Genomic DNA, 111,915 nt, shown 5'->3' with positions numbered 1-111,915 from the left:
TCTTTATCTCACTCCATTTTTATCTTTTTTCCGAGGTGCTAGCCCTTAAAGCTAGATAATAAAAGCTGAATGGGCTCGTTCAGCTCCGACTGAAAAATAGGAAAAATTGATTGAGATGCTCTTTATCTCACTCCATTTTTATCTTTTTTCCGAGGTGCTAGCCCTTAAAGCTAGATAATAATACAAGCCGAATGCGCTCGTTCAGCCTGGATAAGTAGTTCTTGTCTCGAGACATTCTTATCTTATAGCTTCCTGTAAGGGGAGAGTCAACACTTGTTCTTAAACTCTTTTATTTTCTTTTTTCTAATGTAACTACCGCGTAATTAAGTAATTCAACTACTCTTGAAAGAAACAACGCTTTCGAGAACGATTTTTTTGTTTCGATTACACTAAATGCTTCTCTAAATCGCTTATCGATTGCTTTGTAATGTGGGGAAGCGACATGAAAGTGCCCGTTTTTTTCAAAAATCTTCTCATAATCCGATTCAAAATCAAGGATTTTTGCTAACTTTTTTAATTCTCCAGCTGAAAATAGAATTGTATTTTGAATAAGCTCTTCTTCTAGCTCTTCAATTGAATAACATTCTCCCTCATTTATAAAATAGACATCACCATAAACAATCGGGTAACTCGACTTGCCAATTTTTATACATCCATTTTCTACAAAAAGTTGGATGATCTTGATTTTCCCTTGGCTTTCTTGCGTTAGTTGTGTAACTGGATTTGCTTTATAGTCACAAAAAAAATCATTTGCCATATTAATCTCCCTCTTTCTTTTACTTCATTAGTACCATATATTTTCGGTATTCGCAATGTAAAAAAGGTTGAAACATGACTCTACGAGCCACATCCCAACCTCTCAATGCATTAAATTAAAGGGTGTCTATTTTACCGATAAAATCAATATAGTCGGTCATCGGTGTTATAAACTTAACGCTATCTTCTGATAAGTAAACATTGGGTTTACCTTGATCTTCGTACACTAATAATTCTAGTTCCATGCTCATAGCAGCCGCTAGTGATAAATCTTTTGTCGCAAACATAAAAGCTTTTGCCTGTTCTTCGCTTAACTTACCTAGATCAAATTGTTGTTTGATCAATTGCCATTCGCCATCTTCTAGTCGGTCACGGATTGTCGCAGAATCAGTAATGATCTGACTTGGTTCACCTAGCATGCTGATTACTTCTTCTTTATTGTATTGTGAATAGTCTGGAACAAACGCAGAGATATTCCCGTCACCTGATGACTGATAACTTACTTCTTCATTGTCATCTTCTGGATTTGGTGTAAAAAGGTGCCCATTTACCTCTGTCTTTTTCACTTCTTTTTTCTTACTGCTTTCAGTTGTGCTAGCAGGAGTGGATGCTTTTTTTGTTTTACTTTCTTTTGTACTTGTAGAAGTTTCAGTTTCTTTTGTTGTACTTTCAGTGAGAATGCTGGAAGTACTTGTCTCTTTTGATGTATTATTCGTTTTAGAACTTGCCTCTTCTTTCGCTGTGCATCCGCTCATTAATACTAGAAATACCCCACAAAACATTAGTGTTTTTTTCATTTTACTCTCCTTTATTTTATGATGATCACCCCTTAATCAAGCTTATCATAACTCTAAAGTAAAGAAAATAGACGGTAGAAAATAAGTTAGCTAAGTCGTTCCTCTTTTGTTACAGTATATTAAGTAAAGAAAAAAGATCGACTCAAGGAGGAACACTCAATTGGAATATATGGATATTTACACTTCTGAAAAGCAACGGACATCAAAAATACACACCCGTGATCACGTAATGAACGACGGAGACTATCGTTTTGTTGTGTCTGTGTTGATTTTCAATAGCGCTGGCAAGTTACTCATTCAAAAACGCCAATCTTCAAAAACATCATGGGCGAATTGGTGGGATTATACAGCTGGAGGAGCCGTAATCACAGGTGAGTCTCTCTATGAAGCTGCCCAACGTGAACTGTTAGAAGAAACTGGGATCATTGTTGATTTGAAGGACGTCCCAAGTCGTTTGACTGTTTCATTTGAAGAAGGTTGGGATGAAATTTATTTTGTTACAAAAGATATTGCTCTTAATGAACTAGTTTTACAAGAAGAAGAAGTTAGTGAAATGAAATGGGTAACAGAACAAGAATATTTACAGATGCTTAATCAAAATGAATTTATTCCTTATATTTACGCAAAATCTATTTATGATTTTTATCGAAGTCAAAGTGAATATCTTCATTAAATAATCATCTTACTATCTTCTCACATTTTTGTAAGGTATTTGTTCGCTGATTCCAACGCCAAAAGTGTTTATTTTTTTTATACTGTAAAAAGTAATAAAATAACATTTATTTAGGAGAATGAAATGAACGGAAATCAATTAAAACTATTTATGATGAGCTTGATGCTATTAGATCATCTTGCCATACTTTTACCACTACAATTTGGGGACCCTATCCATATGGTCACACGCTGTGTTGCCGTATTCTTTGCCTTTATGGCGGTTGAAGGGTTTCATTATACAAGAAGCCGAAAAAATTATCTGCTTCGTCTTTATGGCTGGGCTGTAATCATGTTTATAGGGAATACATTGATCAACACACTGATCATCAAAGATCCCATGTATTTTTCTCACAACAATATTTTTCTAACACTAGCTGTTGGTGTGACTATTTTATCCTTGATTGATTTTGCGAAACGTGTAAAAAAACCTGTTGTTAAAATTGTAACAACTATCGTAACAATCATTTTAACATTAGCCGTTTGCCTAGGGTTGATTCCGGCAGAAGGTGGCCTTGTCGTCATTCCTTTTATGTTGCTTAGTTATTTCTTTAGGGATAATGCTAAAAAACGAGATCTTTCCTATATGATTTTGGCTATTCCTTTACTCATAATGCCTCTTCTTGGATTACCTGATTATTCTTTTGAAATGATCAAAATGCAACTTAGCGGTAATCCTGAATTTTTATTTATTTTAGTGATTCCTTTTATTCATCTATACAATGGGAGTAAAGGAAGCAGTAATCCAGCTTTTAAATATTTATTTTATGTCTTTTATCCAGCACATTTGTGGATAATCACATTGGTTAATTTTTATCTACATCATAGTTAATACAAAAACGTCGTTCTAAGATTTTTATCTTAAAACGACGTTTTCGCATTGATTCATTTATATTTAAGTTGTAGTTTCTTCGGTAATTTCCCTAAAACTAACACATATGATGTTCTTAAAAAAGTTGCCAGCTGTTCTTCTGTAAAAGAAGAATTCTCCAGCAGGAATGAATTCCAATGTGTTTTATTCGCATAATAGCCAGGAACAACATCAGGATACTGCTCCCGTAACACTTCATTTTCTTCTGGATCACCTTTGACCGTCATTACCCAATCGCCCGCTTTATTTGTCCCAAGCATGCAAAAACATTTTTTTTCGATTCCAAAATAATCGCAATCCCAATCTTCTCGATAGACTACTGTGGCACCTGGCCATTTGTTTGCTTCTTCTTTTAAATACTGAATTTTATCTTTCATTTGTTTCACCCTTCTGATCATTACAAAACAAACTCAATAAATTCCCATCAGGATCTTTGATGATTGCGTAATATTGTCCCCAAAACGCTTGCCATGGTTCTTTAAAAACTTCATACCCAAAGTTGTTCATTTTTTCGCATAACTGATCGATTTCTTTCGGCGAATCACACAGAAACGCTAATTCAATTTTGTCCCCTTCACTTTTTGGTGGATAGCCATAAATTCCTTCGATCATTTTTTTCGTGTTTAGTGAAATGCGCATCCCATTATTATTCAGTTCTACATACTCAGCTTCTTTTTCTCCTAGCACATCAAAACCCAATCGCTCATAAAATAGAATTGCAGCTTCCATCGATTCAACAATGATTCCAACCATATCTAGTTTCATTTCGTTGCCTCCATTCTTTTTTTTCAATTATAAGCACAGTTTTAACATTTGTCTTGTAAAATCCCGACATGTTGCTGAATTGCTTGTGGCGATAATCCCGTCATCCTTTTTAGTTTCCGAGAATAGTGGGATTGATCAAAAAAACCGTATTTATCAACTAAGTCCAACTGTTTTATAGTTGGGTGGCTGCTCAACTCCTGATACACTTTTTGAAAACGCAACACATCAAACACTTCGTATGGTGAAAGCCCTGTTTCCTCTCGAAACAATCGCTGCAAACTTCTTTCAGACAATGTGCTTTTCGCAATAATTTCAGTATAGTTGCTACTTCGCTGATTTCCTGCAAAAAACAGTTGAATCGGTTTTGAAATACTTTTTATCGTTGAGCGATTCAATCGTTCTAAAAAATACCGATCCGCGCTTTTAGTCAACCCAACAAATGAATCGTTTCCTGATAAATGCTTAACCAAATCAGTTGCAATTCCTTTTTCAAAGATTGCTAAATCAAGCAACTGATCCTTCAACCCTTTAAAAGATTGATCTAATAAAGCGTACATTCCACCCAAATAAAAGCGAATGCCAAAATAAATCGTCGGTTGTCTACTAGTAGAATAAAAAAAATGTGTGCTTGGACCACAAATATCGATTTGTAGAATATCGAATTCAAGACTTAATCGAATAATCAAATCAGAACATAAATCTGGAATAACTCTACTTGGCGGACTAGATGAATCCTTATAACTAAACCAATAAGATTGTATATGTGAACACAACCGAATATCCGGAGCTATTTCTTGATAATTATTTAGAGCATCTTGCCAAATCTTAGGTTGGTAGTCCATCATCTTGCTCCTTTTATCTTAGTTATTCCTTAGGTTTAAAAGCCATTGTTGCATGGACAGCTCGTTTCCATCCATCATATTGTTCATTTCTCTTGTCATCATTGATTTGGGGTTCAAATCGTTTCCCATGATGAGTAAATGCTCTGATTTCATCCAAATCTTTCCAAAAACCAACAGCTAAACCAGCTAAATAAGCCACACCCAATGCCGTTGTTTCAGCAAAATCTGCTGCTTCAACGGGTTTATTGAGGATATCAGCTTGAAATTGCATCAGTAAGTCGTTTTTAGAGGCCCCACCATCCGCTCTTAATACTTTAATATCTATTTTTGAATCATTTTCCATTGTTTTAACAACATCAGCTGATTGATATGCTATTGACTCCAGTGTTGCAAGAATCAAATGTTCTTTTGTCGTCCCTCTCGTTAAACCAAAAACAGCTCCTCTTGACTCTTGATCCCAATAAGGTGCACCCAGTCCAGTAAATGCAGGGACCACATAGACACCATCCGAATCAGAAACATAGTTCGCTAACGTTTCGGACTCCTCTGCTTTTTCAATTAATTTTAGACCATCACGTAACCATTGAACTGCAGATCCTGCCACAAAAATACTACCTTCTAGCGCATAGTTTACTTTACCATTTATGCCATATCCGATCGTAGTCAATAACCCATTTTCGGATAAAATTGCTTGTTCCCCAGTATTCATCACAATAAAGGCGCCTGTGCCATAGGTGTTTTTGACCATCCCTTTTTCAAAAGCCGCCTGTCCAAAAAGTGCAGCTTGTTGATCTCCAGCCATTCCAGCAATAGGAATCGTTTCACCATAAAAATGATAGTCTTGTGTATAACCGTAAACCTCTGCATTTGAACAAACTTCTGGTAACATGATTCGAGGAATAGCTAAAATATCTAAAATCTCTTGATCCCAGTCTAGTGAATGAATGTTAAACAACATCGTTCGACTAGCATTGGTATAATCTGTTTTATGAACTTTGCCTCCGGTAAGTTTCCACAATAACCATGTATCGATCGTTCCAAATAGTAATTGTCCAGATTCAGCTTTTTCTTTAGCACCTTGAACATTATCTAGCAACCACTTTACTTTTGTTGCAGAAAAATAAGAATCAATGATCAAACCTGTACGCTTTTGAATAAACTCTTGATGTCCATTTCTTTTCAATTCATCCGCCAATTCATTTGTTTGTTTAGATTGCCATACAATTGCACGATGAATGGGTTCACCTGTCTGTTTGTCCCAAACAACCGTTGTTTCACGTTGATTGGTAATCCCAATTGCTTTGATTTGAGCTGGCTTTAACTTTGATTCGATCAGTACATCTGCAATGACCGACTGAACAGAATTCCAGATTTCATTTGCATCGTGTTCTACCCAGCCCGGATTTGGAAAATATTGGGTGAACTCTTTTTGGGCTTTCGCGATTTCTTGCCCATTTTTGTCGAATATAATGGCTCTCGAACTTGTTGTGCCCTGATCTATAGATAAAATATAGTGGTTTGATTTCATGTCTTGTTCGCTCCTTGAAAATGATACTTTTATTATAAAGCAAAACGCTATCAAAAGTCCTGTTCTATTGTAAATATAAGAGTAACCTAAGATTATTTCTAAACATACTAAAATGGTTACCTGCTCTTTTCTCTATTCACCTGATTCTTATAATCAAACTAAGCAAAAAAAGCGTCTGAATACTCTCTTTTTTTACTATCAAAAATTTCTAATTTTTTTTTAACAATTCACTTTTTATTAAACTTGTGTACAACACAAATCTGTAGAATTTTACCTCAAAATTTGCTAGAAAACGTTATCAATTATGCGTTTCTTTTACATTTTTCATGAAAGAAAATAAAACACTCATTTTTTTTAAGATTAACATATTATTAAATGGTCAAAAAAACAATTTTCTGATAAACTTATCCTGATGGCTTCTTTGAAAGGATGAAATATATGACCCCGAATCGTGAAGACTACCTAAAATTGATTTTTGAATTAGGTGGCGATGAAAATAAAATCAACAACAAACAAATCGTTTCTGGCTTAGATGTTTCAGCAGCTTCAGTCAGTGAAATGATTTCAAAATTAGTGAAAGAAAAATTAGTTGAACATTCGCCATATCAAGGCGTTCAATTAACAGAAATAGGACTAAAAAAAGCAAGTACACTAATCCGTAAACATCGATTATGGGAAGTATTTTTAGTTGAACATTTAAACTACTCCTGGAATGAAGTTCATGATGATGCAGAAGTATTAGAACATGTCACTTCTCAAACGTTAGCAAATCGTTTGTCTGAATACTTGAATCAACCTAAATTTTGTCCTCATGGCGGTGTGATTCCTGGTGATGATCAACCAGTTCATGAAGAACAACGTGAAACGTTAGTTGATTATCCTGTTGGAACGACGATTCGTATTGCTCGAGTGCTGGATGAAAAGGAGCTACTTGATTATTTAGTGTCAATTGACTTAAATATACATGAAGAATACACGATCGATGAAATTGCTGCGTACGAAGGACCCATCAGCATTAGCAACAAAAACAAAAAAATAGCAATCAGTTACAAAGCAGCAAGTACAATCTTTGTTGATCAATTATAAAAATACTATGAATTAAGCGGCGCATTCAGAAATAACCTCTGACTCAGCCACCATTAAGAAAGCGGGGAACTAATATGAACGAAAAAATAGCTCTATTTACTATATTTGGCGGCACTGGTGATTTAGCAAAGAGAAAACTTTATCCTTCTTTATTCCGTTTGTATCGTAAAGGAATCTTGGCAAATCATTTTGCAGTGATCGGTACTGCTAGAAGAGACTGGTCTGATGATCATTATCGCGAAATCGTCCGTGAAACAATCAAAGAACTAAACCCGACGACAGAAGAAGCAGAAGAATTTTCAAGTCATTTTTATTATCAATCTCACAACGTCAATGACTCTGAGCATTATGACACTTTGAAAAAATTATCAGATAGTTTAAACACTAAATATGAATTAGGGGGTAATCATATTTATTACTTGGCGATGGCTCCACAATTTTTTGGAACGATCGTTCAACACTTAAAATCACAAGAAATATTAACAGAAAATGGGTTTGATCGTTTAGTGATCGAAAAACCATTTGGTTCTGACTATGACTCTGCTTATCAATTAAATGAAGAAATTCGTGCTGTTTTTCCTGAAAAAGATATTTTTAGAATCGATCATTATTTAGGAAAAGAAATGATCCAAAACATATCTGCCATTCGTTTTGCTAATAATATTTTTGAATCTCAATGGAATAATCGCTATATTGATAACGTTCAGATTACCTTTGCAGAAAGTCTAGGTGTTGAAGATCGTGGCGGCTATTACGATCATAGTGGCGCATTAAAAGATATGGTTCAAAATCATATTCTACAAGTTGTCGCATTATTGGCAATGGAACCACCCGTTGCCTTTTCAGAAGCTGAGATTCGTGCAGAAAAAGTAAAAGCGTTACAAGCGATTCGTCTTTATTCAGAAAAAGAAGCCTTAGAAAATTTTGTTCGTGGACAATATGGTCAAGGAAAATTAGATGAACAACAATTTGTTAGCTACCGTGAAGAACCCAATGTCGATGAACAATCGCAAACAGAAACCTTTGTTGCTGGTAAATTTTTAATCGATAACTTCCGTTGGTCTGGCGTTCCATTTTATATCCGTACAGGAAAACGTCTAACTGAAAAAGGAACACGTATCAATATCGTTTTCAAACAAGTACCGGTCAATGTCTTCAAAGATGATATCGACAAATGTGGGGAAAAAACAGATTTACCACCAAATGTCTTAACCATTTATATTCAACCAACTGAAGGTTTCTCAATGACTCTAAATGGAAAAGAAATCGGACAAGGCTTTACAACGACTCCTGTAAAATTAGACTACCGCCATAGTGCTGAAACAACAGGAAATAGTCCAGAAGCTTACGAAAAACTATTATTAGATAGCTTAAATGGTGATGGCACAAACTTCTCTCACTGGGACGAAGTGGCACAATCTTGGCGTATTGTTGATATTATCCGTCATGCTTGGGATAAAACTTCTGTGGATTTTCCAAATTACGAAGCAGGATCAATGGGTCCTGACGCTGCTTTTGATTTGTTGAACCAAGATGGCTTCACATGGGATTGGCAGCCTGATGTTTGGTATCGTGAACGCGGAAAACTTTAATATAACGGGGGAAATAATGAAAAAAATAAATTGCAATCTCGCAATGCTGTGTGCTTTCACAATGTTGATGCTTAGTATGAATTTACCAGCATACGCGGAGGATTCTTCAAGCGTAGATAGTTCGGTTTCAAGTAAGATGGACTCGACTCAATCTACAACAGAACCAAGTTCTAGTGTAGTCGATTCAATTGAGCAAAGTACTGACACAAGCCTTTCAGATACAACAGAGGTTGAGTCCGAAAGCTCAACAACTCAAAGCTCAGTAAGTGAAGCGGTCGAAGCAGTTCAAGCAGACGAAACGATATACTTTGATGATTACGCGCTACCATCTGGACGCTCAGATTCAACGCCTACAGCACGAAGCAGTAATCTTCTTCGCAGCTCTATGGATATCGTTTATGCAGGTGAAGCGAATAGACCTAAATCACATTTTATTGATATATCGTCTCATAACAGTTCAATATCTGTTGCTAATTTTAAAAAGATGAAAAATTATGGTATTAAAGGTGTCGTTATCAAACTAACAGAAGGCGACTATTATACTAATCCTTTTGCCCAAGAACAGATAAAAAATGCTACAGCGGCTGGATTAAAAGTATCGGCTTATCATTATGCGCAATACACAACGAGTAGCGGTGCTACAAAAGAAGCGAACTACTTTGCTTCACTTGCTACTCGATTCAAATTGCCAAAATCTACCATTATGGTTATTGATATTGAAGAAGGCAAAATGCTAAACTCTTCCTTAACACCGAATACTACAGCTTTTGTCAACGCACTAAAATCAAAGGGATTTTCTAATCCTATGTATTATATGAATCGATCTTATGCAACAAGTGGTTATTTTTCTGTGAGTAAGTTTGGGGCTAAAAAGATGTGGGTTGCTCAATATCCCTATACACCGACTGCCGCTATGAAATGGAATAATGAATACTCAGCTTGGCAATGGTCTTCTCAATACTATATCCCAGGAATTGCCCATCCTTTTGATATTTCCATGGACTATTCTGGCTATCTCGAAAACGGTGCACAGGGGCGCTGGCTTAGTGAGAATCAATATGTGACGATCACTAAAAAGAACTACTCCGTTTGGTCAAACTTTAATTTTAACTCAACTACAAACTCTACAACAAATATTTATAATAAGACATTTAAAGTAAACGGAAAATATAAACATATGAATGGCGAGACGTATTATTCTCTTTATGATAACAAGGGAAACTGGAAAGGTTACTTGAACGCCGCTGCAACAACAAAAGCTCCTGGGCCTCAAGGAATTTGGCTGAGTGAAAATAAATACGTCACTCTTACAAAAAAAGGACAAACACTTTGGGGCGATATCAACAAGTTCTCCAGTAAAAAAGGCAACACTACTACTCTTTATCAAAAAACATTCCAAGTGAAAGGGAAATACCATCATGTTTCTGGTGCTATTTATTACTCCCTTTATGACAATAAAGGGACTTGGAAAGGCTATATAAATGCTGCTGGTGTTACTAGTGCACAGGGGCCACAAGGTGCTTGGATGAGTGAAAATAAATACGTCACTCTTACAAAAAAAGGACAAACACTTTGGGGCGATATCAACAAGTTCTCCAGTAAAAAAGGCAACACTACTACTCTTTATCAAAAAACGTTCCAAGTGAAAGGGAAATACCATCATGTTTCTGGTGCCATTTATTACTCCCTTTATGACAATAAAGGGACTTGGAAAGGCTATATAAATGCCGCTGGTGTTACTAGTGCAAAGGGTCCGCAAGGTGCTTGGCTAAAAATCAATAAACCCGTTACCATAGAACGAAAAGGGTACACAATATGGGCTAATATCGATACATTCTCTCATAAAAAAGGCAATACGACTGGTATCTACAAAAAGAAATATCAAGCTCAAGGACAATACCATCACTTTTCAGGTGCGACCTATTATTCACTTTATGATAAAAACGGAACTTGGAAAGGTTACTTGAATTCAAATGCTACAAAATAATAATTGAAGTCGACCTTTTAAAACCTATTCAACAATAAAAAAGAGTATTAAACAAAATTGTTTAATACTCTTTTTATTTATTGTATCACGCTTAGTCTTCAAATCCTTCTGCAACAGCTTCTGGATAATTTTCTTCAACGATTGTTGCACAACGGCCACATAAATGAGGTAATTTCTCATTTTCCCCAACATCTGTACGTACTGCTCTACAACGATCACAAGTTTCACCTGCTGCTTTTTCCACAAGGATCGACATATCAGCAAATGTTTCAGCATTTTCTGGAACTTTTGCTGTTTTGTCTGCTACGGCAAAATCAGAAACAATCAATAATTGAGCAATATCCGCATCCACAGCTGTTAATAACTCATGGATTTGTTTGTTAGGATAAATCGTTACTTTTGCTTCTAATGATTTACCGATCAATTTAGAATTACGTGCTTCTTCTAACGCTTTTAGAACATTATCTCTAAAGTCCATAAATGCAGCCCAAGTATCTAGTAATTCTTCCTGATTAGCAAACGTAACGTATCCTGGGAACTCCGCTAACTGAACAAACTCTTCCTCTTCTTTTAAGAAGCTCCAAATTTCTTCAGAAGTATGCGGAATAATTGGTGTTAATAGTTTTGTTAATGAAACAGCAATTTGATAAAATACAGTTTGCATGCAACGACGTTGGTAGTTATCTTCAGCTTCAATGTACACAACATCTTTCGCAAAATCCAAATAGAATGAAGAAAGATCAACGGTTAAGAAATTCATCACTGAACGATAAATTTGCATGAAATTATATTTTTCATATCCTTTTTCACGAATTTCTTGAATAACTTGGTTTAAACGAACCATCATATATTTATCCACTGAGCGTAACTCTTCATAAGAAACTGTGTGTTCTTTTGGTTCAAAATCGCTTGTATTTGCTAATAAGAAACGCATTGTATTACGGATTTTACGGTACACTTCAGATACTTGATTTAAGATATCCATTGAAACACGAACATCCGCTTCGTAATCTACACTACTTACCCACAGGCGTAAAATATCCGCACCCATTTGCTTGATTACTTTATCCGGTAAGATAGTGTTTCCTAGTGATTTACTCATCTTACGACCTTCACCGTCTAAAGTAAATCCTTGCGATAAAACAGCCTTATAAGGCGCTACACCATTAATGGCTACACTTGTCGTAATACTTGAGTTAAACCACCCACGGTATTGATCAGAGCCTTCTAGATACATATCAGCTGGGAAAGTCAATTCTGGGCGCTCACGTAAGACAGCTTCATGAGAAGAACCCGAATCAAACCAAACATCCATGATATCATTTTCTTTTGTGAATTCACCATTTGGAGAACCAGGATGTGTAAAACCTTCTGGTAATAATTCTTTTGCTTCACGTTTGAACCAAACATTTGATCCATGTTCTGCAAATAGATTTGCGACATGTTCGATTGTTTCTGGTGTAATGATTGCTTCACCATTTTCAGCGTAGAAAATTGGTAATGGTACGCCCCACGCACGTTGACGAGAGATAACCCAGTCACCACGATCACGAATCATATTGTAAAGACGTGTTTTCCCCCATGGAAGAATCCAATCAACTTTTTCAACTTCATCTAAGATATTTTGACGGAATTTATCGATTGATGCAAACCATTGTGGCGTTGCACGATAAATGACAGGTTTCTTTGTACGCCAGTCATGTGGATAACTATGTGTAAAGAAGTCTAATTTTAATAGTGCATCTTTCTCATCAAGCAACGCTGTAATCATTGGGTTTGCTTTATCATAGAAAATCCCTTCAAAGCCAGGTGCTTCATCCGTAAATACCCCACGATTATCCACAGGTGAAAGAACGTCTAAATCATATTTTTTCCCAACGATATAGTCATCTTCACCATGTCCTGGAGCTGTATGCACTAATCCAGTACCTGCATCCAATGTTACATGATCGCCTAGCATAACTAATGATGTACGATCATAAAATGGATGTTGTGCAGTCATATATTCCATGTCTTTTCCAGAGATTGTTTCTAAAACTTCAACCTCTTCCCAGCCAATCGCTTCTTTCACTGTGTCTAAAAGGTCTTTAGCCACTACATATTTTTTATCATATGCTTTTACAACAACATATTGATACGTTGGGTTTACTGAAATTCCTAGATTTGCAGGTAGTGTCCAAGGTGTTGTTGTCCAGATAATAAATGAAGTATCGTTATCTAAAATTCCTTTGCCATCAACGACTTTAAAGGCCACGTAAATAGATGCTGATTTAACATCTTTGTATTCAATTTCAGCTTCTGCTAATGATGACTCACTTGATGGAGACCAATAAATTGGTTTTAACCCTTTGTAGATATAGCCTTTTTCAGCCATTTTTCCAAATACACGAATTTCAGCGGCTTCATATGTTGGATCCAATGTAACATATGGATTTTCCCAATCACCTGCTACCCCTAAACGTTTGAAATCAGCACGTTGAGTATCCACTTGTGACCGTGCATATTCTTCACATTTTTCGCGGTATTCAGCCAATGTCATTTCTTTTCTTTTGATGCCTTTGTTTGTCAGTACTTGTTCAATTGGTAAACCATGTGTATCCCAACCAGGTACATATGGCGAACGGAATCCAGACATAGATTTTGAACGGATAATGATGTCTTTACTGATTTTGTTTAGTGAATGACCTAAATGGATATTTCCATTGGCATATGGAGGACCATCATGTAACACAAAGGTTGGTTTGCCTTCGTTTAATTGTTGACGTTTCTCGTAAATTTTTTGTTCTTCCCACTCTTTTTGCCATTCTACTTCACGATTTGGTAAATTCCCACGCATTGGAAAAGCTGTTTTTCCCAACTGTAAAGTTTCTTTCATTTTCATTTTTATTTCCTCACTTTCTTTTATAGCTATCAATTAATAGGATTGTACATAGATTCAATACCATCTAAACCAACCTTATATGGTATGTATATTAAGGATTTTTGTTAATGTAAAGGGAACTTCGTTCGCCAAGTACTGTTCATCATCTACTCTGGTAAACCTTATCTACTTTTCGCTTTCTTGACGTTTTAGGTTTTAGATAGGGTTTTGTGATTCACTAGTTTGGAAACTTCGCTCTCTTCGTTCGCCAAGTACTGTTCATCATCTACTCTGGTAAACCTTATCTACTTTTCGCTTTCTTGACGCTTTAGGTTTTAGATAGGGTTTTGTGATTCACTAGTTTGGAAACTTCGCTCTCTTCGTTCGCCAAGTACTGTTCATCATCTACTCTGGTAAACCTTATCTACTTTTCGTTTTCTGGATGTTTTGGAATTTAGATAGGGTTTTGTGATTCACTAGTTCGGAAACTTCGCTCTCTTCGTTCGCCAAGTACTGTTCATCATCTACTCTGGCGAAGCCAATCGTAGTGATTCACAGCAAAATAAAAAGCACCTTCATCCAAAGGGACGAAAGTACTCGTGTTACCACCCAAATTTAAAATAATTAATACACTTAATTATTTCCTCTGATAATTGGTAACGAAATCACTCGTCAAGTTTTACTGGATTCAAACTTGAGTAAAATAGAGGATCTTCTCAATACTAGGGTCTACCAAACTTTCACTATCATTGGCTCGCTTTAAGAATAGTTATTGAGTTTTCTGTTCTATTTATTTACAACATTATTTAGGATCTTTATTTAATAAATCAAGCATCGCTTTTGGATCTAATGCAGCTTGTTCAATTGTTGGTTGTTCTTCAGAACCTGTTTCTTCAACTACTTCTGAAACGACATCATCACTTTTATCAAGTTCTTCTGCAAGAACTTCTTTGATAACCGTATGAGAATCACTAACATAGCTTGAGAATGGTTTTAATAACTCATTCCATTCTTCACTTTTCACTTGTTCTAGTTGTGCTTCCAACATTAAGCTCAAACGTTGATGGAAGACACGTGTTTTCTTCTTCAAATCATCCGTTTCAGCAGCTAATTGACGTGCACGATCTGTTGCATCTGTTAAGATTTCTTTTGCTTTTTCTTCCGCAGATGTAATAAGATTACTTGAGCGTTTTTCAGCAGATGAAATCATTTCATTTGCTGTATTTTCAGCAGATGTCACAATTACTTCTGATTCTTTATTTGCACTAGTTTTTACTTTATCTGCAGTATCTTGCGCTACAATAATTGATTGATTCAATGCATCTTTCAATTCATTGAAATATTGTAGTTTTTCTTCTGCATGTTTTAATGATTTCTCAAGTTCACGAGATTTTTGAAGAGAATCTTCATAATCTTTCGTTACTTGATCTAAGAAATCATCGACATCATCTTGATTGTAGCCTCTCATTTTTGTAGAGAAGTTTTTATTTTGAATATCTAATGGAGTTAATGCCATATTCCTTCACCTCTTTGGATTATTTTCGTAGAACTCCCAGTAACAAACGAAACTTGTCCTTTTTCGTCTTCCCCTCTAACTCTTGAATTTGGATTCTTCCAAAACCTCTAATAGACACAATATCTAACAGATCTACCAAAAAATCCGGTCTTGTATTTTCTGTCCAATTCACTTTAACTTTTCCAGATTCAATCAATTGTTTTGATCTCTGTCTAGATATATTATAAACGCTAGAGATCAAATTATCTAGACGTAATGAACTAATTGTTGTCTGTTCACGTGTCCAATCATCTTTAGGAAGAATAATCTCCGTATATTTTTTTTCTTCTAGTCTTACAGATATTTTACCGATTTTTTCTACTTGTGCTACTACGAAATTTGCTATCTCTTTGGCAACAAAAACTTGCCACCTAGTTCCATCCGAAATAATATCACCAAAATATTCACGTTTGATCCCCGTATTGACCAGTGTTCCAAACACTTTGCCATGAGACAACGTAGAAAATTTTATTGGATAAACGATTTCTAGTAATTCTACTTCGAAATCTTCTTCTTTCGGTTCATAGTAATCTGGAAAAATCAAACAACGTTTTCGTTCAGCATGGCCGTATCCACCATAAAACTGAAACTCAAGATCACTGTTTTGTCGAATCAACGTTTCTAAAATATAAGCTTGTCTAGGATCTAGAAAATCAGATAAGTATGGCGCATATTGACTTTCAACTTGTTCCAACCAATTACCAACAGAATCAATAAAAGGATGCTCATCTTTTCGAAAATGTTGATACACATTTGCGTTCATAGATAGATCATCCTTTCTTTTATTAATACAAAATTGATTGTAAAATTCGACCTAGTCCACTTGCGGCTAAGTTTAATACAATGATTGCAATCATTACATTAAAACCGACCATACCTATTCTTAAATTCAACCGATCAAATAAGCTTAAATAAGGTTCACAAATTCTTGCTATCAAACGGCCGAATGTAGAATCATACGCACCTGGAAACCAAGATAATAATGCATATATGATTAAAATTCCAGAATAAATTTGAACGCCTTTATACAATAAAAATAAAAATAGAACGATAGTCATTACCTCCTAACTAAAAATCAAACATTTGTTTCTTAGCTAACGATTGTGCAGTAGCACTATCGATTTCTATACTTGGTGGTGTACAAAGAAAAATTTCATCGCCCACTCGTTGAATGTCTCCATCTAATGCATAGACAGTTCCCGTAAGAAAATCAACAATTCGTCTTGCTTGATTTTCTTCAACTAAATGAAAGTTAATCAATACAGCATCACTTGCAATGATATGTTTAGCAATATTCATTGCTTCAGAATAAACTCTTGGTTCTAGAATGGTAATTTTACCTGGTTTATTTGAGCTATGTGTATCTTGCGAACGTTTAGAATTTGAGTTATTAGAACTACGCATGGAGACAACCTTTTTCTCATTAAATGCTGTTTCCTGACGGCTTTCTTTTTTATCTTGATGCGTTTCTGTTGAACGATAACGAGCAGATGGTTTTTCGGTTAAAGGCTCAGTTGCAATCGGTCTTTGTGCCTTTGCTTGTGTTTGTCGAACCGTCTGTCTTGGTTGTTCATTAACAACTTTCTGCTCTTCATATTCATCATAATTATCATATTCATCTTCACCAGATAATCCAAAAAAGCTCGATAACGCATTTTTACTAAAAATTGACATAGATTCCCCTCCTTTACGCACCTCTGAAAATTGCTGTTCCGATTCGTACAAAAGTTGCACCTTCTTCTATAGCTATTGGGAAATCATTACTCATTCCCATGCTAAGCTCTGTACATGGTGCATATGACAGATGATGATTATTTATTGCTAATTGCAGTTTTTTTAACTTGGAAAACACTTCATGAAGCACTTGATCAGAAGCATCCAACGGAGCCATAGTCATTAAGCCTACGACCTTGATTCTATCAAATGTTGCTAATTGATGAATGAACTCAATTACTTCATCAGATTTGAACCCGTGTTTACTTTCTTCACCCGTAATATTCACCTCAACAAAACAGGAAATTTGCTTTTCTGCTCGTTTTTGGATTTCCTCAGCTAATTTTAAACTGTCCAAAGCGTGAAAATAATCTATTTCATTTATTATTGATTTTACCTTCCTACGCTGTAAATTACCAATCAAATGCCACTTTATAGATGAAAAATTTTTCAGTGCCATCTTTTTTTCAAGTAATTTATCTACTCGGTTCTCAGCCATATTCTCAATACCAAGTTCAGCAAGCTCCTCGGCAATGTGTTTTTCCACTGATTTAGTCACAGCAATCATTGTTACATCGCTGTCTGATCGTGCTACTTTTTGGCACGCTAGTTGAATCTCTTGATTTATTTTTTCTAAGTTATCAACTAGCATGATCAAAAGTCGCTCCTATCTTTTTCTGCGGAAAAATGGTGGTGTGTTTAATTCATCGTCATTGTTTTGTGATGGTTCTTCACGATGAAATGTTTCAAAATCTTTTTTCTCAACATTTTCAAATGTTGTATCTTCTACTTTAGGTCGTACGTTTTGTTCGCGACGGATATCCCAGTCACCAAAAGCACTTGTTTCTTCTTGCGGTTGTGGTTGAGATGGAGCTGGTTTTGATTGATCCATATCTAACACTGGAGCTTGTTGTACTGTTTGGATTTGAGTTGGTCTATTTTGTCGTTGTGGCTTACGATCTTTTTTTGATGGATCGATTCCTGTTGCAATAACAGTAACACGAATTTCATCGCCTAAATCTTCATTGATCGATGTACCCAAAATGATATTTACATCACCTGTTGCAGCGCTTGTTACGATATCAGAAGCATCTTGTGCTTCGAATAATGTCATATCAAGACCACCAGTGATATTTAACAATACTTGTTCTGCACCATCAATAGATGTTTCTAATAATGGAGAAGAAATCGCTTTTTTAGTTGCTTCGATCACACGGTCTTCACCGCTTGCAACTCCGATTCCCATTAAAGCAGTTCCTTGGTTTTCCATTACTGTCTTCACATCAGCGAAGTCCAAGTTAACATAACCAGGAGCTGTAATTAAATCTGAAATACCTTGTACACCTTGACGTAAAACATTATCTGCTTCACGGAATGCTTCTAGCATTGGTGTCTTTTTATCTACAACTTCTAATAGACGGTTATTTGAAATAATCAATAACGTATCAACGTTTTCTTTTAAAAGAGCAATTCCTTCAGCAGCAAAGCGTCCACGTTTTGGACCTTCAAAGCTAAATGGTCTCGTAACAACACCTACTGTTAAAGCGCCTAGTTCTTTGGCGATTTTAGCAACTACAGGAGCAGCTCCTGTACCTGTTCCACCACCCATACCAGCTGTGATAAAGATCATATCCGCACCTTGTAAGGCGTCTGAAAGAACTTGTTCACTTTCTTCTGCTGATTTTTGACCGACTTCTGGTTGAGATCCAGCACCTAAACCACGTGTATATTTAGGTCCAAGTTGGATCACTGTTTCTGCTTTTGAGTTTTTAAGAGCCTGTACATCTGTATTTGCAGCGATGAACTCAACGCCTTTGACGTTCTCGTCGATCATTCGGTTAACAGCATTGCCACCGCCGCCGCCTACACCGATAACTTTGATGACAGCGCCATTGTTAATGTTATTATCTAAAGAAAATTCCATAGTATCGTTTCCTCCTGTTTTAATTGTTAGTCAAAAATGTTCGAGAAGAAGTCTTTGATTTTACCTGTAACTTTTTCACCAGATTCATGTATTTCAGAATCGTTGTAATCATCTTGAGGTGTATCTGTATACGTATCATATTGTACTTCTTGTTGAACTGCGATTGGCTGTGTTGTTTTAATCTTTTCGCCTGGGATCGCGCCTTTGGCAATATGATAAATGTCATTCAATTGTGCAGAATATTCTACGATGCTAATCACATTTGTAAAGACTGGATTACGTAATCCCATATGATTCGGTACGTATAATTTCACACTCGCATCAAAGATTTCTTGTGCTAAGTCGACTACGCCTGGAAGGCTTGCGCCACCACCAGTTAAAATCACTCCACCAGGAAGTTCTAAAGCATCGATTTCGTCCAATACCTCTTTAGATTTTTTAAAGATTTGTTCTACTCTTGCTTCGATTACTTCTGAAAGATAACGCTCATCCACTTTTACAGGTTCTGACTTACCAATTACATCAACTGGAAACTCTTCACTGACTGATGTTCTTTCAGGATATGCATCACCATAGTTGATTTTCAAGGCTTCTGCATTATTAAACGATGTATTCAATACAATCGAAACATCTTTCGTAACAAACTCGCCACCTTCTTGATTTACATGAGTGAATTTCAATTGCTTATCATGCATCACTGAAGTTGTTGTTTGACCGCCACCCATATCGATAACGATTGTTCCAAAATCTTTTTCGCCGTCAGATAGAACTGTTTCCGTTAAGGCTAATGGCATAATCACTAATTCATTTACTGTTAAACCAGCTTTTTCAACACATTTTCTTGTATTATGGATAATTGTTTTCGGACCTGTGAAAACCACACCGAACATTTCTAAACGAACGCCAATCATTCCTCTAGGATCTTTGATCCCTTCGAATCCATCTACTGTAAATTCTTGAGGTAAGATTGCTACGATTTGGCGTTCAGGAGGAGTTGAACGAACCAGAGCTGCCGATGCAACGTTTCTTACATCTTCATCAGTGATTTCTTTTGACTCACTACTTACAGCGATCATTCCTTGGCAATTTTCCACTTCAAGTAAGTTTGCTGGTAACCCCACATTCACACTTTTAATTTGAATTCCCGCTTTTTCTTCTGCTTGTCTTACTGCTCTTTGAATCGCATTTACTGTTTTATCGATATCGACGATGATCCCTCGATTTAATCCATCAGATTTTGCGTTTCCTACGCCAATGATATTCATTTGACCTTCGATAAACTCAGCTACTACAACTTTCACTGATGTTGTACCAATATCAAGGCCTACATACATTCCTGTCTTTGCCATGAATGGGGTTCCTCCTCCTATTAATTCCAATATGTAAAACGGCAAAAAACGTCCGTTTACATATATATTTTTTTATGAATACTCACTTCTTTCAATTTTACCATAAACATAGGCTTTTTAGAAAGCAGATTCTACTATTTTATTCTTTTATTTTTCTTAAATTTATTCTACTAGCTGTGAAGATTCTTCTATGCTTTCCTCATCCTCTTCATTATTAAAGGGATATGAGAAAATTCCCACTTCCATATCAATGATTCCTGGCTTCTCCATTTGGCTTGCTACTTTCTCGTAATACGCCATTTTCTCTGCTAATTGAGAGATATTTACAATCACTTCATTCGTATCTTTCATATGAAGATTGACTAATTCTTTATTAGCTGCTGACGGAGTATAACGAATTTCTGAGATGTTTTGCTTTAAATTTTCAGGTAATTTGTTATAAGAATTCATTAAATTTTTAATGATTGACTGATCTTTAAAATTCAGAAAAATTGGCATGCCACTTACAGGTGCTTTCATTTCTTCTGGTAAAATTTTTCCATTTTCCAAAATAGGATGATACACCTTATTTACGGACTCCAAAGCAACGACTTTATATTCCTCAATTTTAATTTTAAATGAGTTGAGCCCATTTAATGAAATAGTTGCTTGTTTCACACGCGGTAACTGACGTTCGATTTTTTCTTCATAAATGGTTCTGTCTCCGAATTGTTCCCATAAGCTCTCGCCTTTTTCTAATTTAGATTGCTCAATTATTTTTTGGCTATCCACTGATTTATTTCCAGACACACTAATACTTCCTAACTTACTAAGTGGTGAAACAAAATAAAGTACAATCAATAGTGCAATCAAAAAAACTGAAACGATCAACGTTAATCGACGAAACAATAGTTTATTGCGTACTTTTTTTATTTTTGGTAAGCGGTCTGCAAAAGACTCGTAAGTTTTCTTTTGTTTTTCTTCTTCGGAATCATCCAATAATGGTTCTTCTGAGTCAGCTTCATCAACCTCAGCTGCTTCTCCCTCTGGTTCTTCATTTTCTTCAGAGACTATCGACGGATTCCATACAGGCTGATTGCCTTTAGTTTTCATATATTCCAGATTTTCTTTTTGCCACGGGGTCAAATCTTGCTCAACAAGGTGTTCAGTATCCTCATGCTGTTGACCACCTTGTCCCTCTGGATCATCTTTTTTCTTACTAATCTTCCACACCTCCTATCAAATTATCTCTTTTACCACTTTGTAAAGTCGTTCTCCAGCATCTGGTATGCCTTCTTTTTGGGAAGCCTCAGCCATTGATTGACGACGCGACTCATCTAATAAAATCGCATCAATCGTATCGACTAGATTTTGACCCGTTAACTCTTTATCCGCAATCATCTCGACTGCTCCAGATTTAACTAAACTTTCAGCATTCTTGGTTTGATGATCATTTGTCACGTATGGACTAGGAATCAAAATTGCTGGCAAGCCTAATGCTGTGAATTCTGCAATGGAAGTAGCTCCCGCTCGACCAACCATCAAATCGACAGCCGCTAAAACTTCTGCCATTTTATCAATATAAGGCTGGATACTTACATTTGTCAATTTCTTTTCGGAAAGATTTAATGTTTCTTGTAATTCTTTATAATATCGCTCTCCTGATGCATAAAGAACTTGATACTCTTTTTGCTCAAAAAGCGGCAATGCCTCACAAAATGCTTGATTGATTTTTAGGGCGCCTCGACTTCCACCAAAAATGACCACTGTCTTTTTGGCTGGATCTAAACCGTACTCTTTTAATATGTTCGTTTTTTCCACCATTACGACTTCTTGGGCTCGCGGATTTCCAGTCAAAATCACTTTATCTTTTGGAAAATACTCTGCTACATCTGGAAAACAAATCGCTACTTTTGTTGCATATTTGCTTAAAAATTTGTTTGTCATACCAGGTATACTATTTTGTTCATGTACAATTGTCGGTATTTTTAGTTGTTTAGCAGCATAGACCACTGAACCCGATACATAACCACCTGTGCCAATGACTACATCTGGTTGAAATTCTTTAATGATTTTTTTAGCTTTTCCAATACTATTCAAGAAAAGATAAACTGTTTTAAAATTTTGAGGACTAAGCGAACGTCGAAATCCTTGGATTTTTATCGTCTTAAATGGAATATTATATTTCGGTACGATCTGACTTTCTAGCCCTAACTGGGTACCTACATACATAAATTCGGTTTGAGGCTCTACTTGTTTTACATAGTTGACAAAAGCCAATGCTGGATAGATGTGTCCACCTGTTCCGCCACCTGTTATTAATATTTTCATAATTATCTCACTTTTCTATGTCTTTTAGCTGGTTCATTGCTTGGATAAACGCCTCTCCACGTAGCTCAAAATTAGGGTATTGATCCCAACTTGCACATGCAGGCGATAATAGAATAGTATCATTTTTTACGGAAAAATCATAGGCATCTTGTACAGCAGTTTGGACATTTTCTGTCAATCGTATTGTTTCAATTCCTGCTTCGACCGCTGCTTTGTGCAGTTTATCTTTTGTTTCCCCAAATAGAATAATTGCTTTGACTCCTTTTAATGAAGGAACTAATTCATCAAAACTGTTGCCTCGATCTAAACCGCCTGCTAACAGAATAAGCGAAGAATGATCAAAACCACTCAGAGCCATTTCAGTTGCAAGGATGTTCGTGGCTTTTGAATCATTATAGAATTTCCGACCTTTTATCTCGCCAACATATTGTGTGCGATGCGGAACACCTGTAAAGACCATTAGCGTTTGTCTAATTATGTCTGTTGGAACAGCTTTTAATTTGGCAACGCAAATCGCAGCCAATGCATTTTCAATATTGTGACTTCCAGGAACGCCTAGCTCCATTGTTTCCATAATGTAGTCATTTTTGTAATAGATTTTCCCACCCAACACGTAGGCGCCGTCAACTTGTTCCTTTGTTGAAAAAGGAATAATATTAGCTTTTGTTGTTTTACTTAATTCTTGCAATTCTTGCTGATTCCAATTCAAAACAATAGCATCACTTTCTTGCATATTTTCTTGAATGGCCCATTTTGCTTTTACATATTCGTCTCTCGAACCATGATAATCTAAATGCGCTTCATAAATATTTGTAATAACAGCAATTTTAGGACGAAATGTTTTGATTCCCATCAATTGAAAACTTGATAATTCCATAACAATATCATCTTCTGCGCTAGCCTCTTCTGCTACTTCACTAGCAGGGTATCCAATATTTCCAGCTAAACGTGCTGTACCTGTTTTACGATCAGCATTTAAAAGTAAGCCAATCATTGTCGTTGTAGTTGTTTTACCATTTGTTCCTGTAATTCCGATGATTGGACATTCCGCTATTTGATAAGCCAGTTCTACCTCAGTAAGAACGGGTAATGCCATACTCATTGCCTTTTCTACTAATGGGTTGGTATATGGAATACCAGGATTCTTAACAATCAACGAAAAATCTTCATCTAAAAGTTCGATTGGATGTCCACCTGTAACAACACGAATACCCAAGGTTAACAAATCTTGGGCTTCGGGATTTTGATCAAATTGTTTAAAGTCATTGACTGTCACTAATGCTCCTAGCTCATGCAATAACTTTGCAGCACTAACACCACTTTTAGCAAGTCCAAGAACAAGAACTTTTTTGTTTTCATAATCTGTAATTTTTTTCATTATAAATTCTCCTTATCTTTAGAAAAGCTGAATGAAGTGTCTAGCTCTATAGAAAGTTCAACATCTGAATTTGGAAAGTTTTAGTGCCCGTTTAAGACGTCTACTTTTCATAAGAACTACTTCTGCAAGCTAGGCAGTGTCAAGTCATTAAATACTTAAAGTACGATCCACAACGTAATAGCTGAACAAATAGCTCCTGTCAGCCAGAAAACGATGTCGATTTTCCATTCAGACCAACCACACATCTCAAAATGATGATGAATCGGTGACATTTTAAAAATACGTTTACCGAATAATTTAAATGACGTGACTTGTAGGATCACACTTGCTGTTTCACAAACGTAAACAAGTCCAATCAATAACAATGTCCATTCTTGTCGTAAGATAATAGAAATAGCTGCTAAAAGTCCGCCTAAAGCAAGTGAACCAACATCTCCCATAAAGATTTTGGCAGGTTTTCTGTTATATGGGAAGAAACCCAATAAGCCACCGATCACACTTAAACAAATGATCACAACGTCAAATTGTTGTTGTTTCCATGCAATAATCGCATACGTTCCAAATGAAATCGTTCCTAAACCGGCTACTAGACCATCGATACCATCTGTTAAATTCACAGCATTCGAAAATCCTACCAGCCAAAAAATAACGAATACGCCATAGAAAATCCCCAATGGTAATGTGACGATACCAAACAAATCTAATGTATCAGGTAAGCCTTCAGATCGATAAACAAAATAGAAAACTAAACCACCAATAATTTGGCCTATTAATTTTTGACGGGAATTTAACCCCATATTTCTTTTTTTGAACACTTTAATAAAATCATCCAAAAATCCTAATAAACCATAAAGAACTAAGATGAATAAAATAATCAGTAAAGAAGGAGTGAGTTCTTGTTTCCATAATCCCACTAATAGTGACGTGATAAAACTTGCAACTAAAAATACCAAACCACCCATCGTTGGCGTACCTGTTTTTACGTTATGCCAAGTTGGCCCATCTTCACGCGTTGTTTGTCCTTGTTTTTTCATTTGGAAATAACCGATAAACATCGGCATCACCGCCACCGTTATAGCAAAACTACATACTATGGGAATAAAAATTTGTGTCCACTCCATGATATCTCTCCTAATTATTCAACTCGTATTGGTTTACTTTTTCATTTATTTCGCCACATCTTCAGTTGTAGCTGAGTCACTATCCATCGAGTCCATTACGACTTTCATCAACGGATTAGCAATTTTCGCAAGTGCGTCTCTCGTATACGTTTGAGGTTTTTGCATTGTAAGATATAAAATATATTCTGGATTATCTGCTGGCACCATTTCCACAACAGAATATGTGTAATCTGTTAAACCAGCCATATACCCACCTTCTCCAGTGATCTGAGCTGTACCTGTTTTGGCGGCTACGTGATAGCCGGGTACTTTGTAGACATCGTACGCAATACCATAGTTAGGATCTTCTACTGTATCGATCATATATGTCCGAATATCGCTTGCTGCTTGCGGAGTTATAATGGGTTGTCCAACTTTTTCTGGTTGTGTTACTTTTTCTTCACCCGTTTTATTATCCACGATTTTACTGATATATTGTGGTTTCAACATAGAACCATCATTTGCAATGGCAGTATATGCCTGCATCATTTGAAAATTCGTAACTGAAATGGCTTGACCAAATGATGACATCGCTATATCGACCCAGTTATCTCCTGGAAGTTCCCCGGCAGATTCACCAGCTAATCCTGATTTTGTTGATTTTCCAAAACCAAACTTTTCTAAATAACTTTTCCATACTTGACCACTCGGATCCATCGCTTGTTCTAGAGTAAGCATACCTACATTACTAGACCAAGAAATAGCCTGACGAAATGTTAATGGGCCTACAACTCCAAAATCATGATCATTTACCTTTCTATCATCTAATGGATAGCCGCCTTCTGGATAAGCAAATGTCGCATTTGGATTAAATTTACCTTCTTGCATTGCTGCTGCTGAGGTAAAAAGTTTCATAGTTGACCCTGGTTCAAATCGATCTTCTACTAAAAGATTACGCCATTCTTTTATTCCTTCTTTTGTTTCAGGATTAAATGAAGGACGTTGGGACATAGCAAGTATTTCACCTGTTTTTGCTTTCATTAACATCGCTGTCATGTTTTCTGGTTTGTATTCTTCTAAAACTGGATCCATTAACGATTCTAATTGACTTTGAATCCGACTATCTATCGTTGTATAGATATCTTTCCCATCGACAGCTTTCTTTTCACTGGCAATCGTTCCAGGAAGCGGGTTGCCGTAAACATCTTTTTCATAGTCGATCTTACCATCTTGTCCTTTTAACACATCATTATAGGATTCTTCTATCCCCATTTTCCCAACTAAACCTTTTGAATCATCTTCTGCATCAACTGAATCAGTATAGCCTATAAAATGAGAAGCAAAAACTCCATTTGGGTAAATCCTAGCGGGATGTCCTTCAAAATAAAGTCCTGCAAGTTTACTTTTCTTCAAGTCCTCTTCAATTTTTTGTCTCGTTTCTAGAGTAATATTTTTGCCTCTATTCCCAAACTCAACTTGAAACTTAACTGTTCCGTCTTCATTTACGCCACCATTTAAATATTTCAGCGCTTCATCTTTGGACAACTCTGTGTTTCTATCCAAGATTTCTGCTAACGCATCAAAATCTTTTTTCTGCGCGTAAAGCTTTTTATTTTCTTCGCCTAAATACGTTTCCGACAAAATGGCATACACAGAATAGGACGTTGCATCTTCTGCAATCACTACACCGTTTCGATCCAAAATGGCTCCTCGTTTTGCTTTAACAACACTGCTTCCTTGATAAAGGTTTGCTGTCTTCTCTGGCAACGAAACGCCTGCAACTTTTCCCACAGCAACAATATAGGTTAATCTAAAGGCAAATAAAAAGAACAATCCAATACTCGTAGCAAATAAAATAATGCCTACTTTTTTACGATTGTTCATTGGATTTAAGTTCTTCTTTTTGACAAAATTCTTTATTTTATTTTTTTTGCTCATCTATTTCACTTTCCTTATATTTTCAAAGTTATCAGAAAGACCTTTGCTTTTGGCAACGTCCTTGATACGATCTGCTTTTGACAATTCATTTTTTTGTTGTTCTAATTTCAAAGCTGATTCTTCTTTGTCTTGGATTGTTGCTTGTGTTTCAGTAATTTGGTTTGTCATTTGTGTAATAGACGTACGTACTTGAATGGTGAGAATTGCTATTCCAATAATCGCTACTAACAATAGAAAGCCGATTGCCTTTTCTAAAAGTGAGATATTTCTCAACTTCCTTTTCGGAGATTGGGGTAGGTCAATATTTCTTTGAACTTTAGGTTCATTCTCTAGACCAATGACTGGTTCATCCATTTCTGGAATATCATATTGAAAATCTTCCATTTTTTTTAACTCAGCCATGTCGGTACCCCTTTCTTTATATGTTTAATTTAACTTTTTCGGCAATTCTTAACTTTGCACTTCGTGAGCGATTATTTTCAGCCAATTCAGTCTCACCTGGTAAAATCGGCTTTCTAGTGATTACTTTTAATTCTGGTTGAAACTCGTCTGGTACTACAGGTAGCCCAGGCGGGAGATCTTGCATTGTACTATATTCCTTAAACATGCTTTTTACAATCCGGTCTTCCAAAGAGTGAAAGGTGATCACACTGATTCGTCCCTTTTTGTTTAATAAAGCAATGGCTTGTTCTAATGATTCTTCTACAACGCCAAGTTCGTCATTTACCGCAATTCGAATTGCTTGAAATATTCGTTTCGCTGGATGACCGCCTTTTCGTCTAGCCGGCGCCGGTATTGCTGTTTTTATAATTTCTACTAGTTCACCAGTGGTTTCGATTGGTGCTTTTGCACGCACTCGCTCGATTTCTCTAGCGACTTGTTTAGAAAACTTTTCTTCGCCATAACGGAAAAAGATTTTTACTAATTCATGATAAGTATATTCGTTCACGACATTATACGCAGACAACTCAGCCTCTTGATCCATTCGCATATCAAGTGGTGCATCTTGGTGATAACTAAATCCACGCTCAGCTTCATCTAACTGAGGGGAAGAAACACCCAAATCGTATAAAATGCCATCAACATGATGGATATTCAAATGCATCAATTCTTCTTTTAAATATCGAAAATTCGATTTAATAAAGGTCACCATGTTTTTATCAACATATTTTTTTAAACGTTGTGCTGCAAAATCCAATGCTTTTTGGTCTTGATCAAATGCGTACAGATGACCTTGTTCGCTTAGTTGTGAGAGTAAGTACTCACTATGACCTGCTCCGCCCAATGTACAATCGACATAGATGCCGTCTTTTTTCACATTTAAGCCATCAACTGTTTCCTTTAGTAAAACAGTATAGTGTTGAAATTCCTCTGTCATAATGCTCCTCTTTCTAAAAACCAAAATCAATCATTGTTTCTGCAATTTCATCAAAATTCTCTTCAGCTTCTGTAGAAAATTCTTGCCAACGGGCTTCATCCCAAATCTCGATTCGATTTGAAACACCGATGATCACACAAGCCTTTTCCAAACTGCCATGTGTTCGAAGCGTAGACGGGATATTAATCCTGCCTTGTTTATCGATTTCACATTCAGTTGCGGCCGAATAAAAAAAGCGGACAAACGTGCGGGCATCTTTTTTGGCCAGAGGCATTTCTTTTAATTTCTCCTCTAATTGTTCCCATTCGGACATTGGATAACCAAATAAACAGCCATCCATTCCTCTAGTAACCACAAACTTCTCACCTAATTGGTCACGAAATTTAGCTGGTACAATGAGTCGGCCTTTGGCATCTATATTATGTTGAAATTCACCCATAAACATAGCCAATTTCCCCCACTTTTCCACTTGATAGAAACAGTCTACCACATCCCGCCACTTTCTACCACCAAAAACAGTGAATCTTCTTTCTTTTAATGGTTATTTAAAAAGTTTGTAATATTTCATTTTGCAGGATATTTTTTTAGAAAAGCGGTATCAATACCTATGCAATAGTTTTTTAAACAGTTTTTCTTTCTTATTTCTATGTTGGATTTCTCAGAAAAATATTACAAATAAAAATGGTGGGGCTTTGTGGAGGAATTCTCCCCACCACCTCATTTGATTTTATGAAAAATAATGAACGATATTCAATAAAATAAGTACGGCATATAAAATCAAGCTCAAAAGAAAGACTAATCGCCAAAACATTTTAAAATACCTGCCATAAAGAATCTCACCGTAATAGTATGCTTGAAAAACTGCTACGCAAATGCCCAATAACAAAACAGAAATGACCATATACGGAACAATCGATTGTCCATAACTATCTTTTGATAATTCATTTAATCCTATGAACAAAAATGGAATTGAGATATCAGGTGCTTTTACCTTAAAACGCTCTGTCAATGAGAACGTTGAAATGATAAAATTGCACGCAAATAAAACAATTACTGGAAAAACATACCAAAAAAGCATAATGACTGAAAACGACACCATTTACTAACAATTCCTTTCGTAACACGCTTTATTAACTATACTTTATTTTCTTTACACTGATGTTTCATTTCGTTTAAAAGTTCATGCCTAAATAATACTAATTTCTAAGGGCTTTGCTCCCCAAAAAACCGCCATTTCTATTATAATAGAGTGAAGTAGATTTATAATAGAACGGGGTGGCATTTTGATCAATTATTTAAAAATAGAAAATGGACAGTTTGTTCCATCCAGATTTGATACAAAAGACACAATTTGGCTTGCTGTTGAAAAGCCAACTGACGAAGAAATCGATCAGTTAGTCACAACTTATAAACTCCCTAAAGATTATATCACAGGTGTGCTGGATGATGATGAAAATTCTCGTTTTGAGGGTCTTCATCAAAACGTTTTAGAAGAACCTGCTTTAATGCTAGTTCAATACCCACACGCCACTGTCAGTCCTAGTGGCTACATGCAGCTAGACACTTTTCCATTTGCCATTATTTTAACAACAGACGGAAAAGTGATTACCGTTATCAACAACTCTGCTGATTTCTTAAAAAAAGCGTTAGGAACCCCTTTTCCTGATATTGAGTTACCGATCCAAGAAACACTTATTTTATATTTATCTTGGCATATTTCAACGTGCTACAATCGTTTTTTAAAAGAATTGATCAAAGAAACAAATAAACTCGAAGGGGAACTAAAAGTTTCCACAGAAAATAGTCAGCTCTATCAAATAATGGATATTCAAAAAAGTTTAGTTTATTTTGAATCTGCGATCAACTCTAATTTAGAAGTGCTAAATATGTTGTACAGTGCTAAAATTTTTAAAGATCCCAGAGCCCATCTACCACGACTACATGACATTCTTGTTGAAACAAAACAGGCAGCCACAACAACTAAAATCCAGTTAAAACTTGTGGATAAAATCAGTGATACGTTTTCAGCAATTGTTTCAAATAATCTGAATAACGTGATGAAAATTTTGACTTCCTTAACAATTGTCCTAACAATCCCTACAATCATTGGCGGCATTTTTGGTATGAATGTTAAATTACCCTTTGCAAATCGAGAAGATGCCTTCTTTTGGATCTTTGTTGTCACGACCGGAACATGTATTTTCGTGATACATCGGCTAAAAAAACGAAACCTTTTGTAAAATTTCTAGTTGCTGATTTGGGCAAAAGGAGTTAAACTAGAGAAAGTAAAGAATAAGGATGTGTATAATCAATGAACGATAAAAAGACAAGCACTTTTTCAAAAGTCACTAAAGTCGTTGTTTGGTTGATGCTGATTGCCATTGCTGGCTCAACAATATTGACTGCTATAATGAGTTTACGATAATCAACTAAATAAACAGCAAATGGGAAGGAACGGATGTTGAACATCCATTTCTTCCCATTTTTTTGACTCTTAAAACTCTTTCTTTTTAATTTCTTCGATCATTTCCAGCCATATTCAACAACTCTTTTGCATGTTCAGTCGTTAGTTTTGTGATTTCACTTCCTGATAACATGCGCGCAATTTCAGCAACTCGTTCCTCTTGTTTCAACCTAAGGACCTTCGTCTCTGTTCGTTCACCAATAATTTCTTTTTTAATAAAATACTGGTAGTCAGCAACTGCCGCAACTTGTGGCAAATGAGTAATACACAACACTTGTGAATTCTCAGAGATTTGATAGATTTTATCTGCTATCGCCTGTGCCACTCGTCCACTCACACCTGTATCCACTTCATCAAATACAATACTCGTGATTCCTTGAGATTTTGAAAAAATTGTTTTTAATGCTAGCATCACACGAGAAAGTTCTCCTCCAGAGGCAACTCTTACGAGAGGTTTCAATGGCTCCCCAGGATTCGTCGTAATGTAAAACTCGACCTGATCAAAACCGTCTTCATTGAATTGTTCTTCTGGTAATTCCGTAAAACGAATATCAAAGATCGTTCGTTCCATATAAAGCTCTTTGAGTTCTTTTAAAATGTTTTTTTCTAATTTTTTCGCAATTTTTTTTCGGACGTCTCGTAACTTCAGTCCATTTTCAATCACTTGATTTTTCTTTTCAACAAGTAAGGATTCCAACTCACCTGTCCGACCTTCGAGAAAATCGGCATCCGCTAACTCCTGTGAGATTTCTTGGTAATAATCAAGAATCGTTTCAATTGATTCCCCATATTTTCTTTTCAACTGACGAATCAATTCAAGTCTCATCTCTACTTCATTCAGTCGATTTTCATCCAGTTCTAAACTGTCGATATGTCGTGAAAGATCCCCACTCGCTTCTTGGAGAAGGTAATAACTGTTTTGAACAGCTTCAGATATTGCCTTATATTCTGGATCAAGCATCTCAATCGACAGCAATTCATTCATTGCATATCCAATCTTGTCTAAACTACTATCTCCATCTCCATTGACCGCTTCATAGCTCGTAGCCAAAGCATCCGCAATTTTTTGAAAATTCCCTAGCTTGTTACGTTCTTCGATCAATACCTCTTCTTCACCTAAAACAAGTTCAGCCGCGGCGATTTCATCGCTTTGAAACTGCAACATATCCATACGTTGGGCGAACTCTTTCTCATTCTTTTGTCGATTTCTAACTTTCTTTTCGATCATACGGTATTCTAAATAAATTGCTTCATATCGCTCTTTGATCTTCGCTAATTCTTTCCCACCAAAATCATCTAACATCCCTAAGTGTTTTTCACTTTGCATCAATTCTTGATGTTCATTTTGACCATGAATATCAACTAAAAATTCACCGACTTTTCGTAAATTCGCAATATTGATAATTCGTCCATTCACACGACATACGTTTTTACCAGAAGTAGAAATATCTCGTTGGATCACGATCGATTCTTCATCTGTCTCAATTCCTAATTCTTCGAGAAGGTTTACCAACTCTTGATTTTTAGGCATCGTAAAGAGACCTTCCAAGGTGCATTTTGAAGCCCCTTGGCGAATATAATCGCTCGACCCTCGACCTCCAGTCAATAGCGCCATCGCGTCGATAATAATGGATTTACCCGCGCCTGTTTCTCCAGTTAAAACGGTCATTCCCATTTGGAATTCTAATTGCAAAGACGATATGATCGCAAAATTCTTTACAGAAAGTTCTTGAAGCATTTTTATTCACCTCGATTTTATAAATATCGGAAAAATTCATTTTTTAGAAATTCAGCATCTTTTTCAGTTCTAGCGATAATCAACACACTGTCATCGTCGTTAAGTGCTGCGAAAACAATTTCTTTAAAATGCTTTTCTATTAAATTAGATGCTGCTGCAGCGTTCCCTGGTATAGTACGCAAAATAACTTGCTTTTCCATCTGGTCGACTGAAACAAAAGCATCTTTCATCAATTTCTCTAGCTTCACAGATGTATCTTCTTTTGTTTCGGCTGGGATACTGTATCGATATCCGCCATCTATAGACGGTACTTTAATTAGCTTCATCTCTTTGATATCACGAGAGATCGTTGCTTGTGTCACTTCGATACCTTTTTCTTGGAGATAGGTTACAAAGTCTTCTTGTTTTTGAATATTTTTATCAGCTAATAAACGAGTAATCAAGCGATGCCGATCTTTTTTCCTCATAACTATTCTCTCCTTTTCTTAGTAAGTTTATTCTTTCGTCCATTGTCTATTTCTCAGTCCTATTTTATTGAGTATACGCACTTACTTTTCGATTTATGTCCATTTTATCATAGCGTATTTTTATTCATTTTGAAAGTATAAAAAATAAGACTAGATCAAAACGCCCAACGCTTTCTCTCAGTCTTATCATCTATTATTTTATTCAATAAAAAAATGTCTCTTCTCTACGGCTTTCTTTGATCAGCCTTTTAGCGTTTTATGAGCAGCTTCAACCACTGATGAAATCTCCGCTGAAAGCTCTCTCTCTTGCTCTTCTTCTTTCGACGTCAAATAAGCTAAAAACTCGATGTTTCCTTCTCCGCCAGTGATAGGTGAATAATCTAATCCACTGACTGCATACCCATGTTCTTGTGCAAACGAAAGAATATCATTTAAAACCAATTCATGTGTCGCAGGCTCTCGAACAATTCCCTTTTTACCAACTAATTCTTTCCCTGCTTCAAATTGAGGTTTGATCAATGCAACCACTTTTCCACCTGGTTTCAAAATCTTATGCAATGGTGGTAAAATCAATTTCAACGAAATAAATGAAACATCAATCGTTGCAATATCAGGTGCACCTTCATGAAAGTCTTCTGGTGTGCTATATCGAAAATTCGTACGTTCCATTACAACAACGCGTTCATCTTGGCGAATTTTCCAAGCCAATTGATTGTAGCCAACATCTAGTGCATAGCTTAATCGAGCACCATTTTGCAACGCTACATCTGTAAAACCACCTGTTGAAGCACCAATATCCAACATTGTTTTATCTGTCACATCTATTTCAAATACATCTAACGCTTTTTCTAATTTCAAACCACCGCGGGAAACATACTGTAATGTTTGGCCTTTCACTTGAAGAGGTGTCTCTACTGATATTTTCTCACCGGGTTTATCTAATCGCTCGTTTTTATCGTTATAAACCAGCCCTGCCATTACTGCACGTTTGGCCTTTTCTCTTGTTTCAAATAATCCTTGAGTAAACGCTAAAATATCTATGCGCTCTTTTTTCATAAGTGCCTTCTTTCTATCCTAATCGCAATTGTTCTAGTAATTCTCGTAATAAATCTGGTTGAAATTCTGGACTTGTTTGTTTTATTGATTCTAAGATACCATTTCCTAGTGATAATTGTTCTTCTAAAGCCTCTTTTGCACCGTTTAACCCTAATAAACCTGGGTAGGTACTTTTGTTTAAAACCTCGTCACGTCCAACTTTCTTCCCTAATTCTGCTTCCGAACTTGTTGCATCTAAGAGATCATCTTTAATTTGGAAAGCTAAACCTAAATGTTGTGCGAATCTGCCTAATAAATCGACAACTTCTTTTGGCTGCTGAGCTAAAATTCCCCCAGCTAAAAGCGCAAACTCGATCAAAGCACCTGTTTTCTTTTCGTGGACGTCAGCCAATTCGTTAAGTGATAACGAGCGTTGCTCTCCCTGTAAATCTCCTGCTTGTCCAGCAACCATTCCTTGTGTTCCAGCGGCTTTACTTAATAGTTGAATCAACAACACTTTTTGATTTGCCTCAATTTGACTGATTGCTACTAATTGGAACGCCGCAGTCAGCAACCCGTCTCCAGCTAAAATCGCATGCGCTTCACCAAACACTTTATGATTTGTTGGTTTGCCACGTCGCAAATCATCATCATCCATTGCTGGCAGATCATCATGAATCAACGAGTAAGTATGAATCATTTCCAAAGCAGCGGCGACTTGATAATCATGCGTTGTCACTTCTTTATTAAAGGCATAAATCGCAGCTAAAACTAAAAGAGGACGAAATCGTTTGCCTCCGGCATGAATCGAGTATAACATTGCTTCTTTCAAGCGCTTATTCGATGTGTATTCATTGATAAAATTTTCCATTTCCTTTTCAATAAGCGGTAAACTTTGCTCACGAAATTCAGTGAAAGCTTCCATCAATTAGCCTCACTTTCGTCGAAAGCTACTTCTTCATTATTTTCTGTCATTACTTTAGTCAATGTTTTTTCAGCTTTTTCCAATGTATCTTGACATTGCTTGCTTAAAACCATCCCTTCTTGAAAAGCGGCCAACGCTTCTTCTAAAGGTACATCTCCACGCTCTAAACGTTGAACGATTTCTTCTAATTCAGTGAGTGATTCTTCAAATGTTTTCTCAATTACTTTTTCTTTAGCCATCTTTTTACTCCTCTTCAGCAGGTGTTATTTTTTCGATCACCGTATCTACTACCCCATCCACATAATGGATTTGGATTTTTTCTTTTGGTGCTAATTCATTAACTGATTTGATTACTTGTTGTTCTTTAGTTGTATAACTATATCCTCGACCCATGATTTTTAATGGGCTTAATAAATCTAATTGTTGAACAGCAGAAGTAAATTGTTTTTCTTTATCTTTCATATATCGTTCCATCCGGTCATGAAGCGATTGGTTCAAAAACTTTAGTTGCTGTTGTCCTTCTCTGATTTGTCCTTGAGGTGTTTGCTGTCTAAACTGGGCAATAATGTTTTGTGCGGTTCTCTGCTTTTGATGGTAAACAGTTTCCATTGATTGAATCAACCGTTGTGTGATTCGATCTAATTTGATTGTTTGACCTTCATATAAACGATCTGGTTGTTTGAATACATATGAATTTTTCAATCGTTGGTAACGATCGTTTTTTTGTTGTAATTGATACAAGAAACTTTGTTCCAAACGAGTTTGTCGTTCTTTTATTTTTAGTAATTCTTCATTTAAAACAGGGACTGCTAATTCAGCAGCTGCAGTCGGTGTAGCTGCTCTAACATCCGCGACCATATCCGCAATCGTTACATCTGTCTCATGTCCTACTGATGAAATAATTGGCGTATGTGCCTGATAAATTGCTCTAGCCACTCGTTCTTCATTAAATGGCCATAAATCTTCAATTGACCCGCCACCACGACCAATGATCATCGTGTCAAAAGTCCCAATTTCTTCAATACGCTGAATGTTGCGCACAATATCGTCAGCAGCTTGATCTCCTTGTACTAATGTAGGAAACAAAACAAGCTGCGCAATCGGATATCTTCGTTTTACGGTTGTAATAATATCTCGGATAACTGCACCACTTGGACTTGTAACGACCGCAATTCGTTTAGGATACCTTGGCAGCATTTTTTTAGGCCCTTCAAATAAGCCTTCTTTACCTAACTTCTCACGCAATTCTGCCAAAGCTTGATATAATGCACCCACGCCGTCTGGTTCCATATGCTCTACATAAATCTGATAAGAGCCACCGCTCTCATATAAAGAAACACGACCTACCAAAAGAACTTTCATTCCTTCTTTTGGTTGAAATTTCAACTTTTGAAAAGCGGATTTAAACATGATTGCGGAAATCTTCGCACCATCATCTTTTAAACTAAAATACTGATGCGCATTCGGACGTAGACGAAAATTGGAAATTTCACCAGTCAAATAAACCCGTTCCAAGTATGGATCAGCATCAAATTTGCGTTTTAAATATTTTGTTAAAGCTGTAACTGTTAAATAGTGCTGCTCCATCTTCTCACCTTACTTTTGTTTTTTAGCGGCTTCCACCGTTTGATACATTAGCATTGTGATCGTCATTGGTCCAACGCCTTTTGGTACAGGCGTAATGAAACTTGCAAGCTCTGAAACTTCATCGAATTTCACATCACCGATCAATTTGCCATTCTCATCTCGATTCATCCCCACATCGATCACGACAGCCCCAGGTTTTACAAATTCTTTTGTCACAAAATGCCCTCGACCGATTGCAACTACCAAAATGTCCGCTTCTCGCGCAACAGCTGGTAAATCAACTGTTCTTGAGTGAGCGATCGTAACAGTCGCATTTTTCATCATCATTAATTGCGCCATAGGTTTACCAACGATATTACTACGTCCGATCACAACCGCTCGTTTTCCTTCTAGATCAATGTTGTACGCTTCAAACATTTTCATGATGCCATATGGTGTACACGGAATCATTGTTGGTTCTCCGATAAACAAATGCCCCATATTCATTGGATGAAAACCATCCACGTCTTTGCTAGGATCGACAGCCAATAGGACTTTTTCTTCATCAATGTGTTTTGGTAATGGAAGCTGAACTAATATACCATGGTAATCTGGATCTTGGTTGTATTGTGCAATCACTGAAAGTAGGTCCGTTTCAGAAATCGTTTCAGGCAGACGTTCAATTTTTGAACGAATCCCAATTTTAGCAGCCGCCAAATCTTTATTTTTTACATAGGTTTGGCTTGCTTGATTCTCACCAACTAGTAAAACAACTAAACCTGGACGAATCCCTTTTTTTTCAAGTTCTTCTACTTCTTCTTTGATTTTCGCTTGCATTTTATCTGCTAGTTCACGACCGTTGATCAACTCTCCCATTAAGCTCACTCCTCATTTTTTATCTATATTCTCTTATTTTAGCATAATTCAGCTAGTCTTAACACTCTCTAATCTTTATCTACTCGGAATTGTCTATTGATGAAACTTCTCTCTCTTTAGTCACCAAAGCTACCTTGGCTGAGCTAGTCGTAGTGATTCAATTCTTAGAGCTTTAAGGACGCAAGTTGGCTTTCAGACACCTTGTATTGTGCATCATCGAATCACTTTGTTCTTCGTGATTTACAACAATGAAATCGAAGCGCTGCGTAGTGATTCTCTAGTACGGTTACTTCTCTCCCTTTGGTCGCCAAGTATTGTTCATCATCTACTCTGTCTGAGCCAGTCGTAGTGATTCAATTCTTAGAGCTTTAAGGACGCAAGTTGGCTTTCAGACACCTTGTATTGTGCATCATCGAATCACTTTGTTCTTCGTGATTTACAACAATGAGATCGAAGTGCAGCGTAGTGATTCTCTAGTACGGTTACTTCTCTCCCTTCGGTCGCCAAGTATTGTTCATCATCTACTCTGTCTGAGCCAGTCGTAGTGATTCACAACAAAAAAGATTCAAAGTATTTCTACTTTGAATCAATGTCTTTCATTACATTGGCTAAAACACCGTTAACGAATTTTCTTGAACGATCATCACTGTATTTTTTAGCTAGTTCAATCGCTTCATCTAAAGCAACTGTGTTAGGTACATCACCAACGTAAAGCATTTCAAAAATAGCTATACGCAAAATGATCAAATCCATCTTAGCGATACGTGTGATCGACCAGTTATTCCCTAAATGTTTTTTTATGATCTCGTCTAGTTCTGCTTTTCGATCACAAACGCCGCCTACCAATAAATCTAAATAAGTTGGGACAAATTCTTCCCCATCTTCACTAATGATTTCTTGATTATCTAACTCTAATGCATAAGAAATCGCATCTTGTTTTGTTAAGTCAACATTAAAATCTAAAGGAAATAACGCTTGAAGCGTTTTTTCACGAATCTCATGACGAGTGAAACTTGGCTTACTCATTTTCGCCCTCATCTTCCGGGAATAATTCATCAAAATCAGGTTCAGGTAGTTTTTCAGGAACTACTGCTACAACATGAATATTCACTTCAACTAAATCGATATCTGTCATGAACAACACTTGTTGTTTCACACGATCTTGCATTTCTAATGCTACTTTCGGTACTGAAATACCGTAATTTAAGTAACAGTAAATATCTACTTTTAAGCCTTCTTCTTCTGTTCTTAAATAAACACCTTTACCGTGAGCCGCACGGCCAAGAAACTCAGTTACATTGTTAGCAAACGTCCCACGCATACCGTATACACCATCTGCTTTAGATGCTGCGATACCAATAATGACTTCAATTACTTCTGGTGCGATAACGATTTCGCCTAAAGAATCTTTTGTATTGATCACTAGATTTTTTTCTTCAGTCATTTTAATCCTCCTTATAATATAGGTAACCATGTTCCGCTTCGCTGCACTTTGTACTTTTTAACATCCATTCATTTTATTCACTGTGTTTCAAAGCAAAAGTAGAGCGTGCTCGTTCAGCTCCGACAGAAAACTAGGAATTGTCTAACGTGACACTTTCCGTCATAATCCATTTACCTATCTACGTTTCCATTCTTCCCTAGTTTATCATTAATCTACTTGTTTCGCTACAAAAAAAACTATGAGAAAATAGCTGGAAAACGGTTTATCTTTACAGAGTAGATTCATTTGTAGCTTGTACCGTTTTTTCGTTCACTATTTTTATATTATTATTAATTCTTTCGGTGAGTGGGTCAACACTCGGTTTCCTTCTTTCGTAATCACTAGATCATCTTCAATTCTAACGCCACCAAGACCCGGCAGATAAATTCCAGGTTCATCCGTAATCACATTTCCAGGGACAAATTGTTGATCTGCTCTAAATGAAACATTCGGTCCTTCATGAATTTCCAAACCAATTCCGTGACCAGTACTATGCCCGAATGCATCACCGTATCCATAAGAGGCAATATGATCACGAGCAATTGCATCAAGTTGAATCCCAGTTAACCCTGGCTTTGCTTCATCCAATACTTTTAATTGCGCCTCTAAAACGATTTGATAAATATCTTTTAATTTACTATCTGGCTCACCTATGGCAAACGTTCTAGTCATATCCGAAACGTAACCTTGATAATAACAACCGAAATCCAACGTAATCAAATCACCTTTTTCGATAATTTTTTCACTTGCTACACCATGAGGCATTGCTGAACGCACACCACTAGCAACGATCGTTTCAAAAGAGACACCCGAAGCGCCTAGAGAACGCATATAAAAATCTAATTGGTTGGCAATTTCAATCTCTGACATACCTGGTTTGATCACTGTCAAAATATGTTTAAAGCCAAGATCTGCAATACTACATGCCTTTTCGATAATCGCAATCTCTTCTTCATCTTTAACTTCGCGTAACTCTTCGATCAAACCAGCTACTGGAATCAAGTCGCAAGGAATGATTTCTTCTAATAAACTGTATTCTGCAAAACTAACAAATGTTTCTTCAAACGCTAAATTAGCTAGTTGTTCTTTTTCCGAAATCGCAACAACTTCATCATAAATCGGACCCGTATTTTGCACGATTTCGAATCCTTGCGCTTGTGCAGCTGCTTGTTCTGTATAACGAAAATCAGTTACAAAAAAGGCTTTGTCCAATGTGATTACTGCTAAACCTGTTGTCCCAGTAAAATTTGTTAAGTAGCGTAAATTGTACGGGCTTGTAACCAAAAAACCAGAAAGATCATTTTTTTTCATTAATTCTCTCAATTTATTTACTCTTACCATCATTTTTTCATCCTTCTTTCCAAAATAAGTTCTTCTCTATTATAGCAAATAATGATTTTGAAAAAAACTGAATACCTATAACCTGTAATTTATTCTAAAGTTTTTACGTACTAAATGACGTTTTACCTTTTTTTAATTTTTTTCCATTATAATAAATAAAGAAAGCGAGGTTGCGAATGAAAAAGAGATATTTCTTTTATTTAGTGTTATTAACTATTGTCGGCATCGTTCTGTATGCCTTTTTTATAGAACCAAAGAGAATTGTCACACATCACTACATAATGGGACAAAACAATGGTCAAAAACCAGTTAAAGTTGTTCAACTTTCTGACATCCATATCCAAAAAAATTATCCCGCTTCACAATTAGAAAAAATCGTAACAAAGGTTAACAATGAAAATCCTGATATTATTTTATTTACTGGTGATTTATTTGATAACTACGCAACATATGGTCCATCTGAAGAAGTCATTGCCGCATTAAGCCGCTTGAACGCCCCCTTAGGAAAATATGCGGTTTGGGGCAATCATGATTACGGTGGCGGAGCTGCTCGTGTTTATCCAGAAATTTTGGCAGCAGCAGACTTTCAATTACTAGAAAATGCAGGCGTTAATGTTCCCGTTTCAAATGAAAAATCGATTTATATCAGTGGATTAGATGATTCCATGCTTGGAAACCCACTGATTGCAGATGCCCTAGCAGCCCGTCAAAGTGACTATACTATTTTATTGAGTCATGAACCTGATAAAGCCGATGAGTTACTTGATCATAATATCCAGTTGATTTTATCTGGCCACAGTCATGGTGGTCAAGTTAGACTTCCCTTCACTACAATCAAAAATGTCATGGCTGAAAAATATGTTGAAGGTTTTTACGACTTGGCAAATGATACGAGGTTATATGTCAATACAGGTTTAGGAACTACAAAAATTCCTGTACGTTTTGGAGTACCTCCAGAAATCGCTGTTTTTGATCTCTATGTATAATGCCCTAATACAAACGAGTAGCCCAAAATAAACATATTTTGGGCTACTCGTTTCCTGTAAGTTGTTACTTTATCTAAGTTCCTTTACTCGTCCACCGATCCTATCAGCGAATTGCTTTGCATAGTTTCTATTAAGAAAGATTCGAACACGATTTTTATCCCTTGTACGTTGTCCGTCCTCACCAATGTAGCCATGCAATACTTTTACAGCGTACATCACCATTCCCCCTTTCTTTTTACTAATTGTTAATGATTGAACTATACCTCAAAAAACTTAACGCAACCATAAAAAAATTCGAATAAACAATGAAGATATATTAAGAAAAATCGAAAGTGACTTAAATTTGATTAAAAATACTGTTTTTACTAGCAAAAATAAAAGGACTAGAGATCACATATCCTCTCCACTCCTTTTTAACTCTTATTTTTCAGTACTACACAATAATATCTTTTGTTTTTTTATCCATATGTATCCTTGCAGTCCAAGTTTCAAAATTAACTAAAACTGGTGCAGAGTGATTTAATTCTTTTTGGTACATTGATAATTTAGGTTCGATCGCTTCTCGTGATTCAATTTCCTCAATCGTAAATTTTCCTTTTAAAAGCAAACTTTCATGTTCAATTTCTTCATAACAACAAACAGAGCCATTTGGATTAGCTTTAATATTTTTAACTGTCTCGCCATTACCATCCAAATAAAATTGTAATTTTAATAACCCTTCTCTCCACAGCGGTTCAGAAACAGTAATAACCGTTGGAAAATCACGTTTATCAATTGTTGAAATCAAAAATACTGTACTAGAATTTAATAACCTGACAATTCGCTCATGTATTTCCATTATTGAAGGCCTCCTGTTAATTAAAATTCTACTAATTATAACAACTTTACACTACATTTGAAAAGCTAGACCCTCTTTTGGACTGATTTTCTCTTAAATAGTAAAAAAAGAATAATACAAACCAATGAGTTGGTTCATACTATTCTTTTTCATTATTTAACTATTCGTTTCTTTTAACCAACTAGTTTGGCGACTCATGCTTAAAATCATTCTGCAAATTGGGCCAACGACCAGTAATTGTAACGGCAACGCCATAATCAAATTTTTAGAAAATGCACCAATATAATAGCTCATAAAGTTCTCTGTGAACCCAAATTGCATAAAAACACCATACATTGACATAAAAAAGACCATTCCTAAAACCATACAGCTCGAAACCGCAATAATCATATGAAGCTTTTTCTCTTTATTAACTGGCAATGCAAAAGCAATTTTCTTAGCTGGTATCGAAACAACCAAAACATCAAAGAAAAAAGCAACGATAAAACCTGGCACTAACCCTCCAAATAAGTTACCTAATGAAAATTGACCATGTAACAAAAGATTATACGCACTCATTGAAATCACCATTGAGAAACAAACAATTGTTGTGAAAAATAAGCCTTCTTTTTTATTTTGTGGCATAAAACACTCTCCTTTAATTTTTGTAGCAGAGTTTATGCTATCACATAAAAAAAATTCTCGTAAGTTAAAATTTTTTAATTTTAGAGAAAAATCCAAAAATAATTTTTGAAGAAAAGAAAATAGAGAACGAATGAAATCTTCCAATCTACTAAAGACCAATAGACTTGGTTTATTTCAGCTATTTTATGATAAAATAAAGTTAAAATGATTGGAGAATAGAAATGATGTATATAGGTTTTACCTTTGTAAATGATATGCGTTTACAACAAGGACTTATTATGGAAATAGTATTGATTGCTATTTTAATTTTAGTATTATTTTCAATTTTTGGTGGTAAGTCTAAAAAAGCGACTTATAGTTGGGAAAAGAAAAAGGGAGCAACTGTTTTTCCGCTTGTACTATCGCTGATTTTAATTGTGATTCTGATGGTTTATGTCTTTATTTCAATGTTCAATGGTTCTGTTATATCTTTTTGATTAGATTTTATTTCAAGCATTTTTTTATGTAATAAAAAGGCTCTATCCCTTTATTAGTAAGGGATAGAGCCTTTATTTCAATTATTATTGAGCTACTGGATAAACAGACACTTGTTTTTTGTCGCGGCCTTTACGTTCGAAACGTACTACACCGTCAACTTTAGCAAATAAAGTGTCGTCTCCGCCGATACCTACGTTTGCTCCTGGGTAAATTTTAGTTCCGCGTTGACGGTATAAAATTGATCCACCAGTAACAGTTTGTCCATCAGCACTTTTAGCGCCTAGACGTTTAGATTCTGAATCACGTCCGTTGGAAGTAGAACCTCCACCTTTTTTGTGGGCGAATAATTGTAAATTCATAGTTAATAACATAGTCTGCACCTCCTATTTTTCATTTATGGTTTTGACTTGAATAAATTCAAGACTTTCTTGCTCGATCGCTTGTAAACCTAATAAAAGATTTTCCAAGAGAATTTGGGCAATGTTCGTTTGTTCCTGATTGGCATTTGAAATCATCTCAACATAAAGGTAACCACCTTCATCTTCGTTGGTTTCGACAATCGGTTCAAATCCAGCTAAAGCATCAATACCATTGACGGTGCTGATCGTTAAAGCAGACACAGCTGCACACACGATATCACTGCCGTATGGACCAGCTTCTGCATGCCCCGAGACTTCAAAAGAAACGATTTGACCTGCGCCATTTCGTTTAAAAGAACTTTTAATCATTGATAGGCCTTCTTTCCTATGCAACTTAAAAGAATTATGCGTTGATTGCGTTGATTACAACTTTTGTATATGGTTGACGGTGACCTTGTTTGCGGTGAGTGTGTTTTTTAGGTTTGTATTTGAAAGTCACGACTTTCTTTTGTTTGCCGTGTTTTTCTACAGTTCCTTCGACAGTTGCACCTGCTACAGTTGGAGCTCCTACTTTCGTAGATTCGCCACCCACTAAGATAACTTCGTCAAAAACAACTTTTTCGCCAGCTTCTACGTCTAATTTTTCAACGTAAATCGCTTGACCTACCTCAACTTTTACTTGTTTACCACCAGTTTTGATAATTGCGTACATGCTATACAGCACCTCCTTCTTCTAGACTTAGACTCGCCATCCCAAGTGATGACTAGTGTCATGCTTAAAAACTTGTTCTGTGCGGTTGTAGCTGTGGAGTCCACAATTACAACATTAACACTATATCAAAATAAAGAACGAGAGTCAATAAAAACTTAGTCATTTACCCCTATAAACTACTTTTCAAAAAAACTTTGTTGTTATTTCTAATTTATGATTGACTTTGTTATGTATCTTCCTTATAATAAATTCTGTTGCGTTAACATTTTGCGCCAATAGCTCAGCTGGATAGAGCACTCGCCTTCTAAGCGAGCGGTCGGGAGTTCGAATCTCTCTTGGCGTATCAGTTTAAACGTTCCTATCAAAAAACACCCGCCATCAATTGGTGGGTGTTTTTTATTTCCTTTAAGAAAGTTCTACTTTTCCTGTGTATAACTGATGATAGATTCCCTTTTCTTCAAGTAAATCTTCGTGGCTGCCTCGTTCAATAATACGTCCATGGTCCATGACCATGATCGCATCTGAATTTTGAATCGTCGATAATCGATGGGCAATAACAAATACTGTTCTGCCTTTCATTAGGCGATCCATACCAGCTTGTACATGTTTCTCTGTTCTAGTATCGATACTAGAAGTTGCTTCATCTAAGATCATTACAGGGGGATCTGCAATCGCAGCTCGCGCAATCGATAGCAATTGCCGTTGCCCTTGTGATAAGCCTTCACCATCACCTGTGATCACTGTATCATATTTATCAGGTAAATTATTGATAAAGTCCTCTGCGTTAGCTAACCGTGCTGCTTTAAGGACATCTTCATCAGACGCATTCAATTTCCCATAACGAATATTCTCACGAATTGTGCCAGTAAATAAATGAGTATCTTGTAAAACGATCCCTAATGATTTTCGTAAAGAACTTTTTTTGATTTTTTTCACATTGATTCCATCATAACGAATTTTACCTTCTTGAATATCATAAAAGCGATTGATCAAATTTGTGATTGTTGTTTTACCCGCACCTGTTGCACCAACAAACGCTACTTTTTGACCTGGTTCCGCATAAAGATTGATATCTTTTAATACTCGATGCTGGTCTGTATAGCCAAAAGATACATCTTCAAAACGAACGTCTCCAGTTAATTCAGTATACGTAACTGTTCCATCCGCATGGGGATGTTTCCATGCCCAAATTCCTGTCCTAGCTTCACTTTCAATAAAATCACCTGACTGACGATTCACGTTAACTAATGTCACGTACCCATCATCTACTTCCGATTTTTCGTCGATCAATGTGAAGATACGATCAGCACCAGCTAAAGCCATGATCACAAAATTAATTTGTTGAGATACTTGGCTAATTGGCATATTCAATGAACGACTTAGTTGAAGAAAAGAAGCAATCATCCCAATCGTAAGACCTGAAACACCATATACTGAAAAAATCCCGCCGACAACAGCTAAAAGGACATATTGAATATTTAGTAAATTCATCATGATCGGCATTAAACTATTCGCATATTTATTTGCTTGAGTCGCACTTTGACGCAGTTCTTCGTTGATTTCTTTAAATTGTTTGATTGTTTGTGGCTCATGGTTAAATATTTTCACCACTTTTTGGCCATGCATGATTTCTTCGATATATCCGTTTACACTTCCTAAATCTCGCTGTTGTTTCCCAAAATAACGACTACTTCGCCCTGCAATCATCCGAATCGTCACAATCATTATGGAAACTGAGGCGATCACCACTAAAGTCAGTGGTACGCTTATGGTAAACATTGCGATAAATACACTAACGAAACTGACGACAGCTGCAATCAGATTCGGAATACTTTGAGAAATCATCTGCCGCAAAGTATCTGTATCGTTTGTAAAATGACTCATGATATCTCCATCGGAATTCGAATCAAAATAGCGAATCGGCAATGTTTCAAGATGGGTAAACATTTCATCTCGAATCGTTTTTTGGGTCCCTTCACTAATACGAACCATGATTAGATTAAAGCCTAAATTTGAAATGATCCCAACACCATAAATCAGCGCCATGGTTGTAATAGCCTTTAACAATCCTGAAAAATTAGGATTACTCTGTCCCATTAGCGGTGTAATATAATCATCGATCACTACTTGTAAAAATAACGAGCCTCGAACATTGGCAAAGGTACTTAGCAAGATGAGAATCATTACTAATACGAGACGAAACTTATATTGTTTTACCATATATGAAAATAGTCGTTTCAATGTTTTCAACGGATCTTGACTTTTACGGATCCCTTTTTGTTCATCACGCATCTTCTTCACCAAATCCTTTCTGTTGAGACTCATAAACTTCTCGATAAATCTGATTATTTGCTAATAATTCATCGTGCGTGCCAACAGCATCAATTAAGCCTTTGTCCATCACAATGATGCGATCTGAATCTTGAACAGAGGACACTCGTTGTCCGATGATAAAGGTTGTCGTTCCCGGAATCTCTTGTCTCATTCCTTCACGTATTAGTCGATCAGTTTTTGTGTCTACCGCACTGGTTGAATCATCTAAAATCAAGATTTTTGGTTTTTTCAGCAATGCACGAGCAATACATAAACGTTGCTTTTGCCCACCGGATACATTGTTCCCACCTTGTGAAAGCATCGTATCATACTTATCAGGAAATTCTTCTATAAAACTATCTGCCTGAGCAATTTTACATACCCTAACCAAATCTTCATCTGTTGCTTCTTCATTTCCCCAGCGCAGATTTTCTTTGATTGTTCCTGTAAACAATACATTGTTTTGTAAAACCATACTGACTTGATCCCGCAGAGATTTCAAATCATAATCCCGTACATCATGTCCACCAACTTCTACTGAGCCTTGTGTGACATCGTATAATCTTGGGATAAGCTGAACCAATGTTGATTTGGAGCTACCTGTTCCGCCAACAATACCGATGACTTCACCAGATTTTATTTCCAGATTCGCATGCATCAAAGCCAATTTCTCAAGGTTATTCGCATAGCTAAAACACACGTCGTTAAATCGAACAGAACCATCAGGAATTTCGTAAAGTGGATCTGCATTGTTTTTTAAATCACTTTCCTCCGATAACACTTCTGTAATACGCTCAGCAGAGGTCCGTGCAATCAGCACGATGACAAAAACCATTGATAACATATTTAAACTCATTAAAATCTGCATTGTATAGGTAAACATGCTGACCAGTTCCCCAGTAGTTAACGTGCTTCCTACTACAAATTTTGCTCCTAGCCACGAAATCAACAACATACATGTGTAGACTGCAAATTGTAAAATAGGATTATTAAAGGCAACTATACTTTGTGCTTTTGAGAATGTTTTGTAGATATCTTTAGAAACTGTTTTGAATTTCTCATCTTCATGTTTTTCTCTTACATAAGATTTAACTACTCGAATTCCTTGTAGGTTTTCTTGAACAACGTTATTTAATTTATCATAAATGCGAAAAACTTTATTAAAATTAGGATGAGCAAAATAAATAACTAGCGCTAACCCAATCATCAAAAACGGTACGACGCCCAAATAAATCAAGGACAGATCTTTGTTGATGCTATACGCCATCGCCAATGAAAAAATCATGATCAATGGACTACGAACTAACAGTCGAATAATCATTTGATACGCATTTTGAACATTGGTCACGTCTGTTGTCATCCGCGTAATCAGACTGGATGTAGAAAAACGATCAATGTTTGAAAAAGAAAAGCCTTGGATACGAACAAATAATTGATCACGTAAATTTTTGGCAAAACCGGCTGAAGCAACGGCCGCATAACGTCCTGACATCGCTCCAAAAAATAACGCAATGATTGCACAAATAAATAAAAGCGTGCCGTACATCAAAATGGCTTTGGTATCTCCTTTTTCGATACCATTATCAATCATCATTGCCATAACCAATGGGATAATAATATCTAAAATTACTTCTCCAGTTACATAAAGTGGTGTAATGATACTTTCTTTTTTATAGACGCCGATATTGGCGATCAGTTTTTTTATCATGTAATCCGTTCACCTTCCTTATTTATTTTTTTGCTGTTAGCAGATAGTTTTTCCATTACATCAAAAAAAATTGTTACATGTTCTTCTGGAATCCCTTGAATGAGTAACTCATCGAATTTATGTAACTTTACGATGTTTTCTTTGACTTTTTGTTGACCTAATTCAGTTAAGATGATTGTTTTGTAGCGGTTGTCTTCTTCACAACTTTTTCGCTCGATAAATAAGCGTTTTTCCATTGTTTGTAAGACACCTGTTGCAGTAGAACGGCGAATGTCAAATTCTTGTTCGATATCTTTTTGATAAACTGGGATTTGTTGGCTATTACGGCGGTGGATGAAATTAAGAATACGCATTTGAATGCTTGAAGAGGCTTCGCCGTCGTCTTCTTTTAAAATTTCTGCTGCTTTACGGTTAAGTTCGTTGGCTAAAATTCTGATTTTTAGACCGATTTTTCTGTCCATGATTTACCTCCTTGTTAAATAGTTCGGTTCCTAACTATATTACGATAAGAGTTATGGAAAGGTCAAGGAGATTCTCGAACTCTTTTGATGAAAATCTTTTGCTTTATTATGGTAGAATAAACTAATAGAAAGGGTGTGCTCACATGCTCTTACAAGAATACACTAATGATTTTTCTCAGTTGATTCAGCAATACCAATTAAATGATGAGCAGTTACGTTTTACTGGCACTCCAGAAATGCCTATCAAAATTGCTTTAGAAAATCCTTTTGTTCACCCAATACTTGGAATCACTGATAATCAATTAACGAATTTTTTTGTTTTAGATGAAAAAAAAGATGTTGCATTATATACAACAAATAAACACGCTATTTTACTAAGAACTTTTTCTACAGATCAGAGATACCAAGGACAGGGCTACGCAAAAAAAGCGCTGCAGTTATTACCGGATTTTACACAAGTAAATTTTCCAACTGTTAATGAAATCGTTCTTGCAGTGAACAAACAAAATATAGCTGCTCAAACACTTTATGAAAAAAATGAGTTTAAACGATTAGACAGAATTGTCGAAGGAGAATTTGGTCCTTTGTACATCATGAGTTTACGTTTAAATTAACGGAGACGAGCAATGGATAAAAAAATAATTGAAAATGAACTGCTCTATTTAAGAGAATTCACATCCGAAGATTTTGAGGATCTATGTTTGATTCTACAAGATGAGGAAACGATGTATGCGTATGAATCAGCATTTACAAAAGAGAAAGTCACGGATTGGTTAGCGTGGAATTTAAAAAGTTATCAAGAAAATGGCGTTGGCTTATGGGCGATCATCGATCAAAAAAATAAAGTTTTTGTCGGTCAATGTGGTATTGTCTATTCAGATGTCGAAGATGAATCCTTATTAGAAATTGGCTTCTTAGTCAATAAACGCTATTGGAATCAAGGCTATGCAAGTTCTGCTAGCCAACTATGCATCACCTATGCTAAAAATGAATTAAAAGCAGAAAAAATTTGTTCTATCATTCGAGATACGAATCTCTCTTCTCGAAAAGTTGCTGAAAAAAATGGAATGACCATCGTCAAACAATTTGATAAAGATTATTCCGGTCTGCCCGTTCGTCATTTTGTGTATAGTGTTGATTTAACGAACGAATATGAACAAAGAAAGTAGTGGGTATCTTGTTATTTTTAGATCACAGTCCAGATTTAAGTCCTATCGACTTAGAAATCTATAAATATGTTGCTTCTCATATCGATGAAGTGGTTTATATGCGAATTCGCGAATTAGCTAAAGAAACACATAGCAGCACAGCCAGTATTTTACGTTTTTGTCGAAAGTTTGGGTGTGAAGGCTTTTCTGAATTTAAAATAAAACTGAATTTGTATCGAAAATCGTTGGCCGAACCTACTACAACTCATGCTGTAGATGAGACCTCTTTCACTAATTTCATTCAACGTTCTACAGAGGCTTTTTATCAAGAACGAATGAAAGCTGCTGCAAAAATGTTAGCTAAAAGAGATCTTGTCGTTTTTATCGGAACCGGTTCGTCAAAAATCATTGCCGAATATGGCGCCTTATATTTTTCGTCTATTTTCAGTATGGCCTTTCATATAGAAGATCCTATCAACCATCCAGTAAACTTTTTTAATAAAAGTATGGCAAAAAATGTTTGTGTGATTGCTCTTTCTGTTAGTGGGGAAAATGAGGCGATTATCGATTATTTGAATCATTTTATTACGAATGACTGTTCCATTATTTCGATTACTAATAGTGAAAAGTCAACAATAGCCACCCTTTCAGACATAAACATCCCTTATTATATTTCAACTGAAAGAATTGGAGATAGTGATATCACATCACAGGTTCCTGCGCTTTATACCGTAGAGTACTTGGCAAAAGAAGTGCAAAAACAAAAGCAAGACCACTCATAAAAAACGAGTGATCTTGCTTTTTTAATTAGTTTTCTTCTTTAAAGAATGCTGGTAAATAATGTTTATGCGCTTCTAATAATTCATCCATCACTTCTTTGGCAACATCACCACTTGTGATCAATGGGTTCATTGTAAATGCTTGTAGCAAGGTGCCATAGTCTCCTGTGACAGCTGCCTCAATGGTTAATTCTTCCATTGATTTCATCACCTGTAGCAATCCACGTTCTTGCGGTTTGAAACTGCCAAAGTTATACGGAACTGGACCTTTTCCAGTAATTGTACACGTTACTTCTACTGCACTTTCAGCTGGTAGATCTGTAATCGTCCCGTTGTTTCTAGTGCTGACGGTCATTGTCGTACGTTTGTCATTGTGGATCGAGTTGATGATTTCACACGCTGCATCGCTATAACGTGCACCGCCACGTTCTGCTAATTGTTTTGGTTTATAGTCTAAATTAGGATCTTTGTATAATTCAAACAATTCATGCTCGATTTCTTTCACTTTTTCAGCACGTGTACCGTTGTTTTTGAAATCTTCTAATTCTTCCGCTAACATTTTATCTGTATAGTAGTAATAATTGTGATATGGACAAGGAACCATGTGTAGATTTTCTACTTGTTCCCAAATCAAATTATTGTCTTTGATGTTGGCTACGATTGATTTCGCATCATCTTGACCATACATCACTTTAATAAGCTCATCCGTACGATCTTTGCCATTTTTATCTGTAATCGTATGCCAGTGTAAATGATTGATCCCAGCAAATTGGAAGAATAAATCACGGTTGTTTTCACCTAATAATTCTGCTTCTTCAAAGACTGCATTAACTGGAATGTTACACAAACCAACAACTTTATCCCAATTACCGTAACGTAAAACGGCTTCTGTTACCATACCAGCTGGATTTGTAAAGTTGATCAACCAAGCATTTGGGCAAAGTTCTTTCATATCTTCTACGATATCCAAAATCACAGGAACTGTTCTCAACGCTTTGAAGATACCACCAGCACCATTTGTTTCTTGTCCGATCAAGCCGTGACTTAGTGGGATACGTTCGTCTAAAATACGAGCATCTAAAAGTCCTACACGTAATTGTGTTGTCACAAAATCAGCATCTTTCAATGCTTCACGACGATCCAAAGTTAAATGAACTTCACAGTCCACACCTGCTGCTTTGACCATCCGTTTTGCCATAGCACCAACGATTTCTAGTTTTTCTTTTCCTGCTTCAATATCAACCAACCATAACTCGCGTACAGGCAATTCATCATAACGTTTAATAAATCCTTCAACTAATTCTGGTGTGTAACTTGATCCTCCACCGATCGTAACGATTTTAATTCCTTTTGACATCTCGTTCAGCTCCTTAGCGTTTTATCTGACCTTAGTATAGCGCTTACGAAGAAAACAAGATATAGAAAAAGAGCAAGTGGTTACATAAGGAAGGAAGAAGTAACTTGTAACATCAAAGTAACGTAGCGTTACAAAAAAAGACTGAGACATAACTTTTCAGGTTATGTTTCAGTCTTTGTAATAGTCAAATAAATGTTTTTTCTCACTCACTTATTTACCTCAATCGATCATCATGCTCATCAAATGAACATCTAAAAATTCCCCTTCATCTGTTTTTGCACCACGAGCCATGATTGTTTCTGTTTTAAAGCCCATCTTTTCATAAACATGGACTGCACGCTGATTCCGATGTTGTACAGTTAGCTCTAAACGGCGGATTACGTCACTTTCTTTAGCCCATTCGATAAGCTCTTCCATCATCAAGCTACCTAATCCAAAGCCCCAATATTCTTTTAAAATACTGATCCCGATCTCTCCAATATGCTCCATACGTTTTTTAGAGGATGCTTTGACAGAAGCCGTACCAATGACTTTCCCATCTGCTAAAGCCACCATCAATACATTATTTGGAGATTCATACAGATTTGCTAGGTTCTCACTCATCTCATCTGGCGTCATTTCCATACCTTTTTCATCCATCACCAGATAAGGTGTCTCACTGCCAATTAGCGTTAATGCTTGTAAAATTTCTTCAGCATCTGTTGGGATCGCTTCCCGAATCGTAAATTCAACCTCTGTCATACTTGCTCCTCCATTTTTTCTTGAACGCGTTTTAAGAATTGTTTTGCTTTTAACCCAACTGGTTGAATCGACACTACTCGTTTTTCTATATCTTCAGCATCTTTAATAATCGTCGTATCTAAATAATCTGTGGGTAAAAACACGCCTAACATTTTTCCCCACTCGACCACTGATAGACCATCACCTTCAAAATAGTCATCTAAACCGAGATCATCTGCACCTTTTTCAACACGGTAAACATCCATATGATATAAAGGCAAGCGTCCTTGTTGGTACTCGCGTATAATCGTATACGTAGGGCTTTTAATCATTTGCTTGATCCCTAATCCTAATGCAATTCCTTTTGTCATTGTCGTTTTTCCAGCACCTAAATCGCCTGAAAGTATAATAACATCACCAGATGTAGCTACTGAACCAATATTTCTAGCCAGTATCTCCATTTCTTCTGGATTATTGATTGTTATCTCCATTTTTTCACCTACTTATTTATTCTTTCCGTGTTCCTATGTAGTGTAGTATACCGAATTATTGAAAAAAAAACTAGAGAACTCAAACAAAACGAAACACGTTTCATTTCAATTCTCTAGTCTATTTCATTAGTTCATTAATGTTTGGGCAGCAGTAATGATCGATAATTTGTAAATATCTTCTTCATTTGCGCCACGAGATAAGTCAGATACAGGTTTGTTCAATCCTTGTAAGATTGGACCAATTGCTTCAAAGTTACCTAAACGTTGAGCAATCTTGTAGCCAATGTTTCCTGATTGTAATTCTGGGAAAACAAAGACTGTCGCTTGTCCTGCAACAGATGAATTCGGTGCTTTTAATTGAGCAACAGATGCTACATATGACGCATCAAATTGTAATTCACCATCGATTTCAAGTTCAGGCGCTAAGCTTTTTGCAATTTTTGTTGCTTCTACTACTTTATCCACTTCAGGTGCTTTAGCAGAACCTTTTGTTGAGAAGCTCATCATTGCTACTTTTGGCTCGATATCAAATAATTCAGCCGTTTTTGCACTGTCAACAGCAATCTCAGCTAGTTCTTGTGCTGTTGGATTTACATTGATTGCACAATCTGCAAAGATATATTTTTCTTGGTCACGGCCACGAACCATGATCATTGCACCACTTGTACGGCTAACACCTGGTTTTGTTTTGATGATTTGTAGGGCTGGACGAACAGTGTCGCCAGTTGAGTGGATTGCACCACTGACCATACCATCAGCAAGTCCCATGTAAGTTAGCATTGTTCCAAAGTAGTTGACATCTTTCAAAATCTTGCGTGCGTCTTCTTCTGTGACTTTTCCATTACGACGTTCAACAAATGCTGCAACCATTTCTTCCCATCCATCATAATTATCTGGATCGATGATCGTAAAGTTCGAAGTTTTGATTCCGCGTGCATGTGCTGCTTCCACAATGGCTTCTTGTTTACCGATCAAGATAGGTTCCATTAATTCTTCTGCTTTCAAACGAGCTGCAGCTCCTAAAATACGAGGATCTGTTGCTTCTGGGAAAACAATTTTGATGTTACGGCGAATGACTTTAAATTTTAAGCTATCGAATAATTCCACGATATACCCTCCAACTGATTATTTATACAAACTTATCATACACCATTCTTCAAGAAAATAACAGTTATTTATAGCTGTATTAGTGTAAAAATTGTTGATTCTGATATTGTTTTCACAGACTCACGCTTCTGCACTATAACAGATCGTTCTGTTTTAGGACACTGTATCAGGCAATTTCCAATCAATTGGCGACTCTCCAAGTTGCTCCAGTGCTTGATTTGTTTTTGAGAAAGGCTTTGAGCCGAAGAAGCCTCGATGAGCAGCTAACGGACTTGGATGGGGTGATTTGATAATAATGTGTTTATCTGTATCAATCATTTTTATTTTTTCTTGGGCTGGTTTCCCCCATAAAATAAAAACGATTGGTTTATCGCGTTCATTTAATTTTTTTATTATCGCATCTGTCAGCTGTTCCCAGCCTTGTCCTCGATGAGAGTATGCTTGTCCGTTGCGAACAGTTAAAACCGTGTTTAACAAAAGAACTCCTTGCTTTGCCCAACTTTCTAAAAAGCCATGGGAAACTGGCGGATAACCAAGGTCAGCTTGTAGTTCCTTATAAATGTTCATTAATGACGGCGGTGTTTTAACGCCTGGTTGTACTGAAAAACTTAACCCGTGTGCTTGATTTGGACCATGATAAGGATCTTGTCCTAGTATCACTACTTTTACCTCATCATATGGTGTCAATTCTAGTGCAGAGTATATGTGATACATGTCTGGGTAAATCGTTTGTTGGCTATACTCTTGTTTTAAAAAATCACGTAAATTTAAATAATATTCCTTAGTGAACTCTTCTTCTAAAACTTTTTGCCAGCTATTATGTATGATTGCCTTCATTTTTTCTCCTCCTAAAATATGATCCGTATGCTATTTTTCGATTCGTATTAATTAAAACGTCTATTCTGACACTTTTCTTTTACACAACTAGCATATCTGATTTTTTAGAAAGTGACAAGAATATTTTTTCTGCACTGAAATGGAAAAAACATGGTAAACTATAGATAAGTTAAATAAACGAGGTGTAGAAAATTTTATGATTAAATTGATTGCTTCAGACATGGATGGAACACTACTAGATTCAAAAATGGGTATTTCTAAGGATAATGCTTCTGCTATTAAAGAAGCTGAACGTCTTGGAATTGAGTTTATGGTCGCTACAGGTCGCGCGTATACAGAAGCGAAACCTGCATTAGACGAAGCTGGAATCGAATGCGCAATGATTACACTAAATGGTGCTAAAGTTTTTGATAAGGCTGGAAATTCGCTTTTCACCGCAGGAATCGATAAAAAAACAACTGGCGATATCTTAGATATTTTAGACGCTCATGATGTTTATTTTGAAGTTTCCACCAATAAAGGCATTTATTCTGAACGCCAAGAAAAAAGAATTGAAAACTTTGCGTCTCATATCGCAACAACCATGCCCCATTTGACTTATAAAGTAGCGATTGCAATGGCCGCAGCGCATCTATCTTTACTTGACATCACTTATATTGAGGATATGCGTGAATTGATTAAAGAAGATGATATTGAAGTCTTAAAAATCATCGGTTTTAGTATGGAAGGCCCAAAAGTATTGGCACCTGCAAGTACTGAGATCAGACAGTTAGCAGACTTGGCAGTTACTTCATCTGCCCAAAATAATATTGAAGTGAATCATAAAAATGCCCAAAAGGGAATCGCAGTAGCACATGTTGCGAAAGATCGTGGGATTTCTGAAAAAGAAGTCATGACGATTGGTGATAACTTTAATGACGTCAGCATGTTGCAGTGGGCTGGTGTCAGTTTTGCAATGGGCAATGCCGAATTAGAAGTAAAAGATCATGCAAAATATATCACATCTACTAATTTAGAAAATGGCGTAGGTGAAGCAATTTTACGCGCAATTAGAGAAGATTTATAGTGACCTAACTTGCAAAACAATACGGAAAAGAGGTGAGATATTGTGTCCGAGTTTTTTATTCAAGAGCAGCAATTAAGTAATGTTACAAGAACCCTCGTCAAAGACGAAGACGGCAAGTCTCTTTTCTTACTTGTTGGGCGTTGGGGGACACGCGGGGATGCACTTTCTTTATATACAATGAGCGGTGAATTAGTTGCAAGCATCAGACAAACGTCTTTTGCTTTTGGTTCACGATTCGAACTGTATAAAGGCTTTGAAAAAGTCGGAGTTTTACGTAAAATCTTAAATTTGAATGCTGATTTTTATTATATTCAACATATGCATTGGACTGTTCTTGGTGATATTAAAAATCATCGTTATTCTATTTATCAGGTCAATCACAAAGTAATGGCCATGAGTAAAGCTACTCTGTTTTCAGGTGACTATTTCAGCTTAGATGTCACAAATGACGAAGATGCCCCTTTATGTATTTGTGTTGCTGCTGTATTGGACTATTGGTTGTATAATAAAAAAAAGAAACAAGATCATAAACCAATCATTGGTTGGGGAACTTGTTAAAAAATAAAAAATCAGCGAGTGTTATTCGCTGATTTTTTTCTGCATATGGTCATATAAATGACCACTGATCATCATTTCTGTTACATCTTTAAATCCTTTACGACTATACAATTTTTTCGCATTAGGATTGCCTTTATCCACACTCAATCCAATAATATCTTTTCCATCTCTTTTCGCCATTTTAGGCAAAGCATCTAATAATTTAGAGCCAATTCCCAATCCACGATAGTTTTCATCTACTGAAATCGAATCTAAGTACCATTCATCAGGTAGTGTTTCAGGATCAACGAATATTCTGATTTCTTCATCCAAATTATATTTATTTAATACTTTTTTTAAAGGCTCATCAATGATGGGTTCATCTTCATTAGGATATCCAAATGCTATTCCAGCAACTTGTCCAGCCTCTTCATACACTAAGCCTCGTTTATAACCATAACGGTAAGTTGGATCCGCTACAGCCTCTGCAAGAACAGCTAAAATGGTTTCTTCTGGAATAATTTCTAATAACGGTAATTCCATATCTTTTAAAATAACTAAAATTAACGGAGCAATAGCCTCTCCGTCTTCTTTTGTTGCAAAACGAATCATTGTTATTCCTCACTTTCTTTATTGCAGTGTACCATTTATTTTTTGTGAATGCATTACATTCACTTATTTTTTAATTTGTTTTAATAAATGTCAACAAATCTAACGAAAGCCACCCATTCATATTTTGATTTCACTAACTATGTTTGTAACACTTTACTGACAAAAAAAAGACACTCCAGCGAGTGTCTTCATTTTTTATTGTATTGTCACTTTAACATTGTTTCTACGTCCCCAAGTTAAACATTGTTCAACAGTTGGGAAGTGTACGTCAATAATGTTCCCATTGATTGCGCCACCAGTGTCTCCAGCGACAGCAAATCCGTATCCTTCTACCTCAACGAAAGAACCTAGAGGAATCACACTTGGATCGACTGCAATTACATTACTTTGCGAACGTAAATCAATTCCAGTTGCAGTGATAAATCCAGAACCCGCTTCTTTCCATGAGTAGGCTGTTGATTGCATGTACAATACTTGTCCATTTGAACCAGAATTGTTATTGTCTTCTCCACCCGTACTTGGTACTTCTACTGGTGGTGTTGGTGGTGTAACAACAGGTTCTTCTTCGCTGCTTGAGCTTGAACTGCTACTGTTGCTACTTGACTCACTACTTGATGAAGATGAGCTGCTACTTGAGCTTGATTGAGAAGCAGCATTTGCTTTTCTTTGTGCTTCGTCTAATGCCGCTTGCTTTTGACGCGCTTCATCTGCTTTCTTTTCATCTGTGATTCGTTTTTCTTCTGTTTGTTTTTGACTAGCAATTAGTTGTAACGCTGCTTGATTATCAGATAATTGCTGTTTTAATGTTACAACTTGTTCGTCCATTGCTGATGCTTCGTCCTGTAATTTCGTTTCGTTGGTTTTTAATTCTTCTTGTTTACTTTTTACAGTTTCTTGAAGCTCAGACAGTTTTTCTTTATCTTGAGATAGACTATCGATTTTTTCTTTTTCAGCATTTTGTAAGATTGTCATCGCATATGCTTTATTAAAGAAATCTGATACACTTTCAGCATCTAATAATACTTGCCATGTACGCTGTTCCCCACTTAGCTGGATATCTTTCATACGATCTCCAACGACTTCTTTACGGCGTGCAATGCTTTTCTCTGTTACTGTAATCTCAGCCTCAGAGTTTTTGATTGTTTCTTCAGCTTTTGAAATGTCTGTTTTAAGTTTTTCAATTTCAGCGTATTTTTCATTAACATCATTCAAAGCTGTATTGATATCTTCGCTAAGTGATTCTCCTGTTTGTGTCGCTTGTGCTTCTTTATCTTTCAGCTCGTCTAATGACTCTGCTGCAGCACCGACTGGAAGAGCAACATTTACTAGCATGATAGCAGCTAAAAATGGTATCAATTTTTTTACTTTCACTGAATCCAACACCTTTCCTAACTAAATCCAACTCTACCTATTATACTAATCTATGAAGCTTATTTTATTTCAATAGCGTTACAATTTATTACAATTCAGCGAAAACCACTCGTTTTCTGTAACATTCAACCCTTTTATCTTTGTCTTTCTACCTCTGCCATACTGATAAAATCATTGATATATCAGCTTTTGCAACAATTATGAGACACAAAAAGAAACTGTTATATAAAATAGAGATTATTTGGTATTTTTTTTGTATTTCTTGATGATTTGTTGAACTTCAGAAGAATTTTTACCGATTTTAAGTTTAAAATTGGGATAATTACGTACCCATCGCTTTTGATTGTAATTCATATGTGTTACTAATTTTTTGATTGCAGGCGCTTCTTTAAGCTCTTCGAGCCAAGAATTTCGCTCAGCTGTTTTTGCTTGTTTTCGTTCATTGATTTCTTCAGATACTGTTTCTTTTAATTCGGTCAAATTCGCTGATAATTCTGCACGCTTTTCAGTTAAGGTAGCAGTCAGTTCTTGTTTTCTTTCCTCCACTGCCGTGCTGATCTGTGCCGTTACTTTCTTGAATGATTGCATGTTAATCAATGTATAAACTAAATCACTAATGATAAGTACTAGTAACAAGATAGGTAAAATTACACCAAATCTTTCTGATAAAAATCTCTCAAATAGCATTACTTTTGGATGGATCACTCGCACGATCAGTACACAACCAATCCCCCAAAAAAGCGAAACAGGTAATGCAACACGACCATTTAGGTTAAAAGGCACATCTTTATAGTCCCACCATGAAGCGTGGAATAATTTTTCCAAACCATAGCTCGTGATATACTCTAAAATAGTGACCAAGATTGTCGATAAGATGTACAGGATCATGATATTTTGTCTAAGTGGCTCTAAAAAGTACAGAACACCTAAAATCCCAAAACCATAAATTGGACAATACGGGCCTATTAAAAAGCCTCGATACACAAATTTTCTAGCTTTTAACGAGCAATACACTGTCTCCCATAACCAACCAATAAACGAGTAGATAAAAAATAATAAAACGATTTTAATAAATTCATTCATATATTTTCTCCTTCGAAATAGCATTTACTCATTATTGTATCAAATAATTACGGTTTTGTGCGAGCAACTTTATTATCACGAAAAATTGATATAGAATAGAAGAGAAAACTTTTTTGCACTTATTTTTAGAAATCAAGCTATTGGTTATTCATTAGCCACCGCTCTTATTTTAAGGAGGAAAATTATGTTCAATTTACTCACCTATGCAAAAAAATACCGCAAGCAAATTATTCTTGGTCCTTTTTTTAAGTTTTTAGAGGCTTGTTTTGAATTGGTTTTACCGCTATTTATGGCTCGCCTAGTTGATCAGGGTATTCGAAACAATGATCGGGCTTATGTCATTCAAATGGCTGGGTGGATGCTTTTGATGTCTGTCATTGGACTGGTCTGCGTGATGATCTGTCAATACTACGCATCGATTGCTTCTCAAGGTTTTGGAACGGAGTTAAGAAATCAGCTGATGAAAAAAATCAACCAACTTTCTCACGCAGAATTAAATAGTTTTGGAACAGATACGTTGATTACGCGCATGACAAATGATATCAATCAGTTGCAGTTAGCTTTGGCGATGTTGATTCGTCTTGTGATCCGAGCGCCCTTTTTGAGTATTGGTTCTGTTATTATGGCGTTTTATATCAATGTGCAAATGGGCTTGATTTTTCTTTTGATGCTTCCAATTTTTTGCTTGATTCTTTATTTCATTATAAAAACTACCGTACCATTATATAAAAAAGTTCAAGAAAAGTTGGACTTACTAAATAGACAAATCAGTCAAAATTTAAGTGGTGTTAGAGTTATTCGTGCTTTCGCTAGAAAACAAATGGAAGAAAAACATGTTAATAAAGTAACCGATGACCTTTCTTCTATTTATATTCGTGTTTCGAATATTTCGGCTTTATTGACCCCAGCCACCACTTTAGTGATGAACCTTGGCATCTTAGCCCTACTTTATCTAGGTGGGATCAAAGTAGAAATAGGCGGCTTACAACAAGGAGAGGTTTTGGCTCTGATCAATTATATGAACCAGATGTTACTAGCTTTGATTGTTGTTTCAAATTTAGTTATTATTTTTACTCGCGCTTCTGCTTCAGCCTCTCGAGTGAGTGAAGTTTTAGCCGTTGTTCCAAGTATTACGCCATCAGAAAATTCGGGAAATTTAGCTGACGGACAAACGAAAGGGATTTTGTTTGATCATGTCTCTTTCCGTTATCAAGCAGATGCTGGCTTGGCTTTAACGGATATTTCCTTAAACATACCTGCAAATTCTGTTTTAGGGATCACTGGACCTACTGGTGGTGGAAAAAGTACTTTGACACAATTGATTCCTCGTTTTTACGATACAAGTGAAGGGAATTTGTTTGTGGATGGCACCAATGTTCGCGACTGGCCTATAGAGAAACTACGCAAAAAAATCGCAATCACACCTCAAACAGCAGTTTTATTTACCGGAACAATTCGAGAAAATCTGCAGTGGGGAAAAGAGAACGCAACAGATGAGGAATGTTGGCAAGCTCTTGAAACAGCTCAATGTAAGGAGTTTGTTGAAAATCTAAGTGATGGTTTAGATACAAAAGTATACGAAAGTGGGAAAAATTTTTCTGGTGGTCAAAAGCAACGCTTGACTATTGCTCGTGCACTGATTCATAAACCTGACGTTTTAATTTTAGATGACTCATTAAGTGCCTTAGACTATCAAACAGATTTAAATCTGCGTAAAGCCTTGCGACATGATTTAAAAGAAACAACATTAATTTTGATTTCTCAACGAATTAGTTCCATTCAACAGGCCAATCAAATTTTAGTCTTGGCAAGTGGCAAGCAGGTTGGTTTAGGAACCCACGAAGAATTATTACGCGATTCCAAAGATTACCAAGAAATCGTCGCATCACAAGAGGAGGAAAATGAATCATGAAATTAAAAAAAACAGAAACAAACTCATTCAACCTTTTCATGCCTTATTTACTCCAATTCCCAAAAGAAATGATTGCGGCTGTTATTTTAGGTATTTTTAGTGGACTAACAACTGTTTTAATGACTTATTATATGGGAAAATCTGTTGATACGATGATTGGCAAAGGAAATGTCGATTTTATAATTCTTTTACGATTGCTTAGTACTTTAGCGGGGATTTTGGTTATTACAGTAATCAGTCAGTGGCTGATCCAACGCTTAGGCAATCGTGTTTCTTATCTTGCTGTTGCAGATCTTAGGAAAGATGCGTTTGCTCATTTAAATCGTTTACCTTTAAATTATTATGATCAAACGTCACATGGGAATATTGTTAGCCGTTTTACAAATGATATGGACAATATTTCTGTTGCTTGTTCCGCTGTGTTTAATCAGCTCTTTTCTGGATTATCTGTCGTGATCATTGCCTTTTTCTTCATGCTAAAACTAAGTCCACTTTTAACAGCAGTAGTGTTAGTGGCAACACCTATCATTTTTCTAGTGAACTGGATCGTTGCAAAGTCATCTCAAAAAAACTTTTCTACGCAACAAAAAATCGTAGGTGAGATTTCTGGATATGTTTCTGAAATGGTCGGGAATCAAAAGATCGTGAAAGCATTTCAACAAGAAAATGTTTCCCAACAACGGTTTGAAGCCTTAAATCAAGAGCTCTATGTGCGTGGACAAAAAGCACAATTCTCGTCTTCTTTGACTAATCCACTCTCTCGTTTTATTGATCATTTAGCCTATCTTTCAATCGGTCTTGTCGGTGGTTTATTATTACTAAGTGGAAATCAAACAATCACGATTGGTGTAATCTCTAGTTTTACCATCTATTCTAGTCAGTTTTCTAAACCCTTTATTGAATTATCTGGCATCACGACTCAAATTCAGACAGCATTAGCTGGGCTTGATCGTACATTTGAAATTATCAGTCAACCTGAAGAAAAACCAGATGGTAAACACGCCTTTGTTTTAAACGACGTCACAGGGGAAGTAGTGTTTGAACATGTAGATTTCGCCTATGTCCCATCAAAACCATTGATTCAAGATTTTAATTTGACTGCCATGCCCGGGGAAACAATCGCAATTGTTGGAAAAACTGGGGCAGGCAAGTCAACTTTAGTCAATTTATTGATGCGCTTTTATGACGTAGATAACGGACAAATTTTAATTGATGGTCATACCCTTACCCAAGTTACTCGGGATAGCTTGAGAAAAAGTTTTGGGATGGTTTTACAAGATACTTGGCTATTTGATAGCACAATTCGTGATAATTTGACTTATGGAAATCCTACGGCAACCGATGAACAAATTGAAGCCGCCATGAAAAAAGCGTATATTTTTGATTTTGTTACCCGTTTACCTAAAGGCTTGGATACCTTGATTGGCGCAAGCGGGATAAAAATTTCAGAAGGACAGCGTCAACTAATGACGATTGCTAGAACAATGATCAGTGACCCGCCTATGTTGATTTTAGATGAAGCCACTAGTTCTGTTGATACATTGACTGAGAAAAATATTCAAGATGCGTTCTTACAAATGATGGATGGACGAACAAGCTTCGTGATTGCCCATCGTCTTTCTACAATCAAAAATGCAGATAAAATTCTAGTTATGGAGCAAGGCTCTGTTGTAGAAATTGGCAGTCATGATGAATTGATCAATAAAAAAGATGGTTATTATCACGCGCTATATGAGGCACAATTCAAAAATCAAGTGTAATTGACTATGCGGAAAAACAAAAAGCCCCAAACTGTTCCTGGGATGTAGGAATCGTTTGGGGCTTGATTTTATTTTAAATTCGTCAATGATTTACTTAAAAATTGCTTATAAGGAATTTTATTGCCTAAATAATAAGTGGCAACAACTTGTATCGGGAAAAAGATGATATTTTTCACGATTCTAGGTGCCCACCATGCAAGATTGGCTATATCTACTCCGTACATCAACCCAAGCCATAATGGGGTCAAAAACATATGAATAATCAATGTGACTGATAACGTCGCCATCACTACTCGTTTCCAAGTGAGTTCTTTTTTGTAATAGAAGAAACCATAAATAGCACCGGAAATAAATGCATTCAATGTAAACCCAGGAAAATAAGGTCCTTTAGGAAATAACAGCATACCCACAGTATCTGCTACAGCACTACCGATCCCTGTCCAAAATGGTCCAAACAGAATCCCCATCAATGATTCAGGGATAAAGGTAAAACTAATTCGTAAAAATTGCGTCTCAAACGAAATAAATCGCGTGAAAACCACCATTAACGCGATCAATAAACTCATCAGCGTAATAGTTCGTGTATCAATTTTTCTTTTCTTCATTTCTAGCATCTCCTCTAAGAGCTGCTACACACAATATGCAGCGAATGCGAAAACAAAACCGCGAATATCAGAAAAGCGGAACGAACTCTCTCAGCTTCGACTGAAAAATAGGAAAACATGACTGAGGTACTTTTTGCCTCATTCAGGTTTTATCTTTTTTCCGAGAAGCTAGTTCGTGCAGCTAGATCACAGAAGAGCGAAACGAACTTGTTCAGCTCTGACAGAAAAATAGGGAATACTGATTGTGGCGCTTTTTGCCATTAGCATTATTCATCTTTTTTCCGAAGAGCTAGTTCGTGTAGCCAGATCACAGAAAAGTGGAACGAACTGGTCTAGCTATTTCACTACTTTCATCTATCCTTCGTCCGAAAGGCAACATCCCATCCTTTCAGCACTTAACGCTTCATTTCCTACTCTGTTTTATTAGGCCTAAGCCTAAATGAAATATAGCATATTCCTTTGAGAGCTGCAACAAAATAGCTAAAAAGATAAGGGCTTATTATCAGTTTCGTGGACTACATTTCGAAAGTCTGCAAATCCGGCTTGCAATCCTCTTAATAAAATTTCAGCAGTTCCAATATTCGTCGCTAAAGGAATTTCATAAACATCACTCAACCGAATCAGCGCAGTAACGTCAGGCTCATGGGGTTGAGCTGCCAAAGGGTCGCGCAAAAATATCACCATATCTAATTTGTCCTCAGAGATCATTGCTCCAATCTGTTGATCTCCTCCTAAAGGGCCTGATTTAAATCGATGAACAGGTAATCCCGTAGCTTCTGAAATTTTCAAACCAGTCGTTCCTGTAGCAAATAATTCGTGTTCTTTTAATATTGGCTGATAAGCTAATGTCAATTTGACCATTAATTCTTTTTTTCGATCATGTGCTATCAATGCAATTTTCATTGTTGATCCCTCAATTCATTTCTTTTCCTCATTATAACAAAGACTTCTCGTATAGAGTTACAGGAACGATTGATTCATTGTCACTTTGACGAAAAAATACATTTTTTCTTGTGCACTCTTCCGTTGAGATTGTGTAGCGCTTTCATTTATACTAAGGATACAATAAAAAAAGAAAAGAGTGACGACAATGGTAGAAATGGCGTTAAAACATGTCTATAAAAAATATGATAATGCAGAGAATTATTCTGTAACAGATTTTAATTTAGAAATTGCAGATCGCGAGTTTATCGTTTTTGTTGGGCCTTCTGGTTGTGGTAAATCAACTACTCTACGTATGATTGCAGGACTAGAGGATATCACAGAAGGCGAATTATCGATTGGTGATAAAGTAATGAACGATGTTGCGCCTAAAGACCGTGATATCGCAATGGTTTTCCAAAACTACGCTTTATATCCTCATATGACTGTTTTTGACAATATGGCTTTTGGGTTAAAACTACGCAAATATGACAAAGCTGAAATAAAAAAACGTGTAGAAAATGCGGGTGAAATTTTAGGTTTGACTGAATATCTACATCGTAAACCAGCTGCTTTATCGGGCGGACAACGTCAACGTGTTGCCTTAGGTCGTGCAATCGTTCGTGATGCCAAAGTGTTCTTGATGGACGAACCATTATCTAACTTAGATGCAAAATTACGTGTCGCAATGCGTGCAGAAATTGCTAAGTTACACCGCCGTTTAGAAACAACTACTGTTTATGTTACTCATGACCAAACAGAAGCAATGACAATGGCTGATCGTATCGTCATTATGAAAGACGGTTTTATTCAACAAATCGGTTCACCAAAAGAAGTTTATAATACGCCAAACAATGTTTTCGTTGCGGGCTTTATTGGCTCCCCTGCTATGAATTTCTTCAACGTTACCCTAAATAATGGTGTGATACGCGACGGCCATGGACTAGAATTGATCATCCCAGAAGGAAAAAATAAATTATTAGTGGAAAAAGGCTATGAAGGAAAATCAGTTATTTTTGGTATTAGACCAGAAGATATTCACAGTGAACAAGTTGCTTTAGATACTATGAATGACGCCGTTGTTCGCTCGGAAGTTGTCGTATCTGAATTACTTGGTGCAGAAACAATGCTTTATACCAAATTAGGTGATACAGAGTTTATTTCTAAAGTTGACGCTCGTGATTTCCATCAACCAGAAGAAATGGTCGACTTAGCGTTTAATATCAATAAAGCCCACTTCTTCGATCCAGAAACTGAACAAGTGATTAAATTACCTTAAATAGTCTAAAATACTTTGTCAAAAAGAGGAGCAGCGTGTAAACCGCTGCTCCTCTTTTATTGTTGTGGTTCGATCTCTTGGGGAAGATGGTCCACTTTTATTTGTTCCACTTTTTTAGCCTGACTAAATACTGGAATATCAAATTGTTTACTTAATGCATTTGCCACAAAATACGCAATGTTGTAATCGATCAAACTATGAATCAAGCCACCTAGTCCCATCAATAAAAAAAGTGAATACATGTACCCTTGTGTATAATAGGTTTCTGGCAGATTTCCCATTGTATAAAAAACACTTACTACAGCTAATTCTGCAGCAGAATGTATTAAGCCGATCACAAAATTAAATAATTGAAAACGACCATTGAACAACACAACCTTATTTCTCGATAAAACGATTGTTGGATGTTTTTGTAAATATAGTGCACCTATTACGGCAAAGAGTATATGAGAAAGTGCTCGTAATGCAATGATCGGTGTTGCTGATAGAAAAAAACCAAAACCCGTTCCTAACGTAACTGCGATCGCAACGCCAGGCGAAAAAAACATCGCTAAAAATACTGGAACATGACTAGCTAAAGTAAATGAAGCAGGTCCTATCGTGATTCTTGGCATGACCATTGGTATGATGATCCCCATTGCCACTAATAACGCTGAAATCGTTAAATGTCTAACTGAATTTTTTTTCATATTCCCTCCTATGTGTCTTGACATATATGATAGTGTTTATTTTAAAGGAGATTGACCTATGTGTCAAGACACATAATCGATTTAGTTTAATGGAATTCCTCATAAAAAATAGCTCAATCACTTAATCAACGTGATTGAACTATTTCTTTTATAATACTTCGTTTTATTCTAAAAAAGACCAACAATTCTCCCATTTGAATCAACATCGATTTTTTCATACGCTGCTTTTTTCGGTAACCCAGGCATTGTCATCACAGTTCCTGTATATGCTACGATAAATCCTGCCCCAGCTGATATTTTGATATTACTGATTGTTATCGCAAAATCAGTGGGTCTTCCTAGTTTAGTTTGGTCATCTGAAAGTGAATACTGTGTCTTCGCCATACAAATCGGTAAGTGTCCGAAACCTAGTTTTTCTAGTTTGGCCATTTCTCTTTCAGCAATAGGTTCATAACGAACATCATTTCCACCATAAACTTTCTCCACAACTGCTCGGATTTTTTCTTTGATCGATAGGTCATCCGGATAAGCAAAGGAAAAATTATTTTCCTGTTCAGCTAGACGAACAACTTCGTGCGCTAATTCTTCGCCGCCAACACCACCGTTCTCCCATACATTAGAAAGAACAACATTTACATTTCGTTTTTGACATTCTTCTTTGACAAGTTCAAGCTCCGCATCTGTATCTGTAGGAAACTTATTAATAGCAACAACCGTTGGTAAGCCAAATACAGTCGTAGTATTTTCAATATGTTTTAGTAAATTCGGTAGCCCTTCTGTCAACGCTGCCACATTTTCAATGTCTAGTTGATCTTTGGGTACACCACCATGCATTTTAAGGGCACGAACAGTTGCTACCACAACGACTGCTGCTGGACGAATACCTGATTTTCGGCATTTGATATCGATAAATTTTTCAGCACCTAAATCTGCGCCAAAACCACCTTCGGTTACAACATAATCGGCTAATTTTTTAGCTGTCTTCGTCGCAATCACGCTATTACAACCATGAGCAATATTTGCAAACGGACCACCATGGATCAACGCTGGATTATTTTCCAATGTTTGAACTAAATTAGGCTTGATGGCCTCTTTCAATAGTGCCGTCATCGCCCCTTGTGCATTCAATTCTCTAGCTGTCACTGGTTGATTTTCATAGGTGTACCCAATAATGATATTTCCTAGATTTTCTTTTAAATCTTCGATATCATTCGATAAACACAAAATAGCCATAATTTCTGAGGCAACGGTGATTTCAAAGCCATCTTCTCTAGGAACACCATTGACCCTAGCGCCTAAACCATCCACAATATTTCGTAACTGCCGATCGTTCATGTCTACGGCTCTTTTCCAAGTGATACGACGATTATCAATCCCTAGCTCATTCCCTTGAAAAATATGATTATCAATAATTGCAGCCAATAAGTTATTTGCCGCTCCAATCGCATGGAAATCACCAGTAAAATGGAGATTGATATCTTCCATAGGAACAACTTGTGCATAACCGCCTCCAGCAGCCCCACCTTTTATTCCAAAAACAGGGCCCAAAGAAGGTTCTCTTAAAGCGATAATAGCCTCTTTGCCAATTCGATTCAAAGCATCTCCTAAGCCTACAACAGTTGTCGTTTTCCCTTCTCCAGCAGGCGTCGGCGTAATGGCCGTAACTAAGATCACTTTACCGTCTTTATTTTCTTTGATTTTTTCAACTTCGATTTTTGCTTTATATTTCCCATATAATTCAAATTGCTCTTCATCTAGCCCAATTTTGTTTGCTACTTTAGCGATTGGCAACATCATTGCTTCTTGCGCTATCTCGATATCCGTTTTGTTCACTTTTGCCCCTCCACTTCAGTAAAATTTATAAAAATCAGTTATTTTTCAGCCAAGACATTGCCATATCCGTATATACTTTTGCTCCTTCAACCAAGACAGATTCATCAAAAACAATCGCTGGGTTATGCAGGTTGATGTTTTCTTCTGACGCAACTAATAAAACAGTCGTAGTTGGAATCAACTGACTGATTTCACCGAAATCTTCACTTCCCATAAGAGGTGTTGATATTGGAATTGAAACGATTCGTTCAGCACCAAATGTCTCTGTTAAGGATTCTTTCGTAAATGCAGTTAGCTCAGGGTCGTTGACGTTTGTTGTACAACCATTCGTAAAAATCACTTCAGCTTCCGCACGAAACGCTTTTGCAATATTTTCAGCCATTTCAGTCATTCGCTCTTTAACTTGCACACGTACTTCTTCTTTTAAGGTTCGTAAAGTTCCTTTCATTACGGTTGTTTCTGGAATGATATTTGAGGCACCCGGCGTCCCACCAGTAAATTCACCAATGGTCAAGACAAAACGTTCTTCTGAACCGATTTCTCTTGCGGAAAGTTCTTGTAGTGCTGTATAAATATGAACCGCCACATTGATTGGATCAATCGCAGTCTCTGGTTGTGAACCATGTCCACCTCGTCCTTTGATAGTGATCTCAAACCAATCCGCACTCGCCATAAACGTTCCTGCTGGTGTCGGCATGATTTGTCCTGCTTTAAATCCTTCAAAAGGAAAAACATGGATCATCATCCCAGCATCGACTTTTGGATTTTCTAAAACATGATTTTCGATACAAACTTTAGAACCTGAAAGAATTTCTTCACCCGGTTGAAACAATAATTTCACTTGACCTTCTAATTCATTTTCAAATTCTTTTAATAGTTTAGCTGCGCCAAGTAACATCGTCGTGTGCATATCGTGACCACAAGCATGCATATAGCCATTTTCAGATTTAAATGGTAGATCCGTCAATTCTTGAATAGGTAGAGCATCCATGTCACCGCGTAATAAAAATATTTTCCCACTCTTTTTACCAGCGACTACGGTGACACCTGATTCGCCACAAGATTGTGGATCATAGCCATATTCTGTAAGCTTTCCTTTTACAAAAGCAACCGTATTTGGCAATGCCATTCCAATCTCTGGGTTCTGATGAAGATGTCGTCTAATTTGAATCAATTCTTCTTGTAACGTGTCAGCAATTCTTTTTTGTTTTTCTGTCAGCATTCTTTTTCTCCTTTTCATTTAAAACTAAGCTACTTTTTAAAACCAATCGTAAAACCAAAGCTAACGAATAAGAAGTCTCTCTTATTATAGTAACAAATAATTCAGATAATTTGCTTTTTTTTTAGTAATTTTTATGGCTTTAAACATTTTAGCTTATCTAAATTTGATCTTTTCCTGAAAGAGGAGTTCCTTAAACTAAATGCTCTTACTGCTAAAATCATATCGAACGATTGGGTGTCTAGCCGCCCGAACTTCGTCCACTCGATGAATTTGAGCATGAAGTGGATAAGCATGAAACACTTCTGGTGTTTGATACGCTTGTTCATAAAGCTTGCGGTAAACTGCAATTGCATCGTCCATTCGTTCTTTAGATTCTGTTTCCGGTGGTTCTACCATTAACGCTTCTGGCACAGTAAGTGGAAAATACATGGTTGGTGGATACATTTTATGATCTAAGATTCCTTTAGCTACATCTAAAGCTGTAATACCCGTTTCTTTTTTCAATTTATCTAAACTGATAACAAATTCATGCATACAAGTTTCACCATAGGGTACTTCAAAAATATCTTTTAATTTATGAAGCATATAATTAGCGTTCAGCACCGCACTTTTAGAAGCCGAAGCAATTCCTTCTGATCCTAAAAATAAAATATACGTCAACGCACGCAAAAAGACTGAAAACTGCCCATAAAATCCTTTAACTAACCCAATTGAATGTTCTGGTTTAGTAAATGAAATTTTTTCTCCTTCTTTCACTGGATAGTAGTTAGGTAGAAATGGTGTCAGTAGCGTTTTACATCCTACAGCACCTGAACCAGGTCCGCCGCCGCCATGTGGTGTCGAAAACGTTTTGTGTAAATTTAAGTGAATGATATCAAATCCCATATCTCCTGGTCGCGCAACGCCCATGATTGCATTTAGATTCGCACCATCATAATAATTCAAGCCTCCAGCATCATGAACGATTTTGGTTATTTCTAAAATATTCTTATCAAAAATCCCCGCTGTATTAGGATTTGTCAGCATCAAACCAGCCGTATCCTCTCCAACAGATTCCTTCAACGCTTCAATATCAACACATCCATATTTATCAGACGGAATATTTACTGTGATCATTCCTGTCATCGCTACACTTGCAGGATTTGTCCCATGGGCGGAATCGGGCACAATAATTTTATTTCTTTGTGATTGACCATTTTTTTCATGATAGGCTTTAATCATTAACAAACTTGTAAATTCGCCATGTGCTCCAGCTGCTGGTTGAAACGTAATCGCATTCATCCCAGTAATTTCTTTTAATAACCTTTCGGCCATAGTAAAGATCTCTAGAGACCCTTGCACTGTATGCTCTGGTTGTAGTGGATGAATCGCAGCAAAAGCAGGATAAGCTGCGATTTCATCATTGATTTTAGGATTGTATTTCATAGTACATGAACCAAGTGGATAAAAGCCATTGTTGATTCCAAACGTTGCATTCGCTAATTCTGTATAATGGCGACTGATTTCTGGTTGTGGTAGCGTTGGTAAATGCAACTCTTTTTTTCGTTTCATTTCTTCTGGAATAGCTATGGTCGGCACATCACAAGGTGAAACCATATCATTGTGATATCCTTCTACGCTGCGTTCAAAAATCAGTTTCATTGTCCACACGCCTCCTTCACCAATACAATCACTTCATCGATCTGTTCTTTCGTATTCATTTCTGTTACACACCATAATAACCCTTGGTCTGTCGGGTATCCACCTAAGATGTCATGTTCTTCTAATTTTGCTAGTATCACTTCATTTGGCACAGGAAATGTTAAGATAAATTCGTGGAAAAACGGACTATCATTGTTTCGTTTTACACCTTTGATTTGACTCAGTTGGTCTGCTAAATAATGCGCTTTGCTGTAACATTGTTCCGCGATTTCTTGAATACCACGTGCGCCCATCGTGCTCATGTATACTGCATTTGTTAATGCACAAAGAGCTTGATTTGAACAAATGTTAGAAGCCGCTTTCTCTCTACGAATATGTTGCTCTCGTGCTTGCAAGGTCAAAACAAAGGCACGATCACCCGCTTCATCTACCGTTTCACCCGCAATCCGTCCTGGCAATTTCCGCATCATTTTTTCTTTTGTAGCAATAAAACCAATATACGGCCCACCAAACGCTAACGGTAACCCAAAAGGTTGGGAATCACCTACTGCAATATCTCCTCCTACTTCACCAGCAGTTTTCAACACAGTACTCGCTATAGGATTTACACTCATAATAAATTTTGCCTTTGCTTCATGGACTATTTCAGCCATCGCTTCCACCGGTTCGATCCCACCATAATAATTTGGCTGTTGAACAATAAAACAAGCACTAGTATCATCCAGCTTTTCTTGTAACACCGCTAGATCTGTCAATCCGTTCTTTTCAGGAATCATGATAAATTCAATTTCTCTGGAACCGAAATACGTTAATGCGGTTTGGATCGTCATAGGATTGGTCGTCTCTGAAATCAAGACTTTTAATCGTTTTTTCTCTAAACACATATTGATTGCTTCAGCTGCAGCTGTTGCACCATCATAAACGGACGCATTCGTAGCATCCATTCCAGTGATTTCACAAATCATCGTTTGGTATTCAAAAATCGATTGCAATAGTCCTTGGCTGATTTCTGGTTGATACGGCGTATAAGAAGTCATGAATTCTTCTTTCGCTGAAATTTGTTTCACTATCGCTGGAATGTAATGATTATAAGCGCCTGCACCTCGAAAAATACTTGAAAAAACATGATTCTTCTTCCCGATAGTTTCCAAAATACGTCGCACTTCAAATTCTGACTTTCCAGCAGGAATATCAAGTTTATCCACAATCATCTCTTTGGGAAGATCTTTATAAAGATCACTCATCTCTTTTAAACCAATCATCTTCAACATTTCTTGTTGTTGTTGTTCTGTTGAGCCAAGATAGTTACCCATTCATTATGCCTCCTCAGATTCTTCGCAGAATTTCTTATATTCTTCAGCGCTTAATAAATCCTCGATTTCTTCGACCCCCTCCACTTCAATCAACCATGTATCTAAGGGAGCGGAATTGATTAATTCGGGATTATCAATCAGTTCTTCGTTAATAGCAGATACCTTAGCTGTAAGTGGTGAATACGCTTCTGAAACGGCTTTAACAGACTCTATATCCGCAAATGACTCCCCTTTAACAACCTCATCACCTTCATCTGGCAAATCAATAAACACAATATCCCCTAATTGATCTTGTGCAAAATCTGAAAGACCAATTTTAACTTTTTCACCATCAAAAAGTACCCATTCATGTGATTTTAAAAACTTCAATTCTTCTAATTTTGCCATATTAAACGACTCCTTCTTTTTCAATTATTTTTTTACAAACGGTATTTCTACAACTTCAGCTGCGATTTTTTTACCTCTGACTTCCACCTCTATCAAAGAGCCAATAACGACGCTTTCCTTTTCAACTAAAGCCATTGCACAAGCTTTATTGATATAGGGACACATAGTGCCGGAAGTGGTCTGACCAATTTTCTTTTCGTTAAAGTAAACATCGGCTCCTTCACGAACAATTCCTCGATCTGTTAATTGCAATCCTATTCGAGTGATTTTCGGTTCTCCTCTTTCAATAATTGCTTTTTTACCAATAAAATCCTTTTTTTGCATTTTTACAGCGAAACTTAGGTCTGTTTCAAGTGGTGTGATTTCTTCGTTCATTTCATGTCCATAAAGTGGCATTCCAGCTTCTAAACGCAAAGTATCTCGAGCTCCTAATCCACATGGAATAATGCCTAATGATTTTCCTGTTTCCAATAATAAATGCCATAACGTAACTCCATCTTCCGGTCGACAATATAATTCATACCCAAACTCGCCTGTATAGCCTGTCCGTGACAAAATACAACTCACGCCACCGACATCAGCATGTTCAGTAAAACTATAGTATTTTTTGGGAATATCTTCTTCTTTTATTAACTGTCCGATCATCTCTTTGGCGTTTGGTCCTTGTAACGCAAGTTGAACATACTGATCTGATTGATCTGAAAATGTAACTTCACCAAATAAATGTTGTTTCATCCAAGATACATCTTTCGCTCTATTTGCTGCATTGACCACTACTAAATATTTGTCGTCACTGCATTTATAAACAAGTAAATCGTCAATCACACCGCCATTATCATTACACATCAAAGCGTATCTAACTCGTCCAATTTCTAAATTACTAAAATCATTTGTTAATACATACTGCAAATTTGCTAAAGCGTCTTTTCCTTCATAAACGACTTCTCCCATATGAGAAACATCGAATAATCCTACTTGATTTCGAACAGCTAAATGTTCTTTGATCACGCCACTCCCTTTGTATTGAACAGGCAATGTATAACCAGCAAATGAAACCATTTTCCCGCCTGCTTCAAGATGGGCATCGTATAAAGGTGTTTTTAAATCCATCGTTTTTACTCCTTTGCTTTTTTATTTATACTTTGTGTTTCTCTGACACCCCCAAGTCAAATAAACTATATAAAAACAGAGGAACAGGCATCTTAAAAAAATGCCTGTTCCTCTGTACAAAACCTGAGAGATTCGTCTTCATTATGAAGAGTTGCTCCTTCGGTGCTTCCGCTTTCCAGAGTGATGTCCAATTACGGTCCATTTACCTGAGATCTTCATGATCAATGGTTTGCCCCACTGATTATTTATTCCTTCGGTGCTATGACTAGTCTCTCCCGTAATTCTCTTCCATCTAATTTTAGATTATGCTTAGCATTCCCATTGAAGTACTAAATAAAGGTGTTTGGTCAATGTTGATTGAATTTCAACGTACTGATATCTCTATATTCATTCTCGCATACCCTTTTTATTTTTTCAAAATTCTGAACTAGGATTTCTAGTTTTTTGAAAGAATGTACGGATTCTACGAATAGATCGTTTCTATATAGTTTTAAGAAGATGATTATGGCTTATACATACTCCTTTTCCTTGTTGATTTCCTTTGTCTGTAAGATGAGCATAGTTCTTATCATGACACTCGAAAGAAAGCGCTTTCTAACTATAATTATCCTTGATATTTCAAAAAAGTCAATATCTTATTCTACTTAATTTACATAAAGTCGAAATAAACTTTTTCAATTTTAGAGCAAAAAAAAATAGACTGAGAAACTAGGCGATTCTCTCGATCTATTTCTTTGTTCATTTTTAGCGGTTCGCTTCCAATGCATTACTCAAACGACCAAACTCTGCTAATGATAACGTTTCTCCACGACGTGAAGGATCAATTTCAGCATCAGCTAAGCTTTTTGTAAGCCAAGCTTTTGTTTGATCATCTTTACCGTAGAAATGAATTAAATTGTTCCATAGTGTTTTACGACGTAATTGGAATGAGGCTTTTGTCAATTTGAAAAACTCTTTTTCATTTGTAACTTCTACCGCTGGTTTTTCTCGTTTTGTTAACTTGATAATGGCAGAGTCAACATTTGGCTGCGGAATAAAGACTGTTTTTGGTACGATAAACGCAATACTTGCTTCCATAAAATACTGAACAGCGATCGATAACGAGCCATACGCCTTCGTTCCGGGTTTGGCTGAAATACGATCTGCAACCTCTTTTTGCATCATCACGATCATCTCTTGTACCTCTAAATCAGACTCTAAAAAGTGCATCATGATAGGTGTCGTGATGTAATAAGGTAAATTGGCAACGACTTTGATCGGCAGCTCTTGTTCAAAAATCTCATTCGTTGTACCAACCAAATCCGCTTTAAGTACGTCGTTATGAACAACAGTAACATTCTTGTAAGGACTCATTGTGTCTTCTAAAACAGGTATCAAGCGATCATCGATTTCAAAAGCTAAAACGTGTGCCGCATTTCTTGCCAATTGTTCTGTCAACGCACCGATGCCGGGACCAACTTCAACCACATTTGTTTGTGCATCAATTCCTGCTGTTTCAACGATCTTTCTTAAAATATTGGGTTCTGTTAAAAAGTTTTGTCCTAAACTTTTTTTGAATGAAAAGCCGTGCTTCTTCAAGATTTCTTTTGTTCTTGAAGGTGTGGCTATTTCTTTATATTCTGTCAAATTGATTCCTCCGATTTTTCACTAGGTAGTTCGTTTATGTTAGCCATTGCATCTATCAATTCTTTTTCTGTGATCCGAAACATTTTCAATCGCTTCGTTAATTGCTTGCTGTTCGTATAACCAATACGTAATTCATCGCCTAGCTTTTCACGGCGCTCTTTCGCACGGTTACCCGCAATTAAACCATATTCAATCAAGGTTTGTCTAGGTATTTCTTGATAATCGTCTACTTGATTAACAGGTGTGACGATTTTCTCCAGTGCTTCTATAATCGCCTCATCACTGGCATGCTCTACTCCTAAACTATTTCCTTTTCTTTTTGGTGCAGCAAGTTGTCGTGAAAGAAACGCATGTTTAGCATCTGGCACAACTTCCATGATCGTTTTACGGATTTTTTCACCTGAGAAATCAGGATCAGTAAAAATAATGACACCACGTGTTTCTTGTGCATGTTCGATTTGAGCTAAAATATCCTCATTGATTGCAGAGCCAATCGTTTCAATGGTATCGGCATCCACTACTTCTTGAATTCGTCTAGTATCGTCTTTTCCTTCAACGACAATAATTTCTTCTATTCTCAACTTATCAGTCATTTAGCTAACCTAAATAAGCGATGCGCATTGTTGGTAGTTTGTGTTGCGATTTCTTCAAATGGCATGTCTCGCAATTCTGCGATTTTTTCCACCACATAACGAGTATAACCTGGTTCATTACGTTTTCCTCTATATGGAACGGGTGCCAAATACGGTGCATCTGTTTCAACTAACAAGCAATCTAATGGTACGACCTTTGCTACTTCTTGTACTTCTAGCGCCTTTTTGAATGACACAACTCCACTAAGCGAAATATGCATGCCCATGTCTAAAAATCTTTCCATCCATTCTGGATCACCACTAAAGCTATGCATAATGCCACCAATGTCACGAATATCTTCTTCTTTTAAAATCTTATACGTGTCTTCCATCGCATCTCTAGTATGTATACTGATGGGCAATTTCATTTCTTTGGCAATCGCGATTTGACGTCGAAACACGCGATCCTGAACTTCTTTAGGATCTTCCATCCAATAATAATCTAGGCCAATTTCGCCAAGTGCAACCACTTTTGGTGTTGTTAATAACTGCTGCAATTTTTTCTCGATTTCAGGTGTATAACTTCCAGCTTCAGTTGGATGCCACCCGATAATACTTTGGATTTCTTTATATTGTTGGCTAAGTTCTAAAGACTTTTCGATCGTTGGTGTATCAAAACCAACCACTGCCATCTCTGTTACACCTAATTCTTTCGCACGTTCAATTGTTTCTGGAATATCTTCATTAAATTGCTCTGCATTTAAATGGGTATGAGAATCAAAAATCACGTAAATCCCTCCTCTATCTTCTATACTTTATCACATTTCAACCAAAATCTGAATGGACAGCACCGATAAATTATCAGCTTCTTATAATTGCTTTATTTAATAAAATAGCTTATACTATTCGGTCACGGCAATTTATGTCAGGAGGAACCAATATGTCAAACGAGCGCACACAAGAAACTCAATACCTACAAAAGGTTTACAAGGAATTGAGCCAGGCAAAAGATACCTACAAAACCGCTATTGATGAAGTGAATACTACAGGAAAATCGGTATTAGAACAATTTGGTGGCGATACAAAATTAAATTTTGACAGTTATTCAGATAATCTAGAGACTTTTGCTATGATGGAAATGAAGAATCGAGAAATCGATCAACTAAATATTCAAAATGCAACTGCCGTAAAGCAACTAGAAAAAGTGGAGCGACTACTTAAAGTTCCTTATTTTGGAAAAATCGATGTAACATTTTTAGATGATGATTCTGATCGTGATGTTTTTTATATTGGAATGAACGACTTCACAACGCTTGAAGGAGAGTCACGAATCTATGACTGGCGTTCGCCGATTGCCTCACTTTTTTATCATAATGTCTTAGGTAAAAGTCGTTACTTTGTTAATAACAATGAAATCCCAGTCAACTTGAATCTGAAAAGACAACTAATCATTGAAGAAGATCGTTTAATCAACTTCTTTGACACAACACTTGCGATTCAAGATGATATTTTACTTCATTCTCTAGAAGCAGATTCTTCTCAATATATGAAAGATATTACGACAACGATTCAACAAGAGCAAAATGAAATCATTCGAGATGAACGTCACCCCTTGCTTTTAGTCAACGGGATCGCTGGTAGTGGAAAAACATCTGCAATCATGCAGCGGATTGCTTATTTACTGTATAATCATCGGACCCAAATTACAGCTGACGATATTTTACTGCTCTCTCCTAATTCGACCTTTATTGATTATATTTCCCAAGTGTTACCGAATTTAGGCGAGCGAAATCCGTTAAATTTAACCTTGCTACAATTTCTTAAATTTACATTCCGTGAAAAATCACCCATCGAAAGTGAGTCGACCTATTTCAAAAGAATTACTGCAGAATCGGTGGACGCACAACAAAAAGTGCTTCAATCAAAGGAATTTGTGACGTTCATTCAAGCTTTTCGGGATGCTTCATTGATTCAACAGTCTTTATTTAAACCAATCTTATTTAAACGAAAACCACTATTTTCTGCTGAACTGATTTTTGGCTTATACCAAGAAACACCGACAACTCTATCAATCAGGGAGCGTCTTTCGGCAACAAAAGAAAAATTATCGAGTTTATGGAATCGTTACTTAATCAAACAATCGAAGTCTAAGCAAATGATCGATCAAATGCAAGATTTGACTGAAGCAGAGCAGTTACGCTATTTTGATACAACATTTGCTGAAGAAGATGAGGAACAATTAGCAGAATTTGCTCTTCAACGTTTGCAGCAAAAATACCGCAAAGTAGTCGATGCAATCGCTGATTTCACTTGGTTTGATCAATGGCTACTTTTTGAGGCTTTATACCAAAACTATCAACAAGAGCAGTATGTTAAACCAACGAAAGCTTATACAGCGGACGAAGTAGTCGTACTTTTATTGATCAAAGATATGTTTATTGAAGATTTATCGAACCGACAAATGGCTTTTATTTTAGTAGATGAAGTGCAAGACTATACAGAAGCGCAAATTCTTTTATTGCTTACATTATTTCCACAAGCAAACTTTACGTTAGCTGGCGATGAAAATCAGGCGATCTTTAATACTTCGATTAGTTTTATCGAATTACAAGATTTATTATCTGCTTCTAGCCGATCGGTTACTTCTTATCAATTATTGAACAGTTATCGCTCAAGTAAAGAAATCACTCAGCTTTTTCAAATGTTTGTAACCAATCATGAAAAGCTCAACATTGTATCCATTCGAAATGATGGGGAAAAACCTGTGTTTATCCATTCTGAAGATGAACAAGCTTATTTAGAGTCCGTTGCTTCACTTTTGAATTCCTTAACACAAAAAGAAGATACTGTAATTATTACAAAAACAGTATCCGAAGCGGAGCGCTTGGAGAAGCTACTTCTACAAAAAAATGATGCTCTAGATGCTCAGATCCTTTCAATCGATATGGCAAAAGGACTGGAATTTGATAATGTGATCATTCATGATCCTTCAACCTTGCATTATGGCTCATCTGAACGAGAGAAAAAAATTCTCTATACCGCAATTTCTCGTGGCATGAAACAAGTATTTCTACCTTATATTGGAGAACTTTCTGAATTATTTACCATAAGGAAATAGGGCACGTTAATAGATAACCTCTAAATTCGAATAATTGACTCCACATTCAGACCTTAATCAAATCTTAAAAACATCAGACTAAAAGACCGACTTTAGCCTGATGTTTTTTCCTTTATTCAGCAGTAAACTTAACTACAATCCAGCTATTTAATTTGATAGGAGTGAGTGCTTTTTGAAAAATTTTTTTGAGGAATCTGACTTTCTACAATCAACGATCAAAAAAAATGTAACGATACAGAGAAAGCCACAGATCAATACAGTTTGGCATTGGGTATTGTTGATTCTCTTTGGTCTTTTGGCCTATGGAAGCATGACACAGCAATTTCTATTAATTGCGCTGTTTATTGCAATTGCTGCAATCGTAAAAGGTCCGTTAATGCTTTTATGGGGAGCTATCTACTCCGCTTTGATTGCATTTTTCCCACCACTTGGCATTGTGTTATCTATTTTATTTTTCTTACTCAATCTTGGAACTATCGCAAAAAGCTGGCGCATTTCTTTAACAAGTGCTTATTTTTATTTGGTGCCTCTACTTGGCGGTATTCTTCGATCTATTAGTAAAAATGAGCCCAATTATGTCGTTTGGCTTTTCGTTGGATTCAGTCTACTTGGTCTTCACTTTTTGCTTAATTGGCTATACAAAAATAATAGTTTAAGCCGAACTTTGACTTGGTCGATCATTTGCGTGCCTTATGCAATAGTGATCATGTTTTTACCAACTCGTTTCCGTCGATTTAAATCAAATAAAAAGCTCAAATTTTAGTTCCCTCCTCACCAAAATCTGTTCTCTATTTTACTAGTGAAGGGCTGTGACCTCATAGGCTTCGTGTTCTCAAAAAAAACGAGAGTTTTGTAGCTAATTTTTAGTTTAGCTACAAAATCCTCGTCTTTATTTTTTTCTTTAAATAGTTCCAGCATCTAATGCTTTATCCAACGCCTCATTTAATTTTTTCATTTGTTCTTCATTGAAGATTTCTTTCGCGCCTTCGCGTGCTTCTTTTGCATTTTCTTCTGTCACCGCACTTGGATTTGCTTCGATTTGCTCAATCATTTCATCTAATTGATCGTCCATCAGTTTTTGGATCTCCGGATCATCTTTTAAGTCGCTATAATCGATTGAATCATCTTCTAAATCCAAATCAGAATCTAAATCATCGAAAGGTGAAGCTGTTATATTCTCTAGAATAGCCTCTAAATCATCTTGACTAATAATTTCTTTTTTAGATGGCATTTTGATTTTCTCATCATTTTTTTGTGGCGTAACAGCCAATGTCATAACCATACTCATTTCAGCATCTTCTTCATCGATCGTTGAAAAAGCAATTTCAAAATCAAACGCCTTTGATTTTTGATTGATGCTGACTTTTAGATCTAGTTTATCGATATCCTTTTTCAATGACTTGATGGCATCTTTCATTTCTTTAGCATCATCTGACTTTTTATAGTCTTTGTTTTCCTTAGCAACTTCATCTATTTTTTCCATTATTTGGATGATTTCTTTTTTAGTAAATGTGTGTGTCACAACGTCTTTGTCTTTTTTAAATGATTGTTTATCAAAGCTTTCAATCAACCTTTTAACTTCGATTCCCATTTTGGAATCCTCAGCATTTGTAAGTGAATTATTTTTTAAAGGATCTGTTTTCTTGTCTAGTTCACCTGAAGTAAGGGTATCTCCTGCTTCAGCAATATCAATGTATTTCCCTTTTAACTTATTCAAATCACTTTTGCTAAGCTCAATTGGATAGTCGAATGAATTCGCTAAATCTATTAATCCTGAGACAAAACTTGTCGACATGTAATAGTTGTCTTCGTTCCCAACAAATTGGAATGGCAATTTTTCACCAAATAAATTCGCTGTAATGTCCATTTTCATAGTATCAGTCTTATCATCGATCGCATATTTTCCATCAATACTCATGTCTTTCAATTGGCTCGCGATCATTTTTACATACGCGCCGCCTTCATCCCCATCGTAAGCTAAATCTTTGATTTTCATTTTGAAGCTTGCTGCGTTATAGTCGTCCCCTTTAATACTAAATAATGCTTTGGTAAAATCTTTCCGTGGATCTGATCCACATGCTGCTAATAAAAATATCGCAACTACTGTAAAAATCCCTACTACATACTTCTTTAATCTCATCCCATATTCTCCTTGTTTGCATACTCTATTTTTTGTTCTTCTAAATAATAATACAACAAATCTACTTTTTTTGATATGTTTGCTAACATTATTTATCAAATTGGTTTAAATCGTACACCCTTTTAAAAATAAAAAAACGATCCCAGCAAACTGCTTGCGGATCGTTTTATTTATATGGTTGTACCTTTTAAATACTAAGCAATAATCGCACCATTCGGCATGTCTTTCGGTGCATCGATGATCTGTAATTTTCCATCAGGAGATTCAGCGGAAAGAATCATTCCTTGACTGATTTGCCCACGCATTTTTCTTGGTTTCAAGTTCGCGACGATCACGACTTTTTTACCAATCAACGTACTTGGATCTGAATAAAATTCTGCAACACCTGAAAGAATTTGACGGTCTTGTTCGTCGCCTGCATCTAAACGGAACTGCAAGAGTTTATCTGCACCTTTCACTTTTTTACAATCAATGACTTCTGCTACTTTTAACTCAACTTTATCAAAATCTTCATACTTGATTTCTTTTTCTTTCGTTGAAACAAGTTCAGTCTCTTCTGGATCCCATTTGATTTCTTCAGTTGTAGTTTGTGTATTTTGTGCCATTTTCTTTTGAATATAAAGAACTTCTGTCTCAATTTCCAAACGAGGGAAAATTGGTGTCCCTTTTGCGATTACCTTTATTTTTGTCGGAAATTCACCAAAATGAATCTCTTCCATGTTCATCGTATCAGGATCTAAGCCTAGTTGTTCAAAGATTTTTGTTGGTGTTTCAGTCATGACTGGTTGTAAAAGAATCGCTACGATACGTAAACTTTCAGCTAAATGAACCATCACGCTATCCAACTCATTTTTCTTCTCTTCATCTTTCGCTAAAACCCATGGTTGTGTTTCGTCGATATATTTATTAGCGCGCGAAATCAATGTCCAAACTTCAGCAATCGCCGTATTGAATTCCATTTTTTCCATCGCTTCATGATATTTACCGATCACATTAGCTGCCGTTGTTGATAGTTCACTATCAAATGGCGTCACTTTAGAAGCGTAAGTTGGAACATGTCCTTCGCAGTATTTATTGATCATCGCAATCGTACGATTCAACAAATTGCCTAAGTCATTGGCCAAATCATAATTCAAACGAGATACAAAATCTTCCGGTGTAAAGACACCATCACTACCAAAAGGAATAGCTCGCAATAGGTAATAACGTAACGCATCTAGACCATAACGATCAACTAAGATTTCTGGATAAACAACATTGCCTTTTGATTTAGACATTTTTCCATCTTTCATCAATAACCAGCCATGTCCAAAAATTTTCTTAGGTAACGGTAAGTCTAGTGCCATCAACATGATCGGCCAGTAAATCGTGTGGAAACGTACAATCTCTTTTCCAACCATATGAACATCTGCCGGCCAATATTTTTGGAATAAGCTATCATCATCTGAACCATAGCCTAATGCTGTAATATAGTTCGATAACGCATCGATCCAAACATAAACCACATGTTTTGGATCATTAGATAATGGAATCCCCCATGAGAAAGTCGTACGAGACACCGCTAAGTCTTCTAAACCTGGTTTAATGAAATTATTGATCATTTCATTTTTACGTGATTCTGGTTGGATAAATTCTGGATGTTCGTTGTAATACGCCAACAAACGATCCGCATATTTACTCATACGGAAAAAATAAGATTCTTCTTTGACTAATTCTACTTCATGACCACTTGGTGCTTTACCACCAATTACTTTGCCATCTTCATCACGGTACACTTCAGCTAGTTGTGTTTCTGTGAAATATTCTTCATCTGAAACAGAATACCAGCCTTCGTATTCGCCAAGATAGATATCTCCTTGTTCTAGTAAACGATCAAAGATTTGTTGTACTGCTTTTTTATGGTAATCATCTGTTGTACGGATGAATTTATCATAGCTAATGTCCAGTGTTTTCCACAACTTTTGAACATCTGCTGCCATTTTATCCACATATTCTTTCGGTGTAACGCCTAATTCTGAGGCTTTATTTTCAATTTTTTGTCCATGCTCATCCACACCTGTTAAGTAAAATACATCAAAGCCCATCAAACGTTTATAACGAGCCATCGCATCACAAGCAATCGTTGTATAAGAATTGCCGATATGTAGTTGTCCACTTGGATAATAAATCGGGGTAGTAATATAAAATGTTTCTTTTTCTGACATGCAGAAACATCCTCCTTCTAGCATTCTCTTGAATTTACTCCTAAATAGTATACCACACTTGCCTTTATTGAACTAGAAATCCTTATATTTTCTATCAAGAAAAAAGGGTCCGCCATTTCTATTTTTTTTAAACTGGCGGAAACTTCTAGTTTAGATTAGTGTTCCTTTCTAATGACCCCATCTTGTACAGCTGTTTCAGCTACTTCTCGAATGATGACTTCTACTAATTCTTGATTAAATGGTGAGGGAATAATGTATTCGCTCGTTAATTCAGAATCTGGGATGATTTCTGCAATTGCTTTAGCTGCGGCTAATTTCATATTTTCAGTGATTTTTGTAGCGCCAGCCACGAAAGCACCTTTAAATAGTCCAGGAAAAGCTAACACATTGTTGATTTGATTTGGATGATCTGAACGCCCCGTTCCGACTACCGCTGCTCCTGCATCGATTGCATCTTGATAATCAATTTCTGATTCAGGATTAGCCATTGGAAATACAATAGCACCAGCGTTCATCGACGCAACCATTGCTTTAGAAACCAACTTAGGTGCTGAAACACCAATAAAAACATCCGCCCCAACCATTGCTTCCGCTAAAGAACCATTGAACTGTTCTTCATTCGTGATTTCTACGATTTCTTTTTCTAAAAAGTTCATTGGTCGCTTCATCGTCTTAGATAATGCACCATCAATGTTAAATGCAATGATTGTTTTCACGCCAAAATGATGCAGCATTTTGATGATTGCACTCCCTGCCGCTCCTGTTCCAGACACAACAACTTTGATGTCATCCACTTTCTTATTCACTATTTTAAGCGCATTGATCAACGCCGCGATCGTAACGATTGCGGTTCCATGTTGATCATCATGAAAAACGGGAATATCCAATTCTTCAATCAGTGTACGTTCAATTTCTACACAACGAGGAGCAGAGATATCTTCTAAATTGATTCCCCCAAATGTTGGAGCCATTGCTTTGATGATAGTAATAATTTCTTTTGGATCTTTTGTATCTAAACAAATGGGAATAGCATCGATTCCAGCAAATTCTTTAAACAATAATGCTTTTCCTTCCATAACAGGCAGTGCTGCCTTAGGGCCAATATCACCTAATCCAAGAACTGCCGTTCCGTCTGTTACAACTGCTACGGTGTTGCCCTTCCATGTATAATCATACACTGAATTTGGTTTTTCATAGATTTTTCTACATGGTTCAGCTACTCCTGGTGTATAGGCTAAGGATAGGTCTTCTTTTGTTTTCACTTCAACTTTTGAATGGATATCAATCTTTCCTCGCCATTGTTTGTGGGCTTTTAATGCTTCTTCATAAATATCTGCCATTTTTTTCATTCCTTCCCATGTTTATTGACCCAGCATCTGCTCAGGTTTGACCCACCGTTCGTATTCTTCTTCTGTAACAAGTCCTAACGCTTGTGCTGCTTGTTTTAATGTGGTGTTTTCTTCAAACGCTTTTTTAGCAATTTTAGCACCATTATCATACCCAATATGAGGATTTAACGCTGTTACAAGCATTAAAGACTGCTCCACATATTGCGTCATTTTTTCCTGATCTGCCTTGATTCCGACCAAACAATTTTGATCAAATGAACGCAGTCCATCTGTTAATAACACAATACTTTGAAGCAAATTATATGCAATTACTGGCATATAGACATTCAATTCAAAGTTTCCTTGTGAGGCACCGATTCCAATCGTCGCATCATTTCCCATGACTTGAATCGCAACCATCGTCAATGCTTCACATTGAGTGGGATTGATTTTACCTGGCATAATAGAACTACCTGGTTCATTAGCTGGAATCGTGATTTCACCTAATCCACTTCTTGGTCCACTTGCCATCCAGCGGATATCGTTCGCCATTTTCATCATATTTGCTGCAAGCGCCTTTAATGCTCCAGAAGTAAAAACAACAGCATCTTTACTTGCTAACGCATGAAATTTATTTGGATTCTCTGAGAAATCTAGGGCTGTTTCTTCATTTAAATTCTTAAAGAATAGCGCAACATATTCCTTTGAGGCATTCAGTCCAGTCCCCACTGCTGTACCACCGATAGCTAATTGTTTGAGCTCTTTTAACGTCAACATCAACATCTGGTAGCTATGTTCTAAACCAGAACGCCATCCACTGATTTCTTGAGCGAAAGTCACTGGCGTTGCATCTTGTAGATGAGTTCGGCCGATTTTTATAATTTTTTCGTTTTCAGCCTCTAAACTATGCAACGTTTGAATCATCTGGTTCATTACAGGAAAAAGTTGGTGTTCAATCAATTGCACCGCTGCTATGTGTATCGCACTCGGAAAAACATCATTCGAGCTTTGAGACATATTGACATGATCGTTCGGATGAACGGTTACACCCTTTTCACTCGCTAAGTGTGCAATAACTTCATTAACGTTCATATTTGTTTGTGTACCGCTACCTGTTTGCCACAAGGATAAAGGAAACTGTTCAGCCACTTCGCCTTTAATGATTGTATCGGCTGCCTCTTGAATGGCTTCGCTGATTTTCGGCTCTATCTTGCCTGTTTCCTCATTTGCTTTAGCCGCATTCTTTTTTATTAAGGCCAACGCTTGAATAAGAGCATCGGGCATTTTTTCTATACCAATGTTAAAATTTTGCCGACTACGCTCAGTTTGTGCTCCCCAAAGTGCGGTTTTTGGAACGTTGATTTCTCCCATAGAATCCTGTTCGATACGAAATGACATTCTTTTGCCTCGCTCTCTTTCTTTGTTTACTATCACTATACTGTAAACGAATCACGATTTACAGTATAATTCCTTTATTTTCGGAAAAGACAGAAAAAAATCAGCAATCCTTTCGATCACTGATTTCTATGTTTAATTTTTGGTTTTTCCTTCATTACTGTGTCTGTATCCATAAGCAAAATAAATGATAAAACCTAACACTAAAGCTATTGCGAAAGCTTTCCATGTTGCTGCTTGTAATTGTAACATCAACCCAATACTCACAATGACCAATAAAATCGGGACAAGAGGTACAAACGGAATTTTAAATTCTCCCGGTTTTGGCTGTCCTGCTACTTTCCTTAGGCGAATAATACCGATCGCCATCACAATCAAGTACATCAATGTTACAATATTCGTCAACTCAGCCAATAGCTCCATCGGGACAACTCCAGCGAAAATCATCGTACATATTCCAGCAACATAAGTTGCATTTTTAGGTGTCCGATTTTTTTCATCTATTTTACTCATAAATTTCGGTAATAGTCCGTCTTTACTAATGGCATAAATAATTCTAGCCAAACTGTACATCATCGAAATTGTCACTGTTAAAAGAGTCAAAATCGCCCCAACAGAAATGATACCTGCCACACCATCACGTTGAACAAAGCGCATCGCAAACGCCACTGGATCTTTCACACCTAAAACATCAAATGGCACGATCCCAGTCAAAACTAACGTTACAATCACATACAAAACAGTCGCAATGATAATCGATCCAATAATTCCTTTAGGAATATCTTTTTGCGGGTCTTTCACTTCTTCCGCTGTCATACTTACTGCATCAAATCCTAAAAAAGCAAAAAAGACAACAGCAGCGCCACTTACTACACCTGAAAAGCCAAATGGCATAAACGGCTGCCAATTATCTGGTTTCACATAAAAGATTCCAACCACCAAAAAGAGCGCAATAATCCCAAACTTAACAAATACCATGACATTATTTAAGCGTAAAGCTGTTTTTGCCTCTAATGATACCCAAAATGTAACCGCTAAAAGAACGAGCATCGCAATCAAATCAACATAAGTACCCTTTGCTGGATTGTAAGCGCCACTCAATGCTTTGGGTAAATCCACACCCAGACTATTTAAAAATCCATGAACATAACCCGACCAACCTGAAGCCACTGAGGAAACGGCTAGAAAGAATTCACAAATCACTAACCACCCCGTCATCCAAGCGACAAGTTCTCCAAAAACAACATACATATAGGCATATGGCCCACCGATTGCCGGGATTCTTGATGCAAATTCCGCATAACATAATCCAGCTAAAACAATGGCTCCAGCCGCAACTAAAAATGAAAGCGACAGTGCCGGTCCTGCATATTGTTCAGCTGCAACGCCCGTCACTACAAAAATCCCAGTTCCAACAATCGCACCGATCCCAAGCATGATCAGATCCATTGTTTTTAACTCTTTTTTCATTGAACTTGGCTCACTTGAAACCGCCGTCAGCTCTTTTTTACGAAACATTGACATTTCTTTTCCTCCAATAAAAATCATTCCATCTTATCATGTGAATAATCGTAAAATTTCCTCATAAAAATAAGCGTAAATATGACATTTACGCTTTCATATACCCTAAAAGAATACCACCAAAAATAACGAATAAGCAACCTATAATAACATATCTCATTTCTTTTTTAGACTTGCTCTCACCTAGTAGATAAATTCCACCTAAAGTTGAAATAATAATTCCCATTTGGGACAATGAGAAGCTGATTGCCAAACCAATTTGACGCATTGTCAGCAACATACAAATATTTCCTAGCCCCCATAACAGACCACAACTCATATTTTTCCAAACGTAACGATCCAGTTTGACCTTTTTGAATGCAAAGAAGCTAGCACCAATCAACATGCCAATACTTTGAGGCAAAATGATCCCCATTGGGTCAAGCCCAGCTGCATTAATAATGATTGTATACGCTCCATAACCAATCGTTGAAAAAATCAACGCCCGTAGTCCTTTATTAAAATCAAACATCGCGTTTGTTGGCTTCACACTACCGTCGTCATCTTGTCGCGCAGTTAAATATGAACCTAAAACCAATAGACCTAATGCTATAAATCCTAGAAGGAAATCACGACTCCCTTTCCATTCATGAAAAAATACAGCTCCCGCAATTGTATTCACAATCAACTGCATTCCAGTTGAAACAGGCAACCCGACAGATACACCCAAATATTTCATCCCATGAAATTGTTGATTTTGTCCAACACTCCAAAACAAGCCAGATAAAATTCCAATCACAATCATTTGAACAGTGATTGCTGGCTGAACGACAAAATAAATAATGATTGAAAAAATCAAAGCGCCAATGGTCATACCAAGAGTCTGTTGATTGGCACTGCCACCAATTTTACCACTAACTAGACCAATACTGCCCCATGCAAACATTGGGACCAAAGCTACTAATATCTCCATAATCCGCTCCTATCAAAATATGATAAACTAAGTCTAACAATAAAAACGTTTGCTATACAACTATAAGATATGAGAAAGTTCAATAAATTTTTTCTCATTTATTAGAAATAATGCCCATCTTTTCTTTCATGATAATAGCTTTCTACTCATTAATTCTATACGTAATCCTGATGATTTATACTAAAAAAAAGTGTTGAGAAATAATACGAACTTTCTCAACACAACTCTTTATCTTCTCTCATTGAAATAACTCAAAAACGGAAACAACAACTTCATCGTCGTTCCTTCTCCTTCGACTGACTCCATTGTCAATTGATGACCTAATTTGTCTGCTAGGCTCTTGGCTAAATATAAGCCTAATCCTGTCGAATGTTGTTCGCTTGTCCGACCATTTTCACCTGTAAATCCTTTATCAAAAATTCGACGCTGATCCTCTTTTGGAATACCAATTCCGGTATCTTTCAACGATAACCAAGCACCTTCTTTTGTACGTGATAACGTAACACTGATTTCACCGCCGGCCGGTGTATATTTAATTGCATTACTAACCAATTGTTTAAAAATAAACGCTACCCATTTTGCATCAGTCAGGATCATTTGATCGTTTCCTTCTATTGAGAAGCGCAAGTTTTTTTGAATAAAATAATTGCCTTGTGTCCGAATCACAGACTGAACGATTTCTTTTAGCGAATATTCCTGAATCAAATAATCTCTGGAAAAAGTATCTAGTCTAGCATAATAAAGAACTTGCTCCACATATTCATCGATTTTACCCAATTCATTTTCAACTAAATAATATTTTTTTTCTGGAATATCATCTTCGATCGACTGTAATATTAAATTTACAGCAGCTAATGGAACTTTTATTTCATGGACCCAGGAATCGATATAATCTTTTTGGTCCTGTTGATTATTGATTGCTTGTTGCATCTCTTGCTGATGCTCAACTAACAACCCATTGATATAATGTTGAACTAGTTTCTCTTCCGACTTTGAAGCTTCACCTAAATACTGTTCGAAAGAAGGTGGATGCTCAGAAATGTCTAAAGAACGCCACCACCGCTTTTTTAATGAATAATCAATTGTTAGAAAAAGGAGTAAAAATAACCCCTGTAATAAGACCAAATACCCAATTACTGAAAAATTCACTACCATATCTGGAGATAGCCATAAAATAAAACAAGTCACTCCTATAAAAAACAACCAGCCAATCAATAGAAGCCAATGATCTTTTAAATAATTACGAATCGTCATCTTCTTCTCCTATCTATGGTACGATGTATCCTTGTCCAACTTTTGTTTCAATATATCCTTCAAGACCAGCTTGTTCGATTTTTTTTCTTAAACGGTTGATATTAACGGTCAAGGTATTATCATCGACAAAACGCTCATCTTCCCATAACGCACGCAACAATTTTTCTCTCGTCAAAATCTTTCCATGCTTTTTAATCAAAATATACAGTAAGCGATATTCATTTTTACTCAAATCGATTACTTCACCATGGATCTCCATGCTACCATTATCCACATTTAGTGTAATGCCATTATGAGACATGATTTCACTGCCAACTTCTGAATAATTGTAAGAACGACGCAATAATGCATTGATTTTTGCAATCAATACATCGATTTGAAATGGTTTGGTGACAAAATCATCTGCCCCCATGTTCATCGCCATGATCATATCCATATTTGTATTTCGGCTAGAAATAAAAATAATTGGTATTTTAGAAATTTCACGGATTTTCTGACACCAATAATAGCCATCAAAAACAGGCAGATTGATATCTAGTAAAACCAATTGAGGATCTTCCTGCTGAAAATCTTCTAATACATTGTTAAAGTCAGTTGTTCCAAATGTATCAAACTGCCACTTTTGCAGTTCTTCACTAATCAGTTCACGAATTGTAGTCTCATCTTCAATAATCATGATCTTTGCCATTATTTCCCCTCCAGTTCTTTCTTTCTATTGTACCTTATCAGAAAGTCTTCGTCATTCATATAGGACTTTTAGCCGAGATTTGGAGTAAAAAAGAATCAAGAGCTTTCTTATTTCCTGCTTCTTAGTTCAATCACTTAAATTCTATACTTCCTGTTCGAAAATAGAACTTATTTACAAGTAAACACATTCCTAACGTTTTACATTCCATTCTTTAAATAATACTACAGCTTAATTGGATACTTCTAAATAAAAAAATAGCCTATAATTAATCTTTTTCAAGTAAATAAGATTAACTATAGACTATTTTTTAATCACTCAATATGGTTGTTTTTAAGAAACTACAGTCACATTAATTTTCGTTCTCTCGTATGAAATTTCGTCGATTACTGTCACCGATGACGTCCCGGGTTCCACTCCTATTATCTCTTTTGTTCGGTTTGTATTATCTGGATTATTCTTACCAAATGCGATTCGGTCGTTTCCTTTTTCGTAGAACACTTCTTTCGTTAAGCGGTATTCTTCTGGTAATTCATTAGCGGCTTGTGCTTCGATTTGATAGCTTTCGCCAACCTTTACCTTGACTTCCTTTTCTTTGACTATTGGCGCTGTCTTTTTATAGGGCACAAATTCAATCTCGTAAGTTTCTCCCTTTCTTCCTTTCATAAAATAATAAAGGTAGGTTAACTTTTCATTCGATAGCCTGCTCGTTTCCCACGTTGCATAGGACCGCCCATCTTTGTCAAACTGGCGTAATCCTACTCCGCCAACCCAATTAGTCGGATTCTCTAGGTCATTACTCTTTTCAAATGCGGCGAATCGCTTATTCGTTACAATCACATAGGGATTATTCACATCTACTTTACTGAAAAAATGATCTTGATCTAAATCATAATCAATTTTCCCAGTATACTTTTTACCTACGGTCAATTCATCCGCCTCTGCTTTAGTGTTCCCATAATCATCTTTATCCGCTACTACGGTTACATTAATTTTCGTTCTCTCATATGAAATTTCGTCGATTACTGTCACCGATGATGTCCCGGGATCCACTCCTATTATCTCTTTTGTTCGGTTTGTATTATCTGGATTATTCTTACCAAATGCGATTCGGTCGTTTCCTTTTTCGTAGAACACTTCTTTCGTTAAGCGGTATTCTTCTGGTAATTCATTAGCGGCTTGTGCTTCGATTTGATAGCTTTCGCCAACCTTTACCTTGACTTCCTTTTCTTTGACTGTTGGCGCTGTTTTTTTATACGGGACGAACTCTATCTCGTAAGTTTCTCCCATTTTCCCTCTCATAAAATAATGAAGGTAGGTTAACTTTTTATTATATGGATTACTCGTTTCCCATGTAGCATATGACCGTCCATCTTTGTGAACCTGGCGCAATCCTGCACCACCAAACCAATTAATCGGATTTTCTAGGTCTTCGCTCTTTTCAAACGCAGCGAATCGTTTGTTCGTTATAATCACATAGGGATTATTTAAATCTACTTTACTGAAAAAATGATCTTGATCTAAATCATAATCAATTTTCCCAGTATACTTTTTACCTACAGTTAATTCATCCGCTTCTGCTTTAGTATTCCCATAATCATCTTTATTACTTACATTCACAGTGAATTCTGACCGAAAAAGCCCATCTTCAGTGACAGCAGAAATAGTCGTTATACCAGAGACTAATCCTGTAAGATTTCCCTCTTCTGTTATTGTCGCCACAGCACTATCCGAACTCTGCCATTTAAACTTTGGATTCGTAGCATTCTTTGGTTCTACCGTAGCTGACAATTGGATTGTTTCGCCTAAATTAATTGTTTTTTTTGTAGAATCAATCTTAATTCCTGTAACTGGAATTTTTTTCTTTACAACCTTGACCTTGCAACTAGCTATTTTATTGCCATCCTTAGTTTTAGCAGTCACTGTAGTTGTTCCTTGTCCAATACTATTCGCTGTAACTTTTCCATTTTTGTCTACACTTGCAAAACTTAGACCTAAACTGGTGATAGAGCGGCTCCATTCAACATCCTTATGTGAAGCATTTTCTGGAGTAAAAATTGGAGTCAAGTTTATCTCTTCGTCCCACTCAAGCGTGATCTCTTTATGGTTTAATTCTATATTTTCTAAAGGAATATATTTGTTTTCTTCTAAGAGATAATTAATCATAGAGAATTTTTCTTTAGAGATTCTACTAGCACCCAATCTTGTTGTTTCATTACTATTATTTACGTAAAACCTCGAAACAACTCCACTGATTCGATTTTGGCTATCATAGAGCGGAGAACCGCTATTACCACCTGTTCCATCGAATAAGGAATAGATTGCCTCTTTTTCCCATGACGCTTTTCCCTCAATTGATTGGTCAATTTTTCTTGATTCTGTGTACATTGCCCCTTGGTACTCACCTGGATATCCTGTTAAAGTATAAATATCATCGCTATTTTCTTTATAATCCAACCCAAGCCAGCCAGTTTGCTTCCCAACAGGTTTATCTAATTTTACAAGTGCCATGTCCCAATAAACATCAGAATTTTGCAAGTACTTTTTCATAACATAAACTTTTTTAGCTGTTGAAAGTCCATACGGGTGTACCCCAAGATTCGTTGCAGGAGCAACATGTATTTTAGGTAAGAAACCTTTTTCTTTATTCCATACTGCATGGGCACAGGTCAATACCATATCCTCTGATATCAGAGCAGCACTCCCCCCACCAAAAAATAATGTTTCATGATTTTCATAGGCATATATTCTACTGATTGGCGTATAAGGAAATAGCTTTGTATTTTCTACTTTAATTCTATCATCTTCTCCTATAATTCCCAATTTTCGAGATCCCACCCTATTACTATTCATTGCTTCAAGAGTATCTGGCATATTATCCATAAATGTTTTATCGAACTGAACATCTTTTTGTTCCATTGTAGTCAGATCCACTTCAACAAAGTCATATTCTGATTCTGCATAACCGTTTTCAGCATTAAAAAAACTAAAACAAAAAAATAAAGAGCCAATAAAAATTACTTCCCAACATTTTCTTTTAAAATTATTCATTTCCCATTCTCCTTTTAATTCATTTTTAAATTATATTCATTCTCCCTTCCACCTTACATTTTAATATAAATTAGCTACAATTAATAATCTTTTTTTATTCCATTTTATTTTTTTAAAAAAAATCAAAAAACAAAAAAAGATTATTATATTCCTTTTATAATTAGTATTATTAACTACAATAATTTTCTTATCAAAAAAATTTATTTATATTTACCTATTCCAACACAGCAACTCCACTATCTGATATTGCTTTTCCAATAAACAAAAAAACACCATCTAAAAGTAAAATGGTCATATTCACGCCAAAAAAGATCGATAGTTTTTCGATCCCTTGGATTTTTTCTTTTGTTCTAAGAATTAAATATAAAATAAAATTACTACCATATGTGAAAATCGTCAGTACTATAATAAGTTCTATCAACATTGTTTTGTTCCCCACAGGTCTATTATTTGTATGCCCTTTTATTTTACGCCATTTAACGTATTTTTCAAAGGAAAGAATCGTATACTTCAATGACTGATACATTTCAAAAAATAAACGTTCCTAATTACTCCCTTTGATTCCTTCTATGTTAAAATTAAAACGAAATAAAGACGTTAGGAGCAATAACTATGAATGATTTGATCAAAGAAATTAATGATTTCCGAGATGAACGAAATTGGCGACCTTATAACACACCAAAAAGTTTAGCTATTTCCATTTCCTTAGAGGCCTCTGAATTGCTAGAAAACTTCCAATGGTGTTCCAGTGAAGAAGCAGTTTCAGCCACTTTTGAAAATATCCAAGAGGAGCTAGCAGATGTGCTCATTTATTCCCTCATGCTCGCTTCTGATTTAGAATTAGATGTTTCCACAATCATCCGTGAGAAACTTAAAAAAAATGCGTTGAAATACCCTGTAGACCCTAATTCATCAAATAATGATCCCTATCTCTTAAAATGATTTCTTATTTTATTTCTCTATTTGTAAGCATTCGACACAAAATAATCTACTATTTTTAGCTTTACGAACAGAGATACTTTATTCGAGAAAAGAAATAATCTCGTTGCATAAGTAATTTTTTTCCAACACTTTATTGACCCTAAAAGGGTTTTCCTATAAAATGGAACTTAGATAGAAACGAATACGGTAAAAAAAAAGCACTTCATGATTTAGCTACCAACTAAATCATGAAGCCCTGAACAGTCAGTGAACACCTGACCAATCAAGTTGCTTAAGCCAATATTTATACATTGACATCTTCCATTTTACTCAATTTTGACAGAAATTTCTAGACTTTTGTGCTAGTTTTTTCTGACGTGAAGATCTTTATGCTTATTTATTGAACTTACAACGGCGTTGGACATGTGTCCGACGCCGTTTTTTGTCTATTCGTTTCTATCTAAAGGAATCACTGTTTCGCTTTTAAAATTATAACATAACAGTCAACCAACCATTGACTAAACTAAATGCTGATCCCAACCAGTCATTTACCCATTCTCCTGGATAATTCAAAAAGTGAACAGTGATTCTTTAAAACAATAGTCCATTACTACTCCCAAGTATTCTTTAAGAAAACACAATGAGTAACATCGATGTAACCTTTTCTTGACACTTCCTTTTATACAGATGTCATTGTTTGCATTTTCTTATTGGTGACTATTAGACTAGGAACGAGCGTTAGAGCTTGTTCCTAGTTTTTTTTTGCAAAATATAAGGCATCTAGTCTTTTACTATCAAAACGATCTGTTAAATCAACGAAAAATTCTCTTTGCCACTTTTGCGTTGCAGCTGCTGTTTTATTCAATTCCTCAACCCAATTTGGGTAAACACGCATCGCCATTTTACCTTTTATTTCACCTTGACTTAGAATACGTTTTTTGATAAGAATTTCTTTAGGAAAAATAAATTGTCCGATTTTTTCTTGATCAAACACGGTAATTACAAGTTTATCTGGTGCAGTTGCAGCCTCGTATGGCTGATTATTATTCTCAACATCTTTTTCCCAGAATACTACAAAATATCCAGCTTTTTTGGGTGTGATCTTTGCTTTTCTACTTCTAAACGTTTGTTTTCCTATTGAAAAGGTGACTCCTTCATACTCCCTATTTTGTTCTTCTATAAAGAGGTTTTCTAGTGTTGCAGTAGTAAATTTGCCAATATTCTTTTTTAGATAGTCCAACGATTCCATTATGTAACTCCTTTCCTAAAAATTTTAATTGGTCTAAGTATCACTTCGAAGCCAAATGTCGTACAAAAAAGAGTAAACTACACTTTTTCAGGTGCGTCTACTCGCTTATTTCAACGTTATACATTAATGAGTAACCAATCAATTAAATAATTCTTTGTGAAATCGACCATGTTTCATATTCTGGCATATCAAAAATATATTTTTCTCTGTGCGTTTTTTTGTAATCTTTTTCAATCAGTCGAATCGTATCGATTGCTGTATCATTTTCTAACGCATATCCATTAAAAATATAAAAAATAACCAATGTACACTTTTCATCTATTGCCATCAATTTAGGTAAGGTCAAAGCCAATGTTTCTGCATTTATTTTTTCAACTAACCGATTTGCTTCTTCTGATAAATCTTGGTAATAATCTATAAACTCCTGATCGATCTTGATTGTTTGGTCTACTGTCGCAACATACTCTTTTAACTGAATGTTCCATAAAAACGCATCCACACTATTTCCTCCTACTCATACAACCGTTAAAATACTTTTGCTTTTAGTAGCTACCTAATCGGTTTCTATTACTATCTTCTATTAAGATAGCACACGCAACCCATTTTTTTCCATTAAAACGTCTATTATATTTGTATCACTAACTTTTACTATTGTTTTACTTCACTTTATTCTTATAGTATTGCTTGATATACCCATCGATTTTACGTAATTGAACTGATTCGATATGCGGTCGCTTAATAAAATAAAAACTCCGTTGATACTCCTGACTTAATGACTGCCATTTTATTTTCTTAGTTAGTGCTTTTTTTGAAATAATAGACTGCCCAATTCCTTGTTCTAAACATCTGACGATCATCTCATTATTTTTGATGATCATTTTTTGAGGATTTAAGTTATGTTCTAAAAAATAGCGCTCCGTATAATGAAATACACCAGAGTTATCTTCTCGAACCAACCACAACGCCGTAGAAAAATCCCCAGCATGGACTAATTCATCCGATATGATTTCTTCTCGAAGTATCGAATCTGTTATCAACGGTTTTTCAATAAACCCAAAATGCGCTTGATGTTTTTCAATTCTATCTAATACTTGTTCGGAGTTATCCATCTCTAAAACAAACGATACTTGCGGAAATTGTTGAATTAATTGAACCATCAATTCAGGTAGATAATATACAGCAAAAGAATTCGAGGCGATAATTCGACAGGTTTCTCTGGGAAGCGTTTGAACCCGTAATGCTTGTAAGACATCTTCCCAGTCATCAGATAAATTAAGTAAATGATGATACAAAATATCTGCTTGCTTCGTCGTGATAACCTCTTGACGCCCATTACGAACAAATAATTGAATATCTAGCTCCTCTTCTAACTGCTTTATCTGATTGGAAACGGCTGGTTGGGAAATAAATAAGTGAACGGCAGCTTTTGAAAAATTTTTTGTTTCATAAACGACTCGAAATGTTTTCAGTAATTTAAACATAGAGACCCCTTCCATACGTTTTCGTTATAAATATTATTCTAACTATTTATTTCTCAAATGCAAATTATTTCGTTATACTTGATTCAGAGATAGATAACTAAAGAAAGAAGATGAATAATCTAGTGAAAGATACTCATACAAAACAAACTTATTTTACAAGCGTGAAGGTCATTTTACCTGGCTTGTTAACAGCGTTCATTGTTGCTGTGATTAGTAAGGTCGTTGCAATTTGGCTCCCCACTTTAGGGGCAGCAACTATTGCTATTTTACTTGGTATTTTGCTTGGTAATACTTTTTTGAAAAACCCAATTTTAGAGAAAGGAACAAAAATAGCAGAAAGTAAGCTATTAGAATTTTCTGTTGTATTGTTGGGTGCGACTGTCACCTTTCAAACAATTGCTCAGATTGGCCTTAAAGGTGGTATTTTCGTTCTTCTGCAAATGGGGCTAACAATAGTTGCGTCGTACGTACTTGGTAAAAAAATGCAGTTTTCAGACAATATGTCCTTATTGATGGCTGGAGGAAATGCCGTTTGTGGCTCTTCAGCGATTGCTTCAATCGCGCCTGCTATTCATGCAAAAGAAGAAGAGAAAGGACAAATCATTACATTAGTTAATTTATTGGGGACTATTTTGATGCTGTTGTTGCCAATTATTGGCGCTATCGTTTATGGAACTGACATCCTAACCAAAAGTGCTTTGATTGGTGGAACGTTGCAATCAGTCGGACAAGTCGTTGCAAGTGCCAGCATGATCAATGGGCAAGTTGTGGAGCTTGCTATGCTATTCAAAATCATGCGAATCATGTTACTCGTTTTTGTTGTTTATCTGTTTAGTAAGTTTAAACAACAACAATTCCCGACTTCAACAGCTACGGAAACTGTTCCACAAAAAAAGAATACCGCATTACCTTGGTACGTTGTAGGATTTGTACTATTTTGCATCATCAATAGTCTGGTTCATTTACCTGCTGAATTAAGTCAAACTGCTCACTTCTTTAGCGGTTGGTTCGAAATCACTGCTTTAGCCGCAATCGGACTGCGTTTAGATTTTCAAAAATTCTTCAAAGAAGGAAAACGTTTCTTGATTTACGGACTATCAGTCGGAATTATTCAAGTCGTTTTAGCTATCGGTTTGATCTTTTTATTAGGGCTGTGATCTATGAAGAAAAAGGATGTCTTCGGCTTTGTTTTGAGGTGATGTTTAAATAGCCAGCCGTATAAAGGTGAACATAAAAACCAGCCAAGATTTTGCTTCTTGGCTGGTTTTTTATGTGAAAGTAACAGTTCTATTGTAATACCAACAGAACGCGATCACTTATTCTCTGTGCTTTGGATCTATTTTATTTGATCTCTTGTTTATCATCAACATGGGATTTAAACCCTACATAAGATTTATTTCCACTTAAATTAAGTACAAATAACACAATCACCAATGATAAAATCGAAACAGATAATAGCAACGTTTGAACTGCATCTCCATGCAATACCATCAACTGTCTTAAAATAGCCGTAATACAAATCAGGATCAAATACCTAATTGGGATATGATGACCTTCTTGAATATAACGAATCACCATCATAATAAATTCAAATAACATAAAAAATGCCACAACTTCCTGCATTACGATCGATAAATTTTTAGGTGTCATTGGTTTACTGATAAACGTACTGATATCTATCAATTGCCGAATCATAAAAACTAAAATAAGTAGAGCAAGTACGCCCAAAACAACATCCAACACCCAGTTGACATATTTTTTCATGATGCCAAATCTCTGATCTTCTTTCATTTTCGTCCTCCTTTCGTTTCAAGAGCTGAACCATTTTGTTCAAAGCCTAGCGAATAAAACTAGATAACACAATACTGTTGTATCCGTCTGTCTAAACCATTTGCTACTCTTTCTCTATAAGAATAATATATCATTTTTTTTACACGATGTAAAAATCTAAATCTGAAAATACTGGTCTAAAACATGCCACACATACGATTGTTTAGAATGTTAATGGAAGAATTTGAGTAATGAATACAACTAAAGCCCCAAGCATTTTAGGATCACGTATGTTATTTTTAAAGTATAAAGTTTGGAGGAATTATGTTTATGAACAAAAGATTAGATGGGTTTCACTTAAAATGTATTGCGATCGTTGCTATGTTGATCAACCATATAGGTAATGGATTTAAGCTATATGAGTATTCAGATCAGTTATTTTTCTTTACAGAATTTATAGGCAAACTAACATTTCCGATAATGGCCTACTTGTTGGTAGAAGGATTTCATTATACACGGAATGTAAAAAAATATGCTGCTCGACTTGGTTTCTTTTGGCTTGTTTCAATCTATCCATTTCATGCCTTGTTCTATCCAGGGTATCCGTTTAGTTGGACCGAGTTAGTCAATAATATATTCTTTACACTTTTAATGGGTCTTATTTTGATTACTTTATATGATAGAACCAAAAATACAGCTGTTCATATTGTATTGGTCCTTTTCTTTTCCCTTGCAACAGTGATGTCTGATTGGAATTTAATTGGCGTATTGATTATTTTTGGATTTTATCGGATTCAAAATGTTAAACTAAAGAAAATTATCCCACCGATTTATGCTACGCTTTTTCTGTTTTTATTGATGTTGATTGTTTATTTCATTTCTCCAGATTCAGTACCGTTATACGTATTGTTCTCAGGCTTTGGTATACTTGGAACTATTCCACTGCTTTTGAATTACAATGGGAAACGTGGCTATTCACCTAATTGGGTTAAATGGGGGTTTTACTTATTCTATCCAGTTCATATGATTGTGCTTATCTTACTACGCAGCATGCTCTAATGTCACCATTAAAAAAAGCGAAAAATCAATAACTGATTTTTCGCTTTTTCCTATTTTCTTAAATCATTCCAAAAGCAATCACGATTGCCGCAAATATATTATTTAAAAAGTGAATCGATATACTGATTTCCAAACGTTGTGTTTTATAATAAGCCAACGACATGATCAAGCCCATCAAGCCATAAATCAAAAAGCTAATAAGATTCGTGGGGCCATGAAGCAATCCAAATACGATTGAACTAATTGCAATGGCGATTATCGGGAATTTTTCCAACCAATAACCAATGATCCCCGCTCTAAAAACGATTTCCTCCATAATCGGTGCAGAAACACCAATCAATAATATAATCAATAAAGGATTTTCTCCTGTGAAGATCGTTTGAATCGCAGCATCATTTGCAGTGCTTTCAGCACCTTGAGTATTCAGTAAAAGTGTTCCACCAATTGCAATCACTCTAGCTAAAATAAAACCACCAATAATAATTCCAATATTTTTTTTAGTCAAAAAATCGAATTTTAAGTTCAAAAACCCTAGCTTCTTTCCTAAAAATAGTAATAACCAAATATTGCCGATAACCATTAACATCAATAGAATTGATGTTACTAAAGATAACTGTGCATTCCCCATCGCTAACGAGGCACCTTTTGCAAAACCAAATACTGTCATAGCAATTTGGCTGACTAAAAATAAACCAATCAAAACAAAAAACCTTTTCACATATACCATTCCATTACTCTCCTTTTCACATAAAATATTTTTGTCTACTATTTTATGATATCAGAGCAGCGTTACTTAGTAAAATAAATTTGGAAATAATCAGAATGGATTTCTTATTTAGCAACTCGTTTCCCATCTTTGTAAGCATAAACTCGGCCTAATGAATCTTTTGCTACATATTGGTAATGCTTCTGTCCACTAAAGCTACGAGGCGCTGGGCCACCTTTTGGTACAAGGACTACTTTGTAGGCTTCTAACCGTTTTGATACCCCAGCTGTGCCGGCTTTATGCGCCGTTGATTTGCTATCCTCTGCTTTGTTTTTTGCTCTTGACCAACCTAACCAACCATAGTCTTGGGCATGCACACAATAATACATATCATACTGCTGTGCCAATTGCCCTTTCAAGGTAAACTCGACTGCCTCAACTCGCAAAGCACCACCAGCAGTTCCACCACGTCCAGCCTGATAAAAAATGGTTGTATTGCGTCCTTTTATCTTACGCTTAGAAACTCCAGCATTCTTCTCGTTTTCTGTTAACTTTTCAGATAACCAACCAATATTTTCAACATGCGTATTGATCGTGATCTCACTTGTGCCTTTAATGAACATTGCTTCCATTCGTTTTGATTCCCGCACTGACCCACTACCTGTACCAGTTGGCCCCATCTCACCTATCGTTCTCAATCGCTTATCTCTACTAAAACCAGTATCGCCATAATCTTGAATATGTGAACCAAATCGTAGATTTGTAATTGATGCAGCTTCTGTTTTCACCCCAAATGAAAACAAAATACCAAAAACAAGAGCAGTTACCACAAACATTTTCTTTTTCACTTTAAAACCAGCTTTCTTTTTATAATTTTTTTCTAATCATATCGATTATATCATTTAGCTATATTAGAATATAACTAATAATCAAAAATATGTATAAAAAAACATTCTTTTCATGAGAAAAGAATGTTTTTTAGTTACTATTTAGCTAAAGCACCTTTAGCTTGGTCAGCTAATGCAGTAAATGCTGCTGCATCGTTAACAGCTAATTCTGCTAACATTTTGCGGTTGATATCAATCTCTGCCAATTTCAAACCGTGCATTAATTTAGAATAGCTCAAGCCATTCATACGAGCTGCTGCGTTGATACGTGCAATCCATAATTTACGGAAATCACGTTTCTTTTGACGACGATCTCTGTATGCATAACTATAAGATTTCATTACTTGTTCTTTTGCTGTTCTAAATAAAGTATGTTTTGATCCGTAATAGCCTTTCGCTAATTTAAGGATCTTTTTACGACGTTTACGGCTTACTACGCCACCTTTAACACGTGCCATGGTTAATTCCTCCTAAATATCTGTTGTCTCTATGAGTTATTTTAATTGCTAAGTTGTGACAAGAATTTTTCAGCGAGCTTCATGAGCTAGCTTTTTATTTCATTCTTGCTAATTGTTGACGAATACGTTTGAAATCGCCTGATGAAACCATTCCTGCTTTACGCAATTGACGACGTTGTTTTTTTGTTTTACCGTGGAAACGGTGACTTGTAAACGCACGGAATCTTTTTAACCCGCCGTTACCAGTACGTTTGAAACGTTTTGCTGATCCGCGGTGTGTTTTTTGTTTTGGCATGACTAATTTTCCTCCTACATTTTCATTTCGCATACCGTTCAACCAAATTAGTAAAAAAAGTTGAACTAGCATCCTAAAAAAATTTGATTAACTAGTTATCAGCTTGTTAGCTTAATTTTCATTCTTCGGTGCCAGCGTTAAGAACATGCTGCGTCCGTCCATTTTCGCTTTTTGTTCCACTGTAGCAATATCTGCAGTTTCTTCCGCTAAGCGATCAAGAACTTTCTGACCAATTTCTTTGTGGGTAATGGCACGGCCTTTGAAACGGATCGAAGCTTTCACTTTGTCGCCTTTTTCTAAGAATTTACGTGCATTACGAAGTTTTGTATTGAAGTCATTTACGTCAATCGTTGGACTTAAACGAACTTCTTTAACGTTGATCACTTTTTGTTTCTTGCGAGCTTCACGCTCTTTCTTTTGCGTTTCGAAACGGAATTTACCGTAATCCATAATTCGCGCAACAGGAGGTTTCGCAGTAGGTGCTACTAGAACTAAATCCAAATTGGCAGTTTCAGCAATTTGTAATGCTTCTACTTTTGTTTTTACTCCTAATTGTTCTCCGTCTTGTCCGATCAAACGTAACTCGCGTGCACGAATGCCGTCGTTCACCATCATATCCTTTGCTATGGTCATTCACCTCCAAGTTTTTTAAGAGAAAATCATCGCTGAAACTCTTTTCTCCAAAGTCTGCTATTGTGAAAAACACAATAAAAAACAGGCTCTGCATACAGATCCCGCGATTTTTGGACTTATATCGAATAATATAAGAACTCCAATATCTAGCCCAGTGACACTGTCAGCTAAGGCGAGAAGCGGGTGCTTCTGCTTTCATTTCTCAACTTTATTAGTATATGATATTTTTTTTCTTTTGTCAATACTTTTTTAGCCAACACAGAACCAACCACCTGATTACTTCTGTGTTGACTGCTGTTCTTTTTATATTTTACTTTCCAATTAGCTCTTCTATTTTTATCAATACCCCATTTTCATCATTCGACAAAATAATTTCTTTTGCAGCGACTTTAACAGTGGGATGGCCATTGCTCATGACATAACTATAGCCAGCATGTTTCAACATTTCCAAATCATTTCCACTATCACCAAACGCAGCGATTTCATGATTTTTGACTCCCCACAGCTCTTGTAATTTCATTAGACCATGCGCTTTATGAATTCCAGGAATAATGAGATCCACATCACCATGACCACTAGACACTGGGATGACTTTATCCCCCAATGCCGCATGTAGCTGTTTTAGTACGTCTGTCACTTGTTCAACAGGAAAACTCAATGCAAATTTAAACAACGTATCATCTTGTACATCCAACAAACTCGGAACTTTTTTTAATCGATGATAATATTTTTTGCCGTGATCAACAAATGAAGCAGGCTCATTTTCAGCAATATAAGCACTGTTTTTTCCACATAAAATCGTATGACCTTGATCAAAATCTGCTAAAATAGTTAGGACTTCATGTATTACGTTATGATTGATTTCACCAGTAAATACTTCTTTTCCTTCACTTACAACAAACGCACCGTTTTCCGCTACAAATGATAATTCATCTTCAATTCCTGGAAAAAAAGATTTTAACTGATAATATTGATTGCCACTAGCAATCACAAACCGAACGCCTTGTCGTTTCATTTCTTGGTATAATTCATTAAACTTTTCTCGGTCATAGTCTTGTTGACTATTCAAAAATGTTCCATCCATATCTACTGCAATCATTTTAATTGTCATTTTTCTATTTCCTTTCAGTTTAGTAATCCAAAATGTTTTAACCCAAAACAAATCCCATCATCCATATGTGACTTTGTAACAAAATCAGCGTGTCTTTTGACATAGTCTGAAGCATTGGCCATTGCAATAGCTGTATGCACTGCTTCAAACATCCCTAAATCATTGTTTCCATCACCAAAAGCGTATGTCGATACATGGCTCAAACCTAAGCCTTTGATTACTTGTTGAATACCCGATTTTTTTGACTGACCATTTAATACAACAGCTAATGAATACGGACTGTCTCTAAAAAAAGTAAATGTGTCAGTGAATTCTTGTTGATACAATGAATCCTTTGCTTCTTCTTCTGAAAAAAGATAAAGCATATAAATCTCATGTTCCTTATGGAAATGTGCAGAAATTTGTGGCAGCGGTGCATGATCTAAATGATACAATTTTTTCATGCTTTCATTCTGGTAACATGTTGCATACTCTTCTTCTGTATAACAAGCTAATGAATGACCCAAGTCTTTAGAAAATGCCATCAACTTTTGAATCGCGTTTAGCGGTATTGCATGTTTTGAAACAACTTCATTTTTCACTACATTGAACTGTCCATTTAAACTGACATAAGAATCAATCGGTGTGCCCTTTGTGATTTGCTTGATTTCTTTTGGTGAGCGTCCACTAGCAACCAGTGGCAAAATGTTATTCTTCTTTAACTGTAAAATCGCTTGATGATTTTCTTTTGGGATCATGGAATTTTTATCTAGTAATGTTCCATCTAAATCAAAGAAGACAAGTGCTTTATACGTGTTCATGGCTCCCCCTTTTTTTGACTTAACTTACTGTCCATTGTACTATACTTCTTAGTAAAATCAGAAAAAAACTTTACTCTATTTTAGAAAAACAATTTCTTGCTTGTCTAAATAGAATAAAGTTAAACTTTTTATTTTTCATTAACTAATAATTAGTGAACTATTTCTAGTAACTAGAAATTTCCTAGAAAAAGACAAATGATCGACTGAACGCTATCTCTATCTTATATACCCTAGGCTAACCCTGTAGTTCCTACAGTTTTCTTTATTACTTACGTGTGGTTTCTTTTAGTCCTTTTATCAATACTTGAATACTTGCTGCGGTTTCTGGATCATGTAATCCTTTTTGCTCATTGATATCTTGTGTGAACATTTGACTTACCTGTGTATTATCTGAATGTTCAGAACATTTTCCACATGCTGAAACTTTGATTAATCTCTTGTTATACCAGGATGCTTTGTATTCTAACTTTGAAACAAATAAAGCCCAAGAAACATCTGAAACACCACGATACAATTTATTATTTCTATAAACATCTGCTTGGTGGATGTCTTCAATACAAATCAAATCATACTTTCTAATAATCTCTGTAGTGATCTTATTAAGAAAATCGACTCGTTGATTCATTAATTTTTCTCGCATTTTTGCAACTTTAAGCTTTTGTTTTTGGTAATTTTTTTGCTGTGAAAGATCTGTTCCTTTTACCTTTGCAATTTCTTTACGCCTCTGCAATTTTCTTTCTTCTCGAGTGATCCGTTGTTCAAATTCCTTTGTGTATTTATCATTATCGATACGATTTCCATTTGATAATACAGCAAATTCTGAAGCCCCTAAGGTTATCCCGATTGCCGAATGAGTCTTCTCTATTATTGGAATTTCTTCCTCACACAAGATTGAAACAAAGTACTTATTGCTTTTAGTTAAAGAAATCGTTACTGACTTTATTTTCCCTATTACTGGACGATGCATCTTCATTTTCAACAATGATTTCAATTTGGGTACTTTTAAATATTTTTCGTCAATAATTTTAACTGTCCCATTTTGATTGTTCGTTGTATAAGAGGAAACTGAATCCTTTTTTTGCTTTAATTTAGGAAATCCAACTGATTTTTCTCTATAAAATTTTTTAAATGCGCGATCTAAATATACTTGTGCATTTGACAACGCTAAACTGTCTACCTCTTTTAGACAAGGATGCTCTTTTTTATACTGAGCAGGTGTCGGCAATTTAACTTTTAAATCAGGATTTTCTTTCAATTCTTTATACAATTGGACTCTTTCCTGCAATAGAAGATTATACACCAACCGAACACAAGAAAATGTTTTTTTTATAAACTCTTCTTGTACTGAAGTAGGGTAAAGCCTATATTTATACGCTTTTAACACCTTCATAAAATACCACCCTACCAATAAAAAGCTGAGCGGGCTCGCTTAGTCTCGACTGAAAAATAGGAAAATCTGTTTGTGACGCTTTTTGTCACAGGCAGATTTTATCTTTTTTCCGAGAGACTAGCCCGTAAAGCTAGATTGAATAAAAAGCTGAGTAAGACGCCTAGCTCTTGAGCAAGTTAGGAAATAGATTTAAAGATGGTTTCTATCTTTCACTCTATTTGTCTACTTGTCGAGAGAGTTGTCTCATAAAGCTAGATTAGATAAAAAGCTGAGCGGGCTCGCTTAGTCTCGACTGAAAAATAGGAAAATATGTTTGTAACGTTTTTTGTTACAGGCAGATTTTATCTTTTTCCGAGAGACTAGCCCACGAATCTTCTTAAACATGATTACGTCACAATGAAAACTTGTTCTTTCATTTCAATTTTTAAAAATGCTAGCTAAGAAAAAGCACTACTTTTTCCTAGCTAGTATTTCATTTGCCAAAACTACTCGTGGTTTGCTCTAGCTTTTTTTTCTTCAATTTTTTTACGATAACCGTCAACTTCATCTTCAGAACAATACACATAATGTTCTGGTGTGATTTCTCTTAGTTTACGTTCTTTATTGTCTTCTGGTTCTGGTTTATACACAATACGTTTACGAGTACGTTCGTAATCTGGATCTGGTAATGGAATAGCTGATAACAAACTTTCAGTATACGGATGTACACCAAAGTTATAGACATCATCACTAGAACCCATTTCCAATAATCTTCCGCTGTGCATAACGCCGATACGGTCACTAATATGTTTTACCATTGATAAATCATGGGCAATAAACAAATACGTCAACCCAGCATCTTTTTGTAAATCTTGCAATAAATTGACTACTTGTGCTTGAATCGAAACATCCAATGCTGAGATTGGCTCATCACAAATGATAAAGCGTGGATCAACAGCTAATGCTCTAGCAATCCCGATACGTTGACGCTGACCACCTGAAAATTCATGTGGATAACGTGTTCCATGACTTGGATCAAGACCAACGACTTTTAACAACTCGTTGACTTTTGATTCACGTTCAGCTGCATCTTTTGCTAAATGGTTGATGTCGATTCCTTCTGCAATGATATCATTCACTTTCATTCTAGGATTCAACGAAGCATAAGGATCTTGGAAGATCATTTGCACTTCACGACGAAATGCTTGCATCGCTGATTTTGAACGAATTTTACTGATGTCATCTCCATCAAAGATGATTTCGCCACCTGTTGGATCATATAAACGAATCACGCTACGACCAGTAGTTGATTTACCACTACCAGATTCTCCAACCAATCCGAAAGTTTCACCTTCATAGATGTGAAAACTGATATCGTCTACTGCTCTAACTTCGTCAGGGCGTCCAACGTTAAAATATTGTTTTAGTCCTTTAACATCTAAAAGTACTTTTCTTTTTTCACTCATTATTTAACGCCTCCTGCAGTCGTATTATGGCGTTCAGCATAAATCGCCCAACGTCTTACAATTTCAGCTGGAGGGGTAATTTTTGGTGCTTGCGGTGCTAATAACCACGTTGCAGCTTTATGAGTTGGTGATACTTCAAAATACGGTGGTGCTTCTTCTGCGTCGATTTTCATTGCAAATTCATTACGCGGATAGAATGCATCTCCTTTTGGTGGATCTAACAAATCTGGAGGTGAACCAGGAATCGCATATAGCTTATCTTCGGTTCCTTCCATTGTCGGCATTGAGCCAAGTAGACCCCATGTATATGGATGTTGTGGGTTATAGAAGATTTCTTCTGATGTTCCCACTTCTACTAAACGTCCGCCATACATAACTGCTACACGATCCGCAACATTTGCTACTACACCTAAATCATGGGTGATAAAGATGATCGATGTGCTGATTTTTTGTTGTAAATCTTTTAATAGTTCTAAAATTTGTGCTTGAATCGTTACATCCAAGGCCGTTGTTGGTTCATCCGCAATTAGAACTTCTGGGTAACAAATCAAAGCAATCGCAATTACGATACGTTGACGTTGACCACCTGAAAATTGGTGTGGGTAATTTTTCAAACGTTTTTCAGCGTTTGGAATTCCTACTAATTTTAATAATTCTAAAGCTTGATCTAAGCCTTCTTTTTTCGACACTTTATTGTGTTTGATCAACGATTCAGCAACTTGTTTACCGATCGGCATTGTTGGGTCCAATGACGTCATTGGGTCTTGGAAAATCATCGCAATTTCTTTCCCACGAATGGTTTGCATTTGTTTTTCCGTTTTGTGTACGATATCTTCACCTTTAAACAGAATTTCTCCATTATCGATGTTTGCATTGCTGCTCAATAATCGCATAATACTTCTAGTAGTTACTGATTTACCACTACCAGATTCTCCTACGATCGCAAGAGTTTCCCCTTTGAACAATTCAAAGCTCACACCACGAATAGCATTTACTTTTCCAGCAAACGTATCAAAAGAAATCTGTAAGTCTTTTACTTCTAATACTTTTTCCATAGTCATTCACTCTACTCTTTCATCTTAGGATCGAAGGCATCACGTAGTCCGTCAGCTAACAAGTTGAAACAAATCATTACGACTGACAAGGTTACGGCAGGAATCCACATCAAATATGGAAGGAAACGGAACGTTTTATATCCTTCATTTAATAATGTTCCAAGTGAAGCGGTCGGCGGTCTTAATCCTAAACCGATGAAACTTAGAAACGCTTCGAAGAAAATTGCCGACGGGATACTGAACATCATTTGAACGATGATCACGCTTGAGATATTCGGCAAAATATGTTTGATGGCGATCTTCAAACGAGATTCACCTAATGTTTGGGCAGCTAAAACGAACTCTTGATCTTTTAATTTCATGGTCTGAGCTCGAACGATTCTAGCCATTGAAATCCAGTTGGTAATAACCATCGCTAATACGATAGAAAGAATACCTGGATCAAAAACAGTCAGCATCAAGATCATTACAACAAGGTTAGGAATTCCAGAAAGAACTTCTAAAACACGTTGCATTACTGTATCCACACGTCCGCCTAATAATCCTGAAATCAAACCGTATGTTACACCGATCGTAATATCAAGTAATGCCGCGATAAATGCAATCAATAATGAGATACGTGTTCCCATAAATAAACGACTTAAGACGTCACGTCCTAAACCATCTGTTCCAAGGTAAAAGTTCACATTATCAGGAACATTTGCTTGCGCATACTTATCGACCATTTTACCAGCTACATTTGCTGTACCGTTAAACCCGTTGATACTATCTAAAAACGGAATACGTGGTGGTAAGTTAATATAAGCAACATTTTGTTGTGTTGGGTCATGAGGTGAAACCCAAATTGTGATAATTGAGATAAAGATGATGATTCCTAAAAGGATCAAAGAAATCACGGCAGCTTTATTTTTTTTCAATCGACGCCAAGAATCTTGTAAAAAGCTTAATGACGGTGTTGCAATTCGCTCACGTTCTTTTGTTGTTGATGTATCCAAAGGTTGGAATTCATCTGCTGGTATTTCTTTAATTTTGTCTGGGACATTGTTTACGTCAACTATTTCCATTAACCTTTGGCACCTCCTGAAACACGAATTCTTGGATCAATCAATCCATAAAGTAAATCAACGATCAAGATTACGAAAACTAATAATGCAGAATATAAAATTGTTACTGCCATGATTGTTGGGTAGTCATTTGTCATGATTGATTTTACGAATTGCTCCCCGATACCCGGGATAGCAAAAATATTTTCTACAACTAATGATCCTGTCATCAAACCAACTGCTAGTGGTCCTAACAACGTAATCAATGGAATCAAACTGTTTCTAAGTCCGTGTCTAACGGCCACTTGCCAGCGGCTCAAGCCTTTAGCACGCGCTAACTCTACATAGTCACTATGTAAAACTTCAACCATTTCTGTTCGTATAAACCTAGCGGAATCGGCCATTGGACTCATAGCTAATGCGATTGTCGGTAAAATCGTATAAGCAAAACCATTCCACATTGCAATTGGCAATACTTTTAATTTCATAGCAAAGATATATTGTAATAATACCGCAAAGACGAAGTTAGGAATTGAACGTCCTAAAATTGCCATTAAAGTAGCCAATGTATCGACCCATGTATTTTGACGCATTGCTGCAATGATTCCTAGCAAAATACCTACTAAGGTACCAAAGATAATTGCTTGTCCACCTAATTGTACTGATGGTCCAATACGGCCAGCTAAAAGTTTCGCTACTGGTTGGTTTTTGAATTGGAATGAAATACCAAAGTCACCAACTAGAAGATTTTTTAAATAAATTCCATATTGAACGATGACTGGTTTATCCAATCCAGATTGTTTATTCAACATAGCAATTGTTTCTGGACTAAGTTTTTCTTGGTTGGTATAAGGAGTACCTGGTAATAATTGCATTAAGAAAAACGTAATCGTTGCGATCAACCACAATGTGATGATCATAAAGAAAACTCGTTTAAGAAAATATTTTCCAAAACTGTTCAAGAATGACACCTCCGAGATTATTTTGACTTCATCAGTGTTTTTCGATAAAGTAAGGATAGAAAATTAAGTAAGGATGAAGCACATGAAAAAATTAAAATGGCCTTTGATCACCTCAGCGGTCTCAAGCATCGGTATTTTCATTTACCTATTAATGAAGCAGTCACTCACTATCCGTTCTGTATCTGATACCTTCTTCATTGTTTCATTATTC

At 36.2% G+C, this 111,915-nt stretch carries 111 protein-coding genes, 1 tRNA gene, 2 riboswitches and 1 other annotated feature (1 of these 115 running past the window's edge); of the genes, 23 read left to right on the top strand and 89 right to left on the bottom strand.

The features are described 5' to 3' along the window. Positions 1-289 precede the first annotated feature (289 nt). Both I586_RS16845 and I586_RS16840 read right to left on the bottom strand, forming a co-directional pair. Positions 290-757 carry a hypothetical protein gene (locus tag I586_RS16845; protein WP_010764062.1) on the bottom strand — a complete coding sequence of 156 codons (468 nt, stop codon included), beginning with the start codon at positions 755-757 and terminating at the stop codon, positions 290-292. Between the two features lie 115 nt (positions 758-872). Then, positions 873-1,553, bottom strand: a complete 681-nt coding sequence (locus I586_RS16840; RefSeq protein ID WP_010764061.1) for a DUF4947 domain-containing protein — start codon at positions 1,551-1,553, stop codon at positions 873-875. Between the two features lie 169 nt (positions 1,554-1,722). Between I586_RS16840 and I586_RS16835 the strand changes: the two genes are divergently transcribed. After that, the gene (locus I586_RS16835; protein WP_244147899.1) at positions 1,723-2,226 is read left to right on the top strand and encodes an NUDIX hydrolase; all 504 of its coding nucleotides are present in this window, start codon (positions 1,723-1,725) and stop codon (positions 2,224-2,226) included. 123 nt (positions 2,227-2,349) lie between these two features. Further along, positions 2,350-3,096, top strand: a complete 747-nt coding sequence (locus I586_RS16830) for a TraX family protein (RefSeq protein WP_010764059.1) — start codon at positions 2,350-2,352, stop codon at positions 3,094-3,096. A gap of 53 nt (positions 3,097-3,149) precedes the next feature. Here I586_RS16830 and I586_RS16825 read toward each other — a convergent pair whose 3' ends face one another. Genes I586_RS16825 through glpK form a run of 4 tightly spaced genes read right to left on the bottom strand, consistent with a single transcriptional unit; the run spans position 3,150 to position 6,270 of the window. Further along, on the bottom strand, positions 3,150-3,512 hold the full coding sequence (locus I586_RS16825) for an MmcQ/YjbR family DNA-binding protein (protein ID WP_010764058.1): 363 nt from the start codon (positions 3,510-3,512) through the stop codon (positions 3,150-3,152). Then, entirely contained in the window at positions 3,502-3,900 is a 399-nt protein-coding gene (locus I586_RS16820) for a VOC family protein (protein ID WP_010764057.1), read from the bottom strand. Before I586_RS16820 ends, I586_RS16825 begins: the two co-directional genes overlap by 11 nt. 41 nt (positions 3,901-3,941) lie before the next feature. Beyond that, on the bottom strand, positions 3,942-4,742 hold the full coding sequence (locus tag I586_RS16815; RefSeq protein ID WP_010764056.1) for a helix-turn-helix domain-containing protein: 801 nt from the start codon (positions 4,740-4,742) through the stop codon (positions 3,942-3,944). A gap of 22 nt (positions 4,743-4,764) precedes the next feature. After that, positions 4,765-6,270 (bottom strand): glycerol kinase GlpK, encoded by a 1,506-nt coding sequence (gene glpK / locus I586_RS16810; RefSeq protein WP_010764055.1) that lies wholly within the window; start codon positions 6,268-6,270, stop codon positions 4,765-4,767. Positions 6,271-6,708: 438 nt separating this feature from the next. Between glpK and efaR the strand changes: the two genes are divergently transcribed. The 3 genes from efaR to I586_RS17025 all read left to right on the top strand — a co-directional run bounded on the left by efaR (position 6,709) and on the right by I586_RS17025 (position 10,935). Beyond that, a complete protein-coding gene (gene efaR, locus I586_RS16805; protein WP_010764054.1) occupies positions 6,709-7,356 on the top strand; it encodes a transcriptional regulator EfaR in 648 nt (215 codons plus the stop codon). 74 nt (positions 7,357-7,430) lie between these two features. After that, complete coding sequence (gene zwf, locus I586_RS16800) at positions 7,431-8,948, top strand: glucose-6-phosphate dehydrogenase (protein ID WP_010764053.1); 1,518 nt, start codon at positions 7,431-7,433, stop codon at positions 8,946-8,948. A gap of 16 nt (positions 8,949-8,964) precedes the next feature. Next, positions 8,965-10,935: a GH25 family lysozyme gene (locus tag I586_RS17025; RefSeq protein ID WP_016249985.1), complete on the top strand. Its 1,971-nt coding sequence runs from the start codon at positions 8,965-8,967 to the stop codon at positions 10,933-10,935. Positions 10,936-11,026: 91 nt separating this feature from the next. Here I586_RS17025 and ileS read toward each other — a convergent pair whose 3' ends face one another. The 17 genes from ileS to I586_RS16710 form a co-directional block, all read right to left on the bottom strand. Further along, positions 11,027-13,816 carry an isoleucine--tRNA ligase gene (gene ileS / locus I586_RS16790; RefSeq protein ID WP_010764050.1) on the bottom strand — a complete coding sequence of 930 codons (2,790 nt, stop codon included), beginning with the start codon at positions 13,814-13,816 and terminating at the stop codon, positions 11,027-11,029. A 781-nt stretch (positions 13,817-14,597) separates the two neighbouring features. Continuing rightward, a complete protein-coding gene (locus I586_RS16785) occupies positions 14,598-15,311 on the bottom strand; it encodes a DivIVA domain-containing protein (RefSeq protein WP_010764049.1) in 714 nt (237 codons plus the stop codon). A 19-nt stretch (positions 15,312-15,330) separates the two neighbouring features. Then, positions 15,331-16,113, bottom strand: coding sequence for a YlmH family RNA-binding protein (locus I586_RS16780; RefSeq protein ID WP_010764048.1), 783 nt, complete (start codon positions 16,111-16,113; stop codon positions 15,331-15,333). 22 nt (positions 16,114-16,135) lie between these two features. After that, entirely contained in the window at positions 16,136-16,408 is a 273-nt protein-coding gene (locus I586_RS16775; RefSeq protein ID WP_010764047.1) for a YggT family protein, read from the bottom strand. A gap of 10 nt (positions 16,409-16,418) precedes the next feature. Beyond that, on the bottom strand, positions 16,419-17,024 hold the full coding sequence (locus I586_RS16770) for a cell division protein SepF (protein WP_010764046.1): 606 nt from the start codon (positions 17,022-17,024) through the stop codon (positions 16,419-16,421). A gap of 13 nt (positions 17,025-17,037) precedes the next feature. Further along, complete coding sequence (locus I586_RS16765) at positions 17,038-17,715, bottom strand: YggS family pyridoxal phosphate-dependent enzyme (protein ID WP_010764045.1); 678 nt, start codon at positions 17,713-17,715, stop codon at positions 17,038-17,040. A gap of 15 nt (positions 17,716-17,730) precedes the next feature. Further along, the gene (ftsZ, locus tag I586_RS16760) at positions 17,731-18,987 is read right to left on the bottom strand and encodes a cell division protein FtsZ (protein WP_010764044.1); all 1,257 of its coding nucleotides are present in this window, start codon (positions 18,985-18,987) and stop codon (positions 17,731-17,733) included. Positions 18,988-19,013: 26 nt separating this feature from the next. Then, positions 19,014-20,336 (bottom strand): cell division protein FtsA, encoded by a 1,323-nt coding sequence (ftsA, locus tag I586_RS16755; protein ID WP_010764043.1) that lies wholly within the window; start codon positions 20,334-20,336, stop codon positions 19,014-19,016. A gap of 162 nt (positions 20,337-20,498) precedes the next feature. Beyond that, positions 20,499-21,548, bottom strand: coding sequence for a cell division protein FtsQ/DivIB (locus tag I586_RS16750; RefSeq protein ID WP_010764042.1), 1,050 nt, complete (start codon positions 21,546-21,548; stop codon positions 20,499-20,501). A 6-nt stretch (positions 21,549-21,554) separates the two neighbouring features. Beyond that, complete coding sequence (gene murG / locus I586_RS16745) at positions 21,555-22,646, bottom strand: undecaprenyldiphospho-muramoylpentapeptide beta-N-acetylglucosaminyltransferase (RefSeq protein WP_010764041.1); 1,092 nt, start codon at positions 22,644-22,646, stop codon at positions 21,555-21,557. 7 nt (positions 22,647-22,653) lie between these two features. Continuing rightward, positions 22,654-24,024 (bottom strand): UDP-N-acetylmuramoyl-L-alanine--D-glutamate ligase, encoded by a 1,371-nt coding sequence (gene murD, locus I586_RS16740; RefSeq protein ID WP_010764040.1) that lies wholly within the window; start codon positions 24,022-24,024, stop codon positions 22,654-22,656. A gap of 155 nt (positions 24,025-24,179) precedes the next feature. Continuing rightward, positions 24,180-25,145, bottom strand: a complete 966-nt coding sequence (gene mraY / locus I586_RS16735; protein ID WP_010764039.1) for a phospho-N-acetylmuramoyl-pentapeptide-transferase — start codon at positions 25,143-25,145, stop codon at positions 24,180-24,182. Positions 25,146-25,190: 45 nt separating this feature from the next. Next, positions 25,191-27,062 (bottom strand): peptidoglycan D,D-transpeptidase FtsI family protein, encoded by a 1,872-nt coding sequence (locus I586_RS16730; RefSeq protein WP_010764038.1) that lies wholly within the window; start codon positions 27,060-27,062, stop codon positions 25,191-25,193. Further along, entirely contained in the window at positions 27,063-27,464 is a 402-nt protein-coding gene (ftsL, locus tag I586_RS16725) for a cell division protein FtsL (RefSeq protein WP_010764037.1), read from the bottom strand. A gap of 16 nt (positions 27,465-27,480) precedes the next feature. Next, on the bottom strand, positions 27,481-28,440 hold the full coding sequence (gene rsmH / locus I586_RS16720; RefSeq protein ID WP_010764036.1) for a 16S rRNA (cytosine(1402)-N(4))-methyltransferase RsmH: 960 nt from the start codon (positions 28,438-28,440) through the stop codon (positions 27,481-27,483). Positions 28,441-28,453: 13 nt separating this feature from the next. Next, the gene (gene mraZ / locus I586_RS16715; protein WP_010764035.1) at positions 28,454-28,885 is read right to left on the bottom strand and encodes a division/cell wall cluster transcriptional repressor MraZ; all 432 of its coding nucleotides are present in this window, start codon (positions 28,883-28,885) and stop codon (positions 28,454-28,456) included. A 282-nt stretch (positions 28,886-29,167) separates the two neighbouring features. Then, positions 29,168-29,539 carry a DUF3397 domain-containing protein gene (locus I586_RS16710; RefSeq protein ID WP_010764034.1) on the bottom strand — a complete coding sequence of 124 codons (372 nt, stop codon included), beginning with the start codon at positions 29,537-29,539 and terminating at the stop codon, positions 29,168-29,170. 184 nt (positions 29,540-29,723) lie between these two features. Here I586_RS16710 and I586_RS16705 point away from each other — a divergent pair, with 184 nt between their 5' ends. Further along, a complete protein-coding gene (locus I586_RS16705; RefSeq protein ID WP_010764033.1) occupies positions 29,724-30,680 on the top strand; it encodes a magnesium transporter CorA family protein in 957 nt (318 codons plus the stop codon). Positions 30,681-30,711: 31 nt separating this feature from the next. On the opposite strand, the gene I586_RS17595 is transcribed toward I586_RS16705, so the two are convergent. The 11 genes from I586_RS17595 to I586_RS16650 form a co-directional block, all read right to left on the bottom strand. Next, the gene (locus I586_RS17595) at positions 30,712-30,909 is read right to left on the bottom strand and encodes a hypothetical protein (RefSeq protein ID WP_010764032.1); all 198 of its coding nucleotides are present in this window, start codon (positions 30,907-30,909) and stop codon (positions 30,712-30,714) included. 41 nt (positions 30,910-30,950) lie between these two features. Next, entirely contained in the window at positions 30,951-32,642 is a 1,692-nt protein-coding gene (gene recN / locus I586_RS16695; RefSeq protein ID WP_010764031.1) for a DNA repair protein RecN, read from the bottom strand. Positions 32,643-32,659: 17 nt separating this feature from the next. Then, positions 32,660-33,109, bottom strand: a complete 450-nt coding sequence (locus tag I586_RS16690; protein ID WP_010764030.1) for an arginine repressor — start codon at positions 33,107-33,109, stop codon at positions 32,660-32,662. A 240-nt stretch (positions 33,110-33,349) separates the two neighbouring features. Next, positions 33,350-34,165 carry a TlyA family RNA methyltransferase gene (locus I586_RS16685; protein WP_010764029.1) on the bottom strand — a complete coding sequence of 272 codons (816 nt, stop codon included), beginning with the start codon at positions 34,163-34,165 and terminating at the stop codon, positions 33,350-33,352. Between the two features lie 13 nt (positions 34,166-34,178). Next, positions 34,179-35,069, bottom strand: coding sequence for a polyprenyl synthetase family protein (locus I586_RS16680; protein WP_010764028.1), 891 nt, complete (start codon positions 35,067-35,069; stop codon positions 34,179-34,181). After that, complete coding sequence (locus I586_RS16675) at positions 35,069-35,308, bottom strand: exodeoxyribonuclease VII small subunit (RefSeq protein ID WP_010764027.1); 240 nt, start codon at positions 35,306-35,308, stop codon at positions 35,069-35,071. Before I586_RS16675 ends, I586_RS16680 begins: the two co-directional genes overlap by 1 nt. 4 nt (positions 35,309-35,312) lie before the next feature. Then, the gene (gene xseA, locus I586_RS16670) at positions 35,313-36,656 is read right to left on the bottom strand and encodes an exodeoxyribonuclease VII large subunit (protein ID WP_010764026.1); all 1,344 of its coding nucleotides are present in this window, start codon (positions 36,654-36,656) and stop codon (positions 35,313-35,315) included. 9 nt (positions 36,657-36,665) lie between these two features. Continuing rightward, positions 36,666-37,511, bottom strand: coding sequence for a bifunctional methylenetetrahydrofolate dehydrogenase/methenyltetrahydrofolate cyclohydrolase (locus tag I586_RS16665; protein WP_010764025.1), 846 nt, complete (start codon positions 37,509-37,511; stop codon positions 36,666-36,668). A 576-nt stretch (positions 37,512-38,087) separates the two neighbouring features. Next, complete coding sequence (gene nusB, locus I586_RS16660) at positions 38,088-38,537, bottom strand: transcription antitermination factor NusB (protein ID WP_010764024.1); 450 nt, start codon at positions 38,535-38,537, stop codon at positions 38,088-38,090. Further along, entirely contained in the window at positions 38,530-38,955 is a 426-nt protein-coding gene (locus I586_RS16655; RefSeq protein ID WP_010764023.1) for an Asp23/Gls24 family envelope stress response protein, read from the bottom strand. Before I586_RS16655 ends, nusB begins: the two co-directional genes overlap by 8 nt. Before the next feature lie 318 nt (positions 38,956-39,273). Beyond that, a complete protein-coding gene (locus I586_RS16650; RefSeq protein ID WP_139242735.1) occupies positions 39,274-40,338 on the bottom strand; it encodes a M24 family metallopeptidase in 1,065 nt (354 codons plus the stop codon). A 173-nt stretch (positions 40,339-40,511) separates the two neighbouring features. On the opposite strand from I586_RS16650, the gene I586_RS16645 reads away from it, so the two are divergent. Beyond that, the gene (locus tag I586_RS16645; protein WP_010764021.1) at positions 40,512-41,321 is read left to right on the top strand and encodes a metallophosphoesterase; all 810 of its coding nucleotides are present in this window, start codon (positions 40,512-40,514) and stop codon (positions 41,319-41,321) included. Positions 41,322-41,390: 69 nt separating this feature from the next. On the opposite strand, the gene I586_RS17385 is transcribed toward I586_RS16645, so the two are convergent. The 3 genes from I586_RS17385 to I586_RS16635 all read right to left on the bottom strand — a co-directional run bounded on the left by I586_RS17385 (position 41,391) and on the right by I586_RS16635 (position 42,783). Continuing rightward, positions 41,391-41,537, bottom strand: a complete 147-nt coding sequence (locus tag I586_RS17385) for a hypothetical protein (protein WP_010764020.1) — start codon at positions 41,535-41,537, stop codon at positions 41,391-41,393. A gap of 217 nt (positions 41,538-41,754) precedes the next feature. Next, positions 41,755-42,159, bottom strand: coding sequence for a pyridoxamine 5'-phosphate oxidase family protein (locus tag I586_RS16640; RefSeq protein WP_010764019.1), 405 nt, complete (start codon positions 42,157-42,159; stop codon positions 41,755-41,757). Between the two features lie 156 nt (positions 42,160-42,315). Next, positions 42,316-42,783 (bottom strand): DUF2798 domain-containing protein, encoded by a 468-nt coding sequence (locus I586_RS16635; protein WP_010764018.1) that lies wholly within the window; start codon positions 42,781-42,783, stop codon positions 42,316-42,318. Positions 42,784-43,004: 221 nt separating this feature from the next. Between I586_RS16635 and I586_RS16630 the strand changes: the two genes are divergently transcribed. Beyond that, entirely contained in the window at positions 43,005-43,259 is a 255-nt protein-coding gene (locus I586_RS16630) for a hypothetical protein (protein WP_010764017.1), read from the top strand. 84 nt (positions 43,260-43,343) lie between these two features. Here I586_RS16630 and rpmA read toward each other — a convergent pair whose 3' ends face one another. The 3 genes from rpmA to rplU are packed head-to-tail and all read right to left on the bottom strand — an operon-like array spanning position 43,344 to position 44,331. Next, entirely contained in the window at positions 43,344-43,631 is a 288-nt protein-coding gene (gene rpmA / locus I586_RS16625; RefSeq protein WP_010764016.1) for a 50S ribosomal protein L27, read from the bottom strand. A 12-nt stretch (positions 43,632-43,643) separates the two neighbouring features. After that, positions 43,644-43,988 carry a ribosomal-processing cysteine protease Prp gene (locus I586_RS16620; RefSeq protein WP_010764015.1) on the bottom strand — a complete coding sequence of 115 codons (345 nt, stop codon included), beginning with the start codon at positions 43,986-43,988 and terminating at the stop codon, positions 43,644-43,646. A 34-nt stretch (positions 43,989-44,022) separates the two neighbouring features. After that, positions 44,023-44,331, bottom strand: a complete 309-nt coding sequence (rplU, locus tag I586_RS16615; RefSeq protein WP_010762829.1) for a 50S ribosomal protein L21 — start codon at positions 44,329-44,331, stop codon at positions 44,023-44,025. 19 nt (positions 44,332-44,350) lie between these two features. Beyond that, positions 44,351-44,428 (bottom strand) — a sequence feature (ribosomal protein L21 leader region). 172 nt (positions 44,429-44,600) lie between these two features. On the opposite strand from rplU, the gene I586_RS16610 reads away from it, so the two are divergent. Continuing rightward, positions 44,601-44,674, top strand: a tRNA-Arg gene (locus tag I586_RS16610). Positions 44,675-44,736: 62 nt separating this feature from the next. On the opposite strand, the gene I586_RS16605 is transcribed toward I586_RS16610, so the two are convergent. Genes I586_RS16605 through I586_RS16595 form a run of 3 tightly spaced genes read right to left on the bottom strand, consistent with a single transcriptional unit; the run spans position 44,737 to position 48,813 of the window. Further along, positions 44,737-46,623: an ABC transporter ATP-binding protein gene (locus I586_RS16605; protein ID WP_010764014.1), complete on the bottom strand. Its 1,887-nt coding sequence runs from the start codon at positions 46,621-46,623 to the stop codon at positions 44,737-44,739. Beyond that, the gene (locus I586_RS16600) at positions 46,616-48,352 is read right to left on the bottom strand and encodes an ABC transporter ATP-binding protein (protein WP_010764013.1); all 1,737 of its coding nucleotides are present in this window, start codon (positions 48,350-48,352) and stop codon (positions 46,616-46,618) included. The genes I586_RS16605 and I586_RS16600 overlap by 8 nt, the downstream gene beginning before the upstream one ends. Next, on the bottom strand, positions 48,349-48,813 hold the full coding sequence (locus I586_RS16595) for a MarR family winged helix-turn-helix transcriptional regulator (RefSeq protein WP_010764012.1): 465 nt from the start codon (positions 48,811-48,813) through the stop codon (positions 48,349-48,351). The genes I586_RS16600 and I586_RS16595 overlap by 4 nt, the downstream gene beginning before the upstream one ends. 143 nt (positions 48,814-48,956) lie before the next feature. On the opposite strand from I586_RS16595, the gene I586_RS16590 reads away from it, so the two are divergent. From I586_RS16590 to I586_RS16580, 3 genes are read left to right on the top strand one after another with little or no spacing between them, the layout of a single operon-like run. Beyond that, positions 48,957-49,427, top strand: a complete 471-nt coding sequence (locus tag I586_RS16590) for a GNAT family N-acetyltransferase (RefSeq protein ID WP_010764011.1) — start codon at positions 48,957-48,959, stop codon at positions 49,425-49,427. Between the two features lie 12 nt (positions 49,428-49,439). Continuing rightward, positions 49,440-49,982 carry a GNAT family N-acetyltransferase gene (locus tag I586_RS16585; RefSeq protein ID WP_010764010.1) on the top strand — a complete coding sequence of 181 codons (543 nt, stop codon included), beginning with the start codon at positions 49,440-49,442 and terminating at the stop codon, positions 49,980-49,982. 8 nt (positions 49,983-49,990) lie between these two features. Continuing rightward, positions 49,991-50,743, top strand: coding sequence for a MurR/RpiR family transcriptional regulator (locus I586_RS16580; RefSeq protein WP_034702858.1), 753 nt, complete (start codon positions 49,991-49,993; stop codon positions 50,741-50,743). Positions 50,744-50,768: 25 nt separating this feature from the next. Here the strand turns inward: I586_RS16580 and I586_RS16575 are convergent, their stop codons facing one another. The 5 genes from I586_RS16575 to I586_RS16555 all read right to left on the bottom strand — a co-directional run bounded on the left by I586_RS16575 (position 50,769) and on the right by I586_RS16555 (position 55,252). Then, positions 50,769-52,097 (bottom strand): 6-phospho-beta-glucosidase, encoded by a 1,329-nt coding sequence (locus I586_RS16575; RefSeq protein ID WP_010764008.1) that lies wholly within the window; start codon positions 52,095-52,097, stop codon positions 50,769-50,771. Positions 52,098-52,316: 219 nt separating this feature from the next. Further along, positions 52,317-52,838 carry a GNAT family N-acetyltransferase gene (locus tag I586_RS16570; RefSeq protein WP_010764007.1) on the bottom strand — a complete coding sequence of 174 codons (522 nt, stop codon included), beginning with the start codon at positions 52,836-52,838 and terminating at the stop codon, positions 52,317-52,319. Beyond that, positions 52,835-53,308 carry a tRNA (adenosine(37)-N6)-threonylcarbamoyltransferase complex ATPase subunit type 1 TsaE gene (gene tsaE / locus I586_RS16565; RefSeq protein ID WP_010764006.1) on the bottom strand — a complete coding sequence of 158 codons (474 nt, stop codon included), beginning with the start codon at positions 53,306-53,308 and terminating at the stop codon, positions 52,835-52,837. Before tsaE ends, I586_RS16570 begins: the two co-directional genes overlap by 4 nt. A gap of 126 nt (positions 53,309-53,434) precedes the next feature. After that, positions 53,435-54,415 carry a phosphate acetyltransferase gene (gene pta, locus I586_RS16560; RefSeq protein WP_010764005.1) on the bottom strand — a complete coding sequence of 327 codons (981 nt, stop codon included), beginning with the start codon at positions 54,413-54,415 and terminating at the stop codon, positions 53,435-53,437. A gap of 153 nt (positions 54,416-54,568) precedes the next feature. Beyond that, on the bottom strand, positions 54,569-55,252 hold the full coding sequence (locus tag I586_RS16555) for a uracil-DNA glycosylase (RefSeq protein ID WP_010764004.1): 684 nt from the start codon (positions 55,250-55,252) through the stop codon (positions 54,569-54,571). A 196-nt stretch (positions 55,253-55,448) separates the two neighbouring features. Here I586_RS16555 and I586_RS16550 point away from each other — a divergent pair, with 196 nt between their 5' ends. Together I586_RS16550 and I586_RS16545 are read left to right on the top strand one after the other, a co-directional pair. Then, positions 55,449-56,318 (top strand): Cof-type HAD-IIB family hydrolase, encoded by an 870-nt coding sequence (locus I586_RS16550; protein ID WP_010764003.1) that lies wholly within the window; start codon positions 55,449-55,451, stop codon positions 56,316-56,318. Positions 56,319-56,360: 42 nt separating this feature from the next. Next, positions 56,361-56,876 (top strand): LURP-one-related/scramblase family protein, encoded by a 516-nt coding sequence (locus I586_RS16545; protein ID WP_010764002.1) that lies wholly within the window; start codon positions 56,361-56,363, stop codon positions 56,874-56,876. A gap of 21 nt (positions 56,877-56,897) precedes the next feature. On the opposite strand, the gene I586_RS16540 is transcribed toward I586_RS16545, so the two are convergent. From I586_RS16540 to I586_RS16530, 3 genes are all read right to left on the bottom strand, one after another. Next, positions 56,898-57,467 carry a GNAT family N-acetyltransferase gene (locus I586_RS16540; RefSeq protein ID WP_010764001.1) on the bottom strand — a complete coding sequence of 190 codons (570 nt, stop codon included), beginning with the start codon at positions 57,465-57,467 and terminating at the stop codon, positions 56,898-56,900. A 195-nt stretch (positions 57,468-57,662) separates the two neighbouring features. Next, on the bottom strand, positions 57,663-58,847 hold the full coding sequence (locus I586_RS16535; RefSeq protein WP_010764000.1) for a 3D domain-containing protein: 1,185 nt from the start codon (positions 58,845-58,847) through the stop codon (positions 57,663-57,665). A gap of 228 nt (positions 58,848-59,075) precedes the next feature. Continuing rightward, on the bottom strand, positions 59,076-59,921 hold the full coding sequence (locus tag I586_RS16530) for a putative ABC transporter permease (protein ID WP_010763999.1): 846 nt from the start codon (positions 59,919-59,921) through the stop codon (positions 59,076-59,078). A gap of 184 nt (positions 59,922-60,105) precedes the next feature. Here I586_RS16530 and I586_RS16525 point away from each other — a divergent pair, with 184 nt between their 5' ends. Together I586_RS16525 and I586_RS16520 are read left to right on the top strand one after the other, a co-directional pair. After that, a complete protein-coding gene (locus I586_RS16525; protein WP_010763998.1) occupies positions 60,106-61,833 on the top strand; it encodes an ABC transporter ATP-binding protein in 1,728 nt (575 codons plus the stop codon). Further along, positions 61,830-63,593, top strand: coding sequence for an ABC transporter ATP-binding protein (locus I586_RS16520; RefSeq protein ID WP_010763997.1), 1,764 nt, complete (start codon positions 61,830-61,832; stop codon positions 63,591-63,593). The genes I586_RS16525 and I586_RS16520 overlap by 4 nt, the downstream gene beginning before the upstream one ends. A 68-nt stretch (positions 63,594-63,661) precedes the next feature. Here the strand turns inward: I586_RS16520 and I586_RS16515 are convergent, their stop codons facing one another. Both I586_RS16515 and mgsA read right to left on the bottom strand, forming a co-directional pair. Further along, a complete protein-coding gene (locus tag I586_RS16515) occupies positions 63,662-64,198 on the bottom strand; it encodes a folate family ECF transporter S component (protein ID WP_010763996.1) in 537 nt (178 codons plus the stop codon). A 308-nt stretch (positions 64,199-64,506) separates the two neighbouring features. After that, a riboswitch (THF riboswitch) is annotated at positions 64,507-64,618 on the bottom strand. Positions 64,619-64,678: 60 nt separating this feature from the next. After that, the gene (gene mgsA, locus I586_RS16510) at positions 64,679-65,101 is read right to left on the bottom strand and encodes a methylglyoxal synthase (protein ID WP_010763995.1); all 423 of its coding nucleotides are present in this window, start codon (positions 65,099-65,101) and stop codon (positions 64,679-64,681) included. A gap of 187 nt (positions 65,102-65,288) precedes the next feature. Here mgsA and I586_RS16505 point away from each other — a divergent pair, with 187 nt between their 5' ends. Then, positions 65,289-66,398, top strand: coding sequence for an ABC transporter ATP-binding protein (locus I586_RS16505; protein ID WP_010763994.1), 1,110 nt, complete (start codon positions 65,289-65,291; stop codon positions 66,396-66,398). A 56-nt stretch (positions 66,399-66,454) separates the two neighbouring features. On the opposite strand, the gene I586_RS16500 is transcribed toward I586_RS16505, so the two are convergent. The 10 genes from I586_RS16500 to I586_RS16455 all read right to left on the bottom strand — a co-directional run bounded on the left by I586_RS16500 (position 66,455) and on the right by I586_RS16455 (position 77,579). Next, positions 66,455-67,087 (bottom strand): hypothetical protein, encoded by a 633-nt coding sequence (locus I586_RS16500; RefSeq protein WP_010763993.1) that lies wholly within the window; start codon positions 67,085-67,087, stop codon positions 66,455-66,457. 168 nt (positions 67,088-67,255) lie between these two features. Further along, positions 67,256-68,920, bottom strand: coding sequence for a formate--tetrahydrofolate ligase (locus tag I586_RS16495; protein WP_010763992.1), 1,665 nt, complete (start codon positions 68,918-68,920; stop codon positions 67,256-67,258). A 34-nt stretch (positions 68,921-68,954) separates the two neighbouring features. Further along, positions 68,955-70,142: a M20 metallopeptidase family protein gene (locus I586_RS16490; protein ID WP_010763991.1), complete on the bottom strand. Its 1,188-nt coding sequence runs from the start codon at positions 70,140-70,142 to the stop codon at positions 68,955-68,957. 195 nt (positions 70,143-70,337) lie between these two features. After that, a complete protein-coding gene (gcvPB, locus tag I586_RS16485; protein ID WP_010763990.1) occupies positions 70,338-71,783 on the bottom strand; it encodes an aminomethyl-transferring glycine dehydrogenase subunit GcvPB in 1,446 nt (481 codons plus the stop codon). Further along, positions 71,780-73,096: an aminomethyl-transferring glycine dehydrogenase subunit GcvPA gene (gene gcvPA / locus I586_RS16480; protein ID WP_010763989.1), complete on the bottom strand. Its 1,317-nt coding sequence runs from the start codon at positions 73,094-73,096 to the stop codon at positions 71,780-71,782. Before gcvPA ends, gcvPB begins: the two co-directional genes overlap by 4 nt. A gap of 3 nt (positions 73,097-73,099) precedes the next feature. Continuing rightward, the gene (gene gcvH / locus I586_RS16475) at positions 73,100-73,483 is read right to left on the bottom strand and encodes a glycine cleavage system protein GcvH (protein WP_010763988.1); all 384 of its coding nucleotides are present in this window, start codon (positions 73,481-73,483) and stop codon (positions 73,100-73,102) included. Positions 73,484-73,507: 24 nt separating this feature from the next. Next, positions 73,508-74,593 carry a glycine cleavage system aminomethyltransferase GcvT gene (gene gcvT, locus I586_RS16470; protein ID WP_010763987.1) on the bottom strand — a complete coding sequence of 362 codons (1,086 nt, stop codon included), beginning with the start codon at positions 74,591-74,593 and terminating at the stop codon, positions 73,508-73,510. A gap of 184 nt (positions 74,594-74,777) precedes the next feature. Then, positions 74,778-74,881: riboswitch (glycine riboswitch) on the bottom strand. 456 nt (positions 74,882-75,337) lie between these two features. Further along, the gene (gene rsmA, locus I586_RS16465) at positions 75,338-76,219 is read right to left on the bottom strand and encodes a 16S rRNA (adenine(1518)-N(6)/adenine(1519)-N(6))-dimethyltransferase RsmA (RefSeq protein WP_010763986.1); all 882 of its coding nucleotides are present in this window, start codon (positions 76,217-76,219) and stop codon (positions 75,338-75,340) included. Then, positions 76,216-76,812: a ribonuclease M5 gene (rnmV, locus tag I586_RS16460; RefSeq protein WP_010763985.1), complete on the bottom strand. Its 597-nt coding sequence runs from the start codon at positions 76,810-76,812 to the stop codon at positions 76,216-76,218. Before rnmV ends, rsmA begins: the two co-directional genes overlap by 4 nt. Then, on the bottom strand, positions 76,809-77,579 hold the full coding sequence (locus tag I586_RS16455) for a TatD family hydrolase (RefSeq protein WP_010763984.1): 771 nt from the start codon (positions 77,577-77,579) through the stop codon (positions 76,809-76,811). Before I586_RS16455 ends, rnmV begins: the two co-directional genes overlap by 4 nt. Positions 77,580-77,731: 152 nt before the next feature. Between I586_RS16455 and I586_RS16450 the strand changes: the two genes are divergently transcribed. Both I586_RS16450 and I586_RS16445 read left to right on the top strand, forming a co-directional pair. Further along, entirely contained in the window at positions 77,732-79,909 is a 2,178-nt protein-coding gene (locus I586_RS16450) for a HelD family protein (RefSeq protein WP_010763983.1), read from the top strand. 172 nt (positions 79,910-80,081) lie between these two features. Then, entirely contained in the window at positions 80,082-80,672 is a 591-nt protein-coding gene (locus tag I586_RS16445) for a hypothetical protein (RefSeq protein ID WP_010763982.1), read from the top strand. A gap of 138 nt (positions 80,673-80,810) precedes the next feature. On the opposite strand, the gene I586_RS16440 is transcribed toward I586_RS16445, so the two are convergent. The 10 genes from I586_RS16440 to I586_RS16395 all read right to left on the bottom strand — a co-directional run bounded on the left by I586_RS16440 (position 80,811) and on the right by I586_RS16395 (position 94,863). After that, positions 80,811-82,049 carry a ring-infected erythrocyte surface antigen domain-containing protein gene (locus I586_RS16440; protein WP_010763981.1) on the bottom strand — a complete coding sequence of 413 codons (1,239 nt, stop codon included), beginning with the start codon at positions 82,047-82,049 and terminating at the stop codon, positions 80,811-80,813. Positions 82,050-82,243: 194 nt separating this feature from the next. Continuing rightward, positions 82,244-84,253 carry a methionine--tRNA ligase gene (gene metG / locus I586_RS16435; protein ID WP_010763980.1) on the bottom strand — a complete coding sequence of 670 codons (2,010 nt, stop codon included), beginning with the start codon at positions 84,251-84,253 and terminating at the stop codon, positions 82,244-82,246. A gap of 155 nt (positions 84,254-84,408) precedes the next feature. Further along, positions 84,409-85,593: an NAD(P)-dependent malic enzyme gene (locus I586_RS16430; RefSeq protein ID WP_010763979.1), complete on the bottom strand. Its 1,185-nt coding sequence runs from the start codon at positions 85,591-85,593 to the stop codon at positions 84,409-84,411. 21 nt (positions 85,594-85,614) lie between these two features. Continuing rightward, positions 85,615-86,979, bottom strand: coding sequence for a class II fumarate hydratase (gene fumC / locus I586_RS16425; RefSeq protein WP_010763978.1), 1,365 nt, complete (start codon positions 86,977-86,979; stop codon positions 85,615-85,617). A 132-nt stretch (positions 86,980-87,111) separates the two neighbouring features. Continuing rightward, entirely contained in the window at positions 87,112-88,500 is a 1,389-nt protein-coding gene (locus tag I586_RS16420; RefSeq protein WP_010763977.1) for an amino acid permease, read from the bottom strand. Between the two features lie 85 nt (positions 88,501-88,585). Beyond that, a complete protein-coding gene (locus tag I586_RS16415) occupies positions 88,586-89,449 on the bottom strand; it encodes a GRP family sugar transporter (RefSeq protein WP_010763976.1) in 864 nt (287 codons plus the stop codon). A 228-nt stretch (positions 89,450-89,677) separates the two neighbouring features. Beyond that, positions 89,678-90,703: a two-component system sensor histidine kinase SapS gene (sapS, locus tag I586_RS16410; RefSeq protein ID WP_010763975.1), complete on the bottom strand. Its 1,026-nt coding sequence runs from the start codon at positions 90,701-90,703 to the stop codon at positions 89,678-89,680. Between the two features lie 13 nt (positions 90,704-90,716). Continuing rightward, complete coding sequence (gene sapR / locus I586_RS16405; protein ID WP_010763974.1) at positions 90,717-91,391, bottom strand: two-component system response regulator SapR; 675 nt, start codon at positions 91,389-91,391, stop codon at positions 90,717-90,719. 330 nt (positions 91,392-91,721) lie between these two features. Further along, positions 91,722-94,439 (bottom strand): Ig-like domain-containing protein, encoded by a 2,718-nt coding sequence (locus tag I586_RS16400; RefSeq protein WP_010763973.1) that lies wholly within the window; start codon positions 94,437-94,439, stop codon positions 91,722-91,724. Positions 94,440-94,653: 214 nt separating this feature from the next. Continuing rightward, positions 94,654-94,863, bottom strand: coding sequence for a hypothetical protein (locus tag I586_RS16395; RefSeq protein WP_010763972.1), 210 nt, complete (start codon positions 94,861-94,863; stop codon positions 94,654-94,656). 188 nt (positions 94,864-95,051) lie between these two features. On the opposite strand from I586_RS16395, the gene I586_RS16390 reads away from it, so the two are divergent. After that, positions 95,052-95,381 (top strand): nucleotide pyrophosphohydrolase, encoded by a 330-nt coding sequence (locus I586_RS16390; protein ID WP_010763971.1) that lies wholly within the window; start codon positions 95,052-95,054, stop codon positions 95,379-95,381. Between the two features lie 730 nt (positions 95,382-96,111). On the opposite strand, the gene I586_RS16385 is transcribed toward I586_RS16390, so the two are convergent. The 3 genes from I586_RS16385 to I586_RS16375 all read right to left on the bottom strand — a co-directional run bounded on the left by I586_RS16385 (position 96,112) and on the right by I586_RS16375 (position 98,090). Then, the gene (locus tag I586_RS16385) at positions 96,112-96,609 is read right to left on the bottom strand and encodes a MepB family protein (RefSeq protein ID WP_010763970.1); all 498 of its coding nucleotides are present in this window, start codon (positions 96,607-96,609) and stop codon (positions 96,112-96,114) included. 142 nt (positions 96,610-96,751) lie between these two features. Next, a complete protein-coding gene (locus I586_RS16380) occupies positions 96,752-97,108 on the bottom strand; it encodes a DUF7006 family protein (protein ID WP_010763969.1) in 357 nt (118 codons plus the stop codon). Positions 97,109-97,265: 157 nt separating this feature from the next. Next, positions 97,266-98,090 (bottom strand): LysR family transcriptional regulator, encoded by an 825-nt coding sequence (locus tag I586_RS16375; RefSeq protein WP_010763968.1) that lies wholly within the window; start codon positions 98,088-98,090, stop codon positions 97,266-97,268. A gap of 110 nt (positions 98,091-98,200) precedes the next feature. Here I586_RS16375 and I586_RS16370 point away from each other — a divergent pair, with 110 nt between their 5' ends. Then, complete coding sequence (locus tag I586_RS16370) at positions 98,201-99,247, top strand: YeiH family protein (RefSeq protein ID WP_010763967.1); 1,047 nt, start codon at positions 98,201-98,203, stop codon at positions 99,245-99,247. 184 nt (positions 99,248-99,431) lie between these two features. Here the strand turns inward: I586_RS16370 and psiE are convergent, their stop codons facing one another. Continuing rightward, complete coding sequence (gene psiE, locus I586_RS16365) at positions 99,432-99,881, bottom strand: phosphate-starvation-inducible protein PsiE (RefSeq protein WP_010763966.1); 450 nt, start codon at positions 99,879-99,881, stop codon at positions 99,432-99,434. 309 nt (positions 99,882-100,190) lie between these two features. Here psiE and I586_RS16360 point away from each other — a divergent pair, with 309 nt between their 5' ends. After that, positions 100,191-100,919, top strand: a complete 729-nt coding sequence (locus I586_RS16360; protein ID WP_010763965.1) for a TraX family protein — start codon at positions 100,191-100,193, stop codon at positions 100,917-100,919. A gap of 58 nt (positions 100,920-100,977) precedes the next feature. Here I586_RS16360 and I586_RS16355 read toward each other — a convergent pair whose 3' ends face one another. The 12 genes from I586_RS16355 to opp1B all read right to left on the bottom strand — a co-directional run bounded on the left by I586_RS16355 (position 100,978) and on the right by opp1B (position 111,704). Then, positions 100,978-101,646 carry a CPBP family intramembrane glutamic endopeptidase gene (locus I586_RS16355; RefSeq protein WP_010763964.1) on the bottom strand — a complete coding sequence of 223 codons (669 nt, stop codon included), beginning with the start codon at positions 101,644-101,646 and terminating at the stop codon, positions 100,978-100,980. Positions 101,647-101,750: 104 nt separating this feature from the next. After that, entirely contained in the window at positions 101,751-102,473 is a 723-nt protein-coding gene (locus I586_RS16350; protein ID WP_139242676.1) for a hypothetical protein, read from the bottom strand. 137 nt (positions 102,474-102,610) lie between these two features. Next, the gene (gene rplT, locus I586_RS16345; RefSeq protein WP_010763962.1) at positions 102,611-102,970 is read right to left on the bottom strand and encodes a 50S ribosomal protein L20; all 360 of its coding nucleotides are present in this window, start codon (positions 102,968-102,970) and stop codon (positions 102,611-102,613) included. A gap of 94 nt (positions 102,971-103,064) precedes the next feature. After that, positions 103,065-103,265: a 50S ribosomal protein L35 gene (gene rpmI, locus I586_RS16340; RefSeq protein WP_010762697.1), complete on the bottom strand. Its 201-nt coding sequence runs from the start codon at positions 103,263-103,265 to the stop codon at positions 103,065-103,067. A gap of 111 nt (positions 103,266-103,376) precedes the next feature. Next, positions 103,377-103,898: a translation initiation factor IF-3 gene (infC, locus tag I586_RS16335; protein WP_010763961.1), complete on the bottom strand. Its 522-nt coding sequence runs from the start codon at positions 103,896-103,898 to the stop codon at positions 103,377-103,379. 310 nt (positions 103,899-104,208) lie between these two features. Beyond that, a complete protein-coding gene (locus tag I586_RS16330) occupies positions 104,209-105,009 on the bottom strand; it encodes a Cof-type HAD-IIB family hydrolase (RefSeq protein ID WP_010763960.1) in 801 nt (266 codons plus the stop codon). Between the two features lie 14 nt (positions 105,010-105,023). Continuing rightward, positions 105,024-105,809 carry a Cof-type HAD-IIB family hydrolase gene (locus I586_RS16325; protein ID WP_010763959.1) on the bottom strand — a complete coding sequence of 262 codons (786 nt, stop codon included), beginning with the start codon at positions 105,807-105,809 and terminating at the stop codon, positions 105,024-105,026. Positions 105,810-106,074: 265 nt separating this feature from the next. Next, positions 106,075-107,199 (bottom strand): RNA-guided endonuclease TnpB family protein, encoded by a 1,125-nt coding sequence (locus I586_RS16320; protein ID WP_010763958.1) that lies wholly within the window; start codon positions 107,197-107,199, stop codon positions 106,075-106,077. Positions 107,200-107,684: 485 nt separating this feature from the next. Beyond that, positions 107,685-108,644, bottom strand: a complete 960-nt coding sequence (locus tag I586_RS16315) for an ABC transporter ATP-binding protein (RefSeq protein WP_010763957.1) — start codon at positions 108,642-108,644, stop codon at positions 107,685-107,687. Beyond that, complete coding sequence (opp1D, locus tag I586_RS16310) at positions 108,644-109,705, bottom strand: oligopeptide ABC transporter ATP-binding protein Opp1D (RefSeq protein WP_010771135.1); 1,062 nt, start codon at positions 109,703-109,705, stop codon at positions 108,644-108,646. The genes I586_RS16315 and opp1D overlap by 1 nt, the downstream gene beginning before the upstream one ends. Positions 109,706-109,710: 5 nt before the next feature. Continuing rightward, a complete protein-coding gene (opp3C, locus tag I586_RS16305) occupies positions 109,711-110,763 on the bottom strand; it encodes an oligopeptide ABC transporter permease (RefSeq protein WP_010763956.1) in 1,053 nt (350 codons plus the stop codon). Next, positions 110,763-111,704, bottom strand: a complete 942-nt coding sequence (gene opp1B, locus I586_RS16300; protein ID WP_010763955.1) for an oligopeptide ABC transporter permease Opp1B — start codon at positions 111,702-111,704, stop codon at positions 110,763-110,765. Before opp1B ends, opp3C begins: the two co-directional genes overlap by 1 nt. 82 nt (positions 111,705-111,786) lie before the next feature. Here opp1B and I586_RS16295 point away from each other — a divergent pair, with 82 nt between their 5' ends. Next, positions 111,787-111,915, top strand: partial view of a DUF3899 domain-containing protein gene (locus I586_RS16295; RefSeq protein WP_010763954.1) — the 5' portion only. 219 nt of this gene lie beyond the right edge of the window; 129 of the gene's 348 nt are visible here — the first part of the coding sequence; the start codon lies at positions 111,787-111,789; the stop codon falls past the right edge of the window.

Source organism: Enterococcus moraviensis ATCC BAA-383 (genome assembly GCF_000407445.1).
Classification (GTDB): domain Bacteria; phylum Bacillota; class Bacilli; order Lactobacillales; family Enterococcaceae; genus Enterococcus_L; species Enterococcus_L moraviensis.
Note: the sequence above shows the minus strand (reverse complement) of the source record. Positions and strands in the feature narration are given on the sequence as shown.

Coding starts and splice junctions, on each gene's coding strand:
- I586_RS16845 (WP_010764062.1), bottom strand. CDS start 757: ATGGCAAATGATTTTTTTTGTGACTATAAAGCAAATCCAGTTACACAA.
- I586_RS16840 (WP_010764061.1), bottom strand. CDS start 1,553: ATGAAAAAAACACTAATGTTTTGTGGGGTATTTCTAGTATTAATGAGC.
- I586_RS16835 (WP_244147899.1), top strand. CDS start 1,723: ATGGATATTTACACTTCTGAAAAGCAACGGACATCAAAAATACACACC.
- I586_RS16830 (WP_010764059.1), top strand. CDS start 2,350: ATGAACGGAAATCAATTAAAACTATTTATGATGAGCTTGATGCTATTA.
- I586_RS16825 (WP_010764058.1), bottom strand. CDS start 3,512: ATGAAAGATAAAATTCAGTATTTAAAAGAAGAAGCAAACAAATGGCCA.
- I586_RS16820 (WP_010764057.1), bottom strand. CDS start 3,900: ATGAAACTAGATATGGTTGGAATCATTGTTGAATCGATGGAAGCTGCA.
- I586_RS16815 (WP_010764056.1), bottom strand. CDS start 4,742: ATGGACTACCAACCTAAGATTTGGCAAGATGCTCTAAATAATTATCAA.
- glpK (WP_010764055.1), bottom strand. CDS start 6,270: ATGAAATCAAACCACTATATTTTATCTATAGATCAGGGCACAACAAGT.
- efaR (WP_010764054.1), top strand. CDS start 6,709: ATGACCCCGAATCGTGAAGACTACCTAAAATTGATTTTTGAATTAGGT.
- zwf (WP_010764053.1), top strand. CDS start 7,431: ATGAACGAAAAAATAGCTCTATTTACTATATTTGGCGGCACTGGTGAT.
- I586_RS17025 (WP_016249985.1), top strand. CDS start 8,965: ATGAAAAAAATAAATTGCAATCTCGCAATGCTGTGTGCTTTCACAATG.
- ileS (WP_010764050.1), bottom strand. CDS start 13,816: ATGAAAATGAAAGAAACTTTACAGTTGGGAAAAACAGCTTTTCCAATG.
- I586_RS16785 (WP_010764049.1), bottom strand. CDS start 15,311: ATGGCATTAACTCCATTAGATATTCAAAATAAAAACTTCTCTACAAAA.
- I586_RS16780 (WP_010764048.1), bottom strand. CDS start 16,113: ATGAACGCAAATGTGTATCAACATTTTCGAAAAGATGAGCATCCTTTT.
- I586_RS16775 (WP_010764047.1), bottom strand. CDS start 16,408: ATGACTATCGTTCTATTTTTATTTTTATTGTATAAAGGCGTTCAAATT.
- I586_RS16770 (WP_010764046.1), bottom strand. CDS start 17,024: ATGTCAATTTTTAGTAAAAATGCGTTATCGAGCTTTTTTGGATTATCT.
- I586_RS16765 (WP_010764045.1), bottom strand. CDS start 17,715: ATGCTAGTTGATAACTTAGAAAAAATAAATCAAGAGATTCAACTAGCG.
- ftsZ (WP_010764044.1), bottom strand. CDS start 18,987: ATGGAATTTTCTTTAGATAATAACATTAACAATGGCGCTGTCATCAAA.
- ftsA (WP_010764043.1), bottom strand. CDS start 20,336: ATGGCAAAGACAGGAATGTATGTAGGCCTTGATATTGGTACAACATCA.
- murG (WP_010764041.1), bottom strand. CDS start 22,646: ATGAAAATATTAATAACAGGTGGCGGAACAGGTGGACACATCTATCCA.
- murD (WP_010764040.1), bottom strand. CDS start 24,024: ATGAAAAAAATTACAGATTATGAAAACAAAAAAGTTCTTGTTCTTGGA.
- mraY (WP_010764039.1), bottom strand. CDS start 25,145: ATGGAGTGGACACAAATTTTTATTCCCATAGTATGTAGTTTTGCTATA.
- I586_RS16730 (WP_010764038.1), bottom strand. CDS start 27,062: ATGAGCAAAAAAAATAAAATAAAGAATTTTGTCAAAAAGAAGAACTTA.
- ftsL (WP_010764037.1), bottom strand. CDS start 27,464: ATGGCTGAGTTAAAAAAAATGGAAGATTTTCAATATGATATTCCAGAA.
- rsmH (WP_010764036.1), bottom strand. CDS start 28,440: ATGACAGAGGAATTTCAACACTATACTGTTTTACTAAAGGAAACAGTT.
- mraZ (WP_010764035.1), bottom strand. CDS start 28,885: ATGTTTATGGGTGAATTTCAACATAATATAGATGCCAAAGGCCGACTC.
- I586_RS16710 (WP_010764034.1), bottom strand. CDS start 29,539: ATGGTGTCGTTTTCAGTCATTATGCTTTTTTGGTATGTTTTTCCAGTA.
- I586_RS17595 (WP_010764032.1), bottom strand. CDS start 30,909: ATGTTCAACATCCGTTCCTTCCCATTTGCTGTTTATTTAGTTGATTAT.
- recN (WP_010764031.1), bottom strand. CDS start 32,642: ATGCTTCAAGAACTTTCTGTAAAGAATTTTGCGATCATATCGTCTTTG.
- I586_RS16690 (WP_010764030.1), bottom strand. CDS start 33,109: ATGAGGAAAAAAGATCGGCATCGCTTGATTACTCGTTTATTAGCTGAT.
- I586_RS16685 (WP_010764029.1), bottom strand. CDS start 34,165: ATGAAAAAAGAGCGCATAGATATTTTAGCGTTTACTCAAGGATTATTT.
- I586_RS16680 (WP_010764028.1), bottom strand. CDS start 35,069: ATGGAAGCTTTCACTGAATTTCGTGAGCAAAGTTTACCGCTTATTGAA.
- I586_RS16675 (WP_010764027.1), bottom strand. CDS start 35,308: ATGGCTAAAGAAAAAGTAATTGAGAAAACATTTGAAGAATCACTCACT.
- xseA (WP_010764026.1), bottom strand. CDS start 36,656: ATGGAGCAGCACTATTTAACAGTTACAGCTTTAACAAAATATTTAAAA.
- I586_RS16665 (WP_010764025.1), bottom strand. CDS start 37,511: ATGGGAGAGTTGATCAACGGTCGTGAACTAGCAGATAAAATGCAAGCG.
- nusB (WP_010764024.1), bottom strand. CDS start 38,537: ATGAGTAAGCCAAGTTTCACTCGTCATGAGATTCGTGAAAAAACGCTT.
- I586_RS16655 (WP_010764023.1), bottom strand. CDS start 38,955: ATGACTGAAGAAAAAAATCTAGTGATCAATACAAAAGATTCTTTAGGC.
- I586_RS16650 (WP_139242735.1), bottom strand. CDS start 40,338: ATGATGGTAAGAGTAAATAAATTGAGAGAATTAATGAAAAAAAATGAT.
- I586_RS16645 (WP_010764021.1), top strand. CDS start 40,512: ATGAAAAAGAGATATTTCTTTTATTTAGTGTTATTAACTATTGTCGGC.
- I586_RS17385 (WP_010764020.1), bottom strand. CDS start 41,537: ATGTACGCTGTAAAAGTATTGCATGGCTACATTGGTGAGGACGGACAA.
- I586_RS16640 (WP_010764019.1), bottom strand. CDS start 42,159: ATGGAAATACATGAGCGAATTGTCAGGTTATTAAATTCTAGTACAGTA.
- I586_RS16635 (WP_010764018.1), bottom strand. CDS start 42,783: ATGCCACAAAATAAAAAAGAAGGCTTATTTTTCACAACAATTGTTTGT.
- I586_RS16630 (WP_010764017.1), top strand. CDS start 43,005: ATGATGTATATAGGTTTTACCTTTGTAAATGATATGCGTTTACAACAA.
- rpmA (WP_010764016.1), bottom strand. CDS start 43,631: ATGTTATTAACTATGAATTTACAATTATTCGCCCACAAAAAAGGTGGA.
- I586_RS16620 (WP_010764015.1), bottom strand. CDS start 43,988: ATGATTAAAAGTTCTTTTAAACGAAATGGCGCAGGTCAAATCGTTTCT.
- rplU (WP_010762829.1), bottom strand. CDS start 44,331: ATGTACGCAATTATCAAAACTGGTGGTAAACAAGTAAAAGTTGAGGTA.
- I586_RS16605 (WP_010764014.1), bottom strand. CDS start 46,623: ATGCGTGATGAACAAAAAGGGATCCGTAAAAGTCAAGATCCGTTGAAA.
- I586_RS16600 (WP_010764013.1), bottom strand. CDS start 48,352: ATGATAAAAAAACTGATCGCCAATATCGGCGTCTATAAAAAAGAAAGT.
- I586_RS16595 (WP_010764012.1), bottom strand. CDS start 48,813: ATGGACAGAAAAATCGGTCTAAAAATCAGAATTTTAGCCAACGAACTT.
- I586_RS16590 (WP_010764011.1), top strand. CDS start 48,957: ATGCTCTTACAAGAATACACTAATGATTTTTCTCAGTTGATTCAGCAA.
- I586_RS16585 (WP_010764010.1), top strand. CDS start 49,440: ATGGATAAAAAAATAATTGAAAATGAACTGCTCTATTTAAGAGAATTC.
- I586_RS16575 (WP_010764008.1), bottom strand. CDS start 52,097: ATGTCAAAAGGAATTAAAATCGTTACGATCGGTGGAGGATCAAGTTAC.
- I586_RS16570 (WP_010764007.1), bottom strand. CDS start 52,838: ATGACAGAGGTTGAATTTACGATTCGGGAAGCGATCCCAACAGATGCT.
- tsaE (WP_010764006.1), bottom strand. CDS start 53,308: ATGGAGATAACAATCAATAATCCAGAAGAAATGGAGATACTGGCTAGA.
- I586_RS16555 (WP_010764004.1), bottom strand. CDS start 55,252: ATGAAGGCAATCATACATAATAGCTGGCAAAAAGTTTTAGAAGAAGAG.
- I586_RS16550 (WP_010764003.1), top strand. CDS start 55,449: ATGATTAAATTGATTGCTTCAGACATGGATGGAACACTACTAGATTCA.
- I586_RS16540 (WP_010764001.1), bottom strand. CDS start 57,467: ATGATTCGTTTTGCAACAAAAGAAGACGGAGAGGCTATTGCTCCGTTA.
- I586_RS16530 (WP_010763999.1), bottom strand. CDS start 59,921: ATGAATGAATTTATTAAAATCGTTTTATTATTTTTTATCTACTCGTTT.
- I586_RS16525 (WP_010763998.1), top strand. CDS start 60,106: ATGTTCAATTTACTCACCTATGCAAAAAAATACCGCAAGCAAATTATT.
- I586_RS16520 (WP_010763997.1), top strand. CDS start 61,830: ATGAAATTAAAAAAAACAGAAACAAACTCATTCAACCTTTTCATGCCT.
- I586_RS16515 (WP_010763996.1), bottom strand. CDS start 64,198: ATGAAGAAAAGAAAAATTGATACACGAACTATTACGCTGATGAGTTTA.
- mgsA (WP_010763995.1), bottom strand. CDS start 65,101: ATGAAAATTGCATTGATAGCACATGATCGAAAAAAAGAATTAATGGTC.
- I586_RS16505 (WP_010763994.1), top strand. CDS start 65,289: ATGGTAGAAATGGCGTTAAAACATGTCTATAAAAAATATGATAATGCA.
- I586_RS16500 (WP_010763993.1), bottom strand. CDS start 67,087: ATGAAAAAAAATTCAGTTAGACATTTAACGATTTCAGCGTTATTAGTG.
- I586_RS16490 (WP_010763991.1), bottom strand. CDS start 70,142: ATGCTGACAGAAAAACAAAAAAGAATTGCTGACACGTTACAAGAAGAA.
- gcvPB (WP_010763990.1), bottom strand. CDS start 71,783: ATGAAACTGATTTTTGAACGCAGCGTAGAAGGATATCACAATGATATG.
- gcvPA (WP_010763989.1), bottom strand. CDS start 73,096: ATGGGTAACTATCTTGGCTCAACAGAACAACAACAACAAGAAATGTTG.
- gcvH (WP_010763988.1), bottom strand. CDS start 73,483: ATGGCAAAATTAGAAGAATTGAAGTTTTTAAAATCACATGAATGGGTA.
- gcvT (WP_010763987.1), bottom strand. CDS start 74,593: ATGGATTTAAAAACACCTTTATACGATGCCCATCTTGAAGCAGGCGGG.
- rnmV (WP_010763985.1), bottom strand. CDS start 76,812: ATGACTGATAAGTTGAGAATAGAAGAAATTATTGTCGTTGAAGGAAAA.
- I586_RS16450 (WP_010763983.1), top strand. CDS start 77,732: ATGTCAAACGAGCGCACACAAGAAACTCAATACCTACAAAAGGTTTAC.
- I586_RS16440 (WP_010763981.1), bottom strand. CDS start 82,049: ATGAGATTAAAGAAGTATGTAGTAGGGATTTTTACAGTAGTTGCGATA.
- metG (WP_010763980.1), bottom strand. CDS start 84,253: ATGTCAGAAAAAGAAACATTTTATATTACTACCCCGATTTATTATCCA.
- I586_RS16430 (WP_010763979.1), bottom strand. CDS start 85,593: ATGGCAGATATTTATGAAGAAGCATTAAAAGCCCACAAACAATGGCGA.
- fumC (WP_010763978.1), bottom strand. CDS start 86,979: ATGTCATTTCGTATCGAACAGGATTCTATGGGAGAAATCAACGTTCCA.
- I586_RS16420 (WP_010763977.1), bottom strand. CDS start 88,500: ATGTCAATGTTTCGTAAAAAAGAGCTGACGGCGGTTTCAAGTGAGCCA.
- I586_RS16415 (WP_010763976.1), bottom strand. CDS start 89,449: ATGGAGATATTAGTAGCTTTGGTCCCAATGTTTGCATGGGGCAGTATT.
- sapS (WP_010763975.1), bottom strand. CDS start 90,703: ATGACGATTCGTAATTATTTAAAAGATCATTGGCTTCTATTGATTGGC.
- sapR (WP_010763974.1), bottom strand. CDS start 91,391: ATGGCAAAGATCATGATTATTGAAGATGAGACTACAATTCGTGAACTG.
- I586_RS16400 (WP_010763973.1), bottom strand. CDS start 94,439: ATGAATAATTTTAAAAGAAAATGTTGGGAAGTAATTTTTATTGGCTCT.
- I586_RS16395 (WP_010763972.1), bottom strand. CDS start 94,863: ATGTTGATAGAACTTATTATAGTACTGACGATTTTCACATATGGTAGT.
- I586_RS16390 (WP_010763971.1), top strand. CDS start 95,052: ATGAATGATTTGATCAAAGAAATTAATGATTTCCGAGATGAACGAAAT.
- I586_RS16385 (WP_010763970.1), bottom strand. CDS start 96,609: ATGGAATCGTTGGACTATCTAAAAAAGAATATTGGCAAATTTACTACT.
- I586_RS16375 (WP_010763968.1), bottom strand. CDS start 98,090: ATGTTTAAATTACTGAAAACATTTCGAGTCGTTTATGAAACAAAAAAT.
- I586_RS16370 (WP_010763967.1), top strand. CDS start 98,201: ATGAATAATCTAGTGAAAGATACTCATACAAAACAAACTTATTTTACA.
- psiE (WP_010763966.1), bottom strand. CDS start 99,881: ATGAAAGAAGATCAGAGATTTGGCATCATGAAAAAATATGTCAACTGG.
- I586_RS16360 (WP_010763965.1), top strand. CDS start 100,191: ATGAACAAAAGATTAGATGGGTTTCACTTAAAATGTATTGCGATCGTT.
- I586_RS16355 (WP_010763964.1), bottom strand. CDS start 101,646: ATGGTATATGTGAAAAGGTTTTTTGTTTTGATTGGTTTATTTTTAGTC.
- rplT (WP_010763962.1), bottom strand. CDS start 102,970: ATGGCACGTGTTAAAGGTGGCGTAGTAAGCCGTAAACGTCGTAAAAAG.
- rpmI (WP_010762697.1), bottom strand. CDS start 103,265: ATGCCAAAACAAAAAACACACCGCGGATCAGCAAAACGTTTCAAACGT.
- infC (WP_010763961.1), bottom strand. CDS start 103,898: ATGACCATAGCAAAGGATATGATGGTGAACGACGGCATTCGTGCACGC.
- I586_RS16330 (WP_010763960.1), bottom strand. CDS start 105,009: ATGACAATTAAAATGATTGCAGTAGATATGGATGGAACATTTTTGAAT.
- I586_RS16325 (WP_010763959.1), bottom strand. CDS start 105,809: ATGAACACGTATAAAGCACTTGTCTTCTTTGATTTAGATGGAACATTA.
- I586_RS16320 (WP_010763958.1), bottom strand. CDS start 107,199: ATGAAGGTGTTAAAAGCGTATAAATATAGGCTTTACCCTACTTCAGTA.
- I586_RS16315 (WP_010763957.1), bottom strand. CDS start 108,644: ATGAGTGAAAAAAGAAAAGTACTTTTAGATGTTAAAGGACTAAAACAA.
- opp1D (WP_010771135.1), bottom strand. CDS start 109,705: ATGACTATGGAAAAAGTATTAGAAGTAAAAGACTTACAGATTTCTTTT.
- opp3C (WP_010763956.1), bottom strand. CDS start 110,763: ATGGAAATAGTTGACGTAAACAATGTCCCAGACAAAATTAAAGAAATA.